This window comes from Kitasatospora sp. NPDC001159, assembly GCF_053598235.1.
This window is the reverse complement of record NZ_JBSFJV010000023.1, coordinates 1-97,615: the sequence shown is the minus strand read 5'-3', so window position 1 is coordinate 97,615 and position 97,615 is coordinate 1. Positions and strand designations below refer to the sequence as shown.

At 73.1% G+C, this 97,615-nt stretch carries 71 protein-coding genes and 1 pseudogene; 55 read left to right on the top strand and 17 right to left on the bottom strand.

The genetic code is table 11. The annotated features are described in order from the left end of the window. Positions 1-92: 92 nt before the first annotated feature. On the bottom strand, positions 93-656 hold the full coding sequence (locus ACWC9T_RS14980) for an acetate uptake transporter (RefSeq protein WP_449821461.1): 564 nt from the start codon (positions 654-656) through the stop codon (positions 93-95). Between the two features lie 267 nt (positions 657-923). Further along, entirely contained in the window at positions 924-3,491 is a 2,568-nt protein-coding gene (locus tag ACWC9T_RS14975; protein ID WP_449821460.1) for a SpoIIE family protein phosphatase, read from the bottom strand. 519 nt (positions 3,492-4,010) lie between these two features. On the opposite strand from ACWC9T_RS14975, the gene ACWC9T_RS14970 reads away from it, so the two are divergent. The 9 genes from ACWC9T_RS14970 (at position 4,011) to ACWC9T_RS14930 (ending at position 17,405) form a co-directional block, all read left to right on the top strand. Next, complete coding sequence (locus ACWC9T_RS14970; protein WP_449821459.1) at positions 4,011-8,585, top strand: HAMP domain-containing protein; 4,575 nt, start codon at positions 4,011-4,013, stop codon at positions 8,583-8,585. 339 nt (positions 8,586-8,924) lie between these two features. Next, positions 8,925-9,560 carry a response regulator gene (locus ACWC9T_RS14965; protein WP_355676327.1) on the top strand — a complete coding sequence of 212 codons (636 nt, stop codon included), beginning with the start codon at positions 8,925-8,927 and terminating at the stop codon, positions 9,558-9,560. Positions 9,561-9,752: 192 nt separating this feature from the next. After that, positions 9,753-12,434 (top strand): DNA translocase FtsK, encoded by a 2,682-nt coding sequence (locus ACWC9T_RS14960; RefSeq protein WP_449821458.1) that lies wholly within the window; start codon positions 9,753-9,755, stop codon positions 12,432-12,434. Between the two features lie 343 nt (positions 12,435-12,777). After that, positions 12,778-13,638 (top strand): helix-turn-helix domain-containing protein, encoded by an 861-nt coding sequence (locus tag ACWC9T_RS14955; protein ID WP_449821457.1) that lies wholly within the window; start codon positions 12,778-12,780, stop codon positions 13,636-13,638. A 97-nt stretch (positions 13,639-13,735) separates the two neighbouring features. Further along, entirely contained in the window at positions 13,736-15,241 is a 1,506-nt protein-coding gene (gene rimO / locus ACWC9T_RS14950; RefSeq protein ID WP_449821456.1) for a 30S ribosomal protein S12 methylthiotransferase RimO, read from the top strand. Then, positions 15,238-15,876, top strand: coding sequence for a CDP-diacylglycerol--glycerol-3-phosphate 3-phosphatidyltransferase (gene pgsA, locus ACWC9T_RS14945; RefSeq protein ID WP_449821455.1), 639 nt, complete (start codon positions 15,238-15,240; stop codon positions 15,874-15,876). The genes rimO and pgsA overlap by 4 nt, the downstream gene beginning before the upstream one ends. Then, a complete protein-coding gene (locus ACWC9T_RS14940) occupies positions 15,873-16,370 on the top strand; it encodes a CinA family protein (protein WP_449821454.1) in 498 nt (165 codons plus the stop codon). Before pgsA ends, ACWC9T_RS14940 begins: the two co-directional genes overlap by 4 nt. A 315-nt stretch (positions 16,371-16,685) precedes the next feature. Next, positions 16,686-17,054 carry a helix-turn-helix domain-containing protein gene (locus ACWC9T_RS14935; protein ID WP_030290911.1) on the top strand — a complete coding sequence of 123 codons (369 nt, stop codon included), beginning with the start codon at positions 16,686-16,688 and terminating at the stop codon, positions 17,052-17,054. Positions 17,055-17,111: 57 nt separating this feature from the next. After that, positions 17,112-17,405: a hypothetical protein gene (locus ACWC9T_RS14930; RefSeq protein WP_449821452.1), complete on the top strand. Its 294-nt coding sequence runs from the start codon at positions 17,112-17,114 to the stop codon at positions 17,403-17,405. A 60-nt stretch (positions 17,406-17,465) separates the two neighbouring features. Here the strand turns inward: ACWC9T_RS14930 and ACWC9T_RS14925 are convergent, their stop codons facing one another. Then, positions 17,466-22,172, bottom strand: a complete 4,707-nt coding sequence (locus ACWC9T_RS14925) for an ATP-dependent helicase (protein WP_449821451.1) — start codon at positions 22,170-22,172, stop codon at positions 17,466-17,468. Between the two features lie 197 nt (positions 22,173-22,369). Here ACWC9T_RS14925 and ACWC9T_RS14920 point away from each other — a divergent pair, with 197 nt between their 5' ends. The 7 genes from ACWC9T_RS14920 to rny all read left to right on the top strand — a co-directional run bounded on the left by ACWC9T_RS14920 (position 22,370) and on the right by rny (position 30,051). Next, positions 22,370-23,887 carry a S8 family serine peptidase gene (locus tag ACWC9T_RS14920; RefSeq protein WP_449821450.1) on the top strand — a complete coding sequence of 506 codons (1,518 nt, stop codon included), beginning with the start codon at positions 22,370-22,372 and terminating at the stop codon, positions 23,885-23,887. 76 nt (positions 23,888-23,963) lie between these two features. Next, on the top strand, positions 23,964-24,569 hold the full coding sequence (locus tag ACWC9T_RS14915) for a GNAT family N-acetyltransferase (protein ID WP_449821449.1): 606 nt from the start codon (positions 23,964-23,966) through the stop codon (positions 24,567-24,569). Continuing rightward, a complete protein-coding gene (locus tag ACWC9T_RS14910) occupies positions 24,566-24,760 on the top strand; it encodes a DUF3046 domain-containing protein (protein ID WP_449821448.1) in 195 nt (64 codons plus the stop codon). Before ACWC9T_RS14915 ends, ACWC9T_RS14910 begins: the two co-directional genes overlap by 4 nt. 138 nt (positions 24,761-24,898) lie before the next feature. Continuing rightward, positions 24,899-26,032, top strand: a complete 1,134-nt coding sequence (locus ACWC9T_RS14905) for an AI-2E family transporter (protein WP_449821467.1) — start codon at positions 24,899-24,901, stop codon at positions 26,030-26,032. A gap of 230 nt (positions 26,033-26,262) precedes the next feature. Further along, entirely contained in the window at positions 26,263-27,378 is a 1,116-nt protein-coding gene (gene recA, locus ACWC9T_RS14900; RefSeq protein WP_449821447.1) for a recombinase RecA, read from the top strand. Positions 27,379-27,382: 4 nt separating this feature from the next. Next, positions 27,383-28,438 carry a recombination regulator RecX gene (recX, locus tag ACWC9T_RS14895; RefSeq protein ID WP_449821446.1) on the top strand — a complete coding sequence of 352 codons (1,056 nt, stop codon included), beginning with the start codon at positions 27,383-27,385 and terminating at the stop codon, positions 28,436-28,438. A 143-nt stretch (positions 28,439-28,581) separates the two neighbouring features. Continuing rightward, the gene (rny, locus tag ACWC9T_RS14890; RefSeq protein WP_449821445.1) at positions 28,582-30,051 is read left to right on the top strand and encodes a ribonuclease Y; all 1,470 of its coding nucleotides are present in this window, start codon (positions 28,582-28,584) and stop codon (positions 30,049-30,051) included. A 49-nt stretch (positions 30,052-30,100) separates the two neighbouring features. Here the strand turns inward: rny and ACWC9T_RS14885 are convergent, their stop codons facing one another. The 5 genes from ACWC9T_RS14885 to ACWC9T_RS14865 form a co-directional block, all read right to left on the bottom strand. Next, positions 30,101-31,825 (bottom strand): FAD-dependent monooxygenase, encoded by a 1,725-nt coding sequence (locus ACWC9T_RS14885; RefSeq protein ID WP_449821444.1) that lies wholly within the window; start codon positions 31,823-31,825, stop codon positions 30,101-30,103. 122 nt (positions 31,826-31,947) lie between these two features. Next, positions 31,948-32,796, bottom strand: a complete 849-nt coding sequence (locus ACWC9T_RS14880; protein ID WP_449821443.1) for an amino acid ABC transporter permease — start codon at positions 32,794-32,796, stop codon at positions 31,948-31,950. Then, the gene (locus ACWC9T_RS14875) at positions 32,793-33,443 is read right to left on the bottom strand and encodes an amino acid ABC transporter permease (protein ID WP_449821442.1); all 651 of its coding nucleotides are present in this window, start codon (positions 33,441-33,443) and stop codon (positions 32,793-32,795) included. Before ACWC9T_RS14875 ends, ACWC9T_RS14880 begins: the two co-directional genes overlap by 4 nt. Positions 33,444-33,499: 56 nt before the next feature. Beyond that, the gene (locus tag ACWC9T_RS14870) at positions 33,500-34,405 is read right to left on the bottom strand and encodes a glutamate ABC transporter substrate-binding protein (protein WP_449821441.1); all 906 of its coding nucleotides are present in this window, start codon (positions 34,403-34,405) and stop codon (positions 33,500-33,502) included. 118 nt (positions 34,406-34,523) lie between these two features. Further along, the gene (locus ACWC9T_RS14865) at positions 34,524-35,297 is read right to left on the bottom strand and encodes an amino acid ABC transporter ATP-binding protein (protein WP_449821440.1); all 774 of its coding nucleotides are present in this window, start codon (positions 35,295-35,297) and stop codon (positions 34,524-34,526) included. Positions 35,298-35,679: 382 nt separating this feature from the next. Between ACWC9T_RS14865 and ACWC9T_RS14860 the strand changes: the two genes are divergently transcribed. After that, on the top strand, positions 35,680-36,438 hold the full coding sequence (locus tag ACWC9T_RS14860; protein ID WP_449821439.1) for a response regulator transcription factor: 759 nt from the start codon (positions 35,680-35,682) through the stop codon (positions 36,436-36,438). A gap of 6 nt (positions 36,439-36,444) precedes the next feature. Next, the gene (locus ACWC9T_RS14855; RefSeq protein WP_449821438.1) at positions 36,445-37,878 is read left to right on the top strand and encodes a sensor histidine kinase; all 1,434 of its coding nucleotides are present in this window, start codon (positions 36,445-36,447) and stop codon (positions 37,876-37,878) included. Positions 37,879-37,884: 6 nt separating this feature from the next. Here the strand turns inward: ACWC9T_RS14855 and ACWC9T_RS14850 are convergent, their stop codons facing one another. Continuing rightward, complete coding sequence (locus tag ACWC9T_RS14850) at positions 37,885-38,904, bottom strand: TAXI family TRAP transporter solute-binding subunit (protein WP_449821437.1); 1,020 nt, start codon at positions 38,902-38,904, stop codon at positions 37,885-37,887. A gap of 127 nt (positions 38,905-39,031) precedes the next feature. Here ACWC9T_RS14850 and miaB point away from each other — a divergent pair, with 127 nt between their 5' ends. Together miaB and ACWC9T_RS14840 are read left to right on the top strand one after the other, a co-directional pair. Next, a complete protein-coding gene (gene miaB, locus ACWC9T_RS14845) occupies positions 39,032-40,534 on the top strand; it encodes a tRNA (N6-isopentenyl adenosine(37)-C2)-methylthiotransferase MiaB (RefSeq protein WP_449821436.1) in 1,503 nt (500 codons plus the stop codon). 86 nt (positions 40,535-40,620) lie between these two features. Further along, complete coding sequence (locus ACWC9T_RS14840) at positions 40,621-41,319, top strand: class III extradiol dioxygenase subunit B-like domain-containing protein (RefSeq protein WP_449821435.1); 699 nt, start codon at positions 40,621-40,623, stop codon at positions 41,317-41,319. 4 nt (positions 41,320-41,323) lie between these two features. On the opposite strand, the gene ACWC9T_RS14835 is transcribed toward ACWC9T_RS14840, so the two are convergent. Continuing rightward, the gene (locus tag ACWC9T_RS14835) at positions 41,324-41,569 is read right to left on the bottom strand and encodes an antitoxin (RefSeq protein WP_449821434.1); all 246 of its coding nucleotides are present in this window, start codon (positions 41,567-41,569) and stop codon (positions 41,324-41,326) included. A 233-nt stretch (positions 41,570-41,802) separates the two neighbouring features. Here ACWC9T_RS14835 and miaA point away from each other — a divergent pair. The 5 genes and pseudogenes from miaA to hflX form a co-directional block, all read left to right on the top strand. Further along, positions 41,803-42,741: pseudogene (miaA, locus tag ACWC9T_RS14830) on the top strand (tRNA (adenosine(37)-N6)-dimethylallyltransferase MiaA); the annotation flags it as partial. Between the two features lie 258 nt (positions 42,742-42,999). Continuing rightward, on the top strand, positions 43,000-43,512 hold the full coding sequence (locus ACWC9T_RS14825; protein ID WP_449821433.1) for a hypothetical protein: 513 nt from the start codon (positions 43,000-43,002) through the stop codon (positions 43,510-43,512). A 57-nt stretch (positions 43,513-43,569) separates the two neighbouring features. Beyond that, positions 43,570-44,490: a diaminopimelate epimerase gene (gene dapF / locus ACWC9T_RS14820; RefSeq protein WP_449821466.1), complete on the top strand. Its 921-nt coding sequence runs from the start codon at positions 43,570-43,572 to the stop codon at positions 44,488-44,490. A gap of 170 nt (positions 44,491-44,660) precedes the next feature. Continuing rightward, positions 44,661-47,000 (top strand): RelA/SpoT family protein, encoded by a 2,340-nt coding sequence (locus ACWC9T_RS14815; protein ID WP_449821432.1) that lies wholly within the window; start codon positions 44,661-44,663, stop codon positions 46,998-47,000. Next, the gene (gene hflX / locus ACWC9T_RS14810; RefSeq protein ID WP_449821431.1) at positions 46,997-48,499 is read left to right on the top strand and encodes a GTPase HflX; all 1,503 of its coding nucleotides are present in this window, start codon (positions 46,997-46,999) and stop codon (positions 48,497-48,499) included. The genes ACWC9T_RS14815 and hflX overlap by 4 nt, the downstream gene beginning before the upstream one ends. 48 nt (positions 48,500-48,547) lie before the next feature. Here hflX and ACWC9T_RS14805 read toward each other — a convergent pair whose 3' ends face one another. Both ACWC9T_RS14805 and ACWC9T_RS14800 read right to left on the bottom strand, forming a co-directional pair. Then, positions 48,548-49,720 (bottom strand): trypsin-like serine peptidase, encoded by a 1,173-nt coding sequence (locus ACWC9T_RS14805; RefSeq protein ID WP_449821430.1) that lies wholly within the window; start codon positions 49,718-49,720, stop codon positions 48,548-48,550. A gap of 28 nt (positions 49,721-49,748) precedes the next feature. Next, positions 49,749-50,957, bottom strand: a complete 1,209-nt coding sequence (locus ACWC9T_RS14800) for a trypsin-like serine peptidase (RefSeq protein ID WP_449821429.1) — start codon at positions 50,955-50,957, stop codon at positions 49,749-49,751. Between the two features lie 336 nt (positions 50,958-51,293). Here ACWC9T_RS14800 and ACWC9T_RS14795 point away from each other — a divergent pair, with 336 nt between their 5' ends. Genes ACWC9T_RS14795 through ACWC9T_RS14775 form a run of 5 tightly spaced genes read left to right on the top strand, consistent with a single transcriptional unit; the run spans position 51,294 to position 59,093 of the window. Beyond that, positions 51,294-53,207 carry an IucA/IucC family protein gene (locus tag ACWC9T_RS14795; RefSeq protein WP_449821428.1) on the top strand — a complete coding sequence of 638 codons (1,914 nt, stop codon included), beginning with the start codon at positions 51,294-51,296 and terminating at the stop codon, positions 53,205-53,207. Continuing rightward, positions 53,099-53,770 (top strand): GNAT family N-acetyltransferase, encoded by a 672-nt coding sequence (locus ACWC9T_RS14790; RefSeq protein WP_449821465.1) that lies wholly within the window; start codon positions 53,099-53,101, stop codon positions 53,768-53,770. The genes ACWC9T_RS14795 and ACWC9T_RS14790 overlap by 109 nt, the downstream gene beginning before the upstream one ends. 9 nt (positions 53,771-53,779) lie before the next feature. Beyond that, the gene (locus ACWC9T_RS14785) at positions 53,780-55,171 is read left to right on the top strand and encodes a lysine N(6)-hydroxylase/L-ornithine N(5)-oxygenase family protein (protein ID WP_449821427.1); all 1,392 of its coding nucleotides are present in this window, start codon (positions 53,780-53,782) and stop codon (positions 55,169-55,171) included. Beyond that, a complete protein-coding gene (locus tag ACWC9T_RS14780; RefSeq protein ID WP_449821426.1) occupies positions 55,149-56,972 on the top strand; it encodes an IucA/IucC family protein in 1,824 nt (607 codons plus the stop codon). Before ACWC9T_RS14785 ends, ACWC9T_RS14780 begins: the two co-directional genes overlap by 23 nt. A 12-nt stretch (positions 56,973-56,984) precedes the next feature. Then, on the top strand, positions 56,985-59,093 hold the full coding sequence (locus tag ACWC9T_RS14775) for an ATP-dependent DNA helicase (RefSeq protein ID WP_449821425.1): 2,109 nt from the start codon (positions 56,985-56,987) through the stop codon (positions 59,091-59,093). A gap of 136 nt (positions 59,094-59,229) precedes the next feature. On the opposite strand, the gene lexA is transcribed toward ACWC9T_RS14775, so the two are convergent. Further along, on the bottom strand, positions 59,230-59,925 hold the full coding sequence (lexA, locus tag ACWC9T_RS14770) for a transcriptional repressor LexA (protein ID WP_449821464.1): 696 nt from the start codon (positions 59,923-59,925) through the stop codon (positions 59,230-59,232). Positions 59,926-60,453: 528 nt separating this feature from the next. On the opposite strand from lexA, the gene nrdR reads away from it, so the two are divergent. From nrdR to ACWC9T_RS14700, 14 genes are all read left to right on the top strand, one after another. Next, positions 60,454-60,951: a transcriptional regulator NrdR gene (gene nrdR, locus ACWC9T_RS14765; protein WP_449821424.1), complete on the top strand. Its 498-nt coding sequence runs from the start codon at positions 60,454-60,456 to the stop codon at positions 60,949-60,951. A 205-nt stretch (positions 60,952-61,156) separates the two neighbouring features. After that, a complete protein-coding gene (locus tag ACWC9T_RS14760; protein WP_449821423.1) occupies positions 61,157-64,042 on the top strand; it encodes a vitamin B12-dependent ribonucleotide reductase in 2,886 nt (961 codons plus the stop codon). Positions 64,043-64,206: 164 nt separating this feature from the next. After that, on the top strand, positions 64,207-64,965 hold the full coding sequence (locus tag ACWC9T_RS14755) for an SDR family oxidoreductase (protein WP_449821463.1): 759 nt from the start codon (positions 64,207-64,209) through the stop codon (positions 64,963-64,965). Positions 64,966-65,044: 79 nt separating this feature from the next. Further along, on the top strand, positions 65,045-65,233 hold the full coding sequence (locus tag ACWC9T_RS14750; protein ID WP_449821422.1) for a Clp protease N-terminal domain-containing protein: 189 nt from the start codon (positions 65,045-65,047) through the stop codon (positions 65,231-65,233). Between the two features lie 208 nt (positions 65,234-65,441). After that, positions 65,442-67,196 (top strand): ATP-binding protein, encoded by a 1,755-nt coding sequence (locus ACWC9T_RS14745; RefSeq protein WP_449821421.1) that lies wholly within the window; start codon positions 65,442-65,444, stop codon positions 67,194-67,196. Continuing rightward, entirely contained in the window at positions 67,193-67,630 is a 438-nt protein-coding gene (locus ACWC9T_RS14740) for a roadblock/LC7 domain-containing protein (RefSeq protein WP_449821420.1), read from the top strand. The genes ACWC9T_RS14745 and ACWC9T_RS14740 overlap by 4 nt, the downstream gene beginning before the upstream one ends. Further along, the gene (locus ACWC9T_RS14735) at positions 67,627-67,995 is read left to right on the top strand and encodes a DUF742 domain-containing protein (protein ID WP_449821419.1); all 369 of its coding nucleotides are present in this window, start codon (positions 67,627-67,629) and stop codon (positions 67,993-67,995) included. Before ACWC9T_RS14740 ends, ACWC9T_RS14735 begins: the two co-directional genes overlap by 4 nt. Beyond that, positions 67,976-68,602: a GTP-binding protein gene (locus tag ACWC9T_RS14730; RefSeq protein ID WP_449821418.1), complete on the top strand. Its 627-nt coding sequence runs from the start codon at positions 67,976-67,978 to the stop codon at positions 68,600-68,602. Before ACWC9T_RS14735 ends, ACWC9T_RS14730 begins: the two co-directional genes overlap by 20 nt. Continuing rightward, entirely contained in the window at positions 68,599-69,843 is a 1,245-nt protein-coding gene (locus ACWC9T_RS14725; protein WP_449821417.1) for a cytochrome P450, read from the top strand. Before ACWC9T_RS14730 ends, ACWC9T_RS14725 begins: the two co-directional genes overlap by 4 nt. Positions 69,844-69,951: 108 nt before the next feature. Then, the gene (locus tag ACWC9T_RS14720; protein ID WP_449821416.1) at positions 69,952-71,166 is read left to right on the top strand and encodes a cytochrome P450 family protein; all 1,215 of its coding nucleotides are present in this window, start codon (positions 69,952-69,954) and stop codon (positions 71,164-71,166) included. Positions 71,167-71,452: 286 nt separating this feature from the next. Further along, positions 71,453-72,838 carry an ABC transporter substrate-binding protein gene (locus ACWC9T_RS14715; RefSeq protein ID WP_449821415.1) on the top strand — a complete coding sequence of 462 codons (1,386 nt, stop codon included), beginning with the start codon at positions 71,453-71,455 and terminating at the stop codon, positions 72,836-72,838. A 112-nt stretch (positions 72,839-72,950) separates the two neighbouring features. After that, on the top strand, positions 72,951-74,012 hold the full coding sequence (locus ACWC9T_RS14710; RefSeq protein WP_449821414.1) for a carbohydrate ABC transporter permease: 1,062 nt from the start codon (positions 72,951-72,953) through the stop codon (positions 74,010-74,012). A gap of 80 nt (positions 74,013-74,092) precedes the next feature. Continuing rightward, positions 74,093-74,983 carry a carbohydrate ABC transporter permease gene (locus ACWC9T_RS14705; protein ID WP_449821413.1) on the top strand — a complete coding sequence of 297 codons (891 nt, stop codon included), beginning with the start codon at positions 74,093-74,095 and terminating at the stop codon, positions 74,981-74,983. A 155-nt stretch (positions 74,984-75,138) separates the two neighbouring features. Next, positions 75,139-76,764, top strand: coding sequence for a DUF4153 domain-containing protein (locus tag ACWC9T_RS14700; protein ID WP_449821412.1), 1,626 nt, complete (start codon positions 75,139-75,141; stop codon positions 76,762-76,764). Positions 76,765-76,850: 86 nt separating this feature from the next. Here ACWC9T_RS14700 and ACWC9T_RS14695 read toward each other — a convergent pair whose 3' ends face one another. Beyond that, positions 76,851-78,401 (bottom strand): MFS transporter, encoded by a 1,551-nt coding sequence (locus tag ACWC9T_RS14695; RefSeq protein ID WP_449821411.1) that lies wholly within the window; start codon positions 78,399-78,401, stop codon positions 76,851-76,853. A gap of 364 nt (positions 78,402-78,765) precedes the next feature. Between ACWC9T_RS14695 and ACWC9T_RS14690 the strand changes: the two genes are divergently transcribed. The 3 genes from ACWC9T_RS14690 to ACWC9T_RS14680 all read left to right on the top strand — a co-directional run bounded on the left by ACWC9T_RS14690 (position 78,766) and on the right by ACWC9T_RS14680 (position 81,104). Continuing rightward, positions 78,766-79,482 (top strand): TetR-like C-terminal domain-containing protein, encoded by a 717-nt coding sequence (locus ACWC9T_RS14690; RefSeq protein WP_449821410.1) that lies wholly within the window; start codon positions 78,766-78,768, stop codon positions 79,480-79,482. Positions 79,483-79,620: 138 nt separating this feature from the next. After that, positions 79,621-80,319 (top strand): ribonuclease HII, encoded by a 699-nt coding sequence (locus ACWC9T_RS14685; protein ID WP_449821409.1) that lies wholly within the window; start codon positions 79,621-79,623, stop codon positions 80,317-80,319. A 101-nt stretch (positions 80,320-80,420) separates the two neighbouring features. Next, positions 80,421-81,104 carry a hypothetical protein gene (locus ACWC9T_RS14680; protein WP_449821408.1) on the top strand — a complete coding sequence of 228 codons (684 nt, stop codon included), beginning with the start codon at positions 80,421-80,423 and terminating at the stop codon, positions 81,102-81,104. Between the two features lie 138 nt (positions 81,105-81,242). On the opposite strand, the gene ACWC9T_RS14675 is transcribed toward ACWC9T_RS14680, so the two are convergent. Beyond that, positions 81,243-81,962: a hypothetical protein gene (locus ACWC9T_RS14675; protein WP_449821407.1), complete on the bottom strand. Its 720-nt coding sequence runs from the start codon at positions 81,960-81,962 to the stop codon at positions 81,243-81,245. Positions 81,963-82,341: 379 nt separating this feature from the next. Next, positions 82,342-84,537 carry a RecQ family ATP-dependent DNA helicase gene (locus tag ACWC9T_RS14670; RefSeq protein ID WP_449821406.1) on the bottom strand — a complete coding sequence of 732 codons (2,196 nt, stop codon included), beginning with the start codon at positions 84,535-84,537 and terminating at the stop codon, positions 82,342-82,344. Between the two features lie 228 nt (positions 84,538-84,765). Between ACWC9T_RS14670 and ACWC9T_RS14665 the strand changes: the two genes are divergently transcribed. Continuing rightward, positions 84,766-86,259, top strand: a complete 1,494-nt coding sequence (locus ACWC9T_RS14665) for a DUF4192 domain-containing protein (RefSeq protein ID WP_449821405.1) — start codon at positions 84,766-84,768, stop codon at positions 86,257-86,259. A gap of 31 nt (positions 86,260-86,290) precedes the next feature. Here the strand turns inward: ACWC9T_RS14665 and ACWC9T_RS14660 are convergent, their stop codons facing one another. Next, the gene (locus ACWC9T_RS14660) at positions 86,291-87,604 is read right to left on the bottom strand and encodes an alpha/beta fold hydrolase (protein ID WP_449821404.1); all 1,314 of its coding nucleotides are present in this window, start codon (positions 87,602-87,604) and stop codon (positions 86,291-86,293) included. 738 nt (positions 87,605-88,342) lie between these two features. Here ACWC9T_RS14660 and ACWC9T_RS14655 point away from each other — a divergent pair. The 7 genes from ACWC9T_RS14655 (at position 88,343) to ACWC9T_RS14625 (ending at position 97,470) form a co-directional block, all read left to right on the top strand. Continuing rightward, positions 88,343-90,466, top strand: a complete 2,124-nt coding sequence (locus ACWC9T_RS14655; protein ID WP_449821462.1) for an amylo-alpha-1,6-glucosidase — start codon at positions 88,343-88,345, stop codon at positions 90,464-90,466. 148 nt (positions 90,467-90,614) lie between these two features. Continuing rightward, entirely contained in the window at positions 90,615-91,373 is a 759-nt protein-coding gene (locus ACWC9T_RS14650) for an NUDIX hydrolase (protein WP_350737961.1), read from the top strand. 142 nt (positions 91,374-91,515) lie between these two features. Next, positions 91,516-91,881, top strand: a complete 366-nt coding sequence (locus ACWC9T_RS14645) for a hypothetical protein (protein WP_449821403.1) — start codon at positions 91,516-91,518, stop codon at positions 91,879-91,881. 119 nt (positions 91,882-92,000) lie between these two features. Further along, a complete protein-coding gene (locus tag ACWC9T_RS14640; protein ID WP_449821402.1) occupies positions 92,001-93,401 on the top strand; it encodes an ATP-binding cassette domain-containing protein in 1,401 nt (466 codons plus the stop codon). Positions 93,402-93,404: 3 nt separating this feature from the next. Next, complete coding sequence (locus ACWC9T_RS14635) at positions 93,405-94,310, top strand: hypothetical protein (protein ID WP_449821401.1); 906 nt, start codon at positions 93,405-93,407, stop codon at positions 94,308-94,310. Between the two features lie 135 nt (positions 94,311-94,445). Then, the gene (locus tag ACWC9T_RS14630) at positions 94,446-95,378 is read left to right on the top strand and encodes a FadR/GntR family transcriptional regulator (RefSeq protein ID WP_449821400.1); all 933 of its coding nucleotides are present in this window, start codon (positions 94,446-94,448) and stop codon (positions 95,376-95,378) included. Between the two features lie 448 nt (positions 95,379-95,826). After that, a complete protein-coding gene (locus ACWC9T_RS14625; protein ID WP_449821399.1) occupies positions 95,827-97,470 on the top strand; it encodes an RNA polymerase sigma factor in 1,644 nt (547 codons plus the stop codon). The last annotated feature ends 145 nt before the right edge of the window (positions 97,471-97,615 follow it).

Below are 97,615 nucleotides of genomic sequence, written 5' to 3'. Positions count from 1 at the left end.
CCGCGAGGATCTGGCCCGACTCCTCACCGGCATCACGCCACGAGCGACGGAGACCCGACCCCGCAGTGGTACCGAGGAGCGGCCGAAGCAGGTCACTTGACCGGCAGGGCGACCTTCCCCCAGGAGCCGTTGCTCAGCGCGGAGGTGGCCCAGTACCAGGCGACGAGCCCGGAGACGGCCGCGATCCAGCCGGCTGCCTTGGCGAGGCCGCCGTACCCACCGAAGGTGGCGATGGCGGACAGCACCAGGGAGACCGTCAGCAGACCGTAGACGGTGCGGCTGAACAGACCGGCGCCCCAGCTGGCCGCCGTGAGGCTGAGGGCGAGCAGGGCCCACAGCAGCAGGAACAGACCGGCGGCGTTCTTGCTCGCGCCGCCGGCCACCGACCAGGTCGCCCAGAAGGCGCCGAGGCTGGTGAAGGCGGTGCCGGTGAAGCCCTCGCCGCGGCGGAGCTGCCACAGGCCCGCGATGAAGAGGGTGACGCCGCCGAGCAGGTGGGCGAGGTGGGCCGCGTCCCCGACACCGGTGCCGTGCAGGATGCCGGTGGAGAGCAGACCGTAGGCGAGCAGTGTCAGGCCGAGGGCGAGGTAGCCGAGATTACCCGCGTCGGCTCCGGTGGAGCGGGCGTTCGATGCCCCGGTAGCGTCGTTGCTCACCGGAGGCTCCTTTCACTCTGGGCGCGCGCAGGGCGCAGTGACGCTTGGTGTCGTTTCGATGAGTGGGTGCGCGCGACCGCGCCGAGGGCGCACGGCGAAAGGCGTGCGCGGGCAGCGGTCAGAAGTGAGGTCAGAAGTGACGGGTCAGCGGAGAGCCGCTGGTCACGTCCCCGCCGGGGGATTCCCCGGTGAGATCGGTGTACCCGGCCTTGCTTGCTTGTACCCTTGTGAAGATAACAATTTGTGACCGTGTCACCTGTGGAATGCTCACGACTGGCGCTGGTTGGGCACCCGCAGGGTCAGGATCGCCATGTCGTCGGACGGCGGCTCCGGGGCGAAGCGTTCGACCGCGCGTTGCACCCGCATCGCGACCGCGCCGGCGGTCAGGCCGGTGCAGCCGGTGAGCACCTCGGCCAGGCCGTCGTCGCCGAGCATCCGCCGGCCCTCGCGGCGTTCGGTGACGCCGTCGGTGACGCAGAGCAGGACCTCGCCGGGGGCGAGCACCAGGTGTTCGGCGGTGAGGTCGAGGTCGTCCATGACGCCGAGCAGCGGTTGCGGGGTGGCGGCGCGGTCCACCCGGCCGTCGGTGCGCAGTCGCAGCGGCAGCGGGTGGCCGGCGCAGACCAGGGACAGTTCGGTGCTGCCGTCCGGGCGGGGCGTCAGTTCGCCGTAGAGCAGAGTGAGGAAGCGGCTGCGCGAACCCTCGTCCAGGATGGCCGCGTTGAGCCGGCGAAGCACCTGCGGGGCGTCCAGGCCCTCGCGGGCGAGCAGCCGCAGCGAGTGCCGGGCCAGGCCGGTGACCGAGGCGGCCTCGGGGCCGGTGCCGCAGACGTCACCGATGGCGAAGCCGTAGGTGCCCTCGCGGATGGTGAACAGGTCGTAGAAGTCGCCGCCGACCTCGTTGCCCTCGCCGGCGGCCTGGTAGTAGACGTCCACCTCGACGCCGGGGATCTCGGGCAGGTCCGGCGGCAGCAGGCTGCGCTGCAGGGCCTGGCTGGTCGCGGTGCGCTCGGAGTAGAGACGGGAGTTGTCCAGGGCGAGGGCGGCCCGGCGGGAGAGGTCCTCGGCGAGTTCGAGGATCTCCTGGCGGAACCGGACGCCGGACGGGACGCCGAGTGCGAGCAGGCCGATGACCCGGTTGCGGGCGGTCAGCGGCAGCACCACGGTCTCGCCGAGCAGGCCGGCCAGTTCGGGGCTGTCGGTCAGGCCCCGGGCTTCGGCGGTCTCGGTGGGCGCGGCCCAGAAGCGGACGCCGTGGGTGGGGCCGGCCTCGGGGGCGGGGGTCTTGTCGAGCAGCTCGCGCAGCGGGTCGATCCGGTCCTCGTCCTCGTGCAGGACGAAGGCGAGGCCGGCCGAGGAGCCGTGGTCGCCGTTGGTGTAGACGGCGCACCAGGAGGAGAGGGTGGGGACGGCCATCTGGGCCATCAGTGCGAGGGTCTGCTCGTGTTCGAGGGTGCCGGCCAGCAGGTCGGAGGCCTCGACGAGGAAGGAGAGCGAGCCGCGGCGCAGCCGTTCGAGCTCGGTCAGCCGGGTGCTCTCGACGGCCAGGGCGACCCGGTCGGCGGCGAACTGCAGCCGCAGCGCGTCCTCGTTGTCGTAGCGGCCGGGCACGGCGGTGGCGATGCCGAGCGAGCCGATCAGCCGGCCTTCGACCTTGAGCGGGACGGTGACCAGGGAGCGCATGCCGCTGTCGGTGAGCAGCGGCATGCCGGTGGGGCGGGTGGCGAGGTCCTCGTGGACGGAGGGCAGCCGGGCGGAGTCGTAGCGGTTGCCGGTCCCGACCGGGAAGCGGGCGTGCCGGCGGTGTCCGGTGTTGAGGCCGGTGACGGCGCGGACCTCGAACTCGGTCTCGTCGTCGGTGGTGAGCAGCAGGTACGCGGCGTCGGCGTCGAGCAGGTCGCGGGCGCGTTCGACGGTGCGCTGCAGCAGGGTGTCGAGGTCGTCGGTGGCGACCGGGCCGGCCAGCAGGTCGAGCCGTGGAGCGGCCGGGTCGGGGCGCTCGCCGGGCAGGGCGCGGGCGGGTGAGCGCAGCACGGCGCGGTCGGGTTCGAGGACGAGCAGACAGAGGGTGGAGGGGACGCCCTCGGTGTCGCGCACGCGTACCTGGACGCCGTACACCTCGACCTCCTCGCCGTCGGCGCGGCGGATGCCGTAGCCGCCCTCCCAGCGGGCCAGCCGCAGGGTGTCGGTGAGGCCGAGGCCGCGGCCGGGGGACTGCGGCCAGGCCGCGAGGTCCGCCCAGGGGCGGCCGAGGACGGCGGCGGTGGGGTACTGGAAGAGGGCCTCGGCGTCCGGGTTCCAGGCCAGGACCCGGCCGTCCTCGTCGAGCTGGACGACGGCGACGTGCACCGGTCCGGGGCTGCTGGGCAGGTCGCTGCCGGGGGTGGCGGGGACGGCGTAGCGGGTGCCGACCACGTGCGCGGGCAGAGCGAGCCGGAACCAGACGGTCTTCCGCCCGGCCGCGTACTCGACGCCCCAGCGTTCGGCGAGGGCGGAGCACATCAGCAGGCCGCGGCCGCCCTCGCCGTCCGGGTCGGCGTAGCGGTGTCCGTCGCCGAGGAAGGGCAGGCCGCGCTCGGGGTGGTGGTCGGTGACCTCGATCCGGACGGTCTCCTCCTCGCGCAGGCAGCAGACCTCGGCGGCGGTGCCGGCGTGCACGACGGCGTTGGTGACCAGTTCGCTGACCAGGACGACGGCGTCGTCGACGACCTCGGGCAGGCCCCAGCCGAGCATCGCGTCCCGGACGAAGCCCCGGGCGGCGGCCGCGGACCGGCCGTCGGGGTCGAAGGTGGCGGCTGCGCGCGCGGTGACCACGTTGCCACTTCTCCTCTGCATGCTCTCGCCCTGGCTGTCCGGGGTGCGGCGCCGACTCCCGGTGCGCGCCGTCGGGGTGAGCGGCGGCGCTGGGTCGGGTCCTGGCCCGGTGCAGCGCTCCACCCTACTTTCCGCTTGGTTCCCCGTGGGGGCGGGGCCGTGAAACAGGCACCTGAGGGTGATTCTGCCCACCTGTTTCGGACGGTGCGGTACCAACCGAGCGCAACCAGCCGTATACCCGGCGACAGTACTGCCAGACTGGGGGGTCCGCGACGGCCGGTGGGAGCAGTACGGTCGTGTGGGTGCCGGTGTGCCGTGTGAGCCCGCCGGTACGCAGCCCAGCCGGGCCGGTGCCCGGGTGCGTGCTGTACGGCACGGCGGTCACCGGACAGTTCACGATGTGGGAGGGGCCCGTTGAGTTCGGCCACCAGGGACGCAACCAAGGACGCAACCGGTACGACGCCGCCCGCTCCGCGCGGCGGGTACTCCGGGACGGCGCCGCGGAACGCGGCCGGCCGGCGGGCGGGCCACAACCGTGGTGTGGAGCCGGCCGACCTGCGCAAGCTGCTGGCCGCGCTGACCGCGATGCGGGACGGCAACTTCCGTCGCCGGCTGACGGTTCCGGGCGACGGGCCGCTGGCGGAGATCGCCGCGGTGTTCAACGAGGTCGCCGAGCGCAACCAGCACCTGACCGGTGAACTGGCGCGGGTGCGGCGGGCGGTGGGCCGTGAGGGCCGGCTGAACGAGCGGTTGGAGACCGGCGCGGGCGAGGGCGCCTGGATGGCGGCCGTCGACAACTGCAACGCGCTGATCGACGACCTGGCCCGGCCGATGGCCGAGGTGGGCCGGGTGCTGACCTCGATCGCCGAGGGCGACCTGGACCAGAAGATGGAGCTGCGCTCGCTGCACAGCAACGGGGTCAGCCACCCGCTGCGCGGCGAGTACCTGAAGATCGGGCGGACCGTCAACGGTCTGGTGGACCAGCTCTCCGAGTTCACCGACGAGGTGACCCGGGTGGCCCGCGAGGTGGGCACCGAGGGCAAGCTCGGCGGTCAGGCCAAGGTCCGTAGCGTGTCGGGCAGTTGGAAGGACCTGGCGGACTCGGTCAACACCATGGCGGGCCGGCTGACCGCGCAGGTGCGCAACATCGCGCAGGTGACCACGGCGGTGGCCAAGGGCGACCTGTCCCGCAAGGTCACGGTGGACGTGGCCGGCGAGATGCTGGAGCTGAAGAACACCGTCAACACGATGGTGGACCAGCTGAACGGCTTCGCCGCCCAGGTCACCACGGTGGCCCGGGACGTCGGCACCGAGGGCCGGCTCGGCGGTCAGGCCCAGGTGCCGGGTGTGGCCGGGGTCTGGCGCGAGCTGACCGACTCGGTGAACTTCATGGCCGACAACCTGACCGGCCAGGTGCGCAACATCGCCCAGGTGACCACGGCGGTGGCGCGCGGGGACCTCTCGCAGAAGATCGAGGTGGACGCGCGCGGCGAGATGCTGGAGCTGAAGAACACCATCAACACGATGGTCGACCAACTCTCCGGCTTCGCCGAACAGGTGACCCGGGTGGCCCGCCAGGTGGGCACCGAAGGGCGGCTCGGTGGTCAGGCGCAGGTGCCCTGGGCGGCCGGAGTGTGGCGGGACCTGACCGACAACGTCAACTTCATGGCGAACAACCTCACCGACCAGGTGCGCAACATCGCCCAGGTGACGACCGCGGTCGCCAAGGGCGACCTGTCGCAGAAGATCCAGGTGGACGCGCGCGGGGAGATCCTGGAGCTGAAGAACACCATCAACACGATGGTCGACCAACTCTCCTCCTTCGCGGACGAGGTGACCCGGGTGGCCAGGGACGTCGGCACCGAGGGCATCCTCGGCGGCCAGGCGAGCGTGCCCGGGGTGTCCGGGACCTGGAAGGACCTGACCAACAGCGTCAACCTGATGGCCAACAACCTGACCAGTCAGGTCCGCAACATCGCCGAGGTGACCACGGCGGTGGCGCGCGGCGACGTGTCGAAGAAGATCACCGTCGACGCCCGGGGCGAGATCCTGGAGCTGGTGACCACCGTCAACACCATGGTCGACCAGCTGTCGGCCTTCGCCGACGAGGTGACGCGGGTCGCCCGCGAGGTGGGCACCGAGGGCATCCTGGGCGGTCAGGCGCGGGTGCGCGGGGTGTCGGGCATCTGGAAGGACCTGACCGACAACGTCAACTTCATGGCGTCGAACCTGACCGGACAGGTTCGCAACATCGCCGAGGTCGCCTCGGCGGTGGCCCGCGGCGACCTCTCCAAGAAGATCACCATCGACGCGCAGGGCGAGATCGCGACGCTCGCCGGCACCCTGAACACCATGGTCGACCAGCTGTCCGCCTTCGCGGTGGAGGTCACCAGGGTGGCCCGCGAGGTCGGCACCGACGGCACCCTGGGCGGCCAGGCGAGCGTGCCGGGCGTGGCCGGCATCTGGAAGGACCTGACCGACAACGTCAACCTGATGGCCAACAACCTCACCGGCCAGGTCCGCAACATCGCGCTGGTGATCACGGCGGTCGCCCGCGGCGACCTCTCGCAGAAGATCGACGTCGACGCGCGCGGCGAGATCCTCCAGCTGAAGACCAGCATCAACACCATGGTCGACCAGCTCTCCGCGTTCGCCGACGAGGTCACCCGGGTCGCCCGCGAGGTGGGCACCGACGGACGGCTCGGCGGCCAGGCCCGGGTGCCCGGCGTGGACGGCACCTGGCAGGACCTCACCGAGTCGGTGAACGAGCTGGCCAACAACCTGACCCGGCAGGTGCGCGCGATCGCCCAGGTCGCCACCGCGGTGACCAGGGGCGACCTGAGCCTGCGGATCGACGTGGACGCCGCGGGGGAGCTCGACGAGCTCAAGGACAACATCAACCAGATGATCGCCAACCTGCGCGAGACCACCCGCACCAACCAGGAGCAGGACTGGCTCAAGACCAACCTGGCCCGGATCTCCGGCCTGCTCCAGGGCCGCCGGGACCTGGAGGCGGTCGCCTCACTGATCATGACCGAGCTGACCCCGGTGGTCTCCGCCCAGCACGGCGCCTTCTTCCTGGCCCAGCCGGCCGGCCGCACCGCCGAGCTGATCACCGAGGACGACGACGAGAACGACACCGTGCTGCGGCTGATCGGCAGCTACGGCTACCAGCGGCGGGCGATGCCGACCACCTTCCGGCCCGGCGAGTCGCTGATCGGCCAGGCGGCGGTCGAGAAGCGGGCGATCATCGTCAAGGAGGCGCCGCCCGGCTACCTCAAGATCGCCTCCGGCCTCGGCGAGGCCTCCCCGGCCCACATCGTGGTGCTGCCGGTGCTGTTCGAGGGCCGGCTGCTCGGCGTGATCGAGCTGGCCACCTTCAGCTCCTTCACCACCGTCGCGCTGGACTTCCTCAACCAGATCGCCGACCTGATCGGCGTCACCGTCAACACCATCAGCGTCAACACCAAGACCGAGGGCCTGCTGCTGGAATCCCAGCGGCTCACCGCCGAACTCTCGATGCGATCCGCCGAATTGGAGGCGCGCCAGGAGGAACTGGAGCGCACCAACGAGGAGTTGCAGGAGAAGGCCGAGCAACTCGCCCAGCAGAACCGCGACATCGAGATCAAGAACAGCGAGATCGAGGAGGCCCGGCAGGTCCTGGAGGAGCGCGCCGAACAGCTCGCCCTGGCCTCCCGCTACAAGAGCGAGTTCCTCGCCAACATGTCGCACGAGCTGCGCACCCCGCTCAACTCGCTGCTGATCCTGGCCAAGCTGCTCTCCGACAACAACGAGGGCAACCTGTCGCCCAAGCAGGTCGAGTTCGCCGACACCATCCACGGCGCCGGCTCCGACCTGCTCCAGCTGATCAACGACATCCTCGACCTGTCCAAGGTCGAGGCAGGCAAGATGGACGTCCGCCCGGCCCGGATCGCCCTGGTCCAGCTGGTCGACTACGTCGAGGCCACCTTCCAGCCGGTCGCCCTGGACAAGAACCTGGCCTTCGCGGTGCGGGTCTCGCCGGCCCTGCCGGTCACCCTGCACACCGACGAGCAGCGGCTCCAGCAGGTGCTGCGCAACCTGATCTCCAACGCGGTCAAGTTCACCGACGCCGGCGGCGTCGACTTCTCGATCAGCCCGGCCGGTCAGGACGTCCCGCAGCACGTGCGCGAGCGGCTGCTGGAGTCCGGCTCGATCCAGGGCCCGGACGACGAACTGATCGCCTTCTCGGTCTCCGACACCGGCATCGGCATCCCCGGCAACAAGCTGCGGGAGATCTTCGAGGCGTTCAAGCAGGCCGACGGCACCACCAGCCGCAAGTACGGCGGCACCGGCCTCGGCCTGTCGATCAGCCGGGAGATCGCCAGGCTGCTCAGCGGCGAGATCCACGCCCAGAGCGAGCTGGGCCGGGGGTCGACCTTCACCCTCTACCTGCCGCTGCGCTCCGAGGCCCCGGACACCGCCCCGGACGGACGCCCGGCCGAGCGTCCTGGCGTGCCAGCCATGGCCGGGCCGCGTGCCTCGGTCGGGGTGACCCCGGTGGGCCTGCCGGTGCCGGTCGGCGAGAACCCGGCCGACCACTGGGCCCAGGAGGTCCGGGAGATGGCCGAGGAGCGCCGCCGCGGGGCGGTGGAGCGTCGGCGCAGCGCCGCGCTGGAGAGCGTCGCCGCGCCCCGGGCGGTCGAGCCCGCGCAGCAGCTCCGGCTGGCCCGCGGTGACACCCGCTTCGACGGCCAGCAGGTGCTGATCGTGGACGACGACGTGCGCAACGTGTTCGCCCTGACCAGCGTGCTGGAGCAGCACGGCCTGACCGTCTTGTATGCCGAGAACGGCCGCGAGGGCATCGAGATGCTGGAGCAGCACGAGAACGTGGCGCTGGTCCTGATGGACATCATGATGCCGGAGATGGACGGCTACGCGACCACCGAGGCGATCCGCCGGATGCCCCAGTTCGCCGGGCTGCCGATCATCGCGCTGACCGCCAAGGCGATGAAGGGCGACCGGGAGAAGTCGCTGGAGGCGGGTGCCACCGACCACATCACCAAGCCCGTGGAGACCGACCACCTGCTGTCGGTGATGCACGAGTGGTTGAACGGGGAGCGTGCGCGTGAGTGAGCGAAGCGAACGAACCGTCAAGAAGTCTGTGTGCGCGGGCGCATGTGCGGTGAGGCGTGAACTCCGGGCCCTGCCCCGGGGTTCGCGCCTGCCGGTCGGTCGGTTTGCTGGCGGTCGGGCCCGGGAACCCGGTAGGGTCACCGATCGTTGCGAACAGTGACCGGATGGCGACACGCTGCTGAGCGTGCGCCGGAGCACTGGCTGCGCGCCGTTCCGGATCGGGTCACGACGGAGCGATGTGCCGGGCGAGGGGGTGCGGCTAGCATGACCGGGGTAGCGGTGGGCAGTGCGCGGGTGCCTTCACCCGGCGGCAGGCAGGCGACAGGAGGGCGGGCCCCCATGCAGAAGGCGAAGATCCTCCTGGTCGACGACCGACCGGAGAACCTGCTGGCGCTGGAGGCGATCCTCTCCGCCCTGGACCAGACGCTGGTGCGTGCCGCCTCCGGCGAGGAAGCGCTCAAGGCGCTGCTGACCGACGACTTCGCGGTGATCCTGCTGGACGTCCAGATGCCCGGGATGGACGGCTTCGAGACCGCCGCCCACATCAAGCGCCGCGAGCGCACCCGGGACATCCCGATCATCTTCCTCACCGCGCTCAACCACGGGCCGCACCACACCTTCCGCGGTTACGCGGCCGGCGCGGTGGACTACATCTCCAAGCCCTTCGACCCGTGGGTGCTGCGCGCCAAGGTCTCGGTCTTCGTCGACCTGTACGTCAAGAACTGCCAGCTGAAGGAGCAGGCCGCGCTGCTGCGGCTGCAACTGGAGGCGGGCGGCGGCGAGCCGACCCTCGGCGGGGCGTTGCTGGGCGAGTTGTCCGCGAGGCTGGCGGCGGTCGAGGAGCAGGCGGAGGCGCTGGGCAAGCAGCTGGACGGGGTCGAGGACGCCGGGGTGGCCGCCACCGCGGGGCACCTGGAGCGCAAGCTCGCTGGCCTGCGCCGGGCCCTGGACGCGATGCGCCCGGGCAGCTCGTAGGCCTTCCGCCGGACCCGCGCGGACCGCTCGCCGTACGCCCGCGAACCTTTCGCCGTGCGTTCGCCCGTCCGGGTGGTTCGACGGCGCGCCCGGGTGAAAGCCGGTCAGCGTGACGGTGCGTCTGCGACACGTCCGGGCGCCCCGGCTCGGCCGCATGTGCACCGGTGGTCCACACCGGTAGGCTGCTGACCCATGGCCACTCGCACGCCCGGAAACGCAGCACGCAAGCCGGCTCCGGGACCGTCCAGGAAGGCCGCGGCGAAGGCCCCCGGCAAGCCGCCCGCGAAGAAGGCGGCAGCTCGCAAGGCCCCCGCGAAGAAGGCGGCCGCCAAGTCGGCCCCGCCGCCACCGCCGCCGTCCCGTTCGGGACTGATGCGTCTCCTCAACGTCCTGGCGAGCCCGATCGCCGCGGTCTTCCGCGGCGTCGGCGACGGGGCCAAGAACCTCCACCCGGCCCACCGCAAGGACGGGCTGGGCCTGGTGCTGTTCGCGCTCGCGATGGTGACCGCCGCCGGCACCTGGTTCAGCCCGCAGGGCTGGCTGGGGGAGGGGGCCACCGCCGTGGTGTCCGGACTGTTCGGACGGCTCGACGTGCTGGTGCCGTTCCTGCTGGCCGGGATCGCGATCCGGCTCTGGCGCCACCCGGAGCTGCCGGAGGCCAACGGCCGGATCGTGATCGGGCTGAGCGCGCTGCTGGTCGGCGTCCTCGGCCTGGTCCACATCGGCTGCGGCGCGCCCATGATGGGCAGCGGCGCCTCCCGGATAAGGGCGGCCGGCGGGATCATCGGCTGGGCCGCGTCCACCCCGATGATGGCCGCCGCCGGTCCGGCGCTGGCCGTGCCGCTGCTCCTGCTGCTGGCCTTCTTCGGCCTGCTGGTGGTCACCGCCACCCCGGTCAACCGGATCGGCGAGCGGGTGCGGGGGATGGGGATACGGCTCGGCGTGGTCGAGCCCGGTCCGGAGGACGAGGCGCGCTGGGGGCGTACGCCGGAGCGTGAGCTGTCCAGCGATCCGCCGGAGGACGCCGACCCCGACGCGCTGCCCTTCACCGTGGACACCGACGGTGACGACCCGACGGACGAGGTGGCGGCCCGCCGTCGCCGTCGGCGGCGCAAGCAGGGCGCCGACCCCGAGGAGCAGCCGGAGGCCGTCCGGGTCTCGCTGGACAAGGAGCCGCTGGACCCGTACGCCACCCGCGACCTGGCCGCCGGCGCGGCCGCCGACCTGGACGGCGCGCTGGTCTACGGCGTGCCCGCCTCCTCGGCGGTGGCGGACATGATGCACCAGGTCAAGGACCTCACTGCCCCGCCGGAGGAGCCCGCCGTCCCGGCCGCCCGCAGCGGCGGCCCGGGCGCGCCCGCGGAGCACGGCCCGGCGCCGGTGCGGATGGAGCAGCTCCAGCTTGCCGGGGACATCACCTACTCGCTGCCCCCGCTCGACCTGCTGGAGCGCGGCGGCCCGGCCAAGGCCCGCAGCGCGCTCAACGACGAGGTGGTGGCCCAGCTCACCGGCACCTTCGCCGAGTTCAAGGTGGACGCCAAGGTCACCGGCTTCACCCGGGGCCCGACGGTCACCCGCTACGAGGTCGAGCTCGGCCCGGCCGTCAAGGTGGAGCGGATCACCGCGCTCGCCAAGAACATCGCGTACGCGGTGGCCAGCCCGGACGTGCGGATCATCAGCCCGATCCCGGGCAAGTCCGCGGTCGGCATCGAGATCCCCAACCGGGACCGCGAGATGGTCAACCTCGGCGACCTGCTGCGCTCGCGCACGGCCGCCGAGGACACCCACCCGATGGTCGTCGGCATGGGCAAGGACGTCGAGGGCCACACCGTGATGGCCAACCTCGCCAAGATGCCGCACATCCTGGTGGCCGGTGCGACCGGAGCGGGGAAGTCGTCCTGCATCAACTGCCTGATCACCTCGATCCTCGCCCGGGCCACCCCGGACGAGGTGCGGATGGTCCTGGTCGACCCCAAGCGGGTCGAGCTGACCGCGTACGAGGGCATCCCGCACCTGATCACGCCGATCATCACCAACCCGAAGAAGGCCGCCGAGGCCCTCCAGTGGGTGGTGCGCGAGATGGACATGCGCTACGACGACCTCGCGGCGTACGGCTTCCGGCACGTGGACGACTTCAACGCGGCGGTGAAGGCCGGCAAGGTCACGCCGCCGCTGGGCAGCGAGCGGGAGCTCACGCCGTACCCGTACCTGCTGGTGATCGTCGACGAGCTGGCCGACCTGATGATGGTCGCGCCGCGCGACGTCGAGGACTCGGTGGTCCGGATCACCCAGCTGGCCCGCGCGGCCGGCATCCACCTGGTGCTCGCCACCCAGCGGCCCTCGGTGGACGTGGTCACCGGTCTGATCAAGGCCAACGTGCCGTCCCGGCTGGCCTTCGCGACCTCAGCGATGGCCGACTCCCGGGTCATCCTGGACCAGCCCGGCGCGGAGAAGCTGATCGGCAAGGGCGACGCGCTCTTCCTTCCGATGGGCGCGAGCAAGCCGATCCGCATGCAGGGCGCGTTCGTCACCGAGGCGGAGATCGCCAAGGTGGTGCAGCACTGCAAGGACCAGCTGAGCGCCGTCTACCGGGACGACGTGACGGTCGGCGGCGGGCCGAAGAAGGAGATCGACGAGGAGATCGGCGACGACCTGGACCTGCTGATCCAGGCGGCCGAGCTGGTGGTCTCCACCCAGTTCGGCTCGACGTCGATGCTCCAGCGCAAGCTCCGGGTCGGCTTCGCCAAGGCGGGCCGGCTGATGGACCTGATGGAGTCGCGCGGCATCGTCGGTCCGAGTGAGGGTTCCAAGGCCCGCGACGTCCTGGTGAAGCCGGACGAGCTGGACGGCGTCCTGGTGACCCTGCGGGGCTGAGAGCGGCCCCGCAGGGCTGATGGACCGTGCCCTCCGGGTGTGTTCACTCGTTCGGAGGAGGGTAGGCGCGGCGTGGGGGCTCGTCCTCGAACTCCCGCAGACGGGAGTTCGAGGACGAGCCCCGAGGAACCGAACGTCCGTACGTCGCGTCACAGGCCGGAAAGCGCACCCCGGCCAGGGAGATGTCGCGGCCCCGCGGGCCCCCGCTGACGACCGGTCAGCGGGGGGTGGGCCCCGGTCGGAGCGGGCACGCGCATTTGCGGCCCGTCCGCTTGAGAAACGATCCGCCCACGCCCCTAGACTGTTCTCCAGCAGGTGGCCATCCGCTCGAAAGGCGTGCCCCGTGACCATCGGCAAGTCCTCCGACCGCGAGAACGCCCCGTCGTCCGTCGAGCCGACCGACGACGCGAGGCAGGCGGCCGATGCCCCGAGCATCGGCCGGGTGCTGTCCGCCGCCCGGATCGAGGCGGGACTCACGGTGGACCAGGTGAGTACCGCCACCCGCGTGCGGGTGCCGATCGTCCATGCCATCGAGGGGGATGACTTCGGCTGCTGCGGCGGCGACTTCTACGCCCGCGGGCACATCCGCTCGATCGCCCGGGCGGTCGGCGTGGACGGCGAGGCGCTGGTAGCCCGCTACGACGCCGCGCACGGCGGCTCACCGGCCGTCAAGCGCCCGGCCGCCCAGTTGGTCGACAGCGGCCCGATCAGGGTGCCCAGGCGCAGCCGGCCGAACTGGGCGGCGGCCATGGTCGCCGCGATCGTCGCGGTGGTCGTGCTGATCGGCTTCAACCTGGTGAGCGGCAAGGGCGGTCACGGCACCACCGGCTCCGCCAGCGCGCCGCTGCCCAGCGGCTCCGGCACCGGCTCGGTCGCCCCGGCCACGCCCACCGTCGAGCCGTCGGCGCCCGCGCCGAGCGCCGCCGCGATCGCCGCCGTCCCGGCCGACAAGGTCACCGTGAAGCTGGTCGCCCAGGGCACCAGCTGGGTCTCGGCGATGGACAGCAACGGCAAGTCGCTGTTCCAGAACAACATCAGCGACGGCCAGGACCAGACCTTCACCGACCCCAAGCAGATCAAGCTGGTGCTCGGCAACGGCGGGGCCGTGCACGCGTACGTCAACGGCAAGGACCTCGGAGTCCTCGGCAAGGACGGCCAGGTGGTGCACGTCACGTACACCCCCGGAGACCCGCAGGCTGGCTGACCACAGGGGTCGGCGAGGGCCGTTGATGATCAGCTGATCCATGGCGGGTGACCTCCGGGGCGAACGGCACCGGAGGCCGCGCGTTAATCTTGGGCCTATGCCTGAACGCCGCACTGTCGCCCTTGTCACGCTCGGATGCGCCCGCAACGAGGTGGACTCCGAGGAACTCGCCGGGCGACTGGAAGCCGACGGCTGGTTGCTCGTCGATGACGCCGCCGAGGCGGACGTCGCCGTCGTCAACACCTGCGGCTTCGTCGAAGCCGCCAAGAAGGACTCCGTGGACGCCCTGCTGGAGGCCAACGACCTCAAGGGGCACGGCCGCACCCAGGCCGTCGTCGCGGTCGGCTGCATGGCCGAGCGGTACGGCAAGGAGCTCGCCGACGCGCTGCCCGAGGCGGACGGCGTGCTCGGCTTCGACGACTACGCGGACATCTCCGACCGCCTGCAGACCATCCTCTCCGGCGGCCACCACGCCCCGCACATCCCGCGCGACCGCCGCAAGCTGCTGCCGATCAGCCCGGCCGAGCGGCAGTCCGCCGCCGAGGCCGTCGCGCTGCCCGGCCACGGCGCCGAGGCCGCCGCCGAGCCGATCGCCGACCTGCCCGACGGCCTCGCGCCCGCCTCCGGCCCGCGCACCCTGCGCAAGCGGCTGGACGACAGCCCGGTGGCCTCGGTCAAGCTCGCCTCCGGTTGCGACCGGCGCTGCTCCTTCTGCGCCATCCCGGCCTTCCGCGGCTCGTTCATCTCCCGCCGCCCCTCCGACGTGCTGCACGAGGCGCAGTGGCTGGCCGAGCAGGGCGTCCGCGAGATCGTCCTGGTCAGCGAGAACAACACCTCGTACGGCAAGGACCTCGGCGACATCCGGCTGCTGGAGACGCTGCTCGGCGAGATCTCCGCGTTCGAGGGCATCGAGCGGGTCCGGGTCTCCTACCTGCAGCCGGCCGAGATGCGCCCGGGCCTGATCGACGCGATGACCGGCACCACCGACGTGGTGCCCTACTTCGACCTGTCGTTCCAGCACTCGGCGCCCGCCGTGCTGCGCCGGATGCGCCGCTTCGGCTCCACCGACCAGTTCCTGGAGCTGCTGAAGACCATCCGCGACAAGGCCCCGCAGGCCGGCGCCCGGTCCAACTTCATCGTCGGCTTCCCCGGTGAGACCGAGGAGGACTACGCCGAGCTGGAACGCTTCGTCACCCACGCCGGGCTGGACGCGATCGGCGTCTTCGGCTACTCCGACGAGGACGGCACCGAGGCCGCGACCTACGACGGCAAGCTGCCCGAGGACGTGGTCGCGGACCGGCTGAGCCGACTGAGCCGCCTCGCCGAGGAGATGACCGCCCAGCGGGCCGAGCAGCGGATCGGCACCGAGGTCGAGGTGCTGATCGAGTCGATCGAGGACGGCGTGGTCGAGGGCCGCTCCGCCCACCAGGCCCCGGAGACCGACGGCCTGACCACGCTGACCGGCGTCGAGAACCCGGAGATCGGGCAGTTCTGGCGGGCCACCGTGGTGGCCAGCGAGGGCGTCGACCTGATCGCCGAGGCGCAGGAGCGGGTGCGACTGTCCGGTGCTTCGGGGGCCGAGGCTCCGGGAGCCGGGGAATGACCCAGGGGCCCGGCGCCCCGGCCGCGGCCCACCCGGGCAGACCGGCGGCCGCCCTGCCGTCGGCGCCGGGGGTGTGGAACATCGCCAACGTGCTCACGATGGTCCGGGTGCTGCTGGTCCCGGTCTTCGTGGCACTGCTGTTCGCCGACGGCGGGCACAACCCCAAGTGGCGCTCGGTCGCCTGGGCCGCGTTCGCGATCGCGATGATCACCGACCTGTTCGACGGTGAACTCGCCCGCCGCAAGGGCCTGGTCACCGACTTCGGGAAGATCGCCGACCCGATCGCCGACAAGGCGATCATGGGCTCGGCGCTGATCGGCCTCTCGCTGCTCGGCGACCTGCCCTGGTGGGTCACCGTGGTGATCCTGGCCCGCGAGCTCGGCATCACGCTGATGCGCTTCTGGGTGATCCGCTACGGGGTCATCCCGGCCAGCCGCGGCGGCAAGCTCAAGACGCTGACCCAGGGCACCGCGGTCGGCATGTACGTCCTGGCCCTGACCGGGTGGCTGGCCACCGGGCGGGCGGTCCTGATGGGCCTGGCGGTGCTGCTGACCGTCGGCACCGCGCTGGACTACGTCGGACAGGCGCTGCGACTGCGCCGCGAGGGCATGGCCGCGGAGCGCGCGGACCGGTGAGCGACGGGGGAGACCAGGTGGCGGACTACGAGCTGGCTGAGCGGGCGCACGCCGCGCTGCGGGCCCAGGGGGGCACCCTGGCCGTCGCCGAGTCGCTGACCGGCGGGCTGCTGGCCGCCGCCCTGGTCGACGTCCCCGGGGCCTCCGCGACCTTCCGCGGCTCGGTCACCGCGTACGCGACCGAGCTGAAGGCCTCGGTGCTCGGTGTGGACGAGGGCCTGTTGGACGTGTACGGTCCGGTTCACCCGGTGGTCGCCCGGCAGATGGCCGAGGGCGTGCGCGGGCTGCTGGGGGCCACGTACGGACTCGCGACGACCGGGGTGGCCGGTCCGGAGCCGCAGGACGGTCAGCCGGTGGGCACGGTACACCTGGCGGTGGCCGGCCCGGGGGGAACTCTGGTCAGTTCGCCCGTGCTGTCGGGCGGTCGTGCCACAATCCGTCACGGGGCGGTGACCGCCGCACTGGAGCTGCTCGTCGGCCGGCTCGCTCGATAGGGGCCCGCCGGAGGATCTCCACCGAACCGAGATCCCTCGAACTGGCGCGCGGGTACGGCGCGCCTGGAGGATCGTGTTACATCCAAGGTCCTGGTTGGGCAGAAACCAGGTGGCGAACGAGTTGCGTGATGGTGGCCGGGTGGGCCGCGTCGGGTACCACGAGGGGCCCGCGAACCCGGGTGCGACACCGGAACGAGGAGGGGGACGGCCTTGCAGCCCAGAGTGAACACGACCGGGGTCCCCGCACGCGAAGCGGGCAAGGCGGTACGGTGGGGGCGTGACATCTCGATCCGCAGTCCGAGGAGGGAGGCACCGATGATCCTGCTCCGTCGCCTACTGGGCGATGTACTGCGTCGGCAGCGCCAGCGCCAGGGCCGCACACTCCGCGAGGTGTCGGCGGCCGCCAGGGTTTCGCTCGGATACCTCTCCGAGGTCGAGCGGGGACAGAAGGAGGCCTCCTCGGAGCTGCTCTCCGCCATCTGCGACGCACTCGACGTCCGGATGTCCGAGGTCATGCGCGAGGTCAGCGACGAACTGTCGCTCGCCGAACTTGCGGCGATGGCCACCCTCTCCGAAGGTGATCTGCTGAGGCCGGTACTCGAACCGGTTCCGCTGCCCGCCCCCGGTGCCGACCGGGCGAACATGTCGCCCAAGGCCGCCGCGATGGACGTGGTCGCCGCCTGATTCCGGCCTCGACACCCGGGCTCCTCCGATGCCCGGGGCGAGCGGAGGAGGGCGGTCGTGCGGAGAGTTGCGACGGTGCGCGCGGTGGTCCGAATACGGCTGCGGGCGCGGCGGTTGGTGCCGTGGCCGACCCGGTGGGTCCTGGTGGCCCTCGTGACCGGGCTCGCCTGGTGGGTCCTGGCCGTCCGCGGGCAACTGGCCGACGGCGCGGTGCTGGGACTGCTGGCGGCTGGCGGCTGGGGGCTCGGTCTCATCCCGGTCCACGCCGACCGGAACGCGACCGGACCGGTGCGGCGCCGACGTGAGGAGGCCGTGGGCCGGGTGGAGGCGCAGCCGCCACCGATCGGGTGATTCGACGTGGACGAAGGCCGCGGGGTCGTTGACCCGCGGCCTTCGGGCTTTCCGTCCGCGCTACGGACGCAGTCGCAGGCCGCGCGGGGTGGCGTGGAAGCCGGCCTCCTCCAGGGCGCGGCCGAGCTCGGAGCCGAGGGCGGGCTCGCCGTTGGACCGCTCGACCGTGACGCTGCCGAGCGCGCCCTCGCGGACCGCCCCGGCGAGCGCCCCGGCGGCCAGCGCCCGGGTCGCCCCGTCCTTCGGCCAGGCCAGCAGGGACTTGCCGCCCCGCTCCACGTACAGCGCCAACTCGCCGTCCACCAGCACCACCAGGGCGCCCGCCTTGCGGCCCGCTCGATGGGCGGTGGAGTCCTTGCGGCCGGGGGCGGCGGGGGGCTCGGGCCAGGGCAGGGCCGCGCCGTAGGCGTTCGCCGGGTCGGCGGCGGCCAGCACCAGCAGCTGCGGCGGCTCGGCGGTCGGGGCGGCCGACCACTCGGCGTTGCTGGCCCGCTCCAGGCGGCTGTTGACCGAGCGCAGTCGGTCGGCCGCGCCCTCCATGGCGAACTGGGCGCCGCCCAGGCCCTCGACGAAGTAGCCCCGGCGGGCCCGGCCGCGCTCCTCCATCGCGGCGAGCACCCGGTAGACCCCGGCGAAGCCGCCGGGCACCCGTTCGGCGGCCACGGTGCCCCGGGTGAGCAGGCCGTGCCGGTCCAGCAGGTTCTGTGCCTGGGCGGTGGCCCGGACCGTCGGGTCGGCGGCGAAGGCGGGCAGCAGCGACCATCGCCCGGCCACCGTCGGCGGGCCGCCGCGCAGGGCGCCGCCGACCCGGCCGAAGGCGCGGCCCGCGCCGCCGTAGCGGCCGCGCGGGGTGGCCCTCGGCGCGCGGTGGGCGGTGGCGCCCGCGGTGCGGCCGGAGCCGAGCAGGGCGCGCAGCGGGGCGAGGGTGTCGTTGGTGACGTAACCGGCCCAGACCAGGTCCCAGAGCGCCTCGACGACCTCCGGCTCGGGGGTGTCCTCCGGGAGCTGCTGGACGAGTTGGCGGAAGAACAGGCCGTAGCCGCCGGCCAGGGCCTGCATCAGGGCGCTGTGCACCGGGGTGAGCGCGGGCGGGACCGGCTCGGGGCGCAGCAGGTGGGCGTTCTCGGCCAGGTGCAGGCTGAGCCAGCCGTCCTTGCCGGGCAGCGCGCCGGCGCCGCACCAGCCGATCTCGCCGGCCGCCGTCAGCTCGTCCAGCAGGCCGGGGGAGTAGTCGGTGAGCCGGGCCGGGAGGATCAGCTTCTCCAGGGCGGAAGCGGGCAGGGCGGTGCCCTGGAGCTGTTCGACCACGCGGAGCAGGCCGTCCGGGCCGCGCAGCCGGTGGCCGGCCAGGTGCTGCCACTGCGGCAGGAAGGCGGCCAGGGCGCGCGGTGGGACGGGCTCGACCTCCTGGCGCAGGGCGGCCAGCGAGCGGCGGCGTAGCCGGCGCAGCACCTCGGCGTCGCACCACTCGGGGGCGGTGTGGCTCTCCGCGGGCCGGAACTGCCCTTGGACCAGGCGGCCGGCGGCGGTGAGCCGGTGCAGCGTGCCGGTGACGACGGCGGTGCCGAGGCCGTAGCGGACGCCGGCCTCGGCGGCGGTGAACGGGCCGTGGGTACGGGCGTGGCGGGCCAGCAGGTCGCCCAGTGGGTCCTTGACCGGCTCGGTGAAGGCCTCCGGGACGCCGACCGGCAGCGGGGTGCCGAGCGCGTCGCGCAGCCGTCCGGCGTCCTCGATCGCGGCCCAGCGCTGCTCGCCGGAGATCCGGACCTGGATCACCCGGCGGGCGGCCTCCAACTCCAGGGCCCAGAGCGGTTCGGCGCCGCGGGCGGTCAACTCGGCCTCGGTGAGCGGGCCGAGCAGTCGCAGGGCGTCGGCGACGCCCTCGGCGTCCTTGATCCGGCGCTCGGGGGTGAGACGTTGGAGCTCAGCCTCCAACTCGGCGAGCACCTGGGGGTCGAGAAGTTCGCTCAGCTCGGCCTGGCCGAGGAGTTCGGACAGCAGCCGGGAGTCCAGCGAGAGCGCGGCGGCGCGGCGCTCGGCGAGCGGGGAGTCGCCCTCGTAGAGGAACTGGGCGACGTAGCCGAACAGCAGCGAGCGGGCGAAGGGCGAGGGCTCGGGGGTGGTGACCTCGACCAGGCGGACGGCGCGGGACTCCAGGTCGCCCATCAGCTCGACCAGGCCGGGGACGTCGAAGACGTCCTGCAGGCACTCCCGGACAGCCTCCAGGACGATCGGGAACGAGCCGTACTCGGAGGCGACTTCGAGCAGTTGGGCGGCGCGCTGGCGCTGCTGCCAGAGCGGGGTGCGGCGGCCGGGGTTGCGGCGCGGGAGCAGCAGGGCGCGGCCGGCGCACTCACGGAAGCGGGAGGCGAACAGGGCGGAGCCGCCGACCTGGTCGGTGACCAGTTGCTCGATCTCGCCGGGGTCGAACAGGGCGGCGTCGGCGCCGACCGGGGCCTCGTCCGGGGGCGAACCGGCCGATGGGGAGGGGCTGCTGAAATCGAAGTCGGGGGCCAGGAGGTCGGCGTCGGGCAGGCGGAGCACGATGCCGTCGTCGGCGTGCATGACCTGGGGGTCCAGGCCGTGCTTCTCACGCAGCCGGGCGCCCAGGGCGAGGGCCCAGGGGGCGTGCACCTGGGCGCCGAAGGGGGAGTGGATGACGATCCGCCAGTCGCCGAGCTCGTCCCGGAAGCGCTCGACCACGATGGTGCGGTCGTCCGGGAGGTGGCCGCAGGCGGTGCGCTGTTCGGCGAGGTAGTCGAGCAGGTTGGCGGCGGCCCAGTCGTCCAGGCCAGCCTGCTTGAGGCGCTCGGTGGCGGCCTCCGGCCGGAGGGTGCCCAGCTCGCGGGTGAACGCGCCCAGGGCCCGGCCGAGTTCGAGCGGGCGGCCGAGGGTGTCGCCCTTCCAGAACGGGAGCCGGCCGGGGACACCGGGGGCGGGGGTGACCAGCACCTTGTCATGGGTGATCTCCTCGATCCGCCAGGAGGTGGTGCCGAGGGTGAACACATCGCCCACGCGGGACTCGTAGACCATCTCCTCGTCCAGCTCGCCGACCCTTCCACCGCCCTTTTTGGGGTCGGTGCCGGCGATGAAGACGCCGAACAGGCCGCGGTCGGGGATGGTGCCGCCGGAGGTGACGGCCAGGCGCTGGGCGCCGGGGCGGCCGGTGACCGTGCCGGCCACCCGGTCCCACACCACCCGGGGACGCAACTCGGCGAAGGCGTCCGAGGGGTAGCGGCCGGCCAGCATGTCGAGCACGGCGTCGAAGGCGGACTGAGGGAGGGAGGCGAAGGGGGCGGCACGGCGGACCACCGCGAGCAGGTCGTCCACCGGCCAGGCGTCCAGGGCCGTCATCGCGACCAGCTGCTGGGCGAGCACGTCCAGCGGGTTGCGCGGAATGCGCAGCGCCTCGATCCGGCCGGCCCGCATCCGCTCGGTGACCACGGCGGACTGCACGAGGTCCCCCCGGTACTTGGGGAAGAAGACACCGGTGGAGACGGCGCCGACCTGGTGGCCGGCCCGGCCGACCCGCTGCAGGCCGGAGGCGACCGAGGGCGGGGACTCGACCTGGACGACGAGCTCCACGGCGCCCATGTCGATGCCCAGCTCCAGGCTGGAGGTGGCGACCACGGCGGGCAGCCGGCCGGCCTTCAGCTCCTCCTCGACCAGGGACCGCTGCTCCTTGGAGACGGAGCCGTGATGGGCCCGGGCGATCACCGGAGGCACGCCCTTGGCGGCGCCGGAGCCGCCCATCAGCTGGGCCGGGGCGTGCGCCTCGGGGGCGGTGGTACCGGTGGCGCGCTCGTGGGCGATCTCGTTCAGCCGGTTGCACAGGCGCTCGGCCAGGCGGCGGGAGTTGGCGAAGACGATGGTCGAGCGGTGCGCCTCGACCAGGTCGACGATCCGTTCCTCGACGTGTGGCCAGATGGAGGCCTGGCGCTGCGGGTCGCCGTCGGAGGCGCCGCCGGTGGCCGGGGCGGCGGGCAGGTCGTCCAGGTCGGGGACCGGAACCACCACCGAGAGGTCGAACTCCTTGGCGGCGGCGGGCTGGACGACGACGGCGCCGCGCTGCGGGCTGAGGAAGCGGGCCACCTCCTCGACCGGGCGTACCGTCGCGGACAGGCCGATCCGGCGGGCCGGGCGGTCCAGCAGCTCGTCCAGCCGCTCCAGGCTGAGTGCCAGGTGGGCGCCGCGCTTGGTGCCGGCGACCGCGTGCACCTCGTCCAGGATCACCGTGTCCACGCCGCGCAGCGCCTCCCGGGAGGCGGAGGTTAGCAGCAGGAAGAGCGACTCGGGGGTGGTGATCAGGATGTCCGGCGGGTGGGTCGCGAAGCGGCGGCGGTCGGCGGCGGGGGTGTCGCCGGAGCGGATGGCGACCTGGACCTCGGGCTCGGGCAGGCCGAGGCGGACGGCCGCCTGGCGCAGGCCGGTCAGCGGGGCGCGCAGGTTCCGTTCGACGTCCACCGCGAGGGCCTTCAGCGGGGAGACGTAGAGCACCCGGCAGCGGCGCTTGGGGTCGGCGGGGGGTGGGGTGCTGCTGAGGCGGTCGAGGGCGGAGAGGAAGGCGGCGAGCGTCTTGCCGGAGCCGGTGGGGGCGACCACCAGGACGTCGGTCTCCCGTCGGATTGCGCGCCAGGCCTCGGACTGGGCCGTGGTGGGGGCGGAGAAGGCACCGGTGAACCAGGCCCGGGTGGCCGGGGCGAATCCGGCCAGGGGGTCGTCGACCCGGGGGGCTTCGGCGGGCGGGGTCGGGTGCTGGGGCGCCATGCCCCCATGGTGCCGGGTGGGACTGACATGTGGGGCGGGACTGCTTCGGGGGTGGGGTGGGGTGGTCGGGGCGTAGGTGCCGTTGAGGGGGCGGGAACGGTGATCCGCTCATATGGTGAGGAATCGGACGTGTGATCAACCCGTGACCGAGGCCGCACGGCCGTTTCCTCACCGGATCGACGAGCGGAGACCGTGGGATGGCGCAGGCGCACCAGTCCGGCAGTCCCGCCCGTGCGGTCCGCCGCCGCAGGGTCCGCGGGTCGGCCCGGGCGCTGCTGGCGATGCTGCTCACGGCCCTGGTGGTCGGCGGTGCCGTGCCGTACGTGTCCGGGCCCGGGCGGGCGTACCTCAGCTACCTGGTGCTGGCCGACCAGGAGGACGCCGCGGGCGCTGCCCGGGCCGGGGCGGAGAGCCGGTCGGCGGGCGGGCAGGTGGTGCAGGAGTACCCACAGATCGGGGCGGTGCTGGCGTACGCGACCGGTGCCTTCGCGGACAAGGTCCGGGCCCGGCCCGGGATCGCCGCCGCGGGGGCGACCCGGACCGTGCCGGTGGTGGGGCCGCCGCGGGCGGTGGAGGGGGCCGGGGACTTCGCGGCGGGGGTGGAGCGGGGGAGTTCGGACGGGCGAGCCACCTCGGACGGGCAGGAGGGCGGGGTCCCGACGGTGCCCGACCCGGCGGAGGGCGGGGCCTGGAACCTCGCCATGCTGGGGCCCGCCTCGGGGCGGACCGGCGACGCCACCGTCGGGGCGCCCAGCGTGGAGGCGCTGCACAAGGTGCTGGTGGCGGTGCTGGACTCGGGTGTGGACGACACCCACCCGGACCTGCGGGCCGCCGTCGACCCGAAGGCCTCGGCCTCCTGCGCGGACGGGCGGCCGGACGCCCGGACCGGCTCCTGGCGGCCCGACCCGGGGGCGGGGGAGGGCGGGCACGGCACCCACGTCGCCGGGATCATCGGTGCGGCCCGGGACGGGCAGGGCGTCACGGGGGTCGCTCCGGGGGTGCGGGTCGCCGCCGTCCGGCTGCTGGGGCCGCTGGGGCAGTACTACGCGGAGAACATCGTCTGCGGGATGCTCTGGGCGGCCGACCACGGGGCCAAGGCGATCAACAACAGCTACTTCGCGGACCCCTGGAAGTACAACTGCCCCGAGGACCGGGACCAGGCGGCGCTGATCACGGCCGTCAGCCGGGCCTCCGCGTACGCCCAGCGCAAGGGGGCGGTGGTGGTCGCCTCGGCCGGCAACGACGGGCAGGACCTCGCTGCCGCCCGGACCGACGAGCGCAGCCCCAACGACCGGGTCTCCGGGCCGGCCAGTACCCGGTACCTGGGCGCCGAGTGCATTCGCCTTCCCGGCGAGCTGCCGGGGGTGGTCACGGTCACGGCGGTCACCCGGGACGGGCGCCCCTCGCCGTACTCCAACCACGGACGCGGGCACGTGTCGCTCGCTGCGCCGGGCGGCGATCCGGACGGCGGGCCGCAGGGGGCGATCGTCTCCGACTGGCCCGGGGCGCAGTACGCGGCGCTGGCGGGGACGTCGATGGCGGCGGCCCATGTCACCGGGGCGGTGGCGGTCGCGGCGGCGTTGCATCCGGAGTTGGGGGCGGGTGGGTTGGCGGGTCTGTTGGCGACCACGGCTGCGGCGGGGTGTCCGGTGGGGCCGCGGCCTTGTGCGGACCGGGAGTACTTCGGGGCGGGGTTGGCGGCGTTGCCCAGGTGAAGGGGGTGTCTGTTCGGGGGTGGGCTCTCGGAGGTGCGGGTGACGGGGTGTGGGGGCGGGGGTGAGGATCGGGGGCATGGGTGAATCGGGTGCGGGTGTGTTCCTCGGGACCGAGCGGTTGGTGTTGCGGCGGTTCACGGGGGCGGATGTGGACGACCTGGTGGCGTTGGACGGGGACCCCGAGGTGATGCGGTACCTGACCGGGGGGAAGGCGAGTGCGCGGGAGTGGGTGGAGTGGACGCTGATTCCGCTGTACCTGGAGCACTACCGGCGGTACGGGGACCTCGGGTGGTGGGCGGTCGAGGAGCGGGACGGTGGGGCGTTCCTGGGGTGGTTCGAGTTCCGGCCGACCGAGGAGGGGGAGCGCGGGGAGGTGGAGCTCGGGTACCGGTTGCGGCGGGCGGCTTGGGGGCGTGGGTACGCGACCGAGGGCGCGCGGGCGTTGATCCGCCGCGGGTTCACCGGGTCTGGGGCGGAGCGGGTGGTGGCGTACACGATGGCGGTGAACGCGGGGTCGCGGCGGGTGATGGAGAAGTGCGGGCTGTCGTACGTCCGTACGTTCCACGAGGACTACCCGGAGGCGATCCCCGGGAGCGAGCACGGGGAGGTGGAGTACGCGGTGACGGTCGGGGAGTGGCAAGCCCGGGGCTTCGATGCGGGGTCCGGGATACTGGGGGCATGAGGCTGACGGAGTTCTGGCGACGGATGTACGCGCACTTCGGGGAGGCGTACGCGGAGTCCTTCGCGTCCGACCACGTGATGACCGAGCTCGGCGGGCGGACGGTGCGCCAGGCGCTGGAGGCGGGCTGGGAGGCCAAGGACGTCTGGCGGGTGGTCTGTGAGACCCAGGGGGTCTCCACGTCGCTGCGCTGAGCCTTCGGCGCCGGGGTGGCCGGGGTGGTGGGACAGACTGTCGGGGTGACGATCAGCGGAGAGCAGAAGAGCCCGGAAGGGTCGGTGCAGGTCGCCGACGAGGAGCGGGCGAACGGCGGCGGGGCCCTGTGGGGCGGGATGCCGCGATGGCTGCCCCGGGCGATGGTGATGTTCCTGGTGATGGTCGGGGTGTTCCAGCTCGCCGACTGGGCCTTCCGGCAGTTGATCGACCTCTTCGTGATGCTGCTGGTGGCGTTCTTCCTCTCGCTGGCGTTGGAGCCGGCGGTGGACCGGATGGCGGCGCGGGGGGTGCGCCGGGGGGTGGGCACCTTCCTGGTGTTCGTCGCGGTCGGGATCGCGGTGGCCGGGTTCCTGGCGGCGCTGGGCACGTTGTTGGTGGACCAGGTGGCGAAGATCGCCGGGGATCTGCCGCACCTGGTCGACAATCTGATCGGCTGGGTCAACCGGACCTTCCATCAGGACCTGTCGCTGGGCGAGCTGCAGAAGCGGCTGCTCAAGGACTCCGGCACGATCGAGGGCTACGCCCAGCAGGCCGCCGACAACGTCTGGGGCGTCTCCTCGACGCTGATCGGGGGGCTCTTCCAGACCTTCACGGTCGGGCTGTTCACCTTCTACTTCACCGCCGAGGGCCCGCGGGTCCGCCGGACGGTGTGTTCGCTGCTGCCGCCGTCCAAGCAGGGCGAGGTGCTGCGGGCCTGGGAGATCGCGCTCGCCAAGACCGGCGGCTACCTGTACTCCCGGGCGGTGCTCGCGGTGGTGTCGGCGGCCGGGCACTGGGTGATGTTCGAGCTGATCGACCTGCCGTACGCGGCCGCGCTGGCGATCTGGGTCGGCGTCATGTCGCAGTTCGTGCCGACGATCGGGACGTACCTGGCGGGGGCGTTGCCGGTGCTGGTGGCGCTCACGGTGGAGCCGGTGGACGCGCTGTGGGTCCTGGTGTTCACGGTGGTCTACCAGCAGATCGAGAACTACGTGCTGCACCCGAGGATCACCGCGAAGACGGTGGACGTGCACCCCGCGGTGGCCTTCGGCGCGGTGATCGCGGGCGCGGCGCTGCTGGGCGCGGTGGGCGCGCTGATCGCGATTCCGGCGGCGGCCACCCTGCAGGGCTTCGTGGGGACGTACGTGCGGCGGTACGAGGTGGCCACCGACCCGCGGATCGACCGCGGTGAGCAGCGGCGGGCCCGGCGGGAGCTGCGCCGGGAGGCGGCGCGGCGGCTGCGGCGGATGGTCGGCGGCGACGGCGAGTGACGGGCGGCGGCGGAGCGGTCCGCTCGCTCGCCCCGCGGTCCGAGCGAGCGGAGCGGTCCGGTCGCTCGCCCCGCGGTCCGAGCGTGCGAGGCTTGAATCGAACAGATGTTCTTTGTACTCTCCGGCGAGGAGTTTTCCACAGGCTGAGCCGGGTGGGGCTCGTTTGTCAGTGGGACGCGCTAGCGTCGATGACGATGAAGCGCACAGCACAGAACCCGAGGGAAAAAGCCATGGCAGGTACGGACCGCGAGAAGGCCCTGGAGGCAGCTCTCGCCCAGATCGAGCGACAGTTCGGCAAGGGCTCGGTGATGCGCCTCGGCGAGAAGGCCAACGAGCCCGTCGAGGTGATCTCCACCGGCTCCACCGCCCTGGACGTCGCCCTCGGGGTCGGTGGCATCCCGCGCGGCCGGGTGATCGAGATCTACGGCCCCGAGTCCTCCGGTAAGACCACCCTGACCCTGCACCTGGCCGCCAACGCCCAGAAGGCCGGCGGCACGGTCGCCTTCGTCGACGCGGAGCACGCGCTCGACCCCGAGTACGCCAAGAAGCTCGGCGTGGACACCGACGCCCTGCTGGTCAGCCAGCCGGACACCGGTGAGCAGGCCCTGGAGATCACCGACATGCTGATCCGCTCCGGCGCGATCGACCTGGTGATCATCGACTCGGTCGCGGCGCTCGTCCCGCGCGCCGAGATCGAGGGCGAGATGGGTGACTCGCACGTCGGTCTGCAGGCCCGGCTGATGAGCCAGGCGCTGCGCAAGATCGCGGGGGCGCTGAACCAGTCGAACACCACCGCCATCTTCATCAACCAGCTGCGCGAGAAGATCGGCGTGATGTTCGGTTCGCCGGAGACCACGACCGGTGGCCGGGCGCTGAAGTTCTACGCCTCGGTCCGCCTGGACATCCGCCGGATCGAGACCCTGAAGGACGGCACCGAGGCGGTCGGTAACCGCACCCGCGTCAAGGTCGTCAAGAACAAGGTCGCCGCGCCGTTCAAGCAGGCCGAGTTCGACATCCTCTACGGCATCGGCATCAGCCGCGAGGGCGGCCTGATCGACATGGGTGTCGAGCACGGCTTCATCCGCAAGTCCGGCGCCTGGTACACCTACGAGGGCGACCAGCTCGGCCAGGGCAAGGAGAACGCCCGTAACTTCCTGCGGGACAACCCGCAGCTCGCCGACGAGATCGAGCGGAAGATCAAGGGCAAGCTGGGCATCGGCCCGAAGACCGATGAGCCCGCCGAGGGCGAGGCGGAGGCCGCCGCTGCCGACGGCGCCGCCAAGCCGATCACCGCGACCGCCGCCAAGACGGCCGCGGCGAAGAAGACGGCGGCTGCCAAGGCCTGAGCCGTTGACGCAGTACGACACGGTGGGCGGCGGCCCGGCGGGCTCCGAGGACGACGACTACGGCCCGCCGGACTGGTTCGCCGCAGTCGCGGAGGAGCCGGAACCGCGGCCGTCGGCAGCCCGGCCGCGGTCGCAGTCCCGCAAGGGACGGCGGGAGCGCGCGTCCACCGCGCAGTGGGCATCCGGCCCGGAACCGGAGTTCGACCGGGGTCCGGTCCCAGCGGTGCGCGGCGCGGCGTCCGGGTCGGCTTTTGAACGGGCGCAGCCGGCGGAGGCCTCGGTCGAGGCGCTCGGGCTGGTCTCGGCGTCCGAGTTGCCCACCGGGCGCCGTCGGCGCCGCTCGGCGCTGGAGGCCGAGGAGTCCGACGCCGGGGGCAGAGCCGTGCCCGCGGAGAGCGGTTGGGGCGAGGCCGAGGCGGCCGGTCACGGGGGTGCGGCCGCCTCGACCGCCTGCGCCGGTGCGGGTCGGCGCCGGAGCCGCCGGGGTGGGCGGTCCGCCGAGGGCCTGCCGGGCGAGGAGGAGGGCACCGCCCGTACCTCCCGCAAGCGGGAGGAGGAGCAGTCCGATCCGGAGACCCGCGCCCGGGACATCTGCCTGCGGCTGCTGACCGGCGCCGCCAAGACCCGCAAGCAGCTCGCCGACGCCCTGCGCAAGCGGGAGATCCCGGAGGAGGTCGCCGACGAGGTACTCACCCGGCTCGAAGAGGTCGGGCTGATCGACGACGCGGCCTTCGCGGTGGCCTGGGTGGAGTCCCGGCACGCCGTCCGGGGGCTGTCCCGGCGGGCGCTGGCCCAGGAACTGCGCACCAAGGGTGTGGCCGCCGATCTGGTGGAGCAGGCCGTCGCCCAGCTCGACCACGACGACGAGGCGGACGCGGCCCGGGCGCTGGTCGAGCGCAAGCTGCGGTCCACCCGGGGGCTGGACCCCCAGGTCCGGACCCGCCGTCTGGTCGGCATGCTGGCCCGGCGCGGCTACTCCGAGGGGCTGGCCTTCCGGGTGGTGCGCGGCGCACTGGAGGAGGCGGCGGCCGACGAACTGTCGGAAACCGGCTGGGAGTAGTGGCAGTTCCGCACACTTCTTGATCTGGACCAGATCGAGTCTTGACCCTTTCGTGACCCACGCCTAGCCTCGCACTCAGTGCGCGGGCGCTTCCGGACGGCGCCCGGCGGCGACGGCCCGCGCAGGACTGGGAGTGGGGCGGCATGAGCATCTCGGTGGGCACCGGCACGGGTGACACCGTGTTGCCGATCGTCGGGTCGGCCGCCGCCGTCCTGCTGGTGCTCGCGGCGCTCGCCGCCGTCGTGATCGGACGACTGCGGGCGGAGCGGCGGCAGGCCCTCGCAGAGGCCGAGCAGGCCCGGCGGCGGGCCGAGGAACAGGCCGGCCGGCAGTGGGCAGAACTTGCCAGGCGCGAGGAGAACGTGGCCGAGGAACTGCGCCGGGTCCGCCAGCGGGAGGACGAACTGGCCGTGCGCTCTGCCGAGTTGGAGCGCTCCCGGGGCGAGGCCGAGGCGCTGGTGGCCCGTCGGACGGCCGCGCTGGAGCGCGCCGCCGGGCTCTCCGCCGAGCAGGCGCACCACCAGCTCCTGCACGAGGCCGAGGAGTCGGCCCGCCGGGAGGCCGCGGTCACGGTCCGGCAGATCGAGCGCGAGGCCAAGGAGGAGGGCGAGCGCCGGGCCCGGTCCATCCTCGCCGGAGCGATCCAGCGGCTGGCCTCGGAGCAGACCGCGGAGACCGCCGTCACCGTCTTCCGGCTGCCGGGCGAGGAGATGAAGGGCCGGATCATCGGTCGCGAGGGCCGCAACATCCGCGCCTTCGAGGCGGTCACCGGGGTCAACCTGATCATCGACGACACCCCTGCCTCGGTGCAGCTCTCCTGCTTCGACCCGGTCCGCCGGGAGGCCGCCCGGCTCACCCTGGAACAGCTGGTCGAGGACGGCCGGATCCACCCGACCCGGATCGAGCACCTGCACGAGCGCAGCCGCGCCGAGGTCGAGGCGCGCTGCGTACGAGCCGGCGAGGACGCCTTGCTGGACGCCCGGGTCGGCGGGATGCACCCCGAACTCGTCCGCACCCTGGGCTCGCTGCGCTACCGGGCCTCGTACGGGCAGAACGTGCTCGGACACCTGCTGGAGGCCGCGCACCTGGCCGGGATGATGGCCGCCGAGCTGGGGGTGGATCCGGAGCCGGTGCGCCGGGCGGCGCTGCTGCACGACGTCGGCAAGGCGCTCACCCACGAGGTGGAGGGCAGCCACGCGGCGGTCGGCGCGGACCTCGCCCGGCGGTTGGGCGAGTCCCCCGAGGTGGTGCACGCGATCGCCGCGCACCACGGCGAGGTGGAGCCCCGGACGGTCACGGCCGTGCTGACCCAGGCGGCGGACGCCTGCTCGGGCGGGCGTCCGGGGGCGCGCAAGGAGTCGCTGGAGGTGTACGTACGGCGGCTGGCGCGGCTGGAGGAGATCGCGCGCTCGCACACCGGGGTGTCCGAGGTGTACGCGATGCAGGCCGGGCGCGAGGTGCGGGTGATGGTGCGGCCGGAGGCGGTGGACGACCTCGGGGCGGAGCTGATCGCCCGTGAGGTGGCCCGGCAGGTCTCGGCGGAGCTGACCTACCCGGGCCAGGTCCGGGTGACGGTGGTTCGGGAGAGCCGGGCCACGGCGGTGGCGGGTTAGGGGCCTGTCTCTTGGGTTTCGCTCCGGCGAGGGCCCGAGAGACAGGCCCCTAGCTCGTCGCCGAGTCCACCTGCTGGGGCTCCGGAGCGGGCTCGGGCGAGGGCTCCGGCGTGCCGGCGATCGGTGCCGGGCCGCCGCGGGCCCGGTCGGCGAGCACCAGCAGGTCCTCGGTGGCCGCGCCCTGGGTGACGCCGACCAGGTGCCCGTCCGGCCGGATCAGCAGCACCGTGTGCGGCCCGGCGCCCGGGTACTCCTCGGTGACCAGCACCTCGGCCGGCACCGGCAGCGCGGCGGAGACCTCGGCGAGCCGGGGCATCAGCCCGGCGCCGAGCCAGTGCTCGGACGACCAGACGGCGGTGCCGGGGGCGACCAGCAGCAGCAGGAAGGTGGCGCCGAGCCGGGCGTGCAGGTGGTCCGGGGTGCCGTCGGCGGCGAGCACCGGCAGGTCGGGGACGAGCACCCCGGGGGCGGTGGCGGGCAGCAGTTCGCTGAGCGAGGTGGTGCCGCGCGCGCCGCGCTGCACCGGCACCCGGCCGGGGACGCCGGAGGGCGCCGCCGGGTAGGCGGGAGCGCCGCCGAAGCGGCCGGTGCCCAGCTGGCCGTCGGCGAGCAGCGGGGCGTGCTTGCGGAAGCCGCCGACCAGCAGCGAGCGCCGGGTCTGCTGCCAGCCGCGCAGCGGGCGCAGCAGCGGCATGGACTGGTCGACGGCGCGCAGCCGGGCGCCGACCGCGCCGCGCCGCTCGGCCTCGTAGCCGTCCAGCAGGGAGCCGCCGGGCTGGGGGCCGCCGGAGTGGAGTTGCCAGGCGAGGGCGAGCCGCCAGGCGAGGTTGTCGGCGTCGCGCAGCCCGTCGGCCAGGTTCTGCATGCCGAGCGCGCCGTGCAGGTGGGCGGCGTCGCCAGCCAGGAAGCAGCGGCCGCTGCGGAAGCGGGCGGCGAGGCGCTGCTGGGCGGTGTGGTCGGCGGCGGCGAGCAGTTCGAACCGGGGCAGTTCGCCGCACCAGCCGGTGAGGGTGGAGGTGACCCGGGTGAGCAGGGTGTCGCCGGTGACGATGCCGGGCCAGGTGGCGTGCGGGTCGATCTGTTCGGTGGGGGCGGGCCTGCCGGGGGGCAGCCGCCAGTCGAGCCGCCAGACGCCGTCCGGCAGCGGACGGGCGGAGGCCTCGCGGTCGCCGCGCCACGGGGGCTCGCGGTGCAGTCGGGCTCCGTCGAAGGGCAGGTCGACCCGGACGGTGGCGATGGCGTTGCGGTCGACCGCCGGGCGGCCGGGGAAGCGGATCTTCAGCAGCTTGCGGACGGCGGAGCGGGCGCCGTCGCAGCCGACCAGGTGGCTGCCGCGCCACCAGGTACTGGAGCCGTCCTGGGTGCCGTGAGTGCGGACGCTGACGCCGTCGCGGTCCTGTTCGAGCTCGACGACCCGGCTCAGCGGGACCAGCTTGACCAGCGGGGTGCCGGTGAGGGCGTCGCGCAGGCCGCGCTGGAGGCGGTGCTGGGGCAGGTGGAAGGTGGGGGAGTCGGTGAGGTCGATCCGCAGCACCTCCTGGCGGCGCCGCCAGACGGCGAAGGAGTCCCACAGGGCCGAGTCGGAGACGGCCCGCGAGTAGCCGATCCGGGTCAGGAAGGCGGTGGTGTCGGCCCCGAGGACGACGCTGCGAGGGCCCTCGGGGCAGAGCCCGGAGCCCTCGTCCAGGACGACCGTCGGCACCTCGTGCCGGGCCAGTGCGAGGGCCAGGGCCAGACCGACCGGTCCGGCCCCGACCACGATCACCGGGTCCATGAGGGGACCTCCGGGCACGAACCGGCCCATGGGCCGGCGTCAGTTACCGCTGCCGCATATGCCGCGTGGATGCTCCCGGGAGGTGTCACGAAGAGCAATGCAACAGTTCACCTGCGTGTCCGTCAAGCAGCAGATGAAGTGCGCCGGTTCGCGCCGCGACGGCCACGTGCTTCGATCCACCGCGCGAGCGCGGTCAGCAGCAGGCACAGGACGATGTAGATCGGCCCGATCACCAGCACCACGGGGATGTAGGGGAAACCCGCGGCGTTCAGCGGCTGGCTGGCGATCTTCTTGCCCATGAACAGCAGCTCGTTGTACGTGATGATGTAGCCGAGCGAGGTGTCCTTGAGGGTGACGACCAGCTGCCCGATCATCGACGGCAGCATCGAGCGGACGGCCTGCGGCACCAGGATGGACGACATCACCTGGGTCTTGCGCATCCCGAGGGCGTACGCCGCCTCGCCCTGGCCGCGCGGGACGGCGTTGACGCCGCTGCGGATGATCTCGGCCTGGACCGAGCCGTTGTAGAGGGTGAGGCCGAGGACCAGCGCCCACATCGGGTCCTTGGCGAAGAACGCGTAGTAGAGCGCGACGATCAGGATCAGCAGCGGCATCGCCCGGAAGAACTGGACGAAGGCGGTGCAGGCCCAGCGGACCGGCTTGTGGTCGGACAGCTGGCCGGAGGCCAGCAGCGCGCCCAGGGAGAGCGAGAAGACGGCGGCCAGCCCGAAGGCCTTCAGGGTGGCCAGCAGGCCGTCCACGATCATCTGCTGGACGGCGTTGTACTGGAACGGGTCCCACAGGTCGGCGTCGAACTGGCCGTTGTCGGCCAGCGCGGCGATGACGTACCAGAGCAGTCCGGCGACGCCGATCAGCGAGAGGACGCCGAACAGGCGGTAGCGGGCGCGGGCCTTCGGGCCGGGGGCGTCGTAGAGGACGCTGGCCGAGGCGGGGCGCTGGAGGATGTTCATCGGGCCACCGCCAGTCGGGATTCCAGGAAGCGGAAGAGGGTGGCGACCGTCGCACTGATCAGCAGGTAGGCGCAGGCCACCCAGAAGAAGATCGCGAAGATCGAATACCCGCGCTCGGAGAGGGTCTGCTGGACGCTGTACAGCTCGGGGACGCTGAACGCGCCGGCGATCGCCGAGTTCCTCGGCAGCGCGATGAACACGCTGCTCATCGGGGCCAGCACGGTCCGGGTGGCCTGCGGCAGGACGACCAGGGTGAGGGTCTGGCCGAAGGTCATGCCCAGGCTGCGGGCCGCCTCCGCCTGGCCGAGCGGCACGGTGTTGATGCCGGAGCGGATCACCTCGCAGACGAACGAGGCGGTGTATCCGCCGAGCGCCAGCACCGCGAAGACCAGGTGGCTGAAGTGCACGCCCAGCGGCGGAAGGCCGAAGGTGACGGCGAAGAACAGCAGGGTCAGCGGGGTGTTGCGGAACAGCGTCACCCAGGTGGTGCCGAAGGCGCGCAGGACCGGCACCGGGGAGACCCGGAAGGCCGCCAGCAGGGTGCCCAGCAGCAGGGCGAGCAGGGCGCTGAGCGCGCTCAGCTCGATCGTCTGCAGGAAGCCGTCGCGGAACAACGCGAAGTTGTCCTGCTCGAACAGGAACCCCATCCGGCGGCCCTCCTCTCACAGATGGTCAGAACAGGTGGTCGGGTACGGCGGTCGGATCAGTAGCGCTCGAGGGCCGGGACCTCGGGCGCGGCGGAGCCGGAGAGGCCCAGGGTCGCGTCGTAGGCCTTCTTCCAGTCGCCGTTGTCCTCGTGGGCCTTGAGGGCGTCGCTGATCGCGTCGCGCAGCGCCTTGTCGTCCTTGTTGAGGCCGACGCCGTAGTTCTCCTTGGTGAAGGGCTTGCCGACGACCTTGAGCTTGCCGGCGTACTTGGAGGCGTAGCCCTTGAGGATCGCGTCGTCGGTGGTGACCGCGTCGACCTCGCCGGACAGCAGCTTCTCGACGCAGGCCGAGTAGGTGTCGAACTGCGTGATCTTCGGGTTGTACTGCTGGATGTTCTTGATCGAGGTCGAGCCGGTGGCGGTGCAGACGTTCTTGCCGCTGGTGCTCTCCGGGCCGGTGATCGAGGTGTTGTCGTTCTTCACCAGCAGGTCCTGACCGGCGATGTAGTACGGGCCGGCGAAGGAGACGGTCTTCTTGCGCTCGTCGTTGATGCTGTAGGTGCCGACGTAGAAGTCGATCTGGCCCTTGGCGATGGCCGGCTCGCGCTGCGAGGAGACCAGGGTCTGCCACTTGATCTGCTGCGGGGTGAAGCCGAGGTCGGCGGCGATCATCTTGGCGACCTCGATGTCGAAGCCGCTGCGGTCGCCGCTGGCGACGTCCTCCCAGCCGAGGAACGGCTGGTCGGCCTTGGCACCGATGATCAGCTGGCCGCGCTTCTTGGCCTCGGTCAGGATCGAGGAGTCGATCTTGACGTCGGTCTTGACCGCGTAGGTCGGCAGCGCCGGGGCGTTGCTCGCGCTCGCGGCGGTGGAGCCGCTCGGGGAGCCGTCCTTGCCGCAGGCGGCGGTGGCGGTGAGCGCGACGGCACAGAGCGCCACGGCGAGGGTGCGAGAAGTCCTCATGAGGGTTGTTCTCCTGGAGCTGGGCCACGGCGTCAACCGGGCGCTGACGTCTGGAAGTTGTGCACGGGCATGGCTGGCCGGCAACGTTGCCGGGGCGGCCTTGCGTGATCTCGAAGAGTCAGTGGTGCAGGATCTTCGAGAGGAAGTCCTTGGCGCGGTCGGAGCGCGGTGCGGTGAAGAAGGCGTCCGGGGTGTTCTGCTCGACGATCCTGCCGTCGGCCATGAACAGCACGCGGTTGGCGGCGGAGCGGGCGAAGCCCATCTCGTGGGTGACCACGACCATCGTCATGCCGTCGGCGGCCAACTGGCGCATGACCTCCAGCACCTCGTTGACCATCTCCGGGTCGAGCGCCGAGGTCGGCTCGTCGAAGAGCATCACCTTGGGCTTCATCGCCAGCGCCCGGGCGATCGCCACGCGCTGCTGCTGCCCGCCGGAGAGCTGGGCCGGGTACTTGGCGGCGTGCGCCGCGAGGCCGACCCGTTCCAGCAGTTCGCGGGCGGTCTTCTCGGCGTGCGACCGGATCACCTTGCGCACCTTGACCTGGCCCATGACCACGTTCTCCAGCACGGTCTTGTGCGCGAACAGGTTGAAGCTCTGGAACACCATGCCGACCTCGGCGCGCAGCCGGGCCAGTTCCTTGCCCTCGGCGGGCAGCGGGCGGCCGTCGATGGTGATGGTGCCGGAGTCGATGGTCTCCAGCCGGTTGATCGTCCGGCAGAGCGTGGACTTGCCCGAACCGGACGGGCCGATCAGGACGACGACCTCACCCTGGTGGATCTCGAGGTCGATGTCCTGCAGCACGTGCAGGGCGCCGTAGTGCTTGTTGACCTTGTTCAGCACGACCAGCGGGGCGGCTGCGGGGGTGGAGTCCTCGACCGGGCTCTCGGTCATCGCGCCTGCTCCCTCTGTGTCGGTTCGTGCCTACCCGAGAAGTCTCAACTCCCTTGGGTGGCAATGGTGGTACGAATCCGGGAGCCGCGACCGGCGGAGCCGCAGCCCCCGGTGGGGCGACCTTAGGGGCGCTGACGGTGCCCCGTCAGCCGATCTGAGCGGAACTTGAGGATCACGAAAAGGACACACGGCGCGTACGTACTGTTCGCGAAGGCGTCGACGGGGCATGTCACAGCGGGAATCCGCGCCGGTGCTCCCCGTCCCCCAGGAGCCCGGTGCGCGGCCGAACCTGGCGCCGGGCCGTCCGCTGGCCCATACTGCGCAGGAGCCGGGCCCCGACCGGTCGGGGCCGGAGACCACGTGGGGAGAGGAGGAGAACAGGATGCGACTGCTGCTCGTCGAGGACGACGAACGCGTGGCCGCGGCGCTGGTCGCGGTGCTGGGCCGGCACGGCTTCCAGGTGCGGCACGCCCGCAGCGGGCACGAGGCACTGGACGCCCTGGTGCCGGACGGCAACGAGCCGTACCGGGTGGTGCTGCTCGACCTCGGGCTGCCCGATCGCGACGGTTTCGAGGTGTGCAGCCGGATCCGGGCCGGCAGCGGCGTGCCGGTGATCATGGTGACCGCCCGCGCCGACATCCGCTCCCGGATCCACGGTCTCAACCTGGGCGCCGACGACTACGTCACCAAGCCGTACGACATGGGCGAGCTGCTCGCCCGCATCCACGCCGTCGCCCGGCGCGGCGCGCTGCCCTCCACGGTGTCGGTGTCCGCGCCCGACGCCGTACCGCAGCAGCGCGGCCCGCTGGAGTCCCGCGGCATCCGGATCGACCGGGAGCGCCGCCGGGTCAGCGTGGACGGCCGCGACGTGCCGCTCACCCGCAAGGAGTTCGACCTGCTGGCCCTGCTCGCCCAGAGCCCCGGCGTGGTCTACCGGCGCGAGCAGATCTTCAGCGAGGTCTGGCGCAGCGGCTGGGAGGGCAACGGGCGCACCCTGGAGGTGCACATCGGCTCGCTGCGCAACAAGCTCGCGCTGCCCGGCCTGGTCGAGGCCGTCCGCGGGGTCGGCTACCGGCTGATCCCCGACTCCCCGACGTCCACCGCAGCCGACCAGGCCCCGCCCGCCCCCGCGGAGCACTGACCGCACGTGCGCACCCGCCTGCTCGGCATCCTGATCGCCCTCATGCTCTGCGTCCTGGCCGCCCTGGGGCTGCCGCTCGCGGCGGCGTTCGCGGCGGCCGAGCAGAGCAAGGTGGTCGTCGACCGGCTCGACGACGCCGCCCGCTTCGCCCAGGATCTGCCCACCTCCGGCGCCGCCTCGCTGGACTCCGCCCTCAAGGGCGACCCGGAGCCCGCCCCCGGCGACCTCAGCCGCCGGCACGCGATCGACGCCGAGGTCCGGCGCTACTTCGACCTGTACGGCGTGCGGCTGGGCATCTTCCAGCGCGACGGCATGCCGATATCGGTCGCCCCCGGGGACTGGCGGGTGCCCGCCGCCGGTTGGGGCGCCCAGGCCTTCCAGGAGGCCTTGGACGGGCGGCGCAGCCACAACCCGCCGCAGGTGTGGCCGTGGACCGAGGACCGCACGATCACCGTGGCCACCCCGGTGGTGCGCGACGGCGACGTGGTCGCGGTGGTGCTGAGCGAGTCCCCGACCGCGGCGCTGCGCACCCGGGTGCTGCACAAGTGGCTGGTGGTGGCCGGCGGCGAGGCGGTCGCGATGATCGTCGCCGTGCTGCTGGCCGTCCGGCTCACCGAGTGGGTGCTGCGTCCGGTGCGCACCCTGGACCGGGCCACCCACGACATCGCCACCGGCCAGATGGCCGCCCGGGTCGCGCCCGGCGGCGGACCGCCCGAACTCCAGCGGCTGGCGCGCTCGTTCAACGAGATGGCGGACCACGTGGTGCACGCCATGGACCAGCAGAAGGCCTTCGTCGCGGACGCCTCGCACCAGCTGCGCAACCCGCTGTCGGCATTGCTGCTGCGGGTCGAGGTGCTCGGCCTGGAACTGCCCGAGGGCCACGAGGAGGAGCTCAGCGGCGTCCGGGAGGAGGGCACCCGGCTGGCCCGGGTGCTGGACGACCTGCTCGGGCTGGCCACCGCCGAGCACGCCCGCCCCGAACCGGAGCAGACCGACCTCACCCAGCTGACCCTGGCGCGGGTGGACGGCTGGCAGCCGGTGGCCGAGCAGCGCGGGATCGAGCTGCGCTGGGACGGCCCGGCACTGGCGATCGGCATGGCGGACCCGATCGGCTTCGGCTCCGCGCTGGACGCGGTGCTGGACAACGCGCTCAAGTTCAGTCCGTCTGGCAGCCAGGTGCGGCTGCGGGTGGTGGTGCGCCGGGACGAGGTCGCGGTGACCGTCACCGACGCCGGGCCGGGGCTCACGGAGGACGAGCTGTCCCGGGCCGGCGACCGGTTCTGGCGCAGCCCGCGGCACCAGAACGTGGACGGCTCCGGGCTGGGCCTGTCCATCGCCCGCACCCTGCTGGCGGCCGGCGGCGGCTCGCTCGGCTTCGCCCCGGTCAAGCCGACCGGGCTGGCGGTGACGCTGGCGGTGCCGCGTCCTGAGAAACCCTAGGGCCCCTCAGGGCTTCACCGAGCGGTAGTAACGCGCCGCGCCCTCGTGCAGCGGGAGCGGGTCGGTGTAGACGGCGGTGCGCAGGTCGACCAGCTGGGCGGCGTGCACCTGGGCGCCGATCTGGTCGCGGCTGTCGATCACCGCCCGGGTCATGCCCTCCACGAGTTCCGGGTTCACGCCGTCCCGGGTGATCAGCAGGTTGGGCACGGCCACGGTCGCGACGGCGTCCTTGGGCTCGGCGTTCGGGTAGGTGCCCTTGGGCATGGTGGCCGCCCGGTAGGCGTCGGTGCCGCCGCCCTCGGCCCTGTGCAGTGCCTCGGACAGGTCGCTCAGCGGGACGATCCGGATCCGGACGTGGTCGGAGAGGTCGGTGAGCGCGCTGGTCGGCAGGCCGCCGGACCAGAAGAAGGCGTCCAGCCTGCCCTCGCGCAGCTGGTCGGCGGCATCGCCGACGCCGGCCATCACCGGGGTGATGTCGTGGTCCGGGTCCAGGCCGGCTGCGGCCAGCAGCCGCTTGGTCACCAGGTTCACCCCGGACTGCGGCAGGCCCACGCCCACCCGCAGGCCCCTGAGGTCGGCGGTGCGGCGCACGGTGGAGGAGGCCGGGACGATCAGCTGCAGGTAGTCGTCGTACAGCCGGGCGATCGCCCGCAGCTTGTCCTTGCCGGGCCCGTGGTAGTCGGCCACCGCGTCGGCGGTGGCGATCGCGAAGGTGTCCTGGCCGTCGATCACCCGGGTGAGGTTGTCTATCGAGCCCTCGGTGTTGTCCAGGGCCAGCCGCACCCCCGGCATCGTCCGGGAGACGTGGGTCTGCAGCAGCTGCCCGTACCGGTCGTAGACACCGCGCTGCACACCGGTCGCGAAGCGGGTCTCCCCGCGCGGGTACCCCGGCGAGCGGCCCGCCGACAGCCACCAGCCGCCCAGCCCGGCGACCAGCAGCACCAGCACCAGCACCGTCCGCCACAGCGGGCTGCGGGCCGCGCGGCGGACGGCGGCGCCGAGACGTGATGGATCGGTGGGGGCCATGCAGGGATACTGCCAGGCGCTCCGGCCGAACGGGAGGGGTAACGGCACCCCGCGCCGCTTCTGCTCGGAGGCGAGGGTGCGTGCACAGTCGGGAAAACCGGCTCGCGGCTGCCCGTACCCTGGTCTGGTGAGCGGTGAGAGCGGATTGAAGAGCTACAAGGTCGTCACGCACGGCTGTCAGATGAACGTCCACGACTCCGAGCGGCTGTCCGGCCTGCTGGAGGACGCGGGCTACGTCAAGGCCGGGCCGGAGGGCGACCCGGACCTGGTCGTGTTCAACACCTGCGCGGTGCGGGAGAACGCCGACAACAAGCTGTACGGCAACCTCGGCCAGCTCGCGCCGGTCAAGAGCCGCCACCAGGGCATGCAGATCGCCGTCGGCGGCTGCCTGGCCCAGAAGGACCGCGAGACCATCGTCAAGCGCGCCCCCTGGGTCGACGTGGTGTTCGGCACCCACAACATCGGGCATCTGCCGGCGCTGCTGGAGCGGGCCGCGGTCGAGCGCAAGGCCCAGGTCGAGATCCTGGAGTCGCTGGAGACCTTCCCCTCCACGCTGCCCACCCGCCGCGAGTCCGCGTACGCCGCCTGGGTCGCCATCTCGGTCGGCTGCAACAACACCTGCACCTTCTGCATCGTCCCCGCGCTGCGCGGCAAGGAGGAGGACCGCCGCCCCGGCGACGTCCTCGCCGAGATCGAGGCGCTGGTGGACGAGGGCGTCATCGAGGTGACCCTGCTCGGCCAGAACGTCAACGCCTACGGCTCCGACCTGGGCGACCGTGAGGCCTTCTCCAAGCTGCTGCGCGCCGCCGGTCAGATCGAGGGCCTCGAGCGGATCCGTTTCACCTCGCCGCACCCGCGCGACTTCACCGACGACGTGATCGCCGCGATGGCCGAGACCCCGAGCGTGATGCACCAGCTGCACATGCCGCTGCAGTCCGGCTCGGACCGCGTGCTCAAGGCGATGCGCCGCTCCTACCGGCAGGAGCGTTTCCTCGGGATCATCCGCAAGGTCCGCGAGGCGATGCCGGACGCGGCGATCTCCACCGACATCATCGTGGGCTTCCCCGGCGAGACCGAGGAGGACTTCGAGGAGACGATGCACGTCGTCCGCGAGGCCCGCTTCACCAACGCCTTCACCTTCCAGTACTCCAAGCGCCCCGGCACCCCGGCGGCCGAGATGGAGGACCAGATCCCGAAGGAGGTCGTCCAGGCCCGCTACGACCGGCTGATCGCCCTCCAGGAGGAGATCTCCTGGGACGAGAACAAGAAGCAGGTCGGCCGCACCCTGGAGATCCTGGTCGCCGAGGGCGAGGGCAAGAAGGACGACCAGACCCAGCGCCTCTCCGGCCGCGCCCCCGACAACCGGCTCGTTCACTTCAGCAAGCCGGACGAGCCGGTGCGCCCGGGCGACATCGTGACCGTCGAGATCACCTACGCCGCCCCGCACCACCTGCTGGCCGAGGGCCCGGCGCTGGCGGTGCGCCGCACCCGGGCCGGCGACGCCTGGGAGAAGCGTCAGGCCAAGCCCGCCGCCAAGCCGGCCGGCGTGCTGCTGGGCCTGCCGAAGATCGGCGCCCCGGCCGAGCTGCCGCTGGCCGCCCCGGCGGGCGGCGCCTGCTGCGGCGACTGACCCCGCTCCGTACGGCTTCGTACGGCGGCCCGGTGGGAGCTTCGACTCCTGCCGGGCCGTTCGGCTTCCCGGCTAGAGTGATCCACATGCTGGTAGCCGCCGCCGTGTGCCCCTGTCCGCCGCTGCTCGTCCCCGAGGTCGCCGCCGGGGCCGCGCCCGAGCTGGACGAACTGCGCGCCGCCTGCGACGAGGCGCTGGCGGCGCTGGTCGCGGCCGAGCCGGAGCTGGTCGTGGTGGTCGGCGCCGGGTCGGAGGCCGAGGTGTGGACCGAGGGCGGGGCCGGGTCCTTCCACCGGTACGGGGTGCCGCTGGTCGCCAAGCTGCCCGGTGAGCGGGTCGAGGGGCCGGAGCTGGCACCCTCGCTGACCGTCGGCGCCTGGCTGCTGGAGCGCGCCGGGGTCACCCTGCCGACGCACGCCTGCGCGGTGCCCGCCGACGCCCCCGCCGACCGGATGCTCGGGCTGGGCCAGGGCCTGGCCGGCCTCGCCGACCGGGTCGCCCTGCTGGTGCTGGGCGACGGCAGCGCCTGCCGCTCGGTGAAGGCGCCCGGCTACCTGGACGAGCGCGCCGAGGGCTTCGACGCCGCGCTGGCCGCCGCACTGGGCTCGGCCGACCTGCCCGCCCTCGCCGCCCTGGACTCCGGGTTCGCCGCCGAGCTCAAGGCCGAGGGCCGGGCGCCCTGGCAGGTGCTGGCTGGCGCCGCCGAGGGCGCCGGCCTCACCGCGCGGCTGGGCTACCAGGACGCGCCGTACGGGGTCGGGTACTTCGTGGCGTCCTGGAGCTGACCCGTCAGGACCGGGGGGCCCGGCCCCCCTCGCCCGGCTTCGGCTTGTGGGCGAACTCGCCCACCGCGTCCTTGGCCTTGTCGGCGCCGTGCTCGATCTTCTCGCTGTACTTGCCCTTGGTGGCCTTGTCGATCGCGCCGCCAGCCTTGTCCACCATGCTCTCGATCTGGTCGCTGTGCTTGCCCGCGAGCTCGCTGGCCTTCTCCTTGAGCTCCTCGGCCTTGCCCTTGAGGTTGTCCATCAGGCCCATGGCGATCTCCTTCTCTCCCTGTCACCTGCACAACGCCTGGGGTCGGTAAAGCGTTCGCAAAACCGGGACCGGCTGCGGAAACGGCCGGAAGCAGGCGCGGAAGAAGTCCTCGAAGCACTCCTCGAAGCAGTCCTCGGAACAGTCATATCCTCGCGCGGCCGGGGGTGGGCGGCAGCCCGGTCTCCGGTGGTCCGGCGCCCTTCCCAGGGCCGGGGCAGTGGGAGACTGGAGCGGTGAGCAGCTCCCGTACCCCGCGCGTCGCCCCTCCCCGTGTGGTCTGCATCGTCGGCGCGACCGCCGCAGGCAAGTCAGACCTGGCCGTCGCCATCGCCCGCACCCTCGGCGGTGAGGTGATCAACACCGACTCGATGCAGCTGTACCGGGGCATGGACATCGGCACCGCGAAGCTCACCATGGACGAGCGCGCGGGAGTGCCGCACCACCTCATGGACGTCTGGGAGGTCACCGAGGCCGCCAGCGTGGCCGAGTACCAGCGGCTGGCCCGGGCCGAGATCGACCGGCTGCTCGCGGCCGGGCGCACGCCCGTCCTGGTCGGCGGCTCCGGGCTGTACGTCCGGGCGGCGATCGACGAGATGGAGTTCCCCGGCACCGACCCGGCGGTGCGCGCCCGGCTGGAGGCCGAGCTGGAGCAGGCCGGTCCGTACGCGCTGCACCGGCGGCTGGCCGAGCTGGACCCGGCGGCCGCCGAGGCGATCCTGACCAGCAACGGGCGGCGGATCGTCCGGGCGCTGGAGGTCATCGAGATCACCGGGCAGCCGTTCACCGCCAACCTGCCCAGGAACACCGCCGTGTACGAGGCGGTGCAGATCGGCGTCGCCGTGCCGCGCCCCGAGCTGGACGAGCGGATCACGCTGCGGGTCGACCGGATGTGGGAGGCCGGACTGCTGGACGAGGTGCGGGAGCTGGAGAAGGTCGGACTGCGGGAGGGGAAGACCGCCTCCCGGGCGCTCGGCTACCAGCAGGTGCTCGACCACTTCGCCGGCGAGTGCACCGAGGACGAGGCGCGGGCCGAAACCGTACGGGCCACCAAGCGCTTCGCCCGCCGTCAGGAGTCCTGGTTCCGTCGCGACGACCGGATCCACTGGCTCTCCCGCCCGGCCGGCACCGACCCGGTCGAGCTGCTGGAACGATCCTTCGAACTGATCGGGCGTCAGGGGCTTCCGGTTGCCCAGGGTCTGGGGGCGGGTTCCGGCCAATTCGGCGGTGCACTTGCGCGCGCAGGCGGCCGTGCAGGACGAACCGGGGGTCACGGCCCGATCACGTGATGGCCACGGATCACCCGAGGACCCCGGTCACGTCCCGAACGGCCCCTCTGGACATGCCATCATCGATGCCATAGGGGTCGGCCCGCGCGGGCCGACCGTGCCCGGCCGCGAGTCCGCTCGTGTCGAACTGTCAGGGGAGGCCGTGTGTCGACGGGTACCGGCCCCGAATCCGGTCAGGGCGGGAGTGTCACCGCACCGGCCGAGGAGTTCGACGAGTCCACGATGGGGGACCTCCCGGTGCTGACCGGCCTGGAGGCGCCGACCTCGTACGCGGTCGCGGTGCCCGCGCTGGACACCCGCACCCCGCCCGACGCCGCGGTGCACGAACGCGAGATCCGACCGCTGCGCCGGCTGCGCTGGTGGCAGACCCTGCCGATCGCCCTGCTGGGCACCCTCGGCTCGCTGATGTTCGCCTTCCCGCTCGCCTTCGGCTCGGCCGGGGCGCGCGCCACCATGGTCGGGATGCTCGGACTGCTGTTCACCGCCGCCTCGGTCGGTTGGGGCGCGATGGCCGCCCGGCACGCCGGCTACAAGTGGCCGGGGCTGCCGCGCCGGGGCTCCGGACGGCGGGCCGGCTGGAAGGCCATCGTGGCCTACACCCTGATCGCGCTGGCCGCCTGCGCGCTCGCGGTCTGGCGGGTCGCGTACCTGCGCTGAGCCGGCCGCCGGCGCCGGGGCGGAGCACCCGGAGGCGAGCGGGCGGGCATCAGTACCATCGGAGGGGTGAGCGCATCCTCTCCTCAGCAGGCCGGTCTCCCCTTCTTCAAGGGGCACGGCACCCAGAACGACTTCGTGATCGTGCCGGACCCGGACGGCGTGCTGGAGATCGGCCCGGAGGCCGTCGCCGCGCTGTGCGACCGGCGGGCCGGCATCGGCGGGGACGGGCTGCTGCGCGTGGTGCGCGCCGCCGCCGACCCGGCCGCCGCCCACCTGGCCGACCGCGCCGAGTGGTTCATGGACTACCGAAACTCCGACGGCAGCATCGCCGAGATGTGCGGCAACGGCCTGCGGGTCTTCGCCCGTTTCCTGGTCGAGGCCGGTCTCGCCAAGCCCGGCGAGCAGGCGATCGCCACCCGTTCCGGGGTGCTCACCGCGCAGGTCGCCGAGGACGCCGAGGACGGCACCCCCGGCGAGGTCACCATCGACATGGGCCGCGCCCGGCTGCCCGGACCGGACGGCATCGAGGTCGCGGTCGGCGAGCGGCGCTGGCCCGCCCTGAACGTCAGCATGGGCAACCCGCACGCGGTGGCCTTCGTCGAGAGCCTGGACCACGCCGGTGAGCTGCGCACCGCGCCGCTGACCAGCCCCGAGGGCGTCTACCCGGAGGGCGTCAACGTCGAGTTCGTGGTGGACCGAGGCCCGCGGCACGTCGCGATGCGGGTGCACGAGCGCGGCTCCGGCGAGACCCGCTCCTGCGGCACCGGCGCCTGCGCCGTCGCGGTGGCGGCCATCCGCCGGGACGGCCTGGACCCGGCGACCACCGGCGAGACGGTCTCGTACACCGTGGACGTGCTGGGCGGCCGGCTGGTCATCTCCGAGCACCCGGACGGCCGGGTGGAGATGACCGGGCCGGCGGTGATCGTGGCCGAGGGACGGCTCGACGCGCGCTGGTGGGAGTCGCTGCGCCGCGCCTGACGGCCCGGTTTGCCCATTTCGTGTGGCGACGAATCCCCCCGATCGGGTGATACCGGTCGCGGACGGGAATCACGGCATCGCAGAACGTGCTCTGCTCGGTAGCATGGACCACCGGGTCGATCAACCCCCTGGGGAGGGGTTGCACCCGGCGACCGTTGCCGGAGGTGCCGATGACCATCGAAGCCGGGCAGCCCCTTGCGGGGCAGCCGACGACCGCACGGCAGGCCGGGGCCAGGAGGCCCCTCGGAGAGCTCGGCCGGGCCGCCCTCGGCCGGGCCGGGCGGGCCGCCTTGCTGGCCACCGGTCGCCCGCCCGTCCCGGACGCCCTCGAGCCGCTCGTCCGGGTCCACCGCCGACATCACCCGCAGGCCGACCTCGGGCTGCTCTCCCGGGCGTACCGGCTGGCCGAGGCCAGCCACCGCGGCCAGAAGCGCAAGAGCGGCGAGCCGTACATCACCCACCCGCTGGCCGTCACCATGATCCTGGCCCAACTCGGCGCCGGGACCACCACCTTGGTCGCCTCGCTGCTCCACGACACGGTCGAGGACACCGATTTGACGCTGGACCAGGTGAGCGCCGGATTCGGACCCGAAGTCGCCTACCTGGTCGACGGGGTGACGAAGCTGGAGAAGGTCGACTTCGGCGCGGCCGCCGAGGCCGAGACCTTCCGCAAGATGCTGGTCGCCACCGGGGACGACGTCCGGGTGATGGTGATCAAGCTCGCCGACCGGCTGCACAACATGCGCACCATCCGGCACATGAAGCCGGCCAGCCAGGTGCGGATCGCCAAGGTCACCCGGGACGTGCTCATCCCGCTGGCCGAGCGGCTCGGCATCCAGGTGCTCAAGGCGGAGCTGGAGGACATCGTCTTCGCCACCCTGCACCCCGAGGAGCACGCGCGCAGCCGGGCCCTGATGGCCGGTCACGAGGCCGAGCCGGACACCCTGCTGGAGCCGTTCGCCCGGCAGCTCGCCCGCCAGCTGGCCGAGACCGGGGTCGCCGCCGAGGTGACCGTCCGGCCCCGGCACTGCGTCTCGCTGCACCGGGTGCTGCTCAAGCGGGACGCCGCGCCGGGGCCGGACGGGCGGCCGCAGGGGCCGCAGCCGGCCGACTTCGGGCGGCTGCTGGTGGTGGTCGAGGAGAACGCCGACTGCTACGCCGTGCTCGGCGAGCTGCACACCTGCTGGACACCGCTGCCCGGAGAGTTCAAGGACTTCGTGGCCGCCCCCAAGTTCAACCTCTACCAGTCGCTGCACACCGCCGTGGCGCTGGAGGGCGGCGCGGTGGTCGAGGTGCTGGTCCGGACCCGGCGGATGCACGAGGTGGCCGAGACCGGGGTGGTCGCGCTCGGCGACCCGTCCCCGGCCGGCACCGCCCAGGACGCCGACGAACTGGACCGCACCGACCCGGCCCGGCCCGGCTGGCTCAGCCGGCTGCTGGAGTGGCAGCAGGAGACGCCCGACCCGGACGCCTTCTGGTCCGCGCTCACCGCGGACCTGGCCGACGACCGCGAGATCACCGTGGTGACCGAGAGCGGCGGAACGCTTCAGCTGAGAGCCGGGGCCAGCTGTGTGGACGCGGCCTACCTTCTCGGCGAGGAGACCGGGCACCGGTGTATCGGCGCCCGGGTCAACGGTCGGCTCACCGCGCTGTCCACCGTGCTGCAGGACGGCGACGTGCTCGCGGTGCTGACCGAGAACCTCCCGGCCGGCAGCGGCCAGCCCTCGGGCCCGTCGCCGGAGTGGCTGGCGCACGCCCGCACCCCCGCCGCCCGGCTGGCCATCGAGCGCTGGCTGGCCGACCACCCGGCCCGGCTGCCGGTGGTGCGCACCGGCCCGGCCGGCGGTCAGCCCGCCCCGCCCGCGCACCGGGCGGGCGAGCGCCGGGCGGCCCCGGTCGCGGTGGACGGGCGGCCCGGGGCGCCGGTGCGGCTGGCCCGCTGCTGCACGCCCGTCCCGCCGGACGAGGTGGTCGGCTACCCGATCCGCGGCGGCGCGGTGGCCGTGCACCGCATCAGCTGCCCGGCCGGGCAGCGGCTTCGTGCGGACGGGCGCGCCGAGCTGGAGGTCCGCTGGCGGCCCGAGGACGCCCCGGCCGCCGGGCACCGGGCCACCCTGCTGGCCGAGGCGCTGAACCGGCCCCGGCTGCTAGCCGACCTCACCGCGGCGATCTCCGCGGAGGGCGTCGGCATCGTCTCGGCCGAGGTCGAGCCGCCGCAGGAGCTCCGGGTGCGGCACACCTACACCGTAGAACTGCCCGAGCCGGGCACGCTGCCCGCGCTGATGCGGGCGATGCTCAAAGTCTCCGGGGTTTACGACGTGAGCCGCCCGCACGCCCCGGAATGGGCCGGGACCCGGCACGCCGGGGGAAATGGGGGTGACCGGTCCGTGCCGGGCGTGCGACCATCGTGGGGAATTCACGGCCGGTCCACGGCGTTCACAGGGCATAGGAGCCCCGGTGACAGCCGAGGGTCCTCGCCACAGCCGTTCAGCGACCAAAGGACAGAATGACCTCCACGTTCGACACCCGCGACCACGCCGACGCCTCGCGCCGCCTCGGCGGTCTGCGGGCGGAAGCCCTCATGGACGAGGACCTCGCGGCCATCGACGAGGACCTCGGCCACAGCTACGACGGCGACCAGTACGACCGCAGCGAGCGTGCGGCCCTGCGCCGGGTCGCCGGCCTCTCCACCGAACTCGAAGACGTCACCGAGGTCGAGTACCGCCAGCTCCGCCTGGAGCGCGTGGTGCTCGTCGGCGTCTGGACCGACGGCACGCTGGAGGAGGCGGAGAACTCGATGGCCGAGCTCGCCGCGCTCGCCGAGACGGCCGGCTCCCAGGTGCTGGACGGCGTCATCCAGCGTCGCGACAAGCCCGACGCCGCCACCTACATCGGCTCCGGCAAGGCGAAGGAGCTGCGCGACATCGTCGCCTCCACCGGCGCCGACACCGTGGTCTGCGACGGTGAGCTCACCCCCGGCCAGCTGATCCACCTGGAGGACGTGGTCAAGGTCAAGGTCGTCGACCGGACGGCCCTGATCCTGGACATCTTCGCCCAGCACGCCAAGTCCCGGGAGGGCAAGGCGCAGGTCTCGCTCGCGCAGATGCAGTACATGCTGCCGCGCCTGCGCGGTTGGGGTCAGTCGCTGTCCCGGCAGATGGGTGGCGGTGGCTCCGGCTCCTCGGGCGGCGGTATGGCCACCCGTGGTCCCGGTGAGACCAAGATCGAGACCGACCGCCGTCGGATCCGCGAGAAGATGGCGAAGCTCCGCAAGGAGATCGCCGACATGAAGAAGGGCCGCGACACCAAGCGCCAGGAGCGCAAGCGCCACCAGGTGCCGTCCGTGGCCATCGCCGGGTACACCAACGCCGGCAAGTCCTCCCTGCTCAACCGGCTCACCGGCGCGGGCGTGCTGGTGGAGAACGCGCTGTTCGCCACCCTGGACCCGACCGTGCGCCGGGCCGAGACCCCGAGCGGGCGGCTCTACACCCTGGCCGACACCGTCGGCTTCGTCCGGCACCTGCCGCACCACCTGGTCGAGGCGTTCCGCTCGACCATGGAGGAGGTCGCCGACGCCGACCTCATCCTGCACGTGGTGGACGGCTCGCACCCCGAGCCCGAGACGCAGCTTGCCGCCGTCCGCGAGGTCATCGTGTCGGTCGAGGCACAGAACGTGCCGGAGATCGTGGTGATCAACAAGGCGGACGCCGCCGACCCCCACGTGCTGCAGCGCCTGCTGCGCCGCGAGCCGCACGCCATCGTGGTGTCGGCCCGCAGCGGCGCGGGCATCGAGGAACTGCTGAAGCTCATCGACGACGAGCTGCCGCGCCCGGCCGTCGAGGTCCGGGCCCTGGTGCCCTACACCCAGGGCGCCCTGGTCTCCCGGGTGCACAAGGAGGGCGAGCTGCTCGCCACCGAGCACACCGGCGAGGGCACGCTGCTGCACGCCAAGGTGCCGGCCGAGCTGGCCGCGGAGCTGGAGCACTTCGCGGTGGCCCTGCAGGGCTGACCGGTGCTACGGAAGGGCCCCGGACGATCCCGTCCGGGGCCCTTCGCGCTATTTGACGTTCTTGGCGAAGTAGTCGAAGGCCTGCTTCGCCTGGTCCTGCAGCGACGGCCCGGCCAGGTATCCGGCCGGGTTGCGGTTGCCGATCGCGCTGACGCTGACCAGATTGGGTTTGCCGTCCTTGGTGATGAACCAGCCGCCGCCGCTCGCGCCGCCGGTCATGGTGCAGCCGATCACGTACATCGGCGGGCGGCTGCGGTCGAAGGAGAGCAGGCCCGGCGCGGCCGGGGAGTCGCAGCGGTGCAGCTCCATGCCGTCGAAGGGCCGCTCGACCGGGTAGCCGTACGCGACGGCCGAGCCGACCTGCTCGCGCGGGGCGTTGAACCAGACCGGGACGGAACCGCCGACCGTCTCCTCCAGGGACGGACCGGAGTCGGACTCCCCGCGCACCCGGACGACGGCGTAGTCGTACTGGCTGTGGGCGCCGATACCACTCTCCTGCAGCCAGGTCGGCGACACCAGCGCGCGCACCGCCGTCCACCGGCCGTACGGGGCCGCCTGCTGGTCGCCGTACGGCTTGCCGCGGGCCGCCTGACCGTCCCGGTTGAAGCCGGGCACGAAGACCAGGTTCTTCACCCAGCCGCCGCCCTTGCCGTCGTTCAGGCAGTGCGCGGCGGTGTACACCAGGTTGCTGCGGCCCGGGTTGACCGGGTCCGAGACCACCGTGCCGGAGCAGACCGCGTCGCCCTGCGGGGTGGTCATCAGCAGCTTGCCGACCACGGCGGAGTCCGGGCCGTACGGGTGCTGCTGGGGCTTGGCGGGGGCGGCGGCCGGCGGGGCGTCCCGCTGGACCGTGCCCGGCGCGGGAGCGGTCAGCGAGTACTCCGGGGTGGGCCTGGCCTTGGCGGCCTCCATCCGGGAGACCGACCAGTAGCCCGGGGCCACCCGGTTGGCGAAGCCGCTGTCGGTGACGTACCGGGCCCAGTCCTCCAGCTTCCAGCCGCTGAGGTCGCCGAGGCTGGTCGGCGCGGCCTTGGGCAGCGCGGAGGGCGGGGCGGCCGGGGCGGCGGGGCCGTCCGGCCCGCAGGCGGCCGCGGTGAGCGTCAGGGCGGCGAGCAGCGCGGCGCCGGCCGTGGCGGCCCGGCGCCCCCCGGTGCGAGGGCCGGTCCTGCGGATCAGCCCGGATCCGACCTGCCCCACAAGACCGGCCCTGATGGTGCGCATGCTGATTCGTCCCCCGTGGTGATACCGGCTACTGCTTCCTGGAGATCCAGTCCAGGGCCTGCTTGGCGACCGCCTCCAAGTACGGGCCGCTCAGCGAGGTGTGCTCCTGGGTGCCGATCGAGGTGTTGCTGACCAGGGCGGTCCTCCCGTCCGGCATGGTGGCGAACCAGCCGCCGCCGCTGGCGCCCTGGGTCATGTTGCAGCCGATGGTCAGCATGGACGGGCGCTTGGCGTCGAAGGACAGCCGGGTGGGCTTGCCGCCGTCGCACTTGTAGAGCTCCTGGCCGTCGAACGGCTTGACCAGCGGGTAGCCGGCGGCCGAGACCCTGAGCTGGTCGCGGGGCGCGTCGAACCACACCGGGACGGCCGAACCGACCGTCTCCTCAAGGGACTTGCCGGTGTCGTTCTGGTTGTGCACGCGCATCACGGCGAAGTCGTACTGGTTGGCGGCGTCGCCGGTCGGGCCGCCCTCGACCATCCACTGCGGGGAGGTGGTGACCTGGTCGGCCCACCAGGTGCCGAGCGGGGCCAGCTCGGACAGCGGGGCCTTCTTGCCGCCGCTGGAGGCACCGGAGTTGTTGTAGGCGGGGACGAACACCAGGTCCTTGTAGAAGTTGCCGCCCTTGCCCTCGTGCACGCAGTGCGCGGCCGTCCAGACCAGGTTGCTCTTGCCCGGGTGCTGCGGGTCGGCGACCACCGTGGCCGAGCAGTTGCCCCGACCGCCCTGGGCGGAGAAGAACACCTTGCCGGAGGGCTGCTTGAGGTACGGGCGGGGCACCGGCACGGCCTTGACCACCGGCGGCTCGGGGTCGGTCACCCCGTCGTCGGTGGAGGGCTTCGAGGTGGCCGGGGCCGGCTTGGCGGTGGGCGGGGCCGGGTCGGCGGGCTTGGCGTCGCCCATCTTGTCCGGATCCCAGAAGTCCTTCACCACCGGGTTGTTGAAGACGTGCTTGGACGCCCACTTGTCCCAGTCCTCGAACTTCCACTTCTTCAGGTCGTCCCAGGTCTTCGGCAGACCCTCCAGCAGGCTGGTCGGCAGGCCGGAGGGCAGGGTGATCCCGCCGATGACGCCGCCACCGCCCGGGGTGGCGGCGCCGCTCGCCGCGGTGGCGTTCGGCGGCGGCGCGGCGGTCTTCCCGCCGTCGCCGGCCGGGCCGTCCGGTCCGCAGGCGCTCGCGGCGAGCAGCGTTCCGGTGACCAGGGCGGCGGCCAGGGCTGACCGGTGGATCGATGGCATCTGTGCGCTTCCCCCTGTGCTCGGTCGGGCTTCGGTGTGGCGGCTCGCCGCCCTGGAGTCTTCCATCGCAGTGCAGGACGGCCGTGGCCGCCCCCCGGGTTGCGGGGCCGGCCTGAGGTCACCGATCAGTGACGCGGGACCAGGCGACTCGTTGGCACAGCAGGGCCTTCCGCCTCCGGGGCGGACAATCCCCGATCTTCACCCGGACGAGTGAGCCGTCCTTGTGATCACCCCTCAGGGATAGGTAACCCTTACCTGACGCGACGGTGCGAGCGCCCGCCGACCCTCTCCACCACCAGCGCGCGTCCGCACCCCCACGCGCACCAAGGAGCAGCCTTGAGCACCGCCCTCACCGGAGCCCCGCCCGAATCGACGCAGCCCGTGGAGCCCCCTCGGGAACCGTTGGGCGCGCCAACGAAAGTGACGAGCGACGAGCGAGCACAGCGAGTGCCGGAGCGAGGAGCGTCGACGCCGGATCAAGAGCGCCCGGAGGCGAGCGAGGAGTACCAGCCCGGGCCCGACCCGCTGCTGCACCCGGACCCGGCCGTCGCCGCCGAACAGGCCGCCCTGGAGGCCCTGTTGCGCTGCTGGACGCGGGAGACCGGCGCCCGGCCCGGGGCGGACGGGCGCCTGCGGATCGACGTCCTCGGCGGAGCCGCCCGGCTCACCGCGCCGGTCCGTTACTGGTCGCCCGGCGGATGGCACCGGTTCGGGCCGGCCACGCTCTCGGCCGGGGAGGGGACCGCCGAGGCCCCGGTGGACGCCGTCGCCGCCGCCGCGCTGCTGGCCGCCGCGGCCGCCGAACGGCCCGATCCCGGGCAGGTCGCCGACCTCGCCGCCCGGGTCGCCGACTCGGTGGTGCGCACCGCCGAGATCCTCGCCCACCGCCGCACCGCCGCCGAACCCGGCGGGCCGGAGCGCTCGCACTTCCTCGCCGCCGAGCAGTCCCTGTTGCTCGGCCACCCGCTGCACCCCACTCCGAAGAGCCGCGACGGCCTCGGCCCGGCCCAGAGCGCCGCCTACTCGCCCGAACTGCACGGCTCCTTCCGACTGCACTGGTACGCGGTCGACCGCGGGCTGCTCGCGGCCGGCTCCGCCGTCGCCGAGAGCGCCGACCGGCTCACCGCCGCCCTGCTCGGCGGCCGCACCGCCCTGCCGCCCGGCACCGCCGCCCTGCCGCTGCACCCCTGGCAGGCCCGCGAACTCGCCCACCGCCCGGCCGTCGCCGCCCTGCTCGCCGACGGGTTGCTGCACGACCTCGGCCCGGCCGGCGAGCCCTGGCACCCCACCTCCTCGGTGCGCACCGTCTACCGGCCCGGCGTGCCGTGGATGCTCAAGCTCTCGCTCGGTCTGCGGATCACCAACTCCCGCCGGGAGAACCTGCGCAAGGAACTGCACCGCGGCCTGGAGGTGCACCGGCTGCTGGAGAGCGGGCTGGCCGCCGAGTGGCGCGCCGCCCACCCCGGCTTCGACATCGTCCGCGACCCGGCCTGGATCGGCGTCGACCACCCCGGGCTCGGCGACCCGGGCGGCCTGGACACCGTGCTGCGCGCCCAGCCCTTCGCGCCCACCGACCGGGCGCTGTGCGTGGCCGGGCTGGTCGCCGAACAGCCGCTCGGCACCGGCACCACCGTGCCGTCCCGGCTCGGCGACACCCTGCGCTCGCTCGCCGCCCGCACCGGCCGCCCGCTGCGCACGGTGGCCGCTGAATGGTTCCTGCGCTATCTGGACGCGGTCGTGCTGCCCGTCCTCTGGCTGGACGGCCGGGGCGGCATCGCCCTGGAGGCGCACCAGCAGAACAGCATCGTGCTGCTGGACGCCGAGGGCTGGCCCGTCGGCGGCCGCTACCGCGACAACCAGGGCTACTACTACCGGGAGAGCGCCGCCGAGCGGCTCACCGCCCGGCTGCCCGGGCTCGGCGCGGAGAGTGACACCTTCCTGCCCGACCCGGTGATCGACCACCACTTCGCCTACTACCTCGGCATCAACCACGTGCTCGGCCTGATCGGCGCCTTCGGCTCCCAGGGGCTGGCCGACGAAACGGTGCTGCTGGCCGGACTGCGCCGGTTCCTGGCCGGCCCGCAGGCCACCGCCACCGGCTCGACGCTGCCCGCGCTGCTGCTGGACGCGCCCGCCCTGCCCTGCAAGGCCAACCTGCTCACCCGGATCAACGGCCTGGACGAGCTGGTCGGCCCGGTCGCCACCCAGTCCGTGTACGTGGACATCCCCAACCCGGTGGCGGGCGTCTGATGCCGGACGACGTGCCCGGGTGGGGGGCCGTCCCCACCCCGGCCGGGGAGTTCCGGCTCAGCCCGGTCCGGCTGCCCGCCGACCTGGAGCTGCTGGCCGGCTGGATGAACGACCCCGAGGTCGACGAGTTCTGGGAACTCGCCGGGCCGCCCGCCGTCACCGAACGGCACATCCGGGCCCAACTCGACGGTGACGGCCGCAGCGTGCCCTGCCTGGGCCTGCTCGACGGCACGCCGATGAGCTACTGGGAGGTGTACCGCGCCGACCTCGACCCGCTCGCCGGGCACTACCCGGCCCGGCCGCACGACACCGGCGTGCACCTGCTGCTCGGCCCCGCCGCCAGCCGCGGCCGGGGCCTGGGCGCCCTGCTGCTGTCCGCCCTCACCGATCTGATCCTCAGCCGACGACCTTGCTGCGAGCGGGTGGTGGCCGAACCGGACGTCCGCAACCGACGCTCGGTCCGGGCCTTCGAACGGGCCGGGTTCCGGGCCGTCGCCGAACTCGCCCTGCCCGACAAGCGCGCCGCCCTGATGGTCCGCGACCGAGACTTACCTTCTGCCTAGGACACCCCTGTGGACACCTCGACACCCCCGCCGTACGACCTGCTCGGCGTCGGCATCGGCCCGTTCAACCTCTCGCTCGCCGCACTCGCCGAGCCCGTACCCGGCCTGCGCACGCTCTTCTGTGACCAGCGTCCGGAGTTCCGCTGGCACCACGGGATGCTGGTGGACGGGGCCCGGATGCAGGTGCCCTTCCTCGCCGACCTGGTCTCCCTGGTCGACCCGACCAACCCGTGGTCCTTCCTCAACTACCTGCGCGCCCAGGACCGGCTGTTCCCGTTCTACTTCGCCGAGCGCTTCCAGTTGCCCCGCCGCGAGTACGACCACTACTGCCGCTGGGCCGCCGAACGGCTGGCCAACTGCCGCTTCGGCACCGAGGTCACCGCGCTGCACTGGGAAGGCGGGTCGTACCGGGCCGAGTTGACCGACACCGCGACCGGCCGGCGCTCCACCGTACGGGCCCGCAACCTCGCGCTCGGCGTCGGCACCCGGCCGGTCCTGCCCGAGGCCTTCGCGGGGCTCGCGGGCCACCCGCGGGCCTTCCACTCCGCCGAGTACCTCGACCGCCGCGCCGACCTGGCCGGCGCCCGGGACATCACCGTGGTCGGCAGCGGGCAGTCCGGCGCCGAGGTCTTCCTCGACCTGCTCCGCCGCCACGAGGGCGACGGCGTCCGGCTGCGCTGGCTCACCCGCACCCGGGCGCTCGCCCCCATGGAGTACTCCAAGCTCGGCCTGGAGCACTTCACCCCCGACTACACCCGCTACTTCCACAGCCTCCCCGGGACCGTCCGGGACGCCCTGGTCACCGCCCAGTGGCAGCTGCACAAGGCCGCCAGCGCCGAGACCCTCGCCGAGATCCACGACCACCTCTACGAGCGCACCATCGGCCGCCCGATCGACACCGCCCCGGTCGGGATCACCCCCGGCACCGCCGTCACCGACGCCCGCCCCGGCCCCTGCGGCGGCCTCGAACTGCACTGCCGGCACACCGACTCCGGCGCCGAGCACCTGCTGCGCACCGACGCCGTGGTGCTCGCCACCGGCTACCGCGCCGTCCGCCCGGCCGCGCTCGAACCGCTCGCCCACCTGATCGACTGGGACGAGTCCGGGCGCTACCGGGTCGACCTCGACCACCGGGTCGCCACCCGGCCCGAGCTCACCGGCGGCCTTTACGTCCAGAACGCCGAACTGCACACCCACGGCGTAGGCACCCCCGACCTCGGCCTCGGCGCCCACCGGGCCGCCGTCATCCTCAACGCCGTCACCGGCCGGACCGTCCACCGACTGCCCGACCGCACCGCCTGGACCGGCTTCGCGCCGCCGGCTCCCGCCGGTCACGCACAACCCACCCCCGCCGTCCCCCGTCCCCAGGAGCTGACCCGTGCCGCAACCGTCGGCCGCTGAACCGCCGCTCTACCTGCCCCCGCACCTCACCGCCGGGCACTGGCAGCGGGCCGGCCGCGCCCTGCTGGCCAAGATGTTCGGCGAGTTCGCCTACGAGGAACTGCTCACGCCCGCCCCCGGGGCACTCGACGGCGACTACCTGCTGAAACTGCCCGAGGCCGAGTACCGCTTCACCGCCCGCCGCGGTGCCTACGACAGCTGGCAGGTCGACCCGGAGTCCATCCGCTGCTCCAGCCCGGACGGCCTGGACCCGCTGCGCTTCCTCCCGTACGCCCGGCAGACCCTCGGGATGCGCGGCGAGACCACCGCCCACCTGATCCGCGAGCTCTCCGCCACCCTGACCGCCGACGCCCGCCAGCTCGCCACCGCGCTCACCGCCGCCGAACTCGCCGAGCTCGACCACCCCGCGCTGGAGGGGCGGCAGGGCGGCCACCCGTGGATCGTCCCCAACAAGGGCCGGATCGGCTTCTCCGGCGGCGACGCCGCCCGCTGGACCCCGGAGGCCCGCAGCCCGCGCCCGCTGCCCTGGATCGCCGTCCACCGCCGGCTCGCCCAGTACCGCGGCGTGCCCGGCCTGGAACTGCCCGAGCAGCTGTACGCCCGCGAGCTGGACGACCCGGACGCGCTGCGCGCCCCGCTCGGCCCGGACGCCGACGACTACCTGCTGCTGCCCGTCCACCCCTGGCAGTGGGACGAGACGGTCCTGCCGCTGTTCGCGCCCTGGATCGCCTCCGGCGAGATCGTCCCGCTGCCCTCGGACGGTGACCCACGGCTGCCCCAGCAGTCCATCCGCTCCTTCTTCAACACCGCCCACCCCGAGCGCTGCACCGTCAAGCTGCCGCTGTCCATCCTCAACACCCTGGTCTGGCGCGGCCTGCCGGTCGAGCGGACCCTCGCCGCGCCCGCCGTCACCGCCTGGCTGCACGGGCTGCGCGACGCCGACCCGTACCTGCGGGACGAGTGCCGGGTGATCCTGCTCGGCGAGATCGCCTCCGTCACCGTCGACCACCCGGTGTACCGGGAGATGCCCGAATCGCCGTACCAGTACAAGGAACTCCTCGGCGCGATCTGGCGCGAACCGATCGGACCCTTCCTCGCCGGGGACGAACGCGCCCGTACCCTGGCCGCGCTGCTCCAGACCGGCTCCGACGGCCGCGCGCTCGCCGCCGAGCTGATCACCCGCTCCGGCCTCACCCCAGCCGAGTGGACCGGCCGGCTGTTCGCCGCGATGATGCCGCCGCTGCTGCACTTCCTCTACCGCTACGGGCTGGTCTTCTCCCCGCACGGCGAGAACGCCATCGTGGTCTTCGACGACCGCGGCACCCCGACCCGGCTCGCGGTCAAGGACTTCGTCGACGACGTCAACCTCAGCGACCAGGACCTGCCCGAACTGCGCGAGCTGCCCGCCGAGGTCGCCGACGTATTGCTGCGGGACAGCCCGCAGGGGCTCTGCCAGTTCATCCACTCCGGGCTGTTCATCGGCGTCTTCCGCTACCTCGCCCCACTGCTGGAGGCGCAGACCGGGCTGCCCGAGACCGAGTTCTGGGCCCTGCTGCGTGCCGAGATCCACCGCTACCAGGACCGCTTCCCCGAGCTGCGCGGGCGCTTCGAGCTGTTCGACCTGTTCCGGCCCCGGATCACCCGGCTCTGCCTCAACCGCAACCGGCTGCTGCTGGACGGCTACCAGGACCGCCCGCACCGTCCGCACGCGGCCCGGCACGGTACGGTGCCGAACGCGCTGGTCGCCGTGGACGTGCGCCTTCCGGTGCGACGGGACCGGATTGTCGCCCCCGCCCCGTAGGGTGGAAGGGCCATGACGAACGACTCCGAACCCCTGCCCGCGACGGACCTCGGCGACGAGGCCGAGGAAGCCGTCGCCGTCCCGCGCTCGCGGATCCCCGAACTGCTGCACGCCGCGGTGGCGGCCGTCGGCGGCGTCGAGCGCCCCGGCCAGATGCGGATGGCCGAGGCCGTCGCCGACGCCGTCGACCACAGCGAGCACCTGCTCGTCCAGGCCGGCACCGGCACCGGCAAGTCCCTGGCCTACCTGGTGCCGGCGCTCGCCCACGGGGACCGCGTGGTGGTCGCCACCGCCACCCTGGCACTGCAACGCCAGCTGGTGGAGCGGGACTTGCCGCGCACGGTCGAGGCGCTGCACCCGGTGCTGCGCCGCCGACCGCTGTTCGCGATGCTCAAGGGCCGCTCCAACTACCTGTGCCTGCACCGGGCCAACGAGGGCACCCCGAGCGACGAGGGCGAGGGCCTGTTCGACCCGGTGGACGCGCTCGGCGGGCCCACCGGCAAGCTCGGGCAGGAGGTGCTGCGGCTGCGCGACTGGGCGGACGAGACCGAGACCGGGGACCGCGACGACATGAGCCCCGGCGTGTCGGACAAGGCGTGGGCGCAGCTGTCGGTCAACTCCAAGGAGTGCCTGGGCGCGACCCGCTGCGCGTACGGGCAGGAGTGCTTCGCGGAGAAGGCGCGGGAGCGGGCCAAACTGGCGGACGTCGTGGTCACCAACCACGCGATGCTGGCGATCGACGCGATCGAGGGCGCGCCGGTGCTGCCCGAGCACGGGCTGCTGATCGTGGACGAGGCGCACGAGCTGGTCAACCGGGTCACCGGCGCGGCCACCGCCGAGCTGACCGTCGGCGCGGTCAACCGGGCGGTGAAGCGGGCGGCCCGGCTGGCCAACGAGAAGGCCGTGGACGCGCTGCAGGCCGCCGCCGAGAACTACCACGGCCTGATGGAGACCGCCCAGCCCGGCCGGGTCGAGGAGCTGCCCGAGTACCTGGCGTACGCGGTCACCGCGATCCGGGACGCCGCCCGGCAGGTGATCACCTCGCTCGGCGAGACCCGGGACAAGGGGCTCAGTGACGAGGACGCGGTGCGCAAGCAGGCGATGGCCTCGGCCGAGACGCTGCACGAGACCGCCGAGCGGCTGCTGGAGGACTCCGAGTACGACGTGGTCTGGATCGAGCGCAGCGACCGCTACGGGCTGGGCACCGCCTCGCTGCGGGTCGCGCCGCTGAGCGTGTCCGGGCTGCTGCGCGAGGGGCTGTACAAGGAGCGCTCGGTCGTCCTCACCTCGGCCACGCTCAAACTCGGCGGGGACTTCAACGGCGTGGCCGGCTCGCTCGGCCTGCCCAAGGAGACCCGGCTGCCGGACGAGCGCACGCCCGGCGACAACCCGGAGCCCGGCTTCGGGGAGGACGCCGTCCCGTCCTGGCGGGGGATCGACGTCGGCTCGCCGTTCAAGTACCCCAAGCAGGGCATCCTGTACGTCGCCAAGCACCTCACCGACCCCGGGCGCGACCCCGAACGGCCGGACATGCTGGACGAGTTGGCCGAGCTGATCGACGCGGCCGGCGGCCGGACGCTGGGCCTGTTCTCCTCGATGCGCGGTGCCCAGGCGGCCGCGGAGGCGATGCGGGAGCGGCTGGACCACCGGATCCTGCTCCAGGGGGAGGACACCCTGGGCGAGTTGATCCGCGAGTTCGCCTCGGACGCGACCACCTGCCTGTTCGGCACGCTCTCGCTCTGGCAGGGCGTGGACGTGCCCGGCTCGGCCTGCCAGTTGGTCGTGATGGACCGCATCCCCTTCCCGCGGCCGGACGACCCGCTGATGAGCGCTCGCCAGAAGGACGTCGAACAGCACGGCGGCAACGGCTTCATGGCCGTCGCGGCGACGCACGCGGCGCTGCTGATGGCGCAGGGTGCCGGCCGGCTGGTGCGGGCGGCGGACGACCGGGGCGTGGTCGCGGTGCTCGACCCGCGGGTGGAGACCAAGCGGTACGGGGGCTTCTTCCGGTCGTCCATGCCGGAGTTCTGGTACACCACGGACCGCAACCAGGTGCGCCGCTCGCTGGCGGCGATCGACGCCTCGGCGGCGCCGGTGCGGCCGGTGGTGAAGCGGGGCTGAGCGCCGCCGCTGCCGCTGCTGCCGTACAACGACGGAGGGGCTCCCCGCTGACGCGGTGGAGCCCCTTCCCGGTGTTTGCCGTCCGCGGTGTCGGCGGCGGCGCGTCAGTGGTGTCGGAGGCACCGTGCCCGTGAGGTCAGAGGCGGCGCAGGACCGCGACGACCTTGCCCAGGATGGTCGCGTTGTCGCCGTTGATCGGCTCGTACGCCGGGTTGTGCGGCATCAGCCAGATCCGGCCGTCCTCGCGCTTGAGCCGCTTCACGGTGGCCTCGCCGTCGATCATCGCGGCCACGATGTCGCCGTTCTCGGCGACCGGCTGGCGGCGCACGGTGACCCAGTCGCCGTCGCAGATGGCGGCCTCGATCATCGAGTCGCCGCGCACGGTGAGCGCGAACAGCTCGCCCTCGCCGACCAGCTGGCGGGGCAGCGGGAAGACGTCCTCGACCGTCTGCTCGGCCAGGATCGGACCGCCGGCGGCGATCCGGCCGACCAGCGGCACGTAGGACGTGGACGGCCGACCGGCCGTTTCGGCGGTGTTGGGGCGGGCCACCTCGACGCCGCGGACCTCGTAGGCACGTGGGCGGTGCGGGTCCCGGCGGAGGAAGCCCTTGCGCTCCAGGGCCATCAGCTGGTGGGCGACCGAGGAGGTGCTGGACAGGCCGACGGCCTGGCCGATCTCGCGCATGGACGGCGGGTAGCCGCGGCGCTGGACGGAGTCGCGGATGACCTCGATCACCCGGCGCTGGCGCTCGGTGAGACCGGCCTCGTCGGTTCGGATGCCGGGGGGGCGTCCGGGCATCGCGCGGGCGGGGGAGGGCTGGTTCTCGTCCATTGCGGGGGAGTGTTCGATCGGCTGGTCGGGAACGCGGCTCGCGGTGGAAAGGGCCGCGCCGGAGAGGCGGTGGTCTTCGCTACGGTCCATGCTGATGTCCACACTCTGCTGATTCGTGGTGCGCTGCCCCACCTTGAACTGGGAGTGTTCCTGCACCGGGATGGTGTTGGTTTCGATGGTGTTCACGGCGGCCCCTCTCGACGGCTGTCCTCTCCCTTTTCCAGCCCAACGCACCTCCTATCGAAAGGTTGCGCCAAACACACGTTCGAGTGAATTATTCGGGAGTTGGCTGACTCGATCAAGGCTTTGTTGTACATCGAGTAAATGTTCGACCGGATGTCGACCCCGGAAGTCTAATCGGCGCCGACACGCCAGGGGTGTTACTTCCCCCTGAGGCCTAGATGTAGTGGCTAGAGTCCTCTCCGTGCCCAGTACTAGTGGTCGCGTCGCATGATCAGCTTGCCGAGGCCGGGGGCGCATCGCTTAGACTCGACTGGTCCGCACGTCCTGCCAGGGAGGGATCCCCAGGTGCACTGCCCCTTCTGCCGGCACTCCGACAGCCGCGTTGTCGACAGCCGGACCACCGAGGACGGCAGCTGCATTCGCCGTCGTCGACAGTGCCCGGACTGTGGCCGCCGTTTCACCACCGTGGAGACGGCCGCGCTCATGGTCGTCAAGCGCAGCGGCGTCACCGAGCCGTTCTCCCGGCAGAAGGTCATCACCGGCGTCCGCAAGGCCTGCCAGGGCCGCCCGGTCACCGAGGACGCCCTCGCGCAGCTCGGCCAGCGGGTCGAGGAGTGCGTGCGCGCCAGCGGCAACGCCGAGCTGACCACCCACGACGTCGGGCTGGCCATACTCGGCCCGCTCAAGGAACTCGACGTGGTCGCGTACCTGCGCTTCGCCAGTGTGTACCAGGCCTACGACGGACTCGAAGACTTCGAGGCCGCCATCGCGCAACTCCGCGCCGAGCGGCCCGTCCCCGAGGCGGACGGCACCCCCGTGCCCGTTCCCGCCGCAGCGCCCTAGGAGGCGCCGGGCCCCGCGCGGGCCCGCCTGTCAGCACCACACGGCCCCACGGGGCCCACGTGTGCCCGAAAACAGGGCACGAAACACCACAAACCATGCGTAAGCGGGCAAGGTCTCCCGCCTGCCCGCACACCGGAAGTACGAACCAGCGGTGCCCGGATTTTTCGGGGCACTTCGGGCGTTTGCCCAGGAGGAGGAGCGAGAAGTGACAGACACCACGAGCGGTTCCGCACGCGGGTCGAAGTCCGAGAAGGTCGCGGCCAAGGGCGCCAAGGCCCCGAAGGGCGGCCTCCGGATGGAGCGCATCTACACCACCCCTGGCGTGCACCCGTACGACGAGGTCCGCTGGGAGCGGCGTGATGTCGTCATGACCAACTGGCGCGACGGCTCGATCAACTTCGAGCAGCGCGGTGTCGAGTTCCCCGACTTCTGGTCGGTCAACGCCGTCAACATCGTCACGTCCAAGTACTTCCGCGGCGCCGTCGGCACCCCGCAGCGCGAGTGGAGCCTCAAGCAGATCATCGACCGCGTGGTCCTCACCTACCGCGCGGCCGGCGAGAAGCACGGCTACTTCGCCACCAAGGACGACGCCGAGATCTTCGAGCACGAGCTGACCCACGCCCTCCTCCACCAGGTGTTCAGCTTCAACTCGCCGGTCTGGTTCAACGTCGGCACCAAGCAGCCCCAGCAGGTCAGCGCCTGCTTCATCCTGTCCGTCGACGACTCCATGGAGTCGATCCTCGACTGGTACAAGGAAGAGGGCATGATCTTCAAGGGCGGCTCCGGCGCCGGCCTCAACCTCTCCCGCATCCGCTCCTCCAAGGAACTGCTCTCCTCCGGCGGCAACGCCTCCGGCCCGGTCTCCTTCATGCGCGGCGCCGACGCCTCGGCCGGCACCATCAAGTCCGGCGGTGCCACCCGCCGCGCGGCCAAGATGGTCGTGCTGGACGTCGACCACCCGGACGTCGAGGCCTTCATCGAGACCAAGGTGAAGGAGGAGGAGAAGATCCGGGCCCTGCGCGACGCGGGCTTCGACATGGACCTCGGCGGCGACGACATCGCGTCCGTCCAGTACCAGAACGCCAACAACTCGGTCCGCGTCAACGACGAATTCATGACCGCCGTCGAGAACGGCACCGAATTCGGCCTGCGCGCCCGGATGACCGGCGAGGTCATCGAGACCGTCGACGCCAAGAAGCTGTTCCGCAAGATGGCGGAGGCCGCCTGGGCCTGCGCCGACCCCGGAATCCAGTACGACACCACCATCAACAACTGGCACACCTGCCCGGAGTCCGGCCGCATCAACGCGTCCAACCCGTGCTCCGAGTACATGCACCTGGACAACTCCAGCTGCAACCTCGCCTCGCTGAACCTGATGAAGTTCCTGCGCGACGACACTGCGTCGGTCGGCGGGATTGGGTTCGACGCCGAGACCTTCGCCAAGGTCGTCGAGCTGGTCATCACCGCGATGGACATCTCCATCTGCTTCGCCGACTTCCCCACCGAGAAGATCGGCGAGACCACCCGCGCCTTCCGCCAGCTCGGCATCGGCTACGCCAACCTCGGCGCCCTGCTGATGGCCACCGGCCACGCCTACGACAGCGAGGGCGGCCGCGCACTGGCCGGCGCCATCACCTCGCTGATGACCGGCACCGCCTACCGCCGCGGCGCCGAACTCGCCGGTGTGGTCGGCCCGTACGACGGCTACGCTCGCAACGCGGCCGCGCACCAGCAGGTCATGAAGCAGCACGCGGACGCCTCGCTGGACGCCGTCTCCTTCGACGACCTGGACGCCCCGGTCTGGCTCGCGGCCAACAAGTCCTGGCAGGACGTGCTGCGCCTCGGTTCGCAGAACGGTTTCCGCAACGCCCAGGCCTCGGTGCTCGCCCCGACCGGCACCATCGGTCTGATGATGGACTGCGACACCACCGGCGTCGAGCCCGACCTCGCCCTGGTCAAGTTCAAGAAGCTCGTCGGCGGCGGCTCGATGCAGATCGTCAACGGCACCGTCCCGCGCGCCCTCAGGCGCCTCGGTTACCAGGACGAGCAGATCGAGGCGATCGTCGCCCACATCGCCGAGCACGGCAACGTGGTGGACGCGCCGGGCCTGAAGGCCGAGCACTACGAGGTCTTCGACTGCGCCATGGGCGAGCGCTCCATCTCGCCGATGGGACACGTGCGGATGATGTCGGCGATCCAGCCGTGGATCTCGGGCGCCATCTCCAAGACGGTCAACATGCCGGCCAGCGCGACCGTCGAGGACGTCGAGGAGATCTACTTCGAGGCGTGGAAGATGGGCGTCAAGGCGCTCGCCATCTACCGCGAGAACTCGAAGGTCGGCCAGCCGCTCTCGGCCAAGAAGAAGGACGAGAAGGAGGCGGCGGCCGAGGCCCCCGCCGCGGTCGAGAAGGTCGTCGAGTACCGCCCGGTCCGCAAGCGCCTGCCCAAGGGCCGTCCGGGCATCACCACCTCCTTCACGGTCGGTGGCGCCGAGGGCTACATGACCGCCAACTCCTACCCGGACGACGGCCTCGGCGAGGTCTTCCTGAAGATGTCCAAGCAGGGGTCGACCCTCGCGGGCATGATGGACGCCTTCTCCATCGCCGTCTCGGTCGGCCTGCAGTACGGCGTGCCGCTGGAGACCTACGTCTCGAAGTTCACCAACATGCGCTTCGAGCCGGCCGGTCTGACCGACGACCCGGACGTGCGGATGGCGCAGTCGATCGTCGACTACATCTTCCGCCGCCTGGCGCTGGACTTCCTGCCGTTCGAGACCCGCTCGGCGCTCGGCATCCACTCCGTCGAGGAGCGCCAGCGCCACCTGGAGACGGGTTCGTACGAGCCGCTGGAGGCCGAGGAGCTCGACACCGAGTCGCTGGCCCAGTCCGCCCCGGTGGTCGCCAAGCCGGCCCCCGCCGTCGAGGCGCCCAAGGCGGCCCCGAAGCAGGCCCACAACTCCACGGAGCTGATGGAGATCCAGCTCGGCCTCAACGCCGACGCGCCGCTCTGCTTCTCCTGCGGCACCAAGATGCGCCGCGCCGGCAGCTGCTACCTCTGCGAGGGCTGCGGCTCCACCAGCGGCTGCAGCTGACGATCCCGGCGTTCACCTCGCGTGAGGTGAGCCGCTGAAGCGGGGCGAGGACTTCACGGTCCCCGCCCCGCTTTTTCGCGTTCCCGGGGATGCCGATGTCACGGACGGGGGCGGTGTCCGGTCCGTAGGGGGTGACGGCTTTTCCCGAGAGGAGTGGTGTGGTGATGGGGACGGTGCTGGTGACCGGGGCGACGGGGACGTTGGGGCGGGAGGTGGTGCGCCTGCTGGTGGCGCGCGGGGTGGCGGTACGGGGGTTGAGCCGACGGGTGCGGGACGGGGGTGACGGGGTCGCGTGGGTGGTCGGGGACCTGGTGACCGGGGCGGGGATCGCGGAGGCGGTCGCCGGCGTGGAGACGGTGGTGGACTGCGCGACCACGCAGGGGAAGCAGGACGTGTCCGGGGTCGAGCGGCTGGTGGCGCAGGCCCGGCAGGCCGGGGTACGGCACCTGGTGTACGTGTCGATCGTGGGGGTCGACCGGGTGCCGATCGCGTACTACAAGGCGAAGCTCGCCTGTGAGCGGGTGGTGCGGGAGTCGGCGCTGGGGTGGACGGTGCTTCGGGCGACGCAGTTCCACGACCTGTTGTTCAAGGTCTTCGGGGTGAGCGCGAAGCTGCCGGTGTTCCCGGTGGTGACCGGTGCTCGGATCCAGCCGGTGGACGTCCGGGAGGTGGCGGCGCGGGTCGCGGGGCTGGTGGGGGCGGAGCCGGCCGGGTTCGCGCCGGAGGTGGGCGGGCCGCAGGCGCGGCCGTATCGGGAGCTGGCCGAGGCGTACCTGCGGGCGGCGGGCCGCCGGCGGGTGCTGCTGCCGCTGCGGGTGCCGGGGGCGGTGGGACGGGCGCTGCGGGCGGGCGGGCTCACGACGCCGGAGCGGGCGGTGGGGCGGGGGAGCTTCGAGGAGGCGCTGGCGCGGCGGTTCGGGTGAGCTCCGCAGCCGTCAAGCAGGGTTGACATTTCGCAAGGGGTGTCAACCAAACGAGCGTTTCACCGACGCGGCGCGGCAGGTGGTGGTCACCGCGCAGCGGGAGGCGAGGGACCTGCGGCACGGCTGCATCGGGACGGAGCACCTGCTGCTGGCGGTCCTGGCGCGGCCGGAGGACCCGGCGGGTGGAGGCCAAACTGGCCTGAGTCCGCCCCCGGCGGGGCCCGCGGCGGGGCGTCGATGGTGTCACCGACCGGTGTACGAGGCGTGAATGAAGGAGAATGACCGTCAACTAGCGGCTTGAGGCCAATGTCTGAATCGATATGATCGGCCGAAAGCGTGAACGGATCAGCCGCCCGGAGACGTTTCACGACGTCGCCGGGCGGTCTCGTATGCGCTCGACCCGCTGTCGGCGGCCGCAACCGTCGCCGACCCGCCGCCCGCGCCGCCGCCCGCCGACGTTGCCGAGGACCGCCCCGATGAGAGAAGCCACCAGCCCCGACGGTCAGCCGCGCCGCCGCCCCGCGCCGCGCACCGCCGCCCTCACGGCGGCTGCCGTCCTGCTGGCCCTGGTCGCCGCACCGGTCGGCATCGACCGGGCCCTGGGCGCGCACCAGCCGCTCACCGCCCTCGCGGTGGGCGCCGTCACGGTGCTCTGGCTGATCGCGGTCGGCCTGGCCGCGACCGGCGCCGAGCGCTCCCGCCAGCTGGCCGAGGCCGTGGAGGAGCAGCACCGGGAAACGATGACGGCGCTGGTCGTGGCCGACAGCGCCCGACAGGCCGAGACGGCCGCCAAGGAGCGCGCCACGGCCGCGCAGGCCGAACGGGACGCCGCCAAGGCCGAGCAGGCCCGCGCCGAGGCGGACGTGACCGCCGCGGTCGCCGAGCTGGCCCGGCTGCGGGCCGAGCTGGACACCGCGCGGGCCGAGGCCGAGGCAGCCCGGGAACGGGCCGCCGCCGAGCGCGCCGAGCTGGACCGGATCCCCGAGGACGTGCTGCCCGAGGTGGTGAAGAAGCTGCGCGCGGGCGCCGCCGTGGACAGCGCGCTGGCCACCCACCGCAAGCACCCCCAGTACGCGCTGCTGCGCGCCGTCGGCGAGGAGATCGGCCGGGGCGAGCGGCTGCGGGCCGCCGCGCTGGCGGTCTGCGCGACCGCCGCCGGGCGGGTGCAGGCGCTGGCCACGAGCATGCACGCCGAGCTGCGCGAGATGCAGCACCGGCACGACGAGGAGGTTCTCGGCGACCTGCTGCGCCTGGACCACTCGACCGCCCAGGCGGGCCGGATGGCGGACAGCATCGCGGTGCTCACCGGCGCCCGGTCCGGCCGCCGCTGGGCCAAGCCGATCGCGGTGGAGTCGGTGCTACGCGGCGCGCTCGGCCGGATCGGTGCCTACCAGCGGGTGCGGCTGCACAACGCCAGCACCGCCGCGGTCGCCGGGTACGCGGCCGAGGGCGTGATGCACGCGCTGGCCGAACTGCTGGACAACGCCACCAACTTCTCCGCCCCGCCGGCCGAGGTGCACGTCTACGTCGAGGAGGTGCCGGCCGGTCTGGCGGTCACCGTCGAGGACAGCGGGCTGGGACTGAGCGACAGTTGGCTGCGCCGCGCCGAACGGGCGGTCTCCGCCGAGCCGCTGGACCTCACCACGCTCACCGCCGGTACCCGGCTGGGCCTCGCGGTGGTCGGCATGCTGGCGCGCAAGCACGGGCTGCAGATCTCCTTCCGGCCGTCGGCGCGCGGTGGCACCGGGGTGGTGATGCTGATCCCGCAGCAGCTGGTCACCCACCAGGCCCCGGCACCTGTCCAGGTCCCCGCGCCCGTCGTGGAGTCCGCGCGCCCCGCGCTCACCCCGGCCCGCCCGGCGCCCACCTCGTTGCCGCCCGCGTCCACCGCGCCGAGCGCCGCCGCGGCCGCCGTACCGACCGCCACGGTGGTCCCGGCGCCCACCGTCCCCACCCAGACCCCGTCCGCGCCCGCCCGGATGACCGACAGCGGCCTGCCGCAGCGCCGGCGCGGACAGACGCTGTCCACCACCGCCCCCGCGGTGGCCCCGGCCGCGAAGCCCGTACGGACCGACGCGGCCAGCGCCGCCGCGCGGTTCGGCGCCTTCCGTCGGTCCGCCCAGCCGGCGGTGCCCCCACCGGCCGCCGAGCCCGTACCCGCGGCGACGCCGGCCGCGGACACCGACACCACGCCCGACGCTTCCCCCGTCACCGAGAAGGACACCCCATGAGCAGCGCCACCGACCGCGACCTCGACTGGCTGTTGGAAAACCTGCTGGCGGCAACCCCCGGCGCCCGGCACGCCCTGGTTCTCTCCGCCGACGGCCTCAAGCTCTGCCACACCGCCGGGCTGAGCGCGGACCAGGCCGACCAGCTGGCCGCGATCGCCTCCGGTCTGCAGAGCCTGGCGCACGGCGCCTCGATCGAGTTCGGCGACGGCAGCGGCGGGGTGCGGCAGTCGATGACCGAGTTCCACGGCGGCGTCCTGTGCATCGTGGCGGCCGGTGAGGGCGCGCACCTCGCGGTGGTCACGGACGACGACGCGGACGTGGGCGTGGTCGGCCACAACATGCACGGCCTGATCGAGCAGATCGGCGTCTACCTCAGCGCGCCCGCCCGCAGCGCGGAAGCCGACGACGCCGCTCAAGAGAGCGCCGGGATATGAACGCCGGGCCGGTGCTGCCGGGTCGGGACGACGACCCGGACCGCCTCTACACCATCACCGGGGGCCGCAGCCGGGCCCCGGAGAACGCCTTCGACCTGGTCACGCTGATCGTCGCGGAGCGGGAGCCGGTGGCCGGGATGCAGTCGGAGCACGCCCGGATCCTGCGGATGTGCGAGGCCCCGACCGCCGTCGTGGAGGTGGCGGCGGAGCTGTCGTTGCCCGTCTCGGTGGTGAAGATCCTGCTCGGCGACCTGTTGGAGTCCGGGGCGGTCACCGCCCGGCACCCCAGGTTCGCGCCGAACAAGGCCCGGCTGCCCGACCTCGACACGCTGAAGCAGGTGCTGCATGGCCTCCAACGGCTCTGACGTCCAGTCCGCGGTGCGCACCCCGCTGCGGGCGACCGCCGACAACGCGCTGAAGATCGTCGTGGTCGGCGGCTTCGGGGTGGGCAAGACCACCCTGGTCGGTTCGGTCAGCGAGATCCGTCCGCTGAACACCGAGGAGGTGATGACCCGGGCCGGTGAGGGCATCGACCCGGCCGGCTCCTGGGGCAAGCGCTCCACCACGGTCGCCTTCGACTTCGGCCGGATCACCCTGTCCGAGCGCCAGGTGCTCTACCTGTTCGGCGCGCCCGGGCAGGAGCGCTTCTGGTTCCTCTGGGACCGCCTGTTCAGCGGGGCCCTGGGCGCGGTCGTACTGGTGGACACCCGGCGGCTGGAGGAGTCCTGGTACGCGATCGACCGGCTGGAGCACCACGGCACCCCGTTCATCGTCGCCCGCAACAACTTCGGTGAGCCCACCCACACCCTGGAGCAGGTCCGAGAGGCGCTGGACCTGCCGGCCGGGGTGCCGCTGGTGGACTGCGACGCCCGCGACCGCGAGTCCGGCAAGCGGGTGCTGATCGAACTGGTCCACCACCTGGCGGCCCTCGCCGGAGTACCCGACGCGATCTACGAGGAGAGCACCCCGTGACCCAGCCCGCCGCCACCCCGCCCCCGGGCTGCCCGGCGCACGCCGGCGCCACGCCGCTGTACGGGCCGCGCTTCCAGACCGACCCGGCCCAGCTCTACCGCGAGCTGCGCGCCGCGCACGGCCCGGTCGCCCCGGTCGAGCTGGCCGGCGGCGTGCCCGCCTGGCTGGTGATCGGCTACCGCGAGCTGCAGCAGGTCACCGGCCAGCCGCAGCTGTTCGGCCGCGACTCCAGCCGCTGGCACGCCTGGGCGACGCTGCCCGCCGACTGGCCGCTGAAGCCGATGATGGCGCCGGTGCCGTCGATCCTGTACGCCGAGGGCGAGGAGCACGTGCGCCGCTCCCGTGCGGTCACCGACGCGCTGGCCGGCATCGACCCGTACGAGCTGCGCAAGCACGCCGAGGAGATCGCCGACCGGCTGATCGACGAGTTCGCCGGGCGCGGCGAGGCCGACCTGGTCGCCGAGTACGCGCACCGGATGCCGCTGCTGGTGCTGTGCAGGGTTCTCGGTCTGGACGAGGAGCAGGCACCGCAGCTGATCGCCGCCCTGCTGGCGATGCTGGACGGCGGGGCGGACGCGCCGGCCGGCGCCCAGCGGCTGCTGGAGCTGATGCTCGCGCTGGTGGAGGAGAAGGCCGAGCACCCCGGCGCGGACGTGGCCTCGCGGATGCTGGAGCACCCGGCGGGGCTGACCCACGACGAGGTGATGCGCGACCTGCGGGTGCTGCTGATCGCCGGCCATCAGCCGAGCTCGTACTGGATCTCCAACACGCTGCGGCTGATGCTCACCGACGAGCGCTTCGCCGCCTCGCTGGCGGGTGGTCGGCGCAGCATCAGCCAGGCGCTCAACGAGGCGCTCTGGGAGGACACCCCGACGCAGATCTTCGCCGGTCGCTGGGCGGTGCGGGACACCCAGCTCGGCGGTCAGCGGATCGCCGAGGGGGACATGCTGCTGCTCGGCTTCGCCGGGGCCAACGCGGACCCGTTGGTGCGGCAGGCCGACGGCCGCCCGGCCGAGGGGAACCGGGCGCACATGAGCTACTCGTACGGCGAGCACGGCTGCCCGTTCCCGGCGCAGGAGGCGGCCGAGGTGATCGCCACCACCGCGATCGAGGTGCTGCTGGACCGGCTGCCGGACCTGCGGCTGGCGGTGGCCGAGCACGCGCTGGTGTGGCGGCCCTCGGCGTGGGTGCGCGGGCTGGTCGCGCTGCCGGTCTCGTTCACCCCGGGCCACCCGGCCTGAGGGCGTGTCCGCAGCGCGCGTCTTGCGGATCTCCGTCGGGCCAGCCAAGATCCACGGGACGTGCACAATCGTTCGAAGTGCCTTGCCGTTGAAGGAGAGTAGACGCCGATGACCGCTGCCCCGGTCCCGATCGCCCTCGACCCGCTGGCCCGCGACAACGTCGCCGAGGGCGCCCTGCTGCGGGCCGCCGGCCCGGTGGTGCCGGTGGTGCTGCCGGGCGGGGTCGCCGCCTGGGCGGTGACCCGGCACGCGGCCGCGCGCGATCTGCTCACCGACGCCCGGCTGGTGAAGGACGCCAAGCACTGGGCGGCCTACCAGCGTGGCGAGGTGTCGAAGACCTGGCCGCTGATCGGCCTGGCGGTGCCCGGCCCGAGCATGGTGACCACGGACGGCGCCGAGCACCGCCGACTGCGGGCGCTGGTCGCACAGGCCTTCACCCCGCGCAGGGTCGAGCTGATGCGCCCGCGCGTGGAGGAGATCACCCACGCGCTGCTGGACGGCCTGGCGGCCGGGGCGTCGGTGGTCGACCTCAAGACCGCCTTCGCCTTCCCGCTGCCGATGACGGTGATCTGCTCGCTGCTGGGCGTGCCGGAGTCGGACCACGGCGTGCTGCGCGACCTGTACGAGCGGTTCTTCGGCATCAAGCCCGACCCGGCCGGCATCCAGGCGACCATCGCCGGGCTGAACGCCTTCGTCAACGACCTGGTGGCGCAGCGCCGTGCGGCCCCGGGCGAGGACCTGGCGAGCGTGCTGCTGGCGGCGGACACCGAGGGCGGGGCGCTCACCGACGCGGAGGCGGCGGCCACCCTGCGGGTGATCATCGCGGCCGGCCACGAGACCACGGTGAACCTGATCGGCAACGCGGTGCGGGCGCTGCTGGCCCACCCGGACCAGCTGGAGCTGGTGCGCGCCGGGAAGGTGTCCTGGGACGCGGTGGTCGAGGAGTCGCTCCGCTGGACCCCGCCGACCAGCAACTTCCTGTTCCGCTTCGCGGCGGAGGACATCGAGGTCGGCGAGGCGGTGATCCCGGCGGGCGAGCCGGTGCTGGTCTCGTACAACGCGATCGGCCGGGACCCGCTGCAGCACGGGGTGACGGCGGAACTGTTCGACATCACCCGGGACCCGACCCGCCACCTGTCCTTCGGCCACGGCCCGCACGTCTGCCCGGGCTCGCCGCTGGCCCGGCTGGAGGCGGGGGTCGCGCTGCCCGCACTGTTCGAGCGCTTCCCCGCGCTGTCGCTGGCGGTGCCGGACGGCGAGCTGCGGCCGAGCCCGTCGCTGGTGGTGAACAGCCTGCTGGAGCTGCCCGTCCGACTCTTCTGACGGTACGTCGGGGTTGCGTCGGGGCCGCGTCGGAACCATGGCCCCGTCCGGCTTCCGGGCGGGGCCTTCGGCTCCTCGGGGCGTGAACTCCGGTTTCCGTCGGTCACGGTCGGGGCACCGGTCTGTGAAGGTCGACCATGGACCTTGGCGGCGGCCGGTGGCTGCGTTAACGTCGTCGAATCGGTTCGGCCGCCCGCTCGCCCGCGACCTCTGCACGCCCATCTCCGGTACAGCGCAGTGTTGTTCAGCCAACCTTCGGCAGCACGCCCTGGCGAGGAGGACCGCATTGACCCTCAACCCGACCGCGCCGTACTGGAGTTCCCGCCGCCGATTGGCCGCCGTGCCCGCCCTGCTGGCGGCGCTGACCCTGACCGCGGCCTGCTCGAACAGCTCCGGCGGTTCGGGTGGCGGCGGTGGAGCGGCCCAGACGCTGACCGGCGACTGCGCCAAGTACCAGCCGTACGCGGGCCATTCGGGCACCACGGTGACGATGTTCGCCTCCATCCTCAGTCCGGAGTCGGACAACCTGGAGAAGTCCTGGTCCGAGTTCAGCAAGTGCACCGGGATCAAGATCAGCTACGAGGGGTCCAACGACTTCGAGTCCCAGCTGCCGGTCCGGGTGGCCGGCGGCAATGCCCCGGACTTCGCGATCATCCCGCAGCCGGGCCTGCTGGCGCAGATGGTCAAGAGCGGCAAGGTGGTCAAGCCGCCCGCCCAGACCGTCGCCAACCAGGACAAGTGGAGCCCGGTCTGGAAGACCTACGGCTCGGTCGACGGCACCTTCTACGCGGCGCCGATGAGCGCCAACATGAAGTCGCTGGTCTGGTACTCGCCGAAGGCCTTCAAGACGGCTGGCTACGAGGTGCCGAAGACCTGGGCGGACCTGGTGGCGCTCAGCGACCGGATCGCCAAGTCGGGCGGCCCAAAGCCCTGGTGCGGCGGCATCGCCTCCGGCACAGCCACCGGCTGGCCGGCCACCGACTGGCTGGAGGAGGTGGTGCTGGGCGCGTACGGTGGTGAGGTCTACGACCAGTGGGTCGGCCACCAGGTGAAGTTCTCCGACGAGAAGATCACCACCGCGATGAAGACCGTCGCCGACTGGATGCAGAACCCGGCCTGGGTCAACGGTGGTTACGGTGACGTCACGTCGATCGCCACCACCACCTTCCAGGACGCGGGCGCGCCGATCCTCACCGGCAAGTGCGCGATGCTCCAACAGGCCTCCTTCTACGAGGCCCAGTGGCCCAAGGGCACCAAGGTCGGCCCGGACGGCGACGTGTTCGCCTTCCGCCTGCCCGCGGTGAACCCGTCGATCGCCAACCCGGTCGAGGGCGGCGGCGAGTTCCTGGCCGCCTTCTCCAACAAGCCCGAGGCGCAGGCGGTGCAGAACTACCTGTCCAGCTCGGACTGGGCGAGCAGCCGGGTGAAGACCGCGACCGGCTGGGTCTCGGCCAACCAGGGCGTGGACAGGAGCCTGTACACCGACCCGATCGACAAGCTCTCGGCGGAGGCGCTGACCGACCCGAGCGCGACCTTCCGCTTCGACGGCTCCGACATGATGCCCGCAGCCGTCGGCGCCGGGCAGGAGTGGAAGTCGCTGACCGCCTGGTTCGCCGAGGGACAGGCGATCCAGAAGACCGCCGCCGACATCGACGCCGCCTGGCCGAAGTAGCCCGCCCTGGCCCGTCGGGCGCGGGCACGAGGACCACCTGTCGAGGGCGGTGCGGGGCCACCCACCCGCACCGCCCGCCCCCTTCCCACCGCACCCGAAGGGACGTACAGCCATGTCCGTATCCGGCTCCCCGCCCGACACCGGCTCTCTGTCCGATGTCGGCTCCCTGCCTCGCGTCGGCGGCTCCCTGGCCGACGGCGCCTGGGGCGACGCGGCGGTCAAGTTCGGCAACAGCTTCGGCGCGATCGCGGGCTTCCTCGGGATCCTGCTGCTGGTCTTCCTGGTGGCCGGCCGGGCCCGGGGCCGGTTGGCCCGCCCGCTGGCCGTCCTGGTGTTCCTCGGCCCGGCCGTGCTGCTGCTGGCGGTCGGCCTGGTGATGCCGCTGGTCCGCACCGTCTACCTGAGCCTGCAGAACGCCGACGGCACCGGGTTCGTCGGCGGCGAGAACTTCGGCTGGGCCTTCACCACCGACTCGATCCGCGAGGTGCTGTTCAACACCCTGCTGTGGCTGGTGGTGGCGCCGCTGGTGGCGACCGGGCTGGGCCTGGTGCTGGCGCTGCTGGTGGACCGGATGCGCGGCCAGGCGGTGTACAAGTCGCTGATCTTCATGCCGATGGCGATCTCGCTGGTCGGCGCCTCGATCATCTTCAAGTTCGTCTACGAGGCGCGCGGGAAGGACCAGCCGCAGATCGGGCTGCTCAGCCAACTCGCCCACGCGGTGGGCTGGTCGGATCCGCCGAACTGGCTGCTCAGCCAGCCGCTGAACACCTTCCTGCTGATGGCGGTCATGGTCTGGGTGCAGACCGGCTTCGCGATGGTGGTGCTGTCGGCGGCGATCAAGGCGATCCCGGACGAGGTGACGGAGGCGGCCCGGCTGGACGGCGCGACCGGGCTGCGGCTGTTCTGGTCCGTCACCGTGCCGATGATCCGCACCACGGTGATGGTCGTGCTGACCACCGTCATGATCATCACGCTGAAGGCCTTCGACATCGTCCGCACCATGACGGGCGGCAACTTCGGCACCCAGGTGCTGGCCAACGAGATGTACTCGCAGTCCTTCGTGCAGTTCAACGACGGGCGGGGCAGCGCCCTCGCGGTGCTGCTGTTCCTCGCGGTGCTGCCGTTGGTGGCCTACAACATCGTCCAGCTGCGGAGGGAGCGTGAGGTGCGGTGAGTGATCGTGAGGCGAAAGCCGTGAACCCTCGGTCCGCTGGCCGTCGTCCCGCTGGCAGCCGGCCCGTCCGGGGGAATCCGGTGCGGAAGGCCTTCAGCAGCCCGCTGGCCTCGGTGTTCGTGATCGCGATGACGGTGCTCTGGACGATCCCTACCCTCGGCCTGCTGGTCACCTCGCTGCGCCCCAAGCAGGACGTGACGGCCGACGGCTGGTGGAACGCCCTGCTCCACCCGGACTTCGGGCTCGGCAACTACCACGCGGTGCTGTTCGAGGGCGGCTCCGGCGTCTCCACCGGCCTGATGCCCTTCCTGGTGAACTCGCTGGCGATCAGCATCCCGGCCACCCTCTTCCCGCTGGTGTTGGCGGCGATGGCGGCCTACGCGCTGGCCTGGGTGCGGTTCCGGGGGAGCGACGCGGTGTTCTTCACCGTGTTCGCGCTCCAGGTGGTGCCGCTCCAGATGGCGCTGATCCCGTTGCTGCGGCTGTTCTCCGGCGGCGCGCACCTGGGCCCGCTGACGCTGATCCCGGCGGTGGACCTGAAGGGCAGCTACGCGCCGGTCTGGCTGGCGCACACCATGTTCGCGATGCCGCTGGCGGTGTTCCTGCTGCACAACTTCATCGCCCAGCTGCCGCGCGATCTGATGGAGGCGGCGGTGGTGGACGGCGCCTCGCACTTCAAGATCTTCCGCTCGATCGTGCTGCCGCTGTGCGCCCCGGCGCTGGCCTCGTTCGCGATCTTCCAGTTCCTGTGGGTCTGGAACGACCTGCTGGTCGCGCTCACCTTCGCCGGCGGCACACCGGAGGTGGCGCCGATGACGGTCCGGCTGGCCCAGCTGTCCGGCTCCTTCGGCGGGCGGTGGGAACTGCTCACGGCCGGGGCGTTCCTGTCGATCATCGTGCCGCTGATCGTCTTCTTCAGCCTCCAGCGGTACTTCGTGCGCGGGCTGCTGGCCGGGTCGGTGAAGGGGTAGGCCACGACCTCCGGTGTTCTGAACGCGTTCAGAACCAACTTTTGAACCCGTTCAGAATGGTCTACAGTCGGCAGCGGCCGCGGCGCCCAGCGCGCCCGCCGGCGGACCGCCCCGAGGGCGGCTTCCGCATGCCCGCCGACCACTGAGGGGGACTCATGTCAGGCCTGTCCATGCCTGCCCCGACCGATCCGCCGCCCGTCGACCCGCCGTCCGTCGATCCGCCGTCCCGGCCCGCGTACTCGCAATCCGGCCCGTACCGGTCGGCCGGCACGCCCGTGCCGTCGCGCGGCGACCGGCTGCGCCGCACCGAGCCCGAGCACCGGGCGGCGGCCACCCCCCGAGTCCTCCTGCTCGCCCTGCTCACCGGCCTGCTGACGGCCTGGCTGCTGTACGACGGCGTGGGCGCCAACCTGCTGATCTGCGGCGCCGCCACAGCCGTCGGGGCCGGCCTCGTCGCCCGCGCGGCGGGCCGCAGGGTCCGGCCCTGGACGGTGGCCTGGAGCCTGCTCGCCCTCGCCCTGCTCGCCGTTCCGGCCCTCTGGGACGCGGGCTGGCCGACCGTGCTGGCCGTCGGGGGCGCGCTCGGCCTGGCCTCGCTCGCCCTGCACGGCGGCCGGCGCTGGCCGGGCGTGCTGTTCGCCCTGCCCGCCGCATTCTGGCAGCTGGTGTCGGGTGTGGGCTGGGTCTGGGACGGACTGGGGGGCCGAGCGCTGCCCGGCCGCGGCCGGATCGCCCCGGTGCTCAAGGCGCTCGCGGTCGCCGCCGTCCTGCTCACCGTCTTCGGCCTGCTCTTCGCCAGCGCCGACGCCGGCATGGCGGACCTGCTGAGTGGCCTCAACCCCAGCTTCGAGCTCCACCAACTGCCGCTGCGCGCGACGCTGTTCGTACTCGGCACGCTCACCGCGCTGGGCTTCGCGCACATCGCGGCCGGGCCGCGCCGCTGGGACCGCATGACGGCCCGGCCGGGGCGGGAGCGGCGCCGTCTGGAGTGGGCGCTGCCGCTGGTCGCGCTCAACCTGATGTTCGGCGCCTTCGCGGTGATCCAGGCCGTGGTGGTGCTCGGGGGTGCGGACGCCGTGCTGAGCAACACCGGCATGAGCCGCTCCGAGTACGCCCGGCAGGGCTTCTGGCAGCTGAGCGCGATCACCGCGCTGACCCTGGTCGTGGTGGCCGTCGCCAAGCGCTGGGCCCCGCGCACCACCCCAGCCGACCGCCGGGTGGCGCGGATCCTGCTGGGGCTGCTCTGCCTGCTCGCGCTGGTCGTGGTGGCCTCGGCGCTCGGCCGGATGTGGTTCTACGTGGACGCCTCCGGGCTCACCCGGCTGCGACTGTGGGTGCTGGTGGTGGAGATCTGGCTGGGCGTGGTCTTCCTGCTGCTGATCACCGCCGGGCTCACCCGCGGCGCCGGCTGGCTGCCGCGCGCCGTCGTCCTCAGCGGCATGCTCACCGTCGCGGTGTACGGGCTGGCGGGGCCGGACGCGATCGTCGCGGAGCAGAACGTCGCCCGCTTCGAGCGCTCGCAGCAGATCGACCTGCGCAACGTCCGCGAGCTCTCGGCGGACGCGGTGCCTGCCCTGGACCGGCTACCGGAACCGCAGCGGTCCTGTGCGCTGCAGCTGATCCGTGCCGACCTGGCGGACCACCCCGTGGCCTGGTCCGCCACCAGCCGCTCCGCCGACCGGGCCCGCGGGATCCTGGCCGCACGGCCGTTGGCCGACGACGGACCGAGGGAGGTGAGCGCCTGCACGCGGGCGGGGCTGCGGATCGACCCGCACTTCTGACGGCCGGGACGCGCAACGGGCCCGCCGGGAGCGTGCTGCTCCCGGCGGGCCCGTCGGCTGTTGGTGCCTTGGTGCGCTGTCGTGCCTCAGTGCATCGCGACGCCAGCGGAGTCACCGCTCGGCAGGTCGCTGGCCTTCGCCTTGATCACGAAGAGGGCGACGAGCAGTGCGACCCCGGCGAGCGCCGCGCCGACGATGAAGCCGTGCGAAATCCCCTGGGTGAGAACCGAGTTGGCTGGATCGGTGCCCGGGATGAACTCGTGGTGCTGCTCGAAGAAGGCCTTCTCCTGCGGACTGGCGCTCTGCATGAACGCCGGAAGCTGGGCCTTGGTCTCGGCGGCGGCGTAGTGCGCGAAGACCGTGGTCAGGATCGACAGGCCGAGCGAACCGCCGATCTGCTGCATCGAGTTGAGCAGGCCGGAGGCGGCGCCGGTCTCCTCGCCCGGGACGCCCGCGACCGAGAGCAGCATCACCGGGACGAAGATCAGGCCCATGCCGAAGCCGAACACCACCGTGGGGCCGAGCACCCCGTCCACGTAGCCGCTGTCCTTGCCCATCAGGGTCAGCCAGGAGAGGCCGACGGTGACCAGCAGCGCGCCGCCCGCCATGAACGGCTTCGGGCCGTACTTGGCCTGCAGGTTGGACGCGATCTGCGCGGCGATGATGATCGCGACACTGATTGGCAGGAACGACACACCTGCCTTGAGCGGGCTGTAGCCGAGCGGTCCCTGCACGAACAGGACGACGTAGAAGAAGATGCCGAACATGGCCGCGGCCAGGCAGAGCATCATCACCAGGCCGCCGGTGCGGTTGCGGTCGGCGAACAGGTGCATCGGGGTGATCGGCTGGTCGGTGCGGTTTTCGATCACGAAGAAGGCGACCATCAGGATCGCGCCGGCCGCGAAGGAGCCGAGCGTGATGCTGTCCGTCCAGCCGTCCGAGGCGGCCCGGATGAACCCGTAGACCAGGCCGACCAGGCCGAGCGTCGAGGTGAGCGCGCCGGGCAGGTCGAAGCGGCCCGGGTGGCGCTCGGACTCGGCGATGTAGCGCGGCGCGGCGATCGCGATCACGATCGCGATCGGCACGTTGACGAAGAACACCCAGCGCCAGTTCAGGTATTCGGTGAGCAGGCCGCCGGCCAGCAGGCCGATCGCGGCGCCCGAGCCGGCCACCGCCGAGAAGACGCCGAACGCCTTGTTGCGTTCCGGCCCTTCGTCGAAGTTGGTGGCGATCAGGGCGAATGCGGTCGGTGAACAGATCGCGCCGCCGATGCCCTGGAGCGCGCGGGCGGCCAGTAGCAGGCCACTGTCCTGCGCGAAACCGCCCAGCAGCGAGGCCAGGCCGAACAGCAGGGTGCCGAAGATGAACACCCGGCGGCGGCCCAGGATGTCACCCGCGCGACCGCCGAGCAGCAGCAGCCCGCCGAAGGTCAGCGTGTAGGCGTTGATGACCCAGGACAGGTCGGTGGTCGAGAAGTTCAGCGCGTCCTTGATGTGCGGCAGCGCGATGTTCACGATGGTCGCGTCGAGCACCACCATGAGCTGCGTGGCCGCGATGACGGTCAGGGTGATGCCCTTCCCGTGACCTTGACGGCCCTTCGGCGGTGATGTCTTGCTGAGCGTGTCGGAGACAGCCACGAATGTTCCCCCTGCTGGCTACGTGCGAGGTGCTTGGTGTGAAGTGCTGGTACGTGCTTGGTGCTTGGTGCTTGATGCTCGGTGCGTGGTGCTCGGTGCGTGGTGTCCGGCTGACCTGCGGGCCCGGAGTGCTGTCGCGCGCCGACGTCGACTGTGTGTCGGCGGGCTAGGAAGGAACGGTGCCGTTCACTAATTTGGAAGATATCCTGGGCTTGATAGTGAACGCAAGCGTTCCTTAAGGAGGGTGGCGATGGAGCGGATGGTGCGGCGCCTCACGGCGGACCGGGCATCCGGTCGGGCAGTCGCCCGACCGGTGGAGGGCGGGGTGTCGTCGCCCCTGGTACCTGCGGTACTGGCGCCTGCGGTGCCCGCAGTGCCCGTGGAGCCGGTGGTGCCCGCGGTGCCGGTGGTGGTGTCCGTGGAGCCGATGGCGCTCGTGGAGTCGTCGGATGGGGAGTCGGAGCCCCGCTGCCCGATTCGGGCGGCCCGGGAGGCGCTGGCGCGACCGGTGCGGCGCCGGGGGAAGGAGCTGGAGAACGCGATCTTCGAGGCCGCGCTCGACCAGCTCACCTCCGGCGGTTATGCGCGACTGACGATGGAGGGTGTCGCCGCTGCGGCGCGGACCGGGAAGGCCGCGCTCTACCGGCGCTGGGCGTCCAAGGTCGAACTCGTCATCGATGCCCTGGACTCCACTCTCCCACGCCCTCACGGGGTCCCCGACCTCGGGTCCGCCCGTGCCGAATTGCTGCAGCTCGTCGGGCTGTTCACGGATGCGATCGGCTCCGGTGCGGGTGCCGCCCTGCATGCGCTGATGGCCGAGCTCTCCCAGCAACAGGCCGAGGTGTTCAAGGACTTCATCGTGCAGCGGGTGATCGAGCCGACCAAGGACACCATCCTGGACATCCTCCGCCGCGGCGTCGAACGCGGGGACGTCCGGCCCGGGGCGGTCTCCCCGCTGGTCGCCGACGTGGTCCCGTCGATGCTGATGTTCCAGGTGAAGATCCGCGACCGGGAGCTGGCGCCCGACTTCGCGGTCCGGCTGGTGGACGACGTACTGGTCCCGCTGATCCGAGAGTCGTAGGCCGGGGCGGCCGGTGTGGGGCGGGCCGGCCCGTGCGGGGCGGCCGCACCGGGCGGGCTCGGGGCGGTCGTAAGACAAGGCTTAGGCTGGAGGCTGCCCCCACCGGAACGGGCTGCTTTGCCGAACGGAGTCCCCGCGATGCCCATCGTCCCGCCGACGCACTCCGTCGAACGCTCGCTCCGCCGGGCCGGCGCCAAGATCGTGGTCGGCCTGGACGAGGTCGGGCGCGGCGCCTGGGCCGGACCGGTCACCGTCGGCGCCGCCGTCACCGGACTGCGCAAGGCGCCCGAAGGGCTGACCGACTCCAAGCTGCTCACCGAGCTGCGCCGCCAGGCGCTCGAGCCGGTGCTCGCCGACTGGGTCACCGCGTACGCGCTCGGGCACGCCTCGCCGCAGGAGTGCGACGAGCTCGGCATGACGGCAGCGCTGCGGCTGGCTGCCGTCCGCGCGCTGGAGGCGCTGTCGGTCGAACCCGACGCGGTGGTCCTGGACGGCAAGCACGACTACCTCGGCGGCCCCTGGCGGGTGCGCACGGTCATCAAGGGCGACCAGTCCTGCATCTGCGTTGCCGCCGCCTCGGTGCTCGCCAAGGTCCACCGCGACGGGATGATGGCCGAACTGGGCGAGGCGTACCCGGAGTACGGCTTCGCGGACAACGCCGGCTATCCGTCCCCGGTGCACCGCGCCGCGCTGGAGGAGTACGGCCCCACCGAGCACCATCGGCTCTCCTGGGCGTACTTGGACGCACTGCCGAAGTGGCGTCATCTCAAGCGCGGCCGGGACGTCGCGGGTGCGGGTCGGGGATCCGCCGACGAACAGTTGACACTCGGTTTCTGACGTTCCGTCTGGAATTGCCCCCGGTGTGGGTGGCGGGTGTCCGGTGCCCAATGGGTGGGGCGCTCGTGCGCGCCCGACCGGCATTTGATAGATATCCGGGTATGCCTGTCTTCCCCGAGGAGCCGGAGATTCACGAGAGCCTCCCGGGCCCCGGCGTTCCCTTCCCCCGCGAGTCGGACGCACAAGCCCTCCACGCGCCTGCCACCGGCGGCGCGCCCGCCACCGCACCCACCACCGTCACCGCCGCACTGGTCCCGGTGCCCGGCCCCCGTCCGGCGCCCCCGCGTCCGGGCCCGCCGCGCGCCGACCGTTCGGGCCCGCCGCGTCTGATCCCCAAGCCGGGGCCGGCGCCGCGCCGCCCGGCCGCCGCCGCGCCGCAGGTCGAGGTCCAGCGGATCGCCGCGACCCCGGCCGAGGCGCTGGAGCGCGCCGATGACGCGGTCGACCTGTTGCTGGACTCCGGCCGCAACCCGGGCGACATCCTGGTGCTGACCGTCGGCGAGACGCACCCCTGGCAGCAGCACGAGCTCTCCTTCGGTGAGGAGCGCTACTGGGCGCAGCTCACCGAAGGCGGGGACGTGTTCTACGCCGACGCCGCGCTGACCCGTCCGGTTCGCCGCGAGGTGGTCGTCCTGGTGGTCAACGGTGGTTCGCCCGCCCGGGCCGCCGAGGCGCACAGCAAGGCGCTCGGCCACGCGACCGCGCTACTGGTGGTCTGCGGAGAGGCCGGCCCGGCTGCGGCCGGTGCGGCCGGTGCCGCACCGGGGCGTCCGGTCAAGGCCTGACAGTCGTTCCCGCTCCGGGTCCGGCGCCGTACGGTGCCGGACCCGGGGTCCGTCCGGAGTGCCAGCCCCGCTACCCGCACCGGTGCGCGCGGGGTCTGCCGTTGCCTTGTCGGCGCGCGCTGCCGTTGTCGGTGCCGCTCAGCGGGTGCCGGTGCGGCGGCCCGGTTCGACGGCCGTGACCCGCGCCGGGACCCACGGGGGCTCGGACGACTGGGAGCGCTGCGGACCGTCGCCGCGCTTGGCCTGCTCAGCCGCCTGCTGCCTGGCGCGCTGACTGCGCGGGGCGTCGTCGAGCACCGACCGGGGCGGCAGCTCCGTCACGGTGTGCACCGGCCCGTCCGCCCACGAACCAGCGTGTGGATTGCGCCCGCCGCGCCCGTCGCCGAGGATTTGCCAGCCCGCCGGGGTGAGTCCGATGTACGAGCCGCAGCGCAGGCCGTGCAGCATGGACGCGTCCCGCAGCGCCCACATCCAGGCGCCGTCCTGCTCCGTCCAGCCGGGCGCGCCCTCGCGGCAGCGCAGCAGCGCGGCCGTCCGGGTCGGCTCTGACCGTCGCAGGTCGTGCGGGATGATCCGGCGCAGGTGCGCGAGCAGGTCGTTCCGGTGCTGCCAGCCGTCGGTGTCGTGCGGCCAGGGCGTGAACGAGGCCGAGGCGGCCAGGTGGTGGAGCGCGTCCAGGACCGCGACCACGACTGTGCCCGGCTGGGGCAGATGACGCTGGTGCAGCTCCAGGACGAACTCGCGCGGATCGCGCAGCAACGGGATCCCCGAGGCGGTCCAGGTCTCCAGGTCGAGCAGCCGTCTGGGCGCCGAACTCCCGGAGAGGGGATGTTGACCTCGGCCGATACCGTTGATCACGATCCTCCTTCCTGGCCCGTGGGTAGGCGGGTGCCTGGGTACGCCGAAGGGCGGGTCCAGCGGACCGGATTTCGGGTACCTCCCAATTCTCGGGGCAACGGGGGCGGACCGGCAACGATGAAATGATGAGCGCCACCCGAAAGCCCATGTTCTGCCGGATATGTTCCACGGCCGCCAGAGTGTCGCCCAGGCGTCGCCCGACCTTGATCCACGCCGCGCAAAGGACGGGGTGAACCGTCTTCGGCATGGTGGGCACTCCTTTCCCGGGTTGGTCTGCGGTGTGATCGAAATCGCCCTGTCGGCTCCTTTCGCTTAGGCCATTCGAGTGACGGCGGTCGTGGGCGGAGACGGCCGCTCGCGGCGGCCGGTCGCCGCCCGCTCAGCCCTGCACGGCCAGGACCAGCGGCAGCACCGCGCTCGCCCCTGCCCGGCGCAGCAGCCGGGCGGCCACGGTGACCGTCCACCCCGAGTCCACGAGGTCGTCCACCAGCAGCACCGGCCCGCCAGCCGCTGCCACCGCCTGCTCCAGCTCTGGTGGCAGCGTCAGCGCCCCGGCCAGCGAGTGCAGCCGTTGGGCGCTGTTGCTGCGGGCCCCGTGCGGCGGCAGCCCGCCGGCGTACTCGATCCGGCCCAGCAGCGGCAGCCGCCCGATCTCGGCGATCCGCGCGCCGAGGCTGCCGACCAGCTGGGGGCGGGTCGAGGAAGCCATGGTCACCACGCCGACCGGCCGCTCCAGCCGGGCGCCCTCCGCCGTCGCCGGTCCGGCCCAGCCGCCCGGACCGCGCGCCCAGTCGGCCAGCACCGCCACCAGCGCGTCCACCGCCTCACCGGGCACCGGCACGTCCGGCGCCTGCTCGGCGAGCAGGGCGCGCAGCCGGTTGCCCCAGCCGATGTCCGACAGCCGGCCGAGCGCCCGACCGGTCTCCGCCTGCTCACTCGCCGGGATCCGGCCCTTGAGCGGCACCCCGAGCGCGTCCATCCCCGTGGGCCAGAGTCGGCGCGGCTCGAAGCTCACGCCCGGGCGGCCGAGCGCCGCCCGGGCCGCGGCCAGCGTCTCGGCCGAGACCTCCGGGGTGTGCAGCGGGCCCGCGCAGTTGTCGCACCGGCCGCACGGCGCGGCCTGTTCGTCGTCCAGCTGGCGGCGCAGGAACTCCATCCGGCAGGCGGCGGCCGCCGCATACTCCCGCATCGCCCGCTGCTCCGCCTCCCGGGAGACGGCGACCTTGGCGTAGCGGGCGGTGTCGTACTCCCAGCTCTGCCCGGTGGCCGTCCAGCCGCCCTTGACCCGGCGGACGGCGCCGTCCACGTCCAGCACCTTGAGCATGGTCTCCAGCCGGGCGCGGCGCAGGTCCACCCGGGGCTCCAGGGCGGCGGTGGAGAGCGGCCGGCCGGCCTCGGCCAGCGCGTCGATGGTGCGGCGCACCTGCTCCTCCGGCGGGAAGGCCAGCGAGGCGAAGTAGCGCCAGATCGCCTCGTCCTCGCGCCCGGGCAGCAGCAGCACCTCGGCGCGGTCCACCCCGCGCCCGGCCCGGCCGACCTGCTGGTAGTAGGCGATCGGCGAGCTGGGCGAGCCCAGGTGGACGACGAAGCCGAGGTCGGGCTTGTCGAAGCCCATGCCGAGCGCGGAGGTGGCGACCAGCGCCTTGACCCGGTTGGCCAGTAGGTCGGCCTCGGCGGTTCGGCGCTCGGCGTCCTCGGTACGGCCGGAGTAGGAGGCCACCGGGAAGCCGCGTTCGCGCAGGAAGGCCGTCACCTCCTCGGCCGCGGCCACCGTCAGGGTGTAGACGATGCCCGAGCCGGGCAGCCGGTCGAGGTGGTCGGCCAGCCAGGCGAGCCGGTGCGCCGGGTCGGGCAGGGACAGCACGCCCAGGGTGAGGCTCTCCCGGTCGAGCGGGCCGCGCAGCACCAGGGCGTGCTCGTCAGTGGTGCCGGTGCCGAGCTGCTCGGCGACGTCCGCGGTGACCCGGGCGTTGGCGGTGGCGGTGGTGGCCAGCACCGGGACCCCGGGCGGGAGGTCCGCGAGCATGGTGCGCAGCCGCCGGTAGTCGGGGCGGAAGTCGTGGCCCCAGTCGGAGATGCAGTGGGCCTCGTCGACCACCAGCAGGCCGGTGGAGGCGGCGAGCTTCGGCAGCACCTGGTCGCGGAAGTCCGGGTTGTTCAGCCGCTCGGGGCTGACCAGCAGGATGTCGACCTTCCCGGCGGCGACCTCGGCCTGGATTTCGTCCCACTCCTCGGTGTTGGCCGAGTTGATGGTGCGGGCGTGGATGCCTGCCCGGGCCGCGGACTCGACCTGGTTGCGCATCAGGGCGAGCAGTGGGGAGACGATCACCGTCGGCCCGGCGCCCCGGGCGCGGAGCAGGGCGGTGGCGATGAAGTAGACCGCGGACTTCCCCCAGCCGGTGCGCTGGACGACCAGCGCGCGGCGGTGGTCGACCACGAGGGCCTCGATGGCCGTCCACTGGTCCTCGCGCAGGGCGGCGGCGGGGCCGGCCAGCTCTCGGAGAACGGCCTCGGCCCGCGCCCGGACCTCGGTGCGGTCGGCGGTTGCGGTGGTGTGGATGTCGGGCTGCTGCATGACGTCGATGTAACCCCATGGCGCCGACAAGGGGCGAATGCGGGTGAGACGGGGGAGTGGAAGGCGGAGTGGATTTCATCCGTTGATCCGTTGAACGGTTGTCAAAATCCACTCGGCGGAGTGTGTGTCACGTGCTCCGAATGAGCGATGAGAAATTCGGGGTCCGAGCTATCCACAGGAAAAAGAGAACTTCGGTGCCGTTGTCGGATTGCGTCCACTGTTGCGGCCATGAACGCGATGAACAACGAACACGTCACCCTGTCCCTCGGCCCGGCTTCCGAGCAGCGGCCGGTCGTCATGCGCGGTCCGGCCGACATGGCCGAGCTGTTGCCCTACCTCCTGGGGTTCTACCCCGACGACAGCATCGTCGCGGTCGGCCTCCAGGGCCCCGACCTGCACCAGGGCGGGGTCATCCGGGCGGACCTCCCGGCCTCGCCCGCGGACTGGCCCGCGGCGGCGGAGGAGACGGCAGCCCTGCTGGTCGCCCTCTCCGAGCGGCACGGCAGTCGTCCGCTCCAGGTGCTGCTCTACCTCTGCCAGGATCCCGTCACCGCGCACGCCCCGCCGGTGGTGGAGGGACTGCGGCCGCTGGCCGACCACCTCCGCGCAGCCTTCGGACGTAGGGGAGCGGCGGTCAAGGAGTCGCTCTGCGTCTCCGACGGCCGCTGGTGGTCCTTCCTCTGCCGCCGCGAGGGGTGCTGCGATCCTGCCGGCAATCCGGTGCGGCGCGGGCCCGATCCGGGCCCGGCGGCGGCCGCCGCGACGGTGGCCGGCCTGGTGCCGCGCGGCAGCCGGAAGGCGATCATCGGCGGGCTGGCCCCTGTCGGTCCGCCGGAGGCCGCCTCCCAGCGCGAGGCACTCGCCCGGGCCGAGGCCGCCATCGGCACCGTCTCCCGGGAGCAGGGCATCGAACTGCTGGAGCAGGCCTTCGCCGAGTTCGCGGCTGGCACCCGGGAGCTCGACGACGAGCGGACGGCCCGGCTGTTGTTCGCCCTGCGGGACCGCCTCACCCGCGATCGCGGCGTCGAGTACGTCCGGCCCACCGAGCTCGCCCCTGCCGAGCGGCTCTGGCGCTACCTCGCCCGGCGCGCCGTGCCGCCGTACGAGGGCTGTGCGGTGGCCCCACTCACCCTGTTGGCCTGGGCCTCCTGGGTCGCCGGGGACACGGCGACCGCCCGGGTGGTGCTCGGCCACGTGCTGCGGCTCGCCCCGGGCTACCTGCTGGCCGAGCTGCTGTACGAGTCGATGAACGACGGCATGGCGCCGGGGGCGCTGATGTCCGCCGTCGAGGCCCAGCGTCGACGGCGCGAGGAGCGCGTGGGCAAGCCCAGGACCGAGCCCGATCCCGGTGGCGAGGGCGAGCCGGGGCCGGCCCCGGCCACGGGCGAGGCCCCCGGGGGGCGGCCCGGGCGGGCCAGCGGAGGGCGTCGGCGCCGACGCGGTGCCCGGGGGAGGGGAGCATCTGCGGCGTCGGCACCCGCCGGTCGCTGCCCCGGCAGTCCTGGAAGCCCCAGCGGCTCCGGCGGCTCCCGCAGTCCAGAGCCGGACGGGAGCGGGCCCGGGCCGGTGGCCCTGCTCCCGGCGCCCGGGCACCGGCTCAGCCGGGGTGTGCGGCTCGGCCGGGCGGCGGCCTGCGCGTCGGCCGCCGTTCGGTCCGGCACCGGGCTGCACCGGTGCCGGGGCACCCGGCAGGCGGCGAGAGCGGTCCGCCGCGCGCAGTGAGCCGATGGTCGCCCGGCCGGGCCGCGAGCCGCTACACCTCGCCGTGGACCATCTTGATCAGCCGGTCCAGCACCTCGCCGCCGCTCACCCGCAGGCCGTCGTGCTCCCACTCGTTGGTGATCCAGGTCCGCAGACCGCGCACCGCACGGGCGGTCGCCAGCGAGTCGGCAGTGTCCACGTACATGTCGTCGTGGTACACCGCCGCCACGACCGGCACGGTGTTGGCGGCCAGCCGCGCCGGGTCGTACAGGTCGGGCCAGTCAGTGCGGGCGGCGAGCAGGTCAGCGGTCTCCTTCAGAGGGCGCAGAGCCGGGTCGGTGTCGAACATCCAGGGGTAGATCATCTCCCCGGTGAACAGCACCGGCGCGGCGGACTCCAGCGCGGCCCGGGCGTCGAACTGCGGGAACTCCTTGCGGACGCGCTCGGCCGACCAGCCGGTGCCGGTCTGGTCCACCGAGCGCTGGCCGTAGATCGACTCGTGCAGTACCGCGTACAGCGGGCCCTCGGCGAAGGAGAGCCGGGCCTGGACGCCGGCCAGGAAGGTGTCGGAGAGCTCGGCCCCGGCCGGGCCCTCCACCCAGGCCTCCTCCAGCAGGTAGTGCAGGGCACCTGAGCCGCTGCCGCCGCCGAGCATGAGCCCGAGTGCCTGGAAGGCCTCGACGGTCAGCAGCCCGCCGCCGGGCAGGGTGGCGGGGGAGTCGGTGAGGTGGGCGGCGATCCGGCGTACGGCCTCGACGTCCTTCGGGAAGCGCGCGTAGTGGTCCGCGTTCTTGCTGACGACGCGCGGGTAGGCGGCGCGGTAGACGTCGTCGGCCGAGCTGCCGAGGCCGGACAGGCCGCCGGTGATGAAGGCCTCGGTCAGGCCTTCGGGAGCGAAGGAGAGGTAGGTGAGGGTGCAGAAGCCGCCGAAGCTCTGGCCGAGCACGCTCCAGCGCTTGTCGGCGCCGAGCAGTCGGTGGCGGATCAGTTCGGCGTCCCGCACGATCGAGTCCGCGCGGAAGTGCGCCAGGTAGTCCGCCTGTTCCTGCGGGCCGCCGCGCCGGGCGAGGGTCTGCCGGGTCGCGGGCGTGGACCGCCCGGTGCCGCGCTGGTCCAGCAGTAGCACCCGGTAGTCGTCCAGGGCGCGGTCCAGCCAGGCGTCCCGGCCGAGCGGGCGGGCAGCCTTGCCGCCGGGCCCGCCCTGGAGGAAGACCAGCCAGGGCAGGTCGTCCTTCTCCCGGCCGCAGGCCACCACCTCGCGGGCGTACACCTCGATCTGCTCACCCTCGGGGGCGGAGTGGTCGAGGGGGAGCTGGAAGACGTGGTCGGTCGTGACAATCCCGGGCAGCCGGCTGACGGTGGACATGCAACTCCTCGGTCTCTGCTGGTCACAGCGATTGCGTCGCGGTTCACGGGGTCACCGGGTGCGGGCGCCGCGACCCCCGCACCGTATCCTGGCGGCGGTCGAGCGCCGGTTCGACCGCCCCCGTCCCCCGGTCGGCCCTCCGGCATGCGCCGAGCCCCTGGCCTGAGCGCCACCGGAGTCCGGCTCGGCCCATGGACGGTGACAGGCTCGGCGCGCGGCGGGGCCCAGGTGACGGCTCGCCGGAGGCGACGCGACGGCCCGGCGGTCCGGGCGCGACGGGGGAGACGGCGGTTGGGCGTGACCTGGTGGCGGTGCGCGGCGTTCACCCCGGGGGCCCTGTACCCGGACGGTGTCCGACCGGTGCCCGGGCCGGGCACCACCTGCCCGGCGGCGCGGACCGCCGAGCGGGACCGACGGCCTGACGTGCGCGGGCCACGGGAGCGGGGCGCCATGTTCGGGGCGTCCCGAACGGGGCGTCACCGGCAGGCCGGGGAACCGGACCTGACGGCGTGCCGGGCACGATGGCGTGCCCGACGCGAAGGCGTGGCGCGGCGGTACCGGCCCGGTACCGCGCGCCGCATGGCACGGCCCACCGCCGGGTACGGCCAGACACGGCACACCGCCGACGGGACAGACCCCGTCGGCCCGGCACCATCAGCACGCGATCGAGCATGCTCGCGGCCCACCGGCCCTGACCGGCCACCGGACCGCCGAGGGGAGGAGAGTCCGGTGACCGCCATGAGGCCACCACAGGCCATGCCGGCCGAGAGCGTGGTCGGCGCGCCCAGAGCGGCCGGCCGGCCCGAGCAGATCCCGGTGCCCGGGCCGGCGGGTGCACCCGCCGCCCAGGGCCGGCCCGCGGCCCCGCCACGCCCCCAGCCCCCGGCCGTCCACCACGCGGTGCTCTGCGTCAACGCCCCCGCGATGGCCGCCTCCGGCCCCGACGGCCAGCTGCGCGGCCACGGTCTGCACGGCTTCTACCGCAACGGCGTCCGGGTGCTCGCCCGGATGGAACTGCGGCTGGGCGGCATGGAGCCGCTGCCGCTCCAGGGCACCGCGACCAGCGCCGCCCAGGCCCGCTTCCTCGGCGCCGTCCGCCTCCCCGGCGACCTCGACCCGGACCCGGCACTCACCGTCGAGCGGCTGCGCCACGCGGACGGCGTGGAGACGGTCACCGTGCGAAACACCGGCGCCCGGCCCGCCCGGCTGCCGCTGGAGATCGCCCTCGGCACCGACCTCGGCCCGGTCGCCGAGATCGCCGCCGGGCACCGTCCGCCCGATCTGCCGGGCCAGGTGCAGTCCGCCGGGCTGCGCTGGGCCGGCCCGGTGCACAGTGCCGTGGTCAGCGCCAAGCCCTCCCCGCACGCCGTCCTGGCCGGGGCCGGAGTGCTCCGCTGGGACCTGGAGGTCCAGCCTGGTGCCCGGTGGTCGGTCGAGCTGCGCGCCGAACTGGACAGCGCCCCCGGCGGCCCGCGCCCGCCCAGTGGGCGGGGCACAGGCGTCCCGCTGCCCTGGGCCGAGCCGGAGGTGCGCAGCGACGACTCCCGCGCCGCCCTGCTGGTCGCCCGCTCCCTGGACGCCCTCGGCGGGCTACTGTTCGCCGACCCGGACCGCCCGACCGACCTCTACCCGGCCTCCGGCGCGCCCTGGCGCTTCGGCCTCGCCCCGGCCGACGCGCTCTGGGCCGCCCGGCTGACCCTCCCGCTCGGCACCCGGCTCGCCGCCGGCACCTTGCGCGCGCTGGCCCGTCGGCAGCAGCTCGCCCCCGCCCCGGGCCGGGTCGCGGGCCTGTTGCCCGGCGCCCTGCGGCACGGCGGCCTCGAGCTGCCGCCGACCTGCACCGCCACCGAGGCCACCCTGCTGTTCGTCACCGTGCTGGCCGAGGCCTGGCGCTGGGGCTTGCCCCGGGCGGAGGTCGCCGAGCTGCTCCCGGCCGTCGAGCGGGTCCTAGCCGCTCTGCGTGAAGGCCTGGTGGACGGTTTCGTCACCGACCTGAGTCGCCCGGTGGAGGACCGCGTCGCACACCCGGTGGCCGCCCGCGCTGAGGTCCAGGCGCAGGCCCACCGCGCCGCCCTGCACGGCGCCGAGCTCCTGGAGGCCTTCGGCCGCCCGGGCGCCGAGGAATGGCGGGGCTGGGCCGTCGAGCTGCGCGGCCGCTTCCGCGAGCGGTTCTGGATCGACGACCTCTCCGGCGGGCGCCCCGCCGCCGGGCTGGCCCCGGGCAGCCAGCCGCTGCCCGCCGTCGCCTCCTCCCTGGTGCACCTGCTCGACACCGGGCTCGCCGCCGACGGCGGCAGGCACGACAGCCTGCTGGACCGCGAGCAGACCCGGCTGCTCGCCCAGCGACTGGTGGCACCCGAGCTGGACAGCGGCTGGGGCCTGCGCACTCTCAGTGCCAAGTCCCCCCGATTCAACCCGCTGGGCCACCGCGGCGGCGCGGTGCGGATCCACGAGACCGCACTGGCGATCGCCGGACTCGCCGAGGCCGGCCACGAGAACGAGGCCGGCACGTTGCTGGAGGGCCTGCTTGCCGCGTCCGCCCACTTCGAGGGGCGGCTCCCGGAGATGTACGCCGGGGAGCAGCGCACCCCCGGCAGCCCGCCGGTCCCGCACCCCGCCGCCTGCCGCCCGGCGGCGGTCTCCGCCGCCGGAGCCGTCCACGCCGTGTTCGCGCTCGCCGGGGTCCGGCCCGACGTCCCGGGTGGCCGGGTCCTGGTCCGCCCGGCCAGCACCGCCCCGCTCGGCGAACTGGAGCTGACCGGCCTGCGGGTGGCGGGCGAGCCCTTCTCGGTCCGGGTGAGCCGGATCGGGGTGGCGATGGTCGAGGAGGCCTCCGTGGATCTCCAGCTGGTCGCCCGCTGACGCCGGGCCCCGCCGGGCCTGCCCGCGCCCGCCCGCCGGCACCGCGCCCGCCCGTGCGCGAACCGTGCCGGGCGGGCGGGTCACCGGCGCTGGGCACTGCGTGTACAGGCCTGTGCTTATCGTCAGAGAGACGACTATGATCGTCGCCATGTCGCGTTACGATCCGTCGGCCTTCCCTCCGTTCGCTGTCACGGTTGACCTGGTGGTGCTGACGGTGCGCGACCACTCGCTCTGCGCCCTGTTGGTCAGACGGGGCGAGCCGCCCTACCAGGGGTACTGGGCGCTGCCCGGCGGCTTCGTCCGCCCGGACGAGGGCCTGGCCGAGGCCGCCTCCCGAGAGCTGGCCGAGGAGACCGGCCTGCGTGCCCACTCCGCCCCCGGCCACGACGCGGTCGGCCCCGGCGCGGCTGGTGCCCACCTGGAGCAGCTCGCCACCTACGGCCACCCGCAGCGCGACCCCCGGATGCGCGTGGTCAGCGTCGCCTACCTGGTGCTCGCCCCAGACCTCCCGACCCCCCGGGCCGGCGGCGACGCCAGCAGCGCCCGCTGGGCCCCGGTCAGCGAACTCCTCGGCGAGAGCCCGGCCGACGGCGTCCCGCTCGCCTTCGACCACGGCCTGATCCTGGCCGACGGCGTGGAACGCGCCCGCTCCAAGATCGAGTACTCCTCGCTCGCCACCGCCTTCTGCCCGACCGAGTTCACCGTCGGCGAGCTGCGCCGGGTCTACGAGGCCGTCTGGGGCGTCGTCCTTGACCCGCGCAATTTCCACCGCAAGGTCACCGGCACCCCCGGCTTCCTCCTCCCCTCGGGCGGCACGACGACCCGTCAGGGCGGCCGCCCGGCCCAGCTCTTCACCGCCGGGGGCGCCACGGTCCTCAATCCGCCCATGCTCCGCCCGGAGTCCTGAGCGCCCCGAAGCCCCGGGGCCGCCGGCGCCCGGGGCCGCCGAACGGCCCCGGTCCGGAGGCCGGCGGGGTGACACCGGCGCACAGTGTCGATGGACGCTTCGGTCGCCGGGCCGAAGGCCTTCGGATCCTGGGAGCCTCGTGATGACCATCAACGACGACTGCGCCAGACATCGAAGCGGCATCGAGAGCTTGGTGGCGGAACACAAGAGCCTCACCGCGACCACCGCCGGAACCGAGCGGAAGCTGGCCTCCTTGAAGGCCGCGCAAGCCGACCCGGCGACGATCGCCTCCGTGCAGGAGACGCTGAGCGCCGAGCAGGAGCAGCTGGCGGAGATCGCCGTCGCGGGCAAGGCCGCCGTCGAGGAGTTTCAGGGGGAGTGCGTCGGCGAGCCGCTCCCGCCGGGTGCCGCGGCCTTCCTGCAGGCCGCGGTACCGCCCACTGGCCGGGGTGCCGACGGCCCCGGCGCGGGCACGCCCCGTGAATCGCAGGATCGGATTGTCCCCTGATCGGGTGAGGTGGGCGGGCGGTGGGCCCGTGGCGGTTCGGTAATGCCCGGAATCGGCGGTGCTGGCCCCTAATGTGCTGGCGTCGAGCAGGTCGGCCGAGGACATGGGAGCAGCCAGCGATGATCCAGATCACCGGACTGACCAGGGCGTACCGCAAGGGCGCCCCGCCCGCCGTACTCGATCTGACCTTCGACGCTCGGCCGGGCATGGTGACCGTGCTGCTCGGCGACGAGGGCGCGGGCAAGTCCACCGCGCTGCGGCTGATGCTCGAACTCGAACGCGGCCAGGGCATCACGCTCTTCGACGGCCGCCCCTACCGGCGGATCCGCCGCCCCGAGCGCGAGGTCGGCGTGCTGCTGCCCGGACCGGGGGAGGGGGCCGGACACCCGGGGCGCAAGGCGCGCGGCCACCTGCGGATGCTGGCTGCGGCCGTCGGCGTCCCCGCGCGGCGGGCCGACGAGCTGCTGGAGCGGACCCGACTGGCCACCGTCGCCGGGCAGCGGCTGCGCACCTTCTCGCCCGGCATGCACCGCCGACTCGCCCTGGCCGCCGCGCTGCTCGGCGACCCCGGCACACTGCTGCTGGACGCGCCGACCGAGGGCCTCTCACCGCGCAACCTCGAGTGGTTCCACTCCTTCCTGCGCTCCTTCGCCGTCGTGGGCGGGACGGTCCTGGTGACCACCCGCTCCCCGCAGGAGGCCGCGCAACTCGCGGACCGGGTGGTCACCCTGGACCGCGGCTGCCTGGTGGCCGACCAGCCGGTCTCGGAGTTCTGCCAGAGCAGGCTCAGTCCCGAAGTGGCCGTTCGGGGGCCGCAGATGGCGCGGCTGGCCGATCTGCTGGTCAGTCAGGGCGCCGAGGTGCGCCGGGACGGCGGCGCGGGACTCGCGGTGGCGGGCATCGACCGCACCGAGATCGGTGAACTCGCCTACCGCCACGGGATCCTGCTGCACGAGCTGGCCGACCGGGTGGCCGAGCAGCCAGCACCCCGGGCCGTCCTGCCGGTTCCCTCCGGGCGCTCCGGCCGTCTCCGTCTCCAGCAGACGCCCGAACCCGCAGCCGAGCCGGCCCCCGAAGCCGGGCCGAGCCCCGAGCTGCGCGCGAACCCGAAGCCCGAGCCGGGCTCCGAGCCGAGCCACCGGCCCGTCGTCGCCGAGCCCGCCGCGGAGGGCCGCTCCCGGGACGAGGTCTCCCTGCCTACCCGCGCGCTGCCCGTCGCCGCCGTGACGGCCGCGCTCCCCGTGCTCGGCGCGGCCGCCGCACGCCAGGGCGACCCCGCGCCCACCGTCGCCCCGGACCGGCTCTTCCGCGACGTACCCGCCCCGGCGACGACCCCCGCCCCGGCGGCGACCCCCGCCCCGGCGGGCGAGCCCCTTGGCGCAAGCGAGTCCGTCCGCACCGAGCCCCAGCCTCCGCGTCGCGGCGAGAGCGCCGCGGACCTGCTCACCGACGACACCGTCCGCCTCGGCCGTGTCACCACGAGCAAGGCCCCCACCCCCGACGACCACCGGAGCGAGTGAACCGTGCGTGTTCTGGCCTACGAGCTGCGCCGCCTGCGCGGCCTGCGTTCCACCTGGCTGCTGCTCGCCGCCGTCCTGCTCTGCGACGCCGGCGTGGCCGCCGTGCTGGCGAGCCAGGCCCCGGTCGGCCCGCTGGCCGCCCGGGTCGGGGTGCGGCTGCTGACCGCCGCCGTCCCGCTGATCCCGCTGCCCTTCGCGGCCCTCGGCGCCGGTGTGCTTGGCGCGCTCTCCTACGGCCACGAGGTGCGCCACCCGGGGCTGGCGGCCTCGCAGGTGGCGTACTCGCGCCGGGTGCGGCTGCTGCTGGCCAAGCTGCTGGTGGTCGGCCCGGTCGCGGCCCTGCTGGCGCTGGCCACCCTGCTGCTCGACACGGTGGCCGTGCACCTCGCGATGCCGGGCGGGGTGACGGTGCCGGCCTGGTCGAACCCGGCCGCGCTCTCCGGCCAGGTGGGCGAGGCACTGGGCGCCGCCGGACTGAACGCGCTCGGCGACCTGCCGGGAGTGTCCGCCCCGTTGGCGCTGGTGGCCGGGCATGGGGTGCCGACCGCGCTGCTGGCCTTCGTCCTGCTGACCGTGGTGGCTGGCTGGACCGGCGTGCTGACCGCCTCGTTGACCCGCAGCGCCGCGGCCGGGGTGCTGCTGCTGTGCGCGCTGCCGGCGCTGCTGGAGTCCGGCGTGGCCCTGCTGCTGCGTCAGACCGGCCGCCCCTGGCCGAGCCGGACGGCCGAGTTGCTGCCCTTCCAGTCCGGCATCGAGTGGGCCTACGGCTGGGTGTACGGCGGCGTGCACGAGGCAGCTGCCGACAGCGCGGCGCTGACGGATCCGGCGCTGCTCGGGGCGGTCGCGGCCCCCGTGGCGGCCCTGCTGCTCGCCGCCCTGCTCGTCCAGGCGCGCCGTCGCGCGCTGTAGCGCCCGCTGCCACCCGCCACGCACCACCCACCCCGGGACCACCCCGAACCACCAAGATCGACCAGCAGTGACCGTAATGAGCGGTTCTTCCTGATAAGAAGTCAATTATCCAGTCACGGTCGATCACCCTTTCGTGTGCTTTTCACGAGAATTCTCAAGCTGTGCCTGCCGATCGCCGACAAAGGAGGCGTGAGTACCCTTGCGCACCCCACCATGACCCCCGCCCGTTCCGCCGACGGGCCGATCCACGGCTCCGGCGATCTGGACCGCTTCTCGTACGCCGACCGGCCGACGCCGCCGGCGCCCCGCTGGGAGGGCGCCGAGTCCGATATCGCCCGGGTCGGCCGCAAGACCACCAGCAGCCGAGGCCGCGGTCTGCACGGCCAGCTGGTCCAGCAGCTCGGCCAGATGATCGTCTCCGGCGACCTCGGCGCCGACCGTCCGCTCGTGCCCGAGGAGATCGGCCAGCGGTTCGAGGTGTCCCGGACCGTCGTCCGCGAGTCGCTGCGCGTACTGGAGGCCAAGGGCCTGGTCAGCGCCCGCCCCAACGTCGGCACCCGGGTCCGCCCGGTCGGCGACTGGAACCTGCTGGACCCGGACATCATCGAGTGGCGCGCCTTCGGCCCGCAGCGGGACGAGCAGCGCCGGGAGCTGTTCGAGCTCCGCTGGGCGATCGAGCCGTTGGCAGCCCGGCTCGCGGCCGGCCACGGCCGGGAGGACGTCCAGCAGCGGCTGGTCGAGCTGGTCGAGATCATGAGCCACGCCGCCGCCCAGGCCGACCTGTCCACCTGCACCCGGGCCGACGCCGAACTGCACGGCCTGGTCCTGCAGATGGCGGGCAACCGGATGCTGGAGCACCTGTCCGGGATCGTCTCCTGCGCCCTGCAGGTCTCGGGCGGCCCGGCGATCTCCTGCGAGCGGCCCTCCGAGTCCTCGGTCGGTCTGCACGCCCGGCTGGTCGACGCGCTGGGCGCTGGCGACGGCGCCGCGGGCGAGGTCGCGATGCGGGCGCTGCTCACCGTCCATCCCGAGACGGAGCCCTCTGTCCCCGCGCCCCGGGAGCACTGAGCGGGCTGTTCTCGGCGAGCGGTCGCGCCGGTCGCGGCGTGCTCCTCCAGGGCCCTCCGGCCGCACCGCGCGGCGCAGCCGGAGGGCCTCCGTGCACCGGCCGTCGTTCGAACGCGACGGCCGCCCCGTCCATGACAACCGACTTCGGCGCGAGTGCGCGATGATGGATCCAGGCCCCGGGGCCACGGGCGCCGAGCGGTGTGACCCGCGACACCAAGGCCATGCGTAACACTTGACGAGTAGCAGCGATGTGTCCTGAGCGGAAGCAGCTCCGGAATACCCCAACATGTCAGAATGCTGTGTTGGTCTGCGGCGCTGCTGCCGTCCTACAAACCCAGTCCTCAAGCCCGAGTCGGTCGGAATCGACACCGCGCGTCCGACGCGCGATCTCCTTCCCCGCCCGCTCGGGCGGCCGGTACGGGTTCGAGTCCACTCATCGTCCGAGAGGTTGTTCGTGTCGGCCAGCACATCCCGTTCGCTTCCCCCCGAGATCGCCGAGTCCGCGGCTCTGCTGGCGCTCATCGAGCGGGGCAAGGCCCAGGGGCAGATCGCCGGTGACGACGTGCGCCAGGCGTTCGAGGCGGACCAGATCCCGGTCACCAAGTGGAAGAACGTCATGCGCAGCCTCAACCAGGTGCTGATTGAGGAGGGGGTGGACCTCATGGTCAGCGCGGCCGAGCCGGCCGGCGCCAAGCGCAAGAGCGTTGCTGCCAAGAGCCCCACCAAGCGCACCGCCACCAAGGCTGTCACCACCCGGACCCCGTCGGCCCCGACCAAGCCGCCCGTGCGGATCGCCCCCGGCGCGCCCGTCGCGGCTCCGGCCGTCGCGGCTGCCGCCGCGGCCCCGGCCCCCACGGTCTCCGCCGAGATCACCGTCGACGAGACGACCGTCTCGGTCGCCGAGGTGAAGGCCGCCCCGGCTAAGAAGGCCGTGCCGGCCAAGAAGGCCGCGGCCAAGAAGACCGCCGCGCCGGCCAAGAAGACCGCCGCGAAGAAGACCACCACCGCCAAGGGCGCCAAGGGCGGCGACGAGGAACTGCTCGGCGACGAGGAGCTGCTCGAGGACGTCGCGCTGCCGGGCGACAAGGCCGAGGCCGAGGGCCCGGAGGAGGAGTCGGAGGGCTTCGTCCTCTCCGACGACGACGAGGACGACGCGCCCGCCCAGCAGGTCGCCGTCGCCGGTGCCACCGCCGACCCGGTCAAGGACTACCTGAAGCAGATCGGCAAGGTCCCGCTGCTCAACGCCGAGCAGGAGGTCGAGCTCGCCAAGCGCATCGAGGCCGGTCTGTTCGCCGAGGACAAGCTCTCGGCCGCCGACAAGCTCGCCCCGAAGCTCAAGCGCGAGCTGGAGATCATCGCCGAGGACGGACGCCGGGCCAAGAACCACCTGCTGGAGGCCAACCTCCGTCTGGTGGTCTCGCTGGCCAAGCGCTACACCGGTCGCGGCATGCTCTTCCTGGACCTGATCCAGGAGGGCAACCTCGGTCTGATCCGTGCGGTCGAGAAGTTCGACTACACCAAGGGCTACAAGTTCTCGACCTACGCCACCTGGTGGATCCGTCAGGCAATCACCCGTGCCATGGCCGACCAGGCCCGCACCATCCGTATCCCGGTGCACATGGTCGAGGTCATCAACAAGCTGGCCCGCGTCCAGCGCCAGATGCTCCAGGACCTGGGCCGCGAGCCCACCCCGGAGGAGCTGGCCAAGGAACTCGACATGACCCCCGAGAAGGTCATCGAGGTCCAGAAGTACGGCCGCGAGCCGATCTCGCTGCACACTCCGCTGGGCGAGGACGGCGACAGCGAGTTCGGTGACCTGATCGAGGACTCCGAGGCGGTCGTCCCGGCTGACGCGGTCTCCTTCACCCTGCTCCAGGAGCAGCTGCACTCGGTGCTGGACACCCTCTCCGAGCGCGAGGCCGGCGTGGTCTCGATGCGCTTCGGCCTGACGGACGGCCAGCCGAAGACGCTCGACGAGATCGGCAAGGTGTACGGGGTCACCCGTGAGCGCATCCGCCAGATCGAGTCCAAGACCATGTCGAAGCTGCGCCACCCGTCGCGTTCCCAGGTGCTGCGCGACTACCTGGACTGATCGACCGCGCACGCGGGCGACCGCAGCAAGCGCGACGAGCGGGCGCCGGAGCCCTGGGCGAGGAGGTGGCCTTCCTGGAACTCTCCCGCGAGGAGGCCCACGCCCACATGGCGCGGTTCATGCCGCAGGAGGTCATCGGCGGCAC

What these genes read in the sequence shown, in the direction of transcription:
- ACWC9T_RS14975 (WP_449821460.1), bottom strand. Translation starts at nt 3,491, where the DNA reads ATGCAGAGGAGAAGTGGCAACGTGGTCACCGCGCGCGCAGCCGCCACC.
- ACWC9T_RS14965 (WP_355676327.1), top strand. Translation starts at nt 8,925, where the DNA reads ATGCAGAAGGCGAAGATCCTCCTGGTCGACGACCGACCGGAGAACCTG.
- ACWC9T_RS14960 (WP_449821458.1), top strand. Translation starts at nt 9,753, where the DNA reads ATGGCCACTCGCACGCCCGGAAACGCAGCACGCAAGCCGGCTCCGGGA.
- rimO (WP_449821456.1), top strand. Translation starts at nt 13,736, where the DNA reads ATGCCTGAACGCCGCACTGTCGCCCTTGTCACGCTCGGATGCGCCCGC.
- pgsA (WP_449821455.1), top strand. Translation starts at nt 15,238, where the DNA reads ATGACCCAGGGGCCCGGCGCCCCGGCCGCGGCCCACCCGGGCAGACCG.
- ACWC9T_RS14935 (WP_030290911.1), top strand. Translation starts at nt 16,686, where the DNA reads ATGATCCTGCTCCGTCGCCTACTGGGCGATGTACTGCGTCGGCAGCGC.
- ACWC9T_RS14925 (WP_449821451.1), bottom strand. Translation starts at nt 22,172, where the DNA reads ATGGCGCCCCAGCACCCGACCCCGCCCGCCGAAGCCCCCCGGGTCGAC.
- ACWC9T_RS14920 (WP_449821450.1), top strand. Translation starts at nt 22,370, where the DNA reads ATGGCGCAGGCGCACCAGTCCGGCAGTCCCGCCCGTGCGGTCCGCCGC.
- ACWC9T_RS14915 (WP_449821449.1), top strand. Translation starts at nt 23,964, where the DNA reads ATGGGTGAATCGGGTGCGGGTGTGTTCCTCGGGACCGAGCGGTTGGTG.
- ACWC9T_RS14910 (WP_449821448.1), top strand. Translation starts at nt 24,566, where the DNA reads ATGAGGCTGACGGAGTTCTGGCGACGGATGTACGCGCACTTCGGGGAG.
- ACWC9T_RS14905 (WP_449821467.1), top strand. Translation starts at nt 24,899, where the DNA reads ATGCCGCGATGGCTGCCCCGGGCGATGGTGATGTTCCTGGTGATGGTC.
- recA (WP_449821447.1), top strand. Translation starts at nt 26,263, where the DNA reads ATGGCAGGTACGGACCGCGAGAAGGCCCTGGAGGCAGCTCTCGCCCAG.
- rny (WP_449821445.1), top strand. Translation starts at nt 28,582, where the DNA reads ATGAGCATCTCGGTGGGCACCGGCACGGGTGACACCGTGTTGCCGATC.
- ACWC9T_RS14885 (WP_449821444.1), bottom strand. Translation starts at nt 31,825, where the DNA reads ATGGACCCGGTGATCGTGGTCGGGGCCGGACCGGTCGGTCTGGCCCTG.
- ACWC9T_RS14880 (WP_449821443.1), bottom strand. Translation starts at nt 32,796, where the DNA reads ATGAACATCCTCCAGCGCCCCGCCTCGGCCAGCGTCCTCTACGACGCC.
- ACWC9T_RS14875 (WP_449821442.1), bottom strand. Translation starts at nt 33,443, where the DNA reads ATGGGGTTCCTGTTCGAGCAGGACAACTTCGCGTTGTTCCGCGACGGC.
- ACWC9T_RS14870 (WP_449821441.1), bottom strand. Translation starts at nt 34,405, where the DNA reads ATGAGGACTTCTCGCACCCTCGCCGTGGCGCTCTGTGCCGTCGCGCTC.
- ACWC9T_RS14865 (WP_449821440.1), bottom strand. Translation starts at nt 35,297, where the DNA reads ATGACCGAGAGCCCGGTCGAGGACTCCACCCCCGCAGCCGCCCCGCTG.
- ACWC9T_RS14860 (WP_449821439.1), top strand. Translation starts at nt 35,680, where the DNA reads ATGCGACTGCTGCTCGTCGAGGACGACGAACGCGTGGCCGCGGCGCTG.
- ACWC9T_RS14850 (WP_449821437.1), bottom strand. Translation starts at nt 38,904, where the DNA reads ATGGCCCCCACCGATCCATCACGTCTCGGCGCCGCCGTCCGCCGCGCG.
- ACWC9T_RS14840 (WP_449821435.1), top strand. Translation starts at nt 40,621, where the DNA reads ATGCTGGTAGCCGCCGCCGTGTGCCCCTGTCCGCCGCTGCTCGTCCCC.
- ACWC9T_RS14835 (WP_449821434.1), bottom strand. Translation starts at nt 41,569, where the DNA reads ATGGGCCTGATGGACAACCTCAAGGGCAAGGCCGAGGAGCTCAAGGAG.
- ACWC9T_RS14815 (WP_449821432.1), top strand. Translation starts at nt 44,661, where the DNA reads ATGACCATCGAAGCCGGGCAGCCCCTTGCGGGGCAGCCGACGACCGCA.
- hflX (WP_449821431.1), top strand. Translation starts at nt 46,997, where the DNA reads ATGACCTCCACGTTCGACACCCGCGACCACGCCGACGCCTCGCGCCGC.
- ACWC9T_RS14805 (WP_449821430.1), bottom strand. Translation starts at nt 49,720, where the DNA reads ATGCGCACCATCAGGGCCGGTCTTGTGGGGCAGGTCGGATCCGGGCTG.
- ACWC9T_RS14800 (WP_449821429.1), bottom strand. Translation starts at nt 50,957, where the DNA reads ATGCCATCGATCCACCGGTCAGCCCTGGCCGCCGCCCTGGTCACCGGA.
- ACWC9T_RS14775 (WP_449821425.1), top strand. Translation starts at nt 56,985, where the DNA reads ATGACGAACGACTCCGAACCCCTGCCCGCGACGGACCTCGGCGACGAG.
- lexA (WP_449821464.1), bottom strand. Translation starts at nt 59,925, where the DNA reads ATGGACGAGAACCAGCCCTCCCCCGCCCGCGCGATGCCCGGACGCCCC.
- ACWC9T_RS14755 (WP_449821463.1), top strand. Translation starts at nt 64,207, where the DNA reads ATGGGGACGGTGCTGGTGACCGGGGCGACGGGGACGTTGGGGCGGGAG.
- ACWC9T_RS14745 (WP_449821421.1), top strand. Translation starts at nt 65,442, where the DNA reads ATGAGAGAAGCCACCAGCCCCGACGGTCAGCCGCGCCGCCGCCCCGCG.
- ACWC9T_RS14740 (WP_449821420.1), top strand. Translation starts at nt 67,193, where the DNA reads ATGAGCAGCGCCACCGACCGCGACCTCGACTGGCTGTTGGAAAACCTG.
- ACWC9T_RS14735 (WP_449821419.1), top strand. Translation starts at nt 67,627, where the DNA reads ATGAACGCCGGGCCGGTGCTGCCGGGTCGGGACGACGACCCGGACCGC.
- ACWC9T_RS14730 (WP_449821418.1), top strand. Translation starts at nt 67,976, where the DNA reads ATGGCCTCCAACGGCTCTGACGTCCAGTCCGCGGTGCGCACCCCGCTG.
- ACWC9T_RS14720 (WP_449821416.1), top strand. Translation starts at nt 69,952, where the DNA reads ATGACCGCTGCCCCGGTCCCGATCGCCCTCGACCCGCTGGCCCGCGAC.
- ACWC9T_RS14710 (WP_449821414.1), top strand. Translation starts at nt 72,951, where the DNA reads ATGTCCGTATCCGGCTCCCCGCCCGACACCGGCTCTCTGTCCGATGTC.
- ACWC9T_RS14700 (WP_449821412.1), top strand. Translation starts at nt 75,139, where the DNA reads ATGTCAGGCCTGTCCATGCCTGCCCCGACCGATCCGCCGCCCGTCGAC.
- ACWC9T_RS14685 (WP_449821409.1), top strand. Translation starts at nt 79,621, where the DNA reads ATGCCCATCGTCCCGCCGACGCACTCCGTCGAACGCTCGCTCCGCCGG.
- ACWC9T_RS14680 (WP_449821408.1), top strand. Translation starts at nt 80,421, where the DNA reads ATGCCTGTCTTCCCCGAGGAGCCGGAGATTCACGAGAGCCTCCCGGGC.
- ACWC9T_RS14670 (WP_449821406.1), bottom strand. Translation starts at nt 84,537, where the DNA reads ATGCAGCAGCCCGACATCCACACCACCGCAACCGCCGACCGCACCGAG.
- ACWC9T_RS14665 (WP_449821405.1), top strand. Translation starts at nt 84,766, where the DNA reads ATGAACGCGATGAACAACGAACACGTCACCCTGTCCCTCGGCCCGGCT.
- ACWC9T_RS14660 (WP_449821404.1), bottom strand. Translation starts at nt 87,604, where the DNA reads ATGTCCACCGTCAGCCGGCTGCCCGGGATTGTCACGACCGACCACGTC.
- ACWC9T_RS14655 (WP_449821462.1), top strand. Translation starts at nt 88,343, where the DNA reads ATGAGGCCACCACAGGCCATGCCGGCCGAGAGCGTGGTCGGCGCGCCC.
- ACWC9T_RS14650 (WP_350737961.1), top strand. Translation starts at nt 90,615, where the DNA reads ATGTCGCGTTACGATCCGTCGGCCTTCCCTCCGTTCGCTGTCACGGTT.
- ACWC9T_RS14645 (WP_449821403.1), top strand. Translation starts at nt 91,516, where the DNA reads ATGACCATCAACGACGACTGCGCCAGACATCGAAGCGGCATCGAGAGC.
- ACWC9T_RS14640 (WP_449821402.1), top strand. Translation starts at nt 92,001, where the DNA reads ATGATCCAGATCACCGGACTGACCAGGGCGTACCGCAAGGGCGCCCCG.